Below are 115,343 nucleotides of genomic sequence, written 5' to 3'. Positions count from 1 at the left end.
GCGGACCAGCTCGCCTCGGTGGAGCGCACCAGCGCCGATCGCGGCTTCGAGGGCCTGGACCTTTCTTTGCTTGTCGACGGCCTCCGGGCCGAACGCGAGCAGGGCATCACCATCGACGTGGCCTACCGCTACTTCGCCACCGACAAGCGCACCTTCATCCTCGCCGACACGCCGGGGCACGTGCAGTACACCCGCAACACGGTCACCGGCATGTCCACCTCGCAGGTGGTCGTGCTGCTCGTCGACGCGCGCAACGGCGTGGTGGAGCAGACCATCCGCCACCTCACCGTGGCCAAACTGCTGGGTGTGCGCACCGTGATCCTGGCGGTGAACAAGATCGACCTGGTCGGTTACTCGGAGGAGACCTTCAACGAGATCAAGGCGGACTTCGACGCGAAGGCTGCGGAGCTGAGCATCGAGGACCCGCACGTGGTGCCGATCTCTGCGCTCAAGGGCGACAACGTTGCCGAGCACAGCGCCGAAACCGCCTGGTACACCGGTCCGACCGTGCTGGAGCTGCTCGAGAGCATCCCGGTCAACCACGGCCGCGCCGACGACCTGGACTTCCGCTTCAACATCCAGTACGTGCTGCGCGAGCACGCCTCCGACTACCGCGCCTACGCAGGGCGTGTCAACGCCGGTGCAATCTCGGTCGGCGACGAGATCCTGGCCCCCTACGGCCGCACCACCACCTTGGCGGGCATCGACACGGCCGACGGCCCGGTGGAGACCGCCCACGCCGGCGACTCCGTCGCGCTGCTCCTGGCGGACGAGATCGACCTGACCCGCGGCGACCTGCTGGCCTCGCAAACTCGGCCAGCAGACACGAGGGAGTTCGACGCCACCGTGGTGGGGCTGACCGAAAAGGAGCTGCGCGCCGGCCAGACCGTGAAGCTGCGCATCGGCACCGCGTTCGTCCGCGCGCGTGTGGCCAGCGTGGACCGCGTGCTCGACATCGACGGCGCCGCCGGCGACAACACCGCCCCGGAGGCTGTCGCGCTCAACGAGATCGCCCACGTGACCATCCAGACCGCCGACGAGCTGCCGGTGGAGCCCTACGCGGCCCGCGGCGCGGTGGGCAACTTCCTGCTGGTGGACCAGGCAAGCGGCAACACCCTGGCTGCCGGCCTGGTGGGAACTCGCCTGAGGTAGCCCCGATGGACGCGCTGATCACCCTTTCCCACGGCTCGCGCCACCCGCGCGCCAAGGAGGGCATCCGCGCGCTCACACAAGCGGCCGCGGCGCAGCTCGGCGTGGAGTGGGCCGACGCCCACCTCGAGTTCGACACCCCCACCCTCGCCGAGGCCGCCGCCACACTTTCCACCACGCGGGCCGCGAAGCGGGCCGTTGTCGTGCCGCTGCTGTTCACCCGCGCATTCCACGCCAAGGTGGACGTGCCGGCGCACCTCGCCGAAGCCCGCAACCACTGCGACCTCGTCCTCGCCGAGCCCCTGGGCACCGGCAGCGACATCGCCGAGGTGCTGCACAAACGCCTGCTTCTCGACGCCCCTTCGGCCCCCCACGCCACGATCTTCCCCGTCGGCACCTCGGATGCCGAGCAGGCCGCGAACTACCACCGCCTCGCCGACGACCTGGCCCAGCGCGCCGGGATTGAGGTGGCGGTGGTGCCTGCGACGGGCGGCGACCGGAGGTTCGTCGACAAGCACACGCACGTCCTTCCCCTCTTTGTCACCCACGGAACACTGCTGAACCGGATTCCGGCGCACCTGCATGCGTCCGGGCCGCTGACCACAGACCTCGCGGGCGTTATCGCAGACCGATACCGCGCCGCCGCCGAGAAAGGCGCCTGAGATGTACAAGATTGAAACGCTCCTGCTCATTGCCGTGGCCGGGCTGGCCGCCCAACTTGTGGACGGCGGCCTGGGCATGGGATTCGGCGCCACCTCCTCCACCATGCTCATCGCCGTGGCGGGACTGACCCCGGCCGCCGCCTCCGCCGTGGTGCACACCGCCGAGCTGGGCACCACGCTCGCCTCCGGCATGGCGCACACGCGCTTCGGCAACGTGGACTGGCGCACCGCGTTCGCCATCGGGATCCCCGGTGCGATCGGTGCCTTTATCGGAGCCACGGTGCTGGTCAATCTGTCCACGGAGGCCGCGCGGCCCGTGATGTCGCTGATCCTCGCGTTGATCGGGCTGAACCTCATGCTGCGCTTCGCCCGCGGGCTGACCCAGCGCAAGCAGGCGAACAAACCGCACTCGCGCGGCTTCCTCGCCGGACTGGGCTTGTTCGGCGGGTTCGTGGACGCGACCGGCGGGGGCGGCTGGGGCCCGGTGACCACCTCGACGCTGCTGTCCGCCGGCCGCGCTGAGCCGCGCCGCATCGTGGGCACCGTCAACACCGCGGAGTTTCTGGTCACCCTGGCCGCCACTGCCGGGTTCGCGGTGGGGATGTGGAACGACCTGGTGGCCAACCTGTCCGGCGTCCTCGCGCTCCTGCTCGGCGGGGTGGTCGCAGCACCCATTGGTGCGTGGCTGGTCACCCGCATGAACCCGATCGCCCTCGGCGGGGTGGTGGGCACCCTCATCGTCTTTTTGAACCTGCCGGTGGTGCTGAAGTTCCTCGGCGTGACCGAGGGGCTTGTCGTCGTGCGCATCGCGGTGCTGCTCATCGGTGCGGCGCTGTCCGCGCGCGGCGTGCTCAAGGCGCGGGAGAATTCCCGGGCCGCCTCGGAGCGGGAAGGGGCAACAGTGGTCGAGCCGGAGCCGGCGCGCCTACGATAAGCAACTATGTCTGGAACTTTGTCTGGAACCCATTCTGATTTGCTCATCGTCGCAGCGATGAAAGAAGAGGCCGCGGACATCATGTCCGGCGGCGACAACGAGGTGCTCATCACCGGCATCGGCACCCTGCCGGCCGCGATCGCGCTGACCCGCCGCCTGTCCGAGGGGCCGCTGCCGTCGCGGGTGATCAACGTTGGCACCGCGGGCGCGCTGACGGACCTCGCACCCGGCGTCTACGAGGTCTCCGCCGCCGTCAAGCACGACTTCAAGGTCGGCGGCACCTCCGAGATCACCGATTTTGTCTACCCGCGCTGGTTCAACTTCGAGCCGCTGACGGACCTGCCCAAGGTGAAGCTGGCCACCGGCGACGCGTTTGTCAACCGCTCCGACCTGCGCGCCGAGCTCGCACGCGAGTGCCAGCTGGTGGACATGGAGGGCTACGCCCTGGCCGCTGTGTGCTCCACCTTCGGGGTGCCGCTGACGCTGCTCAAGCAGGTGTCCGACTCTGCCGACGAGTCCGCCTCCGAGGTCTGGGAGGCCGCCCTCGAGCGCGCCCGCGTCGAGCTCGAACAGGCGCTGCGTGAGCACCTTCGCTGAGGACGCGGGGATCCAGCTCCGCGCCACTTGCGGGGCAACGAAAAACCCGCTGGTGCGAAACCAGCGGGCAAGGTGAAAAAGAAGCGGTTTACTTCGCAAACTCCTTGACGAGCGCGGCGTTGAAAGCCGGCAGGTCGTCTGGGGTGCGCGAGGAGATGAAGCCGGAATCGACCACGACTTCCTCGTCGACCCAGTTGGCGCCAGCGTTGACCAGATCGGTCTTCACGTTGGCCACGGAGGTGAGCTTCACGCCCTTAATCAGGTCGGCTTCGGTAAGGAGCCAGCCGCCGTGGCAGATCACGCCGATCGGCTTGCCGGCGTCCTTGAAGGCCTTCGTCAGCGCGACTGCATCCGCGTCGGTGCGGATGGTATCCGCGTTCACGGTGCCGCCGGGCAGGATCAGGGCGTCGAACTCGTCGACGGAGGCGTCGGCGGAAGTCACGTCCACGGCAACCTTCGCGCCCTTCTTGCCCTCGATCTCACCGGTGTCGGTGGAGATGACCTTGGTGGTCGCACCAGCGGCCTCCACGGCCTCCTTCGGGGAGGTCAGCTCCGAATCCTCGAAGCCGTTGGTAGCGATGATGGCGACGGTCTTGCCGTTCAGGTCAGACACGGTACGTCCTTTCGTCGATAGGCAATTGCGTCACCCCACCGTACCTATTCTTCTTCTTCGTCTTCGATGGCGCGGGTGCGGCCCGGGACCTCGGCTTCCGGATCCTCGTCGCCCAGCGGGACGCGGGTGGAGCCCAGACCCTCTTTGACGGGGACCTTGGCATCGGTCTTTTCGCGCTTGGCCATGCGCATCATGTGGTCGCGCACAGCGAGGAAGGATTCCTTGGAATCCATGGTTTGGGTTTGCTGGGTGGCCACCTGTATCTCGTCGGCCGTAATCTCCCCTGAGCGCAGCGAGACCATCTCCGCCCAGTAGCGCAGCCAGACTGCCGCCACCGCTGCGACCGGCACCGCCAGGAAAGCGCCCACGATGCCGAACAGGGTGCCGCCCACGGCCACTGCGAGCAAGACCACCGCCGCGTGCAGGCCCATCGCCTGAGACTGCAGGATCGGGGAGAGCACGTTGCCCTCCAGCTGCTGCACGGCGATGATGAGCAAAAGCACGAACACGGCGTTCATGAACCCGTTGGACACCAGCGCGATGATCACCGCCAAGGCGCCGGCGGAAACGGCACCGACGATCGGGATGAAACCGGCGAAGAAGGTCACAACCGCCAGCACCGGCCAGAGCGGCACACCCAAAAACAGCAGGCCCAGGCCGATGAAGACGGCGTCTACCAAGGACACGAGCGCCTGGGTGCGGATGAAGCCGGACAGCGTGTTCCAGGAGCGCATGCACACCTCGGTGAGGTGCCAGCCAGCGCGCACACCGGTGTACTTGCGCACCCACGGCAGGAAGCGGTCGCCGTCTTTGAGGAAGAAGAACAGCAGCACCAGCGTCAGCGCGAGCGTGGTGCCCACCGACGTGATCGCGCCGATGCCCGAGAACACGCCGGACGCGATGTTGGAGGCCTGCCCCTTCACAAACGCGGTGGCCTGGTCCACAGCCTGCTGGATGCGCTCCGGCTCGAGGAAGGTGAAGTTCTGCTCCTTCAACCAGGCGATGATCTGGTTGACGCCTTCCTCGGCTTGGCGTCCGAGTTCGGTGCCCTGGTTTTTCACCGTCGGCGCCATCGCCGCGATGATGCCGCCGAGGATGCCGAAGGTGCCGATGAGGGTGATAAACACCGCGAGCGCGGCCGGCACTTTATGGTTTCGCATCCAGCGCACCGGAGGCCACAGCACGGTAGCCACGATGAGGGCGAGCAGGATGGGCAAAAGTCCCATCCACACCCACTTGAGCAGGTACAGCACGATAGCGGTGGCGGCGACGATGATGATAAACCGCAGCGCCCACGCGGCGGCGGTGCGGCCGTCGGAGGCGATGATGTCGCCGCGGTCGATGGGCTCGCGAGAGAGCTCCTGGGCCGCGTCTGCCGGGGTGGGCAGCATCCGGACATCGTCGACTGCGGTGTCCAGTGCGCCCACGTATTCGTTGTTGTCGTGTTCAGTCACGCGGTCATTGTGCCAGAGATGCTGCTTAATGCATATATGGAGACGGATGGAGGGAAGAAAACAAGAAAAATGTGCTAGACCACTCCGGAAATGAAGTGTAGCGTGGGCCACAATCGTCTCCCGATGTTGAAGAAAGGCATGGATATGACCGTCTACCCCAACCCCGGAACTGAAGGCTCGAACGTCAAGTACCGCGAGCGCTACGACAATTACATCGGCGGCGACTGGGTGGCCCCCGTCGACGGCGAATACTTCGACAACATCACCCCCGTCACCGGCGAGGTGTTCTGCCAGGTGGCGCGAGGCAAGGAAGCGGACATCAACCTCGCGCTCGACGCGGCGCACAAGGCCGCCCCGGCGTGGGGTGCGACCAGCCCGCAGGAGCGCTCACTGGTTCTGCTGAAGATCGCGGACCGCATGGAGGAACGCCTCGAGGAGATCGCCGTGGCGGAGACCTGGGAAAACGGCAAGGCTGTGCGCGAGACCCTCGCAGCCGACATTCCGCTGGCCATCGACCACTTCCGCTACTACGCCGGGGCGCTGCGCGCGCAGGAAGGCCGTCTGAGCCAGATCGACGAGGACATCGTCGCCTACCACTTCCACGAGCCGCTCGGCGTGGTCGGTCAGATCATTCCCTGGAACTTCCCGCTGCTCATGGCCGCCTGGAAGCTCGCGCCGGCGCTCGCTGCGGGCAACGCGATCGTGCTTAAGCCGGCGGAGCAGACTCCGGCATCGATTCTCTACCTCATCGACATCATCGGCGACCTCATTCCGGCGGGTGTGCTCAACATCGTCAACGGCATGGGCGACGAGGCCGGCGCGGCGTTGAGCGGCTCGGATCGCATTGCCAAGATCGCGTTCACCGGCTCGACGGAGGTGGGCAAGATCATCAACAAGGCAGCCGCGGACAAGATCATCCCGGTTACCTTGGAGCTCGGCGGCAAGTCCCCGGCGCTGTTTTTCGAGGACATCTTTGAAAAGGACGACTCCTTCAAGCAGAAGGCGGTCGAAGGCTTCGCCATGTTCGCGCTCAACCAGGGCGAGGTGTGCACCTGCCCGTCGCGCGCGCTGGTGCACGAATCCATCGCGGACGAGTTCCTGGAGCTCGGCGTGGAGCGTGTGAAGAAGATCAAGACCGGCAACCCGCTGGACACCGAGACGATGATGGGCGCGCAGGCCTCCACCGAGCAGATGAACAAGATTCAGTCTTACCTGGAGCTCGGCCCGCAGGAGGGCGCGGAGGTGCTCACCGGCGGCGGCGTGAACAAGATCGACGGCCTGGAAAACGGCCTCTACATCGAGCCGACCGTGTTCAAGGGCACCAACGACATGCGCGTCTTCCAGGAGGAGATCTTCGGCCCGGTCATGTCCGTGACCACGTTCAAGGACTTCGACGAGGCCATCAAGATTGCCAACGACACCATCTACGGTCTGGGCGCTGGCGTGTGGGCGCGCTCCGGAACCACGGCGTACAAGGCTGGCCGCGCCATCCAGGCCGGCCGCGTGTGGGTGAACCAGTACCACACGTACCCCGCGCACGCGGCCTTCGGCGGCTACAAGCAGTCCGGCATCGGCCGTGAGACCCACCTGATGATGTTGGACCACTACCAGCAGACCAAGAACCTCCTCGTGTCCTACTCCGAACAGGAGACTGGGCTGTTCTAGGCAGTAGCTTTACGACGTTTTGACCTCCGGCGGCGCCCGCCCCGGAGGTTTTTGTGTGGGTTGAACTGGGGATACAAAGAAAGTTGCGCCAACCGGGAACAAGTTTGGGTGGGGTGCCGTTGTTACCTATGAGTGCGACCGACTCAAGGATGTCACCGCCGGTGTTATAGTGGTGGCCGTCAAGTTGAGTCGGAGCACATCAACTTACTGATAAACCACATCTCAACAGGAGGAATTACTCTTATGGCACGTGCAGTTGGTATTGACCTCGGCACCACGAACTCGGTCGTCTCCGTCCTCGAGGGCGGCGAGCCGGTTGTTATCGCAAACGCTGAGGGTGCTCGCACCACCCCGTCCGTCGTCGCTTTCGCGAAGAACGGTGAGGTGCTGGTCGGCCAGTCCGCGAAGAACCAGGCGGTGACCAACGTCGACCGCACCATCCGCTCCGTCAAGCGCCACATGGGCGAGGACTGGACCGTGGACATCGACGATAAGAAGTACACCCCGCAGGAGATCTCCGCTCGTACCCTGCAGAAGCTGAAGCGCGACGCTGAGGCATACCTGGGCGAGGAAGTCACCGAGGCCGTCATTACCGTCCCGGCTTACTTCGAGGACGCACAGCGTCAGGCCACCAAGGAAGCTGGCCAGATCGCGGGCCTCGACGTGCTGCGCATCGTGAACGAGCCGACGGCTGCTGCCCTGGCCTACGGCCTGGACAAGGGCGAGAAGGAACAGACCATCCTGGTCTTCGACCTCGGCGGCGGCACCTTCGACGTGTCCCTGCTGGAGATTGGCGACGGTGTGGTCGAGGTGCTAGCCACCGCCGGCGACAACGAGCTCGGCGGCGACGATTGGGACAACCGCATCGTTGAGTGGCTTGTAGACAAGTTCAAGACCCAAAACGGCGTCGACCTGTCCAAGGACAAGATGGCGATGCAGCGTCTGCGCGAGGCTGCGGAGAAGGCGAAGATCGAGCTGTCTTCCGCACAGCAGGCCTCAATCAACCTGCCGTACATCACGGTGGACTCCGAGAAGAACCCGCTGTTCTTGGATGAGACGCTTTCTCGCACCGAGTTCCAGAAGATCACCTCCGATCTGCTGGACCGCACCAAGTCCCCGTTCAACCAGGTGGTGAAGGACGCCGGCATGTCCGTCGGCGACATCGACCACGTGGTCCTGGTGGGCGGCTCCACCCGTATGCCGGCCGTGTCCGAGCTGGTCAAGGAGCTCACCGGCAAGGAGCCGAACAAGTCCGTGAACCCGGACGAGGTTGTGGCCCTCGGTGCTGCCCTGCAGGCTGGCGTGCTGCGCGGCGACGTCAAGGACGTGCTGCTTCTGGACGTCACCCCGCTGTCCCTCGGCATCGAGACCAAGGGCGGTGTGATGACCAAGCTGATCGAGCGCAACACCACCATCCCGACGAAGCGCTCGGAGACCTTCACCACTGCTGAGGACAACCAGCCGTCCGTGCAGATCCAGGTCTTCCAGGGCGAGCGTGAGATCGCGTCCGCGAATAAGCTGCTCGGCTCCTTCGAGCTGGCAGGCATCGCTCCGGCCCCGCGCGGTGTGCCGCAGATCGAGGTCACCTTCGACATCGACGCCAACGGCATCGTCTCCGTGTCCGCGAAGGACAAGGCCACCGGCAAGGAGAACACGATCAGGATCCAGGAAGGCTCCGGTCTGTCCGACGAGGAGATCGATCGCATGATCAAGGACGCCGAGCAGCACGCGGACGAGGACAAGAAGCGCCGCGAGGAGCAGGAGACCCGCAACAACGCGGAGACCATGGCGTACCAGACCCGCAAGTTCATGGACGAAAACGCCGAGAAGCTGCCGGAGGACGTCAAGGGCCGCGTGACCGAGGCTGCCGACGCTGTGGACGAGGCGCTCAAGGGCAACGACCTGGATGCAATCAAGTCCGCAGTGGAGAAGCTGACCACCGAGTCCCAGGCGATGGGCACCGCACTCTACGAGGCGCAGGCCAACGAGGGTGCTACCCAGGCTGACGCAGCTTCCGGCGACGACAATGTGGTCGACGCCGAGGTTGTCGAGGACGACGAGACCGACTCCGACAACAAGTAACTCCCGACCAGCAACACACGAAGGAGGCGACGTCTGATGACGAACCCCCACAACGAGCAGATGCCGGATAACCCGGGCGCTCCGGAGGCCACGGACGAACAGTTCGTGTCCCCGGACCAAGCGGAAACGCTCGCCGATGAAGCTGCTGAGTCGGAGGCACTGGCCGCGGACGAGGATCCCCTCCTCGCAGCCGACGCTGAGTTGGAAGACGCGGCGGCAGTGGCCGATGCCGAGGTGAACCCCGACGCGGACGGCGACGGCGCGGTCAGCGACATCGAACTGCAGCTCGCAGAGCGCACCGAGTCGCTGCAGCGCGTCAGCGCCGAGTACGCGAACTACCGTCGCCGCACGGAGCGCGAGCGCAGCCAGGCGGGGGACAACGCAAAGGCGAGGTTTGCCACCCAGCTGCTGCCTTTGATGGACGACCTCGACTTGGCTGAGCAGCACGGCGACCTGGCAGAAGGCCCGCTGAAGGCCTTCGCCGACAAGTTCCGCGCGGTCGTTGCCGGCCAGGGCATCAAGGAGTTCGGCGCCGAGGGCGACGAGTTCAACCCCGAGATCCACGAGGCAGTGCAGGATCTGTCCCAGGGCGATGCCAAAGCCGTGGGCACGGTGCTGCGCAAGGGCTACATGATCGGCGACCGCTTGGTGCGAAACGCCATGGTGATCATTGCCGATCCCGCCGAGCCGGCCGGTGAGCCAGAAACTGGCTCAGAAGCCAGCCCAGAAGCTGGCACCGCCGAGTAAGCAACCTACTCGGATTTGCAGGGCCGGGGAATGAGGTGGCGCGACCCACGCGGCCTCGTCCCCGGCCCTTGTTTTTAGATGAATTAGTAAACAAACTTTAGTGAGACAAACTCAATACTTTGAGGAAGGAAAGGAGGGTGCGAGATGGCAATGCAACAGGAATGGGCCGACAAGGATTATTACGGCGACTTGGGCGTGAGCTCGTCGGCAAGCGCCGCGGACATTAAGAAGGCCTATCGCAAGCTCGCACGCGAAAACCATCCGGACTCCCACCCCGGCGACAAGAAGGCGGAAGAGAAGTTCAAGCGGGTGGCCGAGGCGTACGACGTCATCGGCGACGAGCAAAAGCGCAAGGAATACGACCAGCTGAAATCCATGATCAGCTCGGGCGGCTTCGGCCGCTTCGGGCGGGGAGGAGGATCCGGCTTTCCGGGCGGGTTTCGCGGCACGGAAGCGGAATTCGACCTCTCCGACATCTTCGGATCAGCCGCTGGTGGACAAGCTGGAGACAGCGGCCTTGGTGATATCTTCGGTGGCTTCTTTGGCGGCCGCGGCGGTGCTGGCAGGAACGCTCGGCCGTCGCGGGGGGCCGACGTCGAAACGGAAATAACCCTCAACTTCCGCGAAGCGGCCAAGGGCACGACCATCCCGGTCGAGCTCACCGGCGACGCCCCGTGCACCACGTGCCACGGCTCGGGCTCCAAGTCCGGCAAATCCCACACCTGCGAGGTGTGCTCCGGTTCCGGCTACATCCGGGAGAACTCCGGCGCATTCGGTATGGCCAAACCCTGCACCAACTGCGGCGGCACCGGCGAAGTCATCGAGGATCCGTGCGCTACGTGCGGCGGCACCGGCACCGTCCGGCGCACTCGCTCGATTACGGTGCGCATCCCCGCCGGTGTGATCGACGGGCAGAAGGTGCGCCTGGCCGGCCAGGGCGAGGCAGGCCCCAACGGCACACCCGCAGGCGACCTGTTTGTCACCGTGCATGTGCGAAGCGACAAGGTGTTCTCCCGCTCCGGCGACGACCTCGAGGTCACCGTCCCAGTGGCGTTTTCCGAGGTCGCACTCGGAGCCACCATCGCGGTGCCCACGTTGGACAATCCGGTGAAGGTGAAGGTCCCGGCAGGCACTCCGAACGGACGCACGCTGCGCGTGAAGGGGCGCGGCATTCCGAAGCGCTCCGGTACTGCCGGCGACCTGCTGGTCACCGTCGAGGTGACAGTGCCCAAGGACCTGGACCCCTCGGCCACGTCCGCGCTGCGCGCCTACGCCCAGGCTGAGAAAGACTCCGGCTTCGACCCGCGTGCCGGGTGGGCCGGGCTCTAGCCCAGGAAGGAGGTGTAGGAATTGGCTGAAGACAAGGAGTATTACGTCATCTCCGTCGCCGCCGAGCTCACCGGCATGCACGCGCAGACCCTGCGCACGTACGACCGGCTCGGCCTGGTCACGCCGATGCGCACCAAAGGAGGCGGGCGCCGCTACTCCCGCCGCGACATCAACATGCTGCGCCGCATCCAGCACCTCTCCCAGGAGGAGGGGGTCAACCTCGCCGGCATCAAGACGATCATCGAGCTCTCTGCGCGCATCGATGAGCTGCAAGACGAGCTGGAAACCCAGCGCGGCCGCAACGAGGAGCTGCGCCAGAAGTTGCAGACCGGTACTCGCCGCGGCGGTGAGCTGGTGCACGTGCCCCGCTCCACCGCGGTGGTCACGTGGGAGCCAGCTGCTTCTCGACGCCGCCGGCGCAGCGCGCGGTAACGATCGGAGTTTTATACTCGGCCGCATGGCAACCAATGATGGCGCGGCTCCGCTGCTCAAAGACTCCGGCGCCTGGCGTTTACGGGTGCCGGAAGCGATTTTTCTCGTAGCGGCGTTCGCGTGGATGGTGGCGGACGACGCAGAAAAGGACATTAGCGCCGGTTTTGGTTTCGCGCTCATCTTTGTGGCCCCGGCCTTTGTGGGCATTTATCTGATGTGCATGGTGCTGGGCATTCCGCTGCAGCGCCAGTCGGTGAACAAGTTTTGGGGAGATGCCGCCTACATCGTGGTGGGCGTTCTCGTCGCAGTAATTTTGGCTAAAAGTGACAATCCGTACGGTGCGCTGCCGGCGATCATGCCGTACGTCGCCGCAGCCATAATTTTGACCGGGGTCTCCGCGGCGCTGCGGCGCGCAATTGCGCTCCTGGCGTGGAAGAGGAAGTGACGCAGAGGCTCGTATACTTGGTCGCGATTCTGTGCGTTGCGTTTCCAGGCGTGGCGGTATTCGGCGGCTACGTTGTCATCCCCGTGCTGGGGATGCTCGCCGCGGCGCTGCTCATCGGACTTCCGCTGCAGAACCGCAAGGTGAACGATTTCATTGTTGACGCTGGCTACTTGGGCGTCGCGTACGTCATTGGCCTCGTGCTGAGGCTGACCGGGTTTCCGTACGAGGATCAGTTTTGTCTCAACGCCACACTCGGTGCGGTGTCCATTGTGCTGCAGATCGTCGGGTGGTCGGCGCTGATCCGGCGGGCGCTGGGGTATCGGCAGTGGAAATCGAATGCGGAATGACAAAACGCCCGCGCAATGAACACTTGAGCGCGGGCGTTTGTGCTTTGAAAATTCGAAGCGCTTCCTAGCCATGGAGGGCTAGGGGCCTTTTGAAGCCTCCACAACACTACATACGCCGTGGCGTTTCCGCAGTGTGGAGGCTGCCGAGCCGGACTTAACCGCCGAACTCGATCGCTGCGGCGCCGCCGATGTGGCGGAGGTTGGACTTAGCCAAGTTGAACAGTCGGCCGACGCCACCCTCGAGGAAGGCGGTGCGGGCGCCAGACTTGGTAAAGCCCTTCATCATGTCCCAGGTGATTCCCGGCGGCAGGGACAGCGCCTCCGGGTCGGTGACGATGTCCACCAGCACCGGACCGTCGTAAGCCAGGGCCTCCTTGAGCACCGGCTCGAGGTCGTCCGGGTCCTCGACGCGGAAGGACTTGATGCCCACGCCCTTGGCAATCTCGGCGTAGTTGGCCTGCTCGTGGTCGGTGCCGTAGTACGGCATGCCGGCCACCATCATCTCCAGCTTCACCATGCCCAGCGAGGAGTTGTTGAAGCAGATCACCTTCACCGGCAGCTGGTGCAGCTTGATGGTGAGCAGCTCGCCCATGAGCATGCCCAGGCCGCCGTCGCCCGACCAGGAGATCACCTGGCGGTCCGGGAATGCGGCCTGCACGCCGATGGCCATCGGCAGTGCGTTGGCCATGGTGCCGTGCAGGAAGGAAGCCGCCTCGTCGCGCTTGCCGTTCGGGGTGAGGTAGCGGGAAGACCACACGTTGCACATGCCGGTGTCGACGGTGAAGTAGGCATCGTCGTCAGCCAGCTTGTCCAGCACGGACGCCGCCAGCTCCGGGTGGATCGGCTTCTTGGACTCGAAGGCCTTGGAGGTGTAGTTGTTCACCACATGCTCCAGCAGCTGGTAGTGGCGCTTGAGCATCTTGTCGAGGAACTTGCGGTCCTTCTTCTCCTCGACGTGGGGCAGGATGTTCTCGATGACGCTTTTCACGTCGCCGACTACCGGGTAGTCCACGGTGGTGCGGCGGCCGATGTGGGAGCCGTCGATATCGATCTGCGCGACATTTTCATCCGGCAGCCAGTCGGTGTACGGGAAGTCGGTGCCCACCATGATGAACAGGTCGGACTCTTCCATGGCATCCACGCAAGCGCCGTAGCCGAGCAGGCCGGACATGCCCACATCAAACGGGTTGTCGTACTCGAAGTACATCTTGCCGCGGAAGGAGTGACCGATCGGAGACTTGATCTTCTCGGCCAACGCGAAGACCTCATCGCGCGCGTCGCGGGCGCCGTAGCCGCAGAACAGCGTGACCTTGTCCGCCTTGTTAATTGCCTCCACCAGGCGTGCAGCTTCCTGCGGGTCCGGGAAGACACGCTTGTTCTTGCCGGTGGCGTACACGGAATCCGCGGTGTGCGGGCCCTTGGCGGTGTCTGCGGCGAAGACATCACCCGGCACGACCATCACGGACACGCCGTTGCCCGCCAACGTGTTCTGCAGCGCGTTGTGCAGCACTCGCATGCCCTGGTCCGCCTCGTGGACGACCTCGCAGTAGGAGGAGCACTCCTGGAACAGCAGCTCCGGGTGGGTTTCCTGGAAGAACGACGAGCCAATCTCGTAGGTCGGGATGTGCGAGGCGATGGCCAGCACCTTCCCGCCGTTGCGGTGGGACTCGTACAGCCCCTGCACGAAGTGGGTGTTGCCCGGGCCGCAGGAGGCGCCACACACCGCGAGCTCGTCAGCTGCTAGGGAGTCCGCGCCGGCAGCGAAGGCGGCCGCCTCCTCGTTGCGGACGTGCACCCACTCGATGCCGCTTTGGCGCACCGCGTCGGACAACGGGTTCAGGGAGTCGCCGACCAAGCCGTAAATGCGCTTCACGCCCAAGTCTTCTAGGCGCTGGACCACTTGTTCTGCAAAATTCGGCATCGTGTACCACTATCTCCTTCAAAGGTCGCTTTATTCGACGCCAGCCATGGTAACTACCTTTGCCCGGCTGGGTCGGCGCGCTGTTGCAAAGCAGACACGAACGCCGGGTCTGTGAAGTAGTCGCGGTGCCCGCCGCGCACTCCTGGCACCCGCTCACCGCCCCATCCCGAGTGCGACGGCGAGTACCCCAGCGTGGCCGTCTCCCCGGCGCGCAACAGTTTGATCGGGTCGATGGATGAATCCACCACGTGCACCGTCGATTCGGGCCCGGCGAGGGTGAGCTCCGAGGCGTGCTTGCCGTCCACCCCGGCGCTGCCCAGAATCCACAGGTCATCCGCCAGCAGCCCGTGGTGGGAGGCGGCCTTGGTGGCGAGCAAGGTGCCGTAGCTGTGCGAGACCACCGTCTTTTGCGCGGTGGGGTAGCGCTCGTCCAACGCTGCCTGGAACATGGCCAGGTCGTCCGCGCCTGCATGCGCGCGCTGATCGGAGAATGATTTGAACAGCAGTGGAGTCAGCCAAGGAGGAGGCGCGTATCCCTGCCACACCACCACGGCCGCACCGGTTTGCTCCGACAAGAAACGGGCTTTGTCCAGCTCGCCGGCAAGCTGCGAGGGTTTGCCCGTTGTTGCGCCGGCGACCAGGGTGATCACCCGTGCCGGGTCCACCGCGTCGCCGACAATCACTGTTGTTGCGGCGGGGCCCGCCTCCAAAATGATGCCGTTCGCGGCTTCAACTGCTTCGAGCGTGGACGCCGGCACCGTCGCGGCGTAGCGGGCGTGCAGCGATTCCAAATCTTCGTCGGGGTGGGCGAACAACGCATCGTAGTGCTGTTCCTTGCCTGCGATCGTAGACAGAGCGTCTGACAGCTGCTCGTCGAGCAACAGGGACATCGCGTTGAGCCACACCGCGCCACGAGATAACACGTGGGTGTCTATAAACCTTGCGGCTTCGTCAAGTTCCTTTTGCACCTGCGCCGCCGCCAGCAGCGCCTTAGAGGCCCAGGCTAGCTTGTCCGCGGATTCGCAAAGCGCGGAGCTGTAGCTGGATAGTTTGCGGGCCGATGCGTCGAAGGCCGGGCCTTTGAAACCGGACTCTGCAAGTACAGCAACCGCGGAGGCGGCTTGGTCTGCGCGTTGCTGCGCGCCGGATGCGGCTGTGCGGGTGGCGGCGACTGCGACGGACAATTCAGCTGTGTCGAGCCTGGGCGAGTACGTCATCGTGCCAGCTCCTCACCCAACGCCGCATCCAACTGCTCTACTTCGCTGGCGAATGCGGCGACGCTTTCCAGGTGGGTCACACACCGGGACATGATGGCTCGGATAAGTGGGAGCTCTTTGTCCTGCAGCAACGACAAGGCGGTGGAGGAGCGGGAGGGGCGCAGATGGGCGGCCGGCAGTGCGTCGAAGTCGCGGATGCAGCTGCGGGCGGCGGGTGCGGTCTGAGTGGTCAGTTCGAGAAATGTCATGCAACGAACCATCCGCGAACGCCGCGGGCCACGCAATGGCCTTCCTGCAATCTGTGGATAACTGGTGTGCCGGGCACCTAGAGTTATCCACATGAGAATCGCGCTCTTGCAAATCGCTACCGGTGGCGACAAGATGGAAAATTTGGCCGCCATCGACCCGCTTATCCGCGACGCCGCGGCGCAGGGTGCCACGCTGATCGTCCTGCCCGAAGGCGCCAGTCAGGCCTTTGAGCAGGGCAGGCTGGATACCCAGGCCGAAGAGCTGGATGGACCGTTCGCGACAAGGCTGCAAAAGCTTAGCGACGAGCTCCGCGTCACCATCGTCGCCGGCATGTTCCGCCCGGCGGACACACAAACGGTGGACGGCAAGAGCCTCAACCGCGTGTACAACACCGCGCTGATCACAGGCGGCGGGGTACACAAGGGCTACGACAAGATCCACACATACGACGCGTTCAATTACCGCGAATCCGACACCGTTCGCCCCGGCAGTGAGCTGGTCACCTTCGTGCACGAGGGCGTGACGGTGGGTGTGGCCACCTGCTTTGACATCCGTTTTCCGGAGCAGTTCCAGGCCCTGTCGGACCGCGGCGCGAAGGTTGTGGTCGTGCCCACCAGCTGGGCGGACGGGCCCGGCAAGGTGGAGCAGTGGCGCACCCTCACCGCGGCGCGGGCGCTGGACGCGGGCGTGTTTATCGCGGCGGCGGGCCAGTCCCGGCCAGACTTCGAGGCCAAAGCCGGCCAACCTTCCGGGCCTACCGGCGCGGGCCACTCTTGCGTGGTGGATCCGTCTGGGCAGCGCATGGTTGAAGCGGGCTACGGCCCGGACACTCTGATCGTGGACATCGACCCTGCGCAGGCGGACAAGCAGCGCGAACAACTTCCCTTGAGCGCCATCCGCGTCAACACCGTGATGCGCTAGAACCACTCGGGCGTTGCATCGTGGGCGACGGTCTGCACCTCGCCGGCACCGGCGGCCTGGAGCGTGTGCGCGATCCGGTCTGCGCGCTCCTCTGCCGCGCACACGATGACGTCGCGGCCCCACCACGTGCCCACACCGGAGACGACCTGCTCGAGCGTGGTGCCGATGCGCGACTCCACCACCCACGTCACGTCCAGCCAGTCCTGGGTGGACGCCAACGCGTCCAGCGCCGCAGTGTCGTACAACCCGTCTGGCTCCAGCGCACCCGCCACCAGGTGCACCTCCGGGGGTTGCGGACGCTCCAGCAGTGCGAACACCAGCGCCTTCGCCGCGGCGAATCCGCTTTCCGCTGCCACAATGAGCAGCCGTTCTGCGTCGCTGTCTCGCACCCCGCCCCGTGGCGAGCCCAACGTCAACCAGTCCCCGGGTGCGATCTCCGCACCGATCGGAGCGTCGCTGGGGAGGTGGAATTCCAGCTGGCCGAACTGGTTAAACGGCAGGGCAGGCACCAGGCCCGTCCATACCCCGGGCTGCTGCGGCGACATCACGGGGATGACCTGGCCGGGGCAGTAGGCCACCGCAGTGCCAGCCTCCAGGCGCACCACCCGCACCTCACCGTGCGGTTCCACGCTGGTCACCTGCGCCGCGGTGGCGGCGGGAACCCCGGCGTGGTCGGCCTCAGATGCGGCCTCGCGCATCACATCGCCCGCCGCCACCAGGGCGGACACATCGCCGTCGGTGGTATCGGGGGCGGTGGACCGGATGGCGTCGATAAGCAATTGCACCGCGTTGGGGTACTCCTCGGACGGAAATCCCGTGCGGCGCAGGTCGAGCGCCAGCGCTTTCAAGTCGCCGGAGATATCGGAGTGCTCAAGCACCGCCGCGGCGGTATGAATCAGCTGCACTGGCATCTCCTCGCCCGGCGGCAGCATCATCTGCGCCTGTGGATACGCCTCCATAAAGCGGCTCCGCCAGGCTCTGCTGACCTGCGTGGAGTTGGTGCGCAACGTGTGAGCTATCTGGGCGGCTTTCTGGGCAGAAGGCATGAAAACAGGTTACCCAGCTGCTGTGAGATAAAGTTGCACCCGGTTAGAACTTGATAAGTGGATAGAAAAGAGGTGCCCAGATGGACTTCACCCCATACACGCTGCTGACGGACATCGGATGGATTTCCGTTTTGCTCATCGTCGGAAACATTCTCCGCAACCGACTGAAGGTACTGCAGGCACTGCTGCTGCCCGCTCCGATCACCGCGGGTCTGCTCGGCCTGCTGCTCGGCGACGAAGTCCTGGGCGTCATCCACTGGTCCGACCAAGTGGGGACTTACACCACGCTGCTCATCGCGGTCGTGTTCGCCTCCATGGCCTACTCCATGGAGCTCGGCGGCTCTGTTGCCTCCGGCGCGCGCAACATGTGGGGCTATTCCACCGCCATGTTCATGGGGCAGTGGGGCCTGTTCGTCCTGCTCGGCCTCTACCTGTTTGCGCCGATGTTCGGCACCGAGCCCTGGTTCGGCATGATGCTGCCCGTCGGCTTCGTGGGCGGCTTCGGCACCGCGGCGGCCGTCGGCTCCGCGCTAGAGGAAATCGGCGTGCAAGGCGCGTCTTCCATCGGGTTCACCTCCGCCACTGTGGGCACCCTGGTGGCCATCGTCGGCGGCGTGTTCATGGCCAACTGGGGCATCCGCAAGGGCAAGGCCTCGCAGCTCGCCGGCACGCTGCCGGAAGATCTGCGCACCGGCTACATCCACAACGAGGCCGAGCGCCCCTCCATCGGCAAGGCCACGACCAACCCGTCGTCCATCGAGCCGCTGGCACTGCACGCCGGCTTCATCGTCTTCACGGTGCTCATCGCCTACACGGTGAACTCTTTTATTAAGGACCAGTGGTCCAACGTGTCCATCCCGCTGTTCGCCATGGCCTTCGTCATCGGCCTGATCGGTCGTTTCCTGCTCAAGCTCGCCGGCCGCCCGAACTACCTGGACGGCTCCACCATCAACTCTGTGTCGGGCGCGGCCACGGATTACATGATCGCTTTCGGTATCGCCTCCATCGTGCCTGCGGCACTTGCGGGGTACTGGCAGGCGCTGGTGCTCATCTTCGTTTTGGGCACCCTGTTCTGCGTGGTCTGGATGTTCTGGGCCGGCCCGGCCTTCTTCGGCGAGAAATGGCTCGAGCGCGGCCTGTTCGGCTGGGGCTGGGCCACGGCTGCGGTGGCCACCGGCATTGCGCTGCTGAAGATGGTGGACCCGAAGCTCAAATCCGGCACGCTCAACGAGTACGGCGTGGCCTACGTCGGTTTCGCCCCCTTTGAAATCGGCACCACAATCATTGCGCCGATCGCGGTGATCGCCGGCTTTACCGCCGTGTTCGGCTGGATCGCCTTCGCCATCGCGGTAGGCGTGGTGGTGCTGGCGTACCTGCTCAAATGGGTGCCGGTCCAAAGGACGCAGTAGAGCTTTTTGCTTGACGACGTCTTCCAGCAAGCCCTGCACTATGCAGGGCTTTTTCCGTATTGAGTGGATGTCGCGCAACTTTTTTCGCGTTGACAGGAACAGACTCAACTTCTTGTGCGTTGAACCTAGTGCGAAACAAACATTAGGCAAGAAAGGACCATGGACTCATGGCGAACAAATACACGCAAAAGACACAGGAGGCCCTGCAGCAGGCGCAGATGCGCGCCTCTGCCGCGGGTAACCCGGAGATGCGCCCGGCGCACGTGCTGGAGGCGCTGCTCAAGCAGGAAGACGGCATCGCCGCCCCGGTGCTCAAGGCCACGGGCGTCGATCCGGAAACCGTTGCGCGCGAAGCTGGCGAGCTCATCGGCACCTACCCCAGTGCGCAGGGGCAGAACATGGCCAACCCGGGCATCAACCGGGACCTGCAGACGGCCTTGCAGTATGCGCAGGATCTCGCAGGTGAGCTTGGCGACGAGTTCGTGTCCGCCGACGTGCTCTTGGCAGCGATTGCCAAGGGCAACGATGATGCGGCGGAGCTGTTGACCAAGCGCGGCGCCACCTACGAGGCGTTGAAGGAGGCCTTTTCCTCCGTCCGCGGCGGCAAGACGGTGACCTCTGAAAACCCGGAGGACCAATTCCAGGCGCTGGCGAAGTACTCCACCGACCTGACCGCGCGTGCCCGCGAAGGCAAGATTGACCCGGTGATCGGCCGCGATTCGGAGATCCGTCGCGTGGTGCAGGTCCTTTCCCGCCGCACGAAGAACAACCCGGTGCTCATCGGTGAGCCGGGCGTGGGCAAGACTGCGATTGTGGAGGGCCTGGCGCGGCGCATCGTGGCCGGAGACGTGCCGGAGTCGCTCAAGGGCAAGACCCTGATCTCGCTGGATCTGGGGTCCATGGTCGCTGGCGCGAAGTTCCGCGGCGAGTTTGAGGAACGCCTCAAGGCCGTGTTGGACGAGATCAAGGAGTCCAACGGGCAGATCATCACCTTCATCGACGAGCTGCACACCATCGTCGGTGCCGGCGCGTCCGGCGATTCCGCGATGGACGCCGGCAACATGATCAAGCCGCTGCTCGCCCGCGGTGAGCTGCGCTTGGTCGGTGCGACCACGTTGGACGAGTACCGCCAGTACATCGAAAAGGACGCCGCTTTGGAGCGCCGCTTCCAGCAGGTGTACGTGGGGGAGCCGACGGTGGAAGACACCATCGGCATCCTGCGCGGGCTCAAGGAGCGCTACGAGGTGCACCACGGCGTGCGCATCCAGGACTCCGCGCTGGTGTCCGCGGCGGAGCTGTCCAACCGCTACATCACTAACCGCTTCCTGCCGGACAAGGCCATCGACCTGGTGGACGAGGCCGGTTCGCGCCTGCGCATGCAGATCGACTCCTCCCCGCAGGAGATTGACGAGCTCGAGCGTATCGTGCGCCGCCTGGACATCGAGGAGATTGCCCTGCAGAAGGAGTCCGACGCCGCGTCCAAGCAGCGCCTGGAGCACCTGCGCGAGGAGCTGGCGGATCAGCGCGAGCGCCTGGGCGAGATGAAGGCCCGCTGGGAAAACGAGAAGGCGGAGGTGAACAAGGTCCAGTCCGCGAAGGAGGAGCTCGAGCGCCTGCGCAACGAGTCCGAGATCGCGGAGCGCGAGGGCGACTACGCCAAGGTCTCCGAGCTGCGCTACGGCCGCATCCCGGAGCTTGAGGCCGAGGTGGCCAAGGTGGAATCCGAGGCCAGCAACAAGACGATGCTGGAAGAGGAAGTCACCCCGGACATCATCGCGGACGTCGTGTCCTCCTGGACGGGTATTCCGGCAGGCAAGATGATGCAGGGCGAGACCGAGAAGCTGCTCAACATGGAGTCCGTGCTGGGCGAGCGCGTGGTGGGCCAGAAGGAAGCCGTGATCGCGGTCTCCGACGCGGTGCGCCGCTCGCGTGCTGGGGTTGCGGATCCGAACCGCCCGATCGGCTCCTTCCTGTTCCTCGGCCCCACCGGTGTGGGTAAGACGGAGCTGGCCAAGTCCCTGTCGGAGTTCCTCTTCGACGACGAGTCCGCCATGATCCGCATCGACATGTCCGAGTACGGCGAGAAGCACTCTGTGGCCCGCCTGGTTGGTGCCCCTCCGGGATACGTCGGCTACGACGCCGGCGGCCAGCTCACCGAGGCGGTGCGTCGTCGCCCCTACTCGCTGGTGCTGTTCGACGAGGTGGAAAAGGCCCACCCGGACGTCTTCGACGTGCTGCTGCAGGTCCTAGACGAAGGGCGGCTGACGGACGGTCAGGGCCGCACCGTGGACTTCCGCAACACGGTGGTGATCCTCACCTCCAACCTGGGTGCGGGCGGCAACCGCGAGCAGATCATGGAGGCGGTTAAGCACCACTTCAAGCCGGAGTTCATCAACCGCCTCGACGATGTGGTGGTCTTCGACCCGCTAAGCCAGGACCAGCTCGTTGGCATCGTGGACATCCAGCTTGAGGGTTTGGCCGAGCGCCTCGCCGCCCGCCGCCTGAGCTTGGACGTCTCCGACTCCGCGAAGAGCTGGCTGGCCGAGCGCGGCTACGACCCGGCCTACGGCGCCCGCCCGCTGCGCCGCCTGATCCAGCAGGCCATCGGCGACCGTCTGGCCAAGAAGCTGCTGGCCGGCGACATCCGCGACGGCGACACAGTCCACGTCGACGTTGCCGACGGCGGCGAGGGCCTGGACGTTTCCGCGGCGTAGATAATGAGGGTATGACTCAACTCGTCCACACCCCGGAAGAGCTGGCGAGCACCCTGCCCGCCGGCGACGTCTCTCTCGTGCCCACCATGGGTGCCTTACACGACGGTCACCTCGCCCTCGTGCGCGCAGCCAAAGCGCTGGGCAACCCCGTGGTGGTCAGCATCTTTGTCAACCCGCTGCAGTTCGCGCCGGGCGAGGATTTGGATGCGTATCCGCGGACGTTGCCGGAGGACGTGGCCAAGCTTGAGGCGGAAGGCGTCGACGCTGTCTTCGCACCAACGGCCGAGACGATGTACCCGCGCGGACCGCGCACCACGATCCACCCGGGCCCGTTGGGGTCGGTGCTGGAGGGCGCGACCCGGCCGACGCACTTTGCAGGCGTGCTCACGGTGGTGGCGAAGCTGTTCGCGCTGACTCGCGCCACCGACGCGTTTTTCGGTGAGAAGGACTACCAACAGCTTGCGCTGATCCGGCAGATGGTGGATGACCTGCACCTGCCTGTGCGCATCCACGGTTGTCCGATTGTGCGTGACACCGACGGGCTGGCGCTGTCCTCGCGCAACCGTTACCTCTCCGCCGAGGAGCGCGCCACCGCGCTGGCTCTCCCGCGGGCGCTGGCAACCGGATCGCTCGCGGAGGCAGGTTCGCTGCTGCGAGGCACCGACGGCCTCGAACTCGACTATCTCGTCGCCACCGCCGAGGACCTTACCGAGCTTCCCGACGGGCACTCGGGCCCCGCCCGGCTGCTTGTGGCGGCGAAGGTGGGCACAACCCGGCTGCTGGATAACGCCGCGATCGAGCTCTAGCGCGGTGGCGAGCTTCTGCCACCCCGCCCGCCTCGATCCGCAAACCCTGGGAGGCTCAGCCTGGGAATGGCCGATTTTTGCGCGAACCCAGGGTATAGATCCCAGGGTGTGCGCAAAGTAACGGCATGGCTAGGTACCCGCCCCGACTAAAACGCGTGCTCCGGCCCCGGGAATTCGCCGAGGTGCACCGCGCGCTTGTACTCCGCAGCCGCCGCGGCCAGGCCTTCGCCCACAGTGCCGAAGCGGCGGACGAACTTAGCCCGGTGGTCGCCGGCGGGCACATCCGCCATGTCGTGCCACACCAGCACCTGGGCGTCGGTGCCGCTGCCTGCGCCGATGCCGATGGTGGGCACTGGGCACTCGGCGGTGAGTTCAGCCGCCAGATCCGCCGGGACCATCTCGAAGACGACCATGTCGGTGCCGGCCTCGACCACCGCGCGGGTGTCCGACCGCAACTGCTCGGCGCCGGCGTCGCGGCCTTGGACTTTGAACCCGCTCAAACTGTCCACGGACTGCGGGGTGAAGCCGACGTGGGCGCACACTGCCAACCCGGCGTCTTTCAGCGCCCGGATCCGCGGCGCGATACGGACACCGCCCTCAAGTTTCACCACGTGCGCGCCAGTGCGGCGCACTAGGTCGGTGGCGCTGCGCACGCACTGCTCGTCGCTCGCCTCGTAGCTTCCGAAGGGCAGATCCATCACCACCAGCGCATTACCGGCGCCGCGCACGACCGCCGCGCCCAAAAACGCCATCTCGTCCACGGACACCTGATTGGTGGTGGCGTAGCCGTAGACCACGTTCGCGGCCGAATCACCCACCAGGAGGCACTCGATGCCAGCCTGGGAAAACACCCTCGCGGTGGCGAAGTCGTAGGCGGTAAGCATCGCCCACTTTTCCCCGTCGGCTTTCTTCCGTGCGAGGTCTGCCAGCCGCACCTTTTTCGTTGGAGCAAGATATCCAGTCACGCTTGCAGTCTAGGCCCCACCGGTTTCCTCAATGCCGCCTCATGTGGGCGTCCGGCACCTGCGTAATTACCCCGAAGTGTGGCATACATCTCTAGTGATTGTCTGGTGTGATTGGTAACATATTGAGCTACGTTGTAAGCCCTTAGAAAGGAGCCCCCATGACCGCCCCAACAGCAATGCGCGCAGCCGTAGCTGAGCAATTTGGCCCAACCGTCAACGTCGAAGAAATCGATCTGCCAAAACCAGGCCCGTTCCAGGCACTGGTAAAGCTTCACGCTTCGGGTATCTGCCACACCGATCTCCACGCGGTTGAAGGGGACTGGCCCGTCAAACCACAACCACCGTTCGTGCCGGGGCACGAGGGCGTGGGCGAGGTTGTAGAGCTGGGCCCGGGCGAGCATTCGGTAAAGGTTGGCGACATGGTTGGCAACGCCTGGCTGTGGTCTGCGTGCGGCGAGTGCGAGTTCTGCCACACCGGCCGGGAGACGTACTGCAAGCAGGCGGAATACGGTGGCTACACCCAGAACGGCTCCTTCGGTGAATACATGCTGGTGGACACCCGCTACGCGCCGCGCATCCCAGAAGGGGCGGACCCGGTTGAGGTTGCTCCGATCCTGTGTGCTGGCGTGACTGTGTATAAGGGCCTGAAAGAGGCGGACACCAAGCCTGGGCAGTTCATGGTGATTTCCGGTGTTGGCGGTCTCGGCCACCTTGCGGTGCAGTACGGCGTGGCCATGGGGATGCGCGTCATCGCGGTCGACATTGCGGACGACAAGCTCGAACTGGCCAAGCAGCTGGGTGCAGAGTTCGCGGTGAATGCCAAGACCACGGACCCGGGCGAGGCCGTGCAGGAGTACACCGACGGCGGCGCCCACGGCGTGCTGGTCACCGCAGTGCACCCCGACGCGTTCGGCCAGGCTATCGCGATGAGCCGCTCCAACGGCACCATCGTGTTCAATGGCCTGCCTCCGGGGGAGTTCCCGGCCCCGATTTTCGATATTGTTCTGCGGGGCATCACCATCCGCGGCTCGCTCGTTGGCACCCGGCAGGATATGGCTGAAGCACTGGACTTTTACGCGCGCGGAGAGGTCAAGCCGCACGTGACCGCGTGCAAGTTGGATGACGTGAACGAGGTGTTTGAAAACATGCGCAACGGCAAGATTTCCGGCCGCATGTCTATCAAGTACTAGACTCCGCTGCATGCAAGCAACCACCACCATTCTCACCCGCGTCGCGGTCCCGGGCGTTGAAAGTGAACAGTTGCAGGCGCACCAGATCGGCGGCAATCACTTTGTGGTGGCGAGCGTCCCGTTCGTGGATACGACGCTCGCGATGGGCGACATCGTGGAGTGTGTGACGGTGGGCGGGGCGTTCCACGTGGACAACGTGGTTGTGCGCGGTGGCGCGTCGACGGTGCGTGTGCTGCCGGAGGATCCCGAAAGTCAGGACCCGGGTGAGATTGCGTCCACCTTGCTGGCGTTCGGGTGCCGGGTGGAGCTTGGCCCCGGTGGCATGCTCGCGGCCAGCATCGGCGCGGATTGTCCGCGCGAGGGGATCACCCAGTGGCTCGCCGGTTTGGAGGAGCAGGGCGCGATCCAGCTCGCTCCCGGGTACATGGCGTAAAACCCCGTTACACTTGCGGCCATGAGCGTCTTCGTCTCCGCCGCTGAACTGAACGAGCGAATCCAGACTGGCCAAAAACAGACCATCATCGCCGCGCTGTGGGAGCCGGAAGAGGGCAAGGCGTGGGCTAAATTCCAATCCGAGCACATCCCGACGGCGCTGTATTGCGATCCGTCTGTGCAGCTCGCCGGCATGCCCGGCCGTAGCGTGGGCCGTAACCCGATGCCCAGCATCTCCACCGTGCGGAAAGCTGCGGCGGGCTGGGGCGTTGAGGAGGGTCGGCCCGTCTACGTCTACGACGGCGGCAACGGCCTGTTCGCCGCCCGCGCGTGGTGGATTCTGCGCTGGGCGGGTGTGAGCGACGTGCATATCCTCGACGGCGGGTTCGCCGCGTGGGACGGCGAGGGCCTGCCCACTGTCGCCGGGCCCGGCGGCGTGATTGTCCCGCGCGAGGTGGAGCTGTCAGAGGGTCACCTCCCGGCCGCGTCCATGGAGGACGTCAGAGCATTTGAGGGGCTGCTTATCGACGCCAGAGGTGCCCGCCGCTTCGAAGGCCGCCGCGAGATTTTGGATCTGCGCGCCGGCCACATCCCGGGGGCGCAGAATTTGCCGGTCTACGAACTCTTCGACGAGCAGACGCACAAAGTGAAAGATTCCGACACCGTCCGGGACCGTTTTGCCCAGCTGGGCATCACCCACAACACCGACCCGGCTGGCGCGATCACATACTCGGGCTCCGGTAACCACTCGGCGCTGCTGCTGGCCGCGCTCGAGCACGTGGACCTGCCGCTGCTCACGCACTACGTGGGCGGTTGGTCCCAGTGGAGCGGCAACCGCGACAACCCGGTGGCAACGCACATCTAAGCGGCACATTTAGGCGGCACTTCGAGGCACTTCGAGCTGCTGCCTTGGCACACGCCGGTGCGTGTCGGGGTGCGCGGTAGCATAGTCCGCGATGGTCATCCTGCTGTTTGTTCTCGCACTCGCGGCGCTGCTCGCCGCCGTGGCGCTGTTCGCGTCCGACGCCCGCGAACGCACTGGCGCGGCTGACGCAACCGGCGCAACCGGCGCGGCAGGTGCTGCTGACGCGGCCGGTGAGCCGCACACCAAACCGGCCAAGACCCGGGCCCCCGGGAAGCGGGTGCGCCGCACCTGGGCCCGCGAGCACGGATACACCTTTACTGCCAGCGACGACATGCTGGCCAGCGAGTGGTCCCGCGGCGCAGCTGCCGGGGGTGCGGGCGCGCGCAACGTGGCCACGGGCAGCGCCTACGGGCACGATGCGCACGTGGCGGAGTTGGGGGAGGCCACGGTCATCGCCATGGGCACCGGCGCGGAATCGGACACGGTGGTGGATTTCCGCCGGGAAGGTTTCGCGGCCGAGGGCTCGGACGACTTGGTGCAGCTGGATACGTACAACGGCTTTGTGTGCTTCGCTACTGAGGTGGGGGCGGGCCGAAGGCTCGTCGATAGGCGAGTGCTTACCGCACTCGAACAGATGCCCGCCGCTGTCAACGCCGTGTGGTTCGAAGGCGCGTGGGTGATTGCGCAGCTCAGCCGAGAGGCCGGGCCAGAGGCATGGGATGTCGCACTGGCGCCGCTGGCGTTGCTCGCCGATGCCGCGCGCACCTTGCCTCCGCGCGAGGACACTGCGCTGGTGCTGCCGTACCCCACCCGCGACATCCCCGGCCAGACGGCGCAGCCGCTGCCGGAGCCGGACCATGAGCCGGTGATGCAGCGCCCGGAGGACCCGGTGGAGCTGCCCACCCGCAACACCGGCGGCATGCGCGGCGAGGTGGAAGACCGCGAGTTGGGCGGCGACGACGTTCAGGCCATCGCCGGCGACGAGCGCCGCGTGGTGGACCTCACCCGCGTGCGCCGGATGCAGGGCCCGAGCTCAATCTTCGACGATAAGGAGTGAAAACAATGAAGGAAAAACTCGCTGAACTGGTCAAAGAGCTGGCAGTCGTCCACGGGAAGGTGACGCTTTCTTCCGGCAAAGAGGCGGATTACTACGTGGATCTGCGCCGCGCGACGCTGCACCACGAGGCCAGCCCGCTCATCGGCAAGCTCCTGCGTGAGCTCACCTCGGACCTGGACTTTGACGCGGTGGGCGGCCTGACCCTGGGCGCCGACCCGGTGGCCACCTCCGTCATGCACGCGGAAGGCCGCCCGATCGATGCGTTCGTCGTGCGCAAAGAGGCGAAGAAGCACGGTATGCAGCGCCGCATCGAGGGCCCGTCCATCAAGGGCAAGCGCGTGCTGGTGGTGGAGGACACCACGACTACCGGCAACTCCCCGCTGACCGCCGTCGAAGCCTGCCGCGAGGAAGGCGCCGAGGTGGTCGCCGTGGCCACCGTCGTGGACCGCGCGACCGGTGCCGACCAGGTGCTGCGCGACGCAGGCTTGGAGTACCGCTTCCTCCTCGGACTCGAAGACCTGGGCCTTGCTTAATCGCGCCGCCTCCGGCCAGCCCGGCCCCGATCGCGGCCCCACCGAGTGGAACGAGGGCCGCCACGGTGTCGGCCCCTGGGAAGGGCCGTGGCCCGACGACCCCCGCTTCGACCCTGAGTTCCTGCGCGAGGGCGACCACCGCAACGTGGTGGACGCTTATCGGTATTGGTCGTTGGATGCGGTGGTCGCGGACTTGGATACCCGCCGCCACCCGTTCCACGTCGCCATCGAAAACTTCGAAAACGACATGAACATCGGCACTGTCGTGCGCACCGCCAACGCCTTTTTGGCCAAAGAGGTCCACATCGTGGGCCGGAAGCGCTGGAACCGGCGTGGCGCGATGGTCACGGACCGCTACCAGCACATCCGGCACCACGAGACGGTGGCGGACCTGATCGAGTGGGCGAACGCCGAGGGCATTGCGGTGGTGGCCATCGACAACACCCCCGGCTGCGTGCCGCTGGAGACCGCGCAGTTGCCGCGTGAGTGCGTGCTGTTGTTCGGCCAGGAAGGCCCGGGCGTGACGCAGGCCGCGCAGGAGGCGGCGGTGATGACGTGTTCTATTGCGCAGTTCGGCTCCACCCGCTCCATCAACGCAGGCGTTGCCGCTGGTATCGCGATGCACGCGTGGATTCGCCAGCACGCGGATCTTTCCCAGGCGTGGTAAGCGGCCCGGGCCGAACCTGGTGGCCAGGCCACCGCACAGCCCCGAATCCCGCAAAACATGTGAAACGTTTTTGCTGCCTCTGGCAATATAAGAACGAACCGTTTGACCCCGAGGAGACACCCCGTGCCGGAAACGTGGGCGCACCGCGCCGACCTGGCTGAATCTGCCGTTACTGAACGCCATGCGCAAAAACTCTGGGGCTTGCCCAAAACCAACCTCGCTGTGGTGGCGTGGCCGCCGGGGCCGAAGGACCGCACCTTCTGGCACTGGCACTACTGGTGGCAGGCTCAGTACCTGGACTGCCAGGTGGATGCGGCACTGCGGCGGTCCACCAAAGCCAGGCGCCGGCGCATCGCCGATACGCTGCGCGGCATCCAGCGCCGCAACCGAGGCAAGCTCATGACCAACGTGCACTTTGACGACAAGGCGTGGCTTGCGCTGGCGTGGAACCGCGCGGAACAGCTGGACGGCATCCGGCGCAACCGCCACTTGGATGATCTGGAGTTCGACCTGCTGGCAGGCATCGACCCGGTCACCGGTGTGCTGCCGTGGCGCACCGGCGAGACGTTCTATAACGTGCCGTCGAACGCCACTGCTGCGTTGCTGTTCGCCCGCACCGGCAGGTTGGACAAGGCGCGCGAGATTGTGGACTGGATCTTCGACAACCTGGTGCGAGAGGACGGCCTGCTCGACGACGGTATTCGCATGCGCATGAGCGGCCCGGAGGTCGTGGACAAGATCTACACCTACAACCAGGGCACCGCGCTCGGGGCGAGCCTGGAAATTGCGCTGGCGCTGCGCGAGGACGTCGGCCTTGCGCACGACGAGCAGATCGATTCCTTCGTCTATTCCGAGCGCGCGGACGCGTCGATGTTCTACATCACCCACATCCGCGCGATCGTGCAGGCTGTGGCGTTGAACTTGGCTACCCCGCAGGGCGTGCTGCTCAGCCCGCCGGAAGAATCCGGTGAGGGCGACGGTGGCTTGTTCAAGGGCATTCTCGCCCGTTACTTGGCGGAGGTGGCGTTGCGCTTGCCGGAGGATTCTAAGGAAAACGTGGCCACGCGCAAGATTGCCGCTCGCCTGGTCATGCAGTCTGCGGAGTCGTTGTGGTCGCACCGTCTGGAGGTTGACGGTCTGCCGGTGTTCGCCGCGGAGTGGACCCAGGACGCGAAGTTGCCGCACAACTACGGGCTCGGGCCGTCGTCGATTAGCGAGGCGGTCGGTCTCGTGCGCATCGACGAGCGCGATCTGTCGGTCCAACTGTCCGGCTGGATGCTGCTGGAGGCGGCCGCGCGGGTGGCTGCAGCGCAGGCGTAAAACGGGCATACTGGGTGCGTAACTAGAACCCGTTAGCAGGAGGATCCTCATGCCTATCGCAACCCCCGAGGTCTACAACCAGATGCTGGATACCGCCAAGAAGGGCGGCTTCGCATTCCCGGCGATCAACTGCACGTCGTCGGAGACCATCAACGCCGCTATCAAGGGTTTTGCGGAAGCGGAGTCTGACGGCATCATCCAGTTCTCCCTCGGCGGTGCGGAGTTCGCGTCCGGCCAGGGCGTGAAGAACAAGGTTGTGGGCGCGAAGGCGCTGGCAGCGTTCGCGCACGAGGTGGCGGAGCACTACGACGTCAACATCGCGCTGCACACGGACCACTGCCAGAAGGAAGTGCTCGACGAGTATGTGCGCCCGCTCATCGCCATCTCCCAGGAGCGCGTGAATGCGGGCGAGCTACCGCTGTTCCAGTCCCACATGTGGGACGGCTCCGCGGTGCCGATCGACGAGAACTTGGAGATCGCCCAGGAGCTGCTGGCCAAGGCTCACGCAGCGAACATCATCCTCGAGGTGGAGATCGGTGTCGTCGGCGGCGAGGAGGACGGCGTTGAGGCGAAGGCTGGCGCGAACCTCTACACCAACGAGGCGGATTTTGAGAAGACCGTGGATGCCCTGGGCACCGGCGAGAACGGCCGCTACCTGCTGGCTGCCACCTTCGGCAACGTGCACGGCGTGTACAAGCCGGGCAATGTGAAGCTGCGCCCGGAGGTGCTGGACATGGGCCAGAAGGTCGCCGCCCGCAAGCTCGGCCTCGATGAGGGTGCCCAGCCGTTCGACTTCGTCTTCCACGGCGGCTCCGGCTCCGAGAAGGAGAAGATCGAGGAGGCGCTGCGCTACGGCGTGATCAAGATGAACGTGGACACCGATACCCAGTACGCGTTCACCCGCCCTGTCGCCGCGCACATGTTCTCCAACTACGACGGCGTGCTCAAGATCGACGGCGAGGTGGGCAACAAGAAGACCTACGACCCGCGTTCCTACCTGAAGAAGGCGGAGAACTCCATGGCTGAGCGCGTCATCGAGGCGTGCCAGGACCTGCACTCCGTGGGCAAGTCTGTGGCGAAGTAAGCGCTTTTTGCTTAGCGACGAACCTCCGGTCACCCCGGAGGTTCTTTTTTGTTGCCGCATATTCCTGCACACCATGCCGGGGTGCGGCCGCTGCTGGCTGACCACAGCCATCAGACCTCTGCCCACCGCACGAGCCACGGCCTAGACTGTCAAACCATGGCGAAACAGAGGATGAGCACGCGGGAGCGCCTCCAGCTGGTGGATAAATCGGTGCAGGCACGGTTCAAGCGGGTGCGAAAACGCCTGCTGCCGATTATCCAGATTGGCCTCGCTTCCGGTCTGGCCTACTTTTTAGCCCGCGATCTGGCGGGGCACCCGCGCCCGTTCTTCGCGCCGATCAGCGTGGTCATCATCATCGGCATGACCGGAGGCGACCGCATTTCCAAGTCGGTGGACATGGCGCTGGGCTGTGTCCTCGGTGTGCTAGTGGGAGACCTCATCTTTTACCGGCTGGGCGACGGTGGCTGGCAGATCGCGGTCATTGTCGCCGGCTCGTTGCTGATCGCGTCGTTTTTCTCCAGCTCGCTGTTGGTGAATAACCAGGCGGCCATCGGCGCGATTCTGATTGCCACGATCATGCCGCCGGGGGCGGAGGTGACGGGTATAGACCGCACGGTCGACGCGCTGATTGGTTGTGCGGTTGCCATGGTCACCATCGCGCTGATTCCGCAGGCGCCGATGCAGTCTGCGCGCGCGGAGGTGTCCAAGGTGATGGGCATTATGAGTTCGGTGCTCGACGATGTCTCCGAGGGGCTGCGCGGCAACAATCCGGTTGTCATCGAGGAGGCTCTCGAGCTCATTCGCGGCTCGCAGACCGGCATCGACGATCTCGCTGCGGCGATCAAGTCCGGCGAGGAGGCGTCGCGCGTCTCCCCGTTCCTCTGGGGCACGCGCCGCTACATCAATTCGCTCGCCCGCGTGATTCCGCCGGTGGATAATGCGGTGCGCACCACTCGCGTGCTGGCGCGTCGTGCGGGTGTGCTTGCATACGACAACGATTCCGCCACCAAAGCCCAGATCGAGATCCTGGATACGCTTTCCCAGGTCTGCCTGGAGCTTTCGGAGGTCTACGACGTCAACTCCCGCGTTGCCCAGGCCACCGTGATCCCGCATTGCGTTAATGAGCTTCGCGGTGTTGCTCAGCAGGCCAGCATGGATGTCATCCCTGAAAACGGTGTCTTGTCCGCGTACGCGATCCTTGCGCAGACGCGTTCGCTGATTGTGGACCTGCTCATGGTCTGCGGGATGTCCAACGAGTCGGCATTGGCAGCTCTGGCTCCCACGTCGCAGACACCCAAGGTCGAGCCGGAGTCCTTCGACTTCGACTAGTCGCCGGGAGGCAGCCCGCACAGCAAAAACCCCGGTTGGGAGGAATCCCAACCGGGGTTTTAAGTTCAGCGACTAGCAGGGGCTAGCGCGGTGCTGTTTAGCGCTGGTCGTCGCGCAGGTCGTCGCGCAGGTCGCCCTCGACGACGCCGTCGGTCTCGAAGCGCTCCTTGCGGACCTCCTCGGAAACACGCTCGGTGTCGCGGACGGTGTCCTTCTCCAGGGAGACCTTCTCCACCGGGACGGACTCCTTGGCAACGTTGACCTGCTCCTCGTGCAGGGTGACGGATGCTTCCTGCTCGCCGATGTTGCCGTCGTAGTTAGCGCGGTCTGCATCGGTGATCGGCTCGCGCACAACGCGGACCTCTTCGCGCTCAACCGGAACCTCAACGGTCTCGGTCTCGTTCACGACGTACTTGCGCAGGCGAACCTGGCCGGACTCGACGCGGTCCTTGGAGACGTTGAGCTGCTCCTCGGAGCGGATGAGCTCGTCGTTGTTGGTGACGTCGCGGCGGTCGTTGTCGACAAGGTCGCGGCGCTCGGTGTCGGCGACATCGCGACGCTCGGTCTCAACCTCGCGCTCGCCGGCAGCGTAACCAGCGCCAGCGCCAGCAGCGGCACCGGTGCCAGCAGCGCCAGCCTGAGCGAAGCGGTTGTCGGTCTCGTAGGTGGTCACGTCCTTGGTGCCCTCGAGGCCGTAGTGACGGTAGAACGCCTCCTGGTCCTCGGTGGTGAGGTGGCCGTTCTCGTCCAGATCCGGAGCGTCCTCGATGCGCTCCTTCGGGAATGCGAGGTGCAGCTCGCCGTCGCGCAGGGTGTGGCCGCGCAGCGGAACGATGGAGTCGCCGCCACCGAAGAGGCCGTGGTTGACGGAGACGAAGTCCGGCTGGCCGGTGGTGTCGTTGACGTAAACGTCCTTGACGCCGCCGACCTTGTCGCCGTCGACGTCGTATGCGGTCGCGTTTGCCAGGTCCTCGATGCGGTTGAAGTCAGCCATGATTTCTCCTTAAAGGTTTTGGCTAGTAAATTTATTGCTTTGCCCGCATTCCCGTTGCCGGTCGTTGCGGGAACGAATTCGAATGTAGGGAAGCCCCGGGGGCCGTGCTTGAACGACCGTTCAAATTTGAGTTGTCGAACTGATGTGCGAGCGACAAACTCAGAGTTTTCAGGTAGCCATCCTTTTGGCTGGCTGACGTGGGCGGATGTCTGTCAGCGCCTCGCAAAGCGTAAAAAACTACAACACTTTCAAATACCGGCGAGGTAACAAAACGCTAACCAAACGCCACAGAATTCCCACTGTGAGATAAATCACATTAGGTGGTTTAGGCTTCGCGCACGCTTTGGATGTCGCGCAGATGCCGGTAGAAGGTGACCCGTTTGACGGGGCGGGGGCGCAGAATGCCGTCGATAAGCACAGCAATTTCCTCGCCCCCGGACTGCAGCGCACGACCTGCGAGAACCCGCGAGGCGTCGGTGCGGCGGACGGGGACTCGCCGCAGGAAGCGGCGCGTTGGTACGAGCGGGCTGGTGTAGGGCACCGCCACGAGTCCGGGCGCGTCCACGGTGGGGACAAGCCGGGCGCCGTATTCGTTTCCTCCGACCAGTACCTCCGAGTCCACCACGATCTCGCCGGTGTAGCGCGAAGATCCGTCGCCGGTGAAAAGTTCGGCTGAGCCGGCGACCACCTCTCCAAAATCCGTGCGGATGCACGGCATCGGACGCACAGCCCCTTCCACGGCCAACCCCTCATCGCCCGCACCCCACACCAGTGCCGCGGGCGACTCGCGGTTTACGGGCACGTAGCCGACCTCCATCCACATCGCATCCGCGCGCATAAGGCGGGTAAGGACCAGGCCGAGCGCCCTGTCATCTCCCGACACCACCACCCGGACGGGCTCTGCGGGGCGCTGCGGCGCAAACGCGGGCTCGCCCAGATGAGATACGGACGGGCTGGACTGAATCTCCTCCAACGACGGAGTCGGATCCTCCGGCAGTACCTGGCGTGCAATATCAACCAAAAAGCTCAAGTCGCGCTGGGCGGGGCGCTCGGGAAGGTCGAAACGCTCGGCGCCCGGGATGACAGTTGCGCTGCCGCACGCGCAGTGGATGAGCCGCATGGCGCTCACGCTACAATATGGCCGTTAATACGCCATATATAAGGAGTATGCGATGTCCGCCATCATCATCGTGGGTGCCCAGTGGGGCGACGAGGGCAAAGGTAAGGCAACCGACATCCTCGGCGGGAAGGTCGATTACGTAGTCAAACCCAACGGCGGCAACAACGCGGGCCACACCGTTGTGGTGGGCGGGGAGAAGTACGAGCTGAAGCTCCTGCCCGCCGGCGTGCTCAGCGAGAACGCCACGCCGATTCTGGGTAACGGCGTGGTGGTCAACCTTGAGGCGCTGTTCGAGGAGATCGACGGGCTGGAGGCCCGCGGCGCCAACGCTTCGCGCCTGCGTGTCTCTGCCAACGCGCACCTGGTGGCTCCGTACCACCAGCAGCTGGACCGTGTGCAGGAGCGCTTCCTGGGCAAGCGCGCCATCGGCACCACCGGCCGCGGCATCGGCCCGACCTACGCCGACAAGGTCGCGCGCGTGGGGCTGCGTGTCCAGGATGTCTTTGACGAGTCCATCCTGCGCCAGAAGATCGAGTCCGCCCTCGACGTGAAAAACCAGATGCTGGTGAAGATGTACAACCGCCGCGCCATCTCTGTGGAAGAGACCATGGACTACTTCGGCCGCTACGCCGAGCGGCTCGAGCCCATGGTGATCGACGCGGAGCGTGTGCTCAACAACGCTCTTGACGAGGGCAAGCACGTGCTCATGGAGGGCGGCCAGGCCACCATGCTCGACGTCGACCACGGCACCTACCCGTTTGTCACGTCCTCCAACCCGACCGCCGGCGGCGCGTGCGTGGGTTCCGGTATCGGCCCGACCCGCATTACGGGCTGCCTGGGCATTATCAAGGCGTACACCACTCGCGTGGGTGCGGGCCCGTTCCCGACGGAGCTGTTTGATAAGTGGGGCGAGTTCCTTCAGGTCACCGGCGGCGAGGTGGGTGTGAACACCGGGCGCGTGCGCCGTACCGGCTGGTACGACAGTGTGATCGCGCGCTACGCCTCCCGCGTCAACGGTTTCACCGACTTGTTCCTGACCAAGCTGGACGTGCTCACCGGCATCGGCGAGATTCCCATCTGCGTGGCCTACGACGTGGACGGCAAGCGCTTCGACGAGATGCCGCTGACCCAGACCGATTTCCACCACGCGGAGCCGATCTACGAAACCATGCCGGCGTGGGACGAGGACATTACGGAGTGCCGGGAGTTTGAAGACCTGCCGCAGAAGGCGCAGGACTATGTGCTTCGCCTTGAGGAGCTCTCCGGGGCGCCCATCTCCTACATCGGCATCGGCCCCGGCCGCGACCAGACCATCGTGCGCAACGACGTGATGGAGCGCTAAGAAGCCCCTGCTTATCGACGAAAGCTTCGCGTTTAAGTTGTCCGGATTGATAGTGATTCCGGGGCCTGACGTGATCAGCCGCTTTTAGTGGCTGATGCTGATTTGAATGTCGGCCAGGCGAACCGTCAGCTGGTGCAGTCACCCACTGACAGCTCCGTTCTTCCAAGGCGGACGTTAAGGTTTCCAAGCAAGCCTTAGCCCGACCCCAGCTGCCTGATCTGCAGCGCACCGTGCCCCCGCATCCCGGAAAAGGGAAGCGAGGGCATTTTGGGGCCGACGATCTGTGCACGTCACCCCCTTGCATTCCAGCGCGTACAAGCAACTGTGGGATAATCAGTGACCATGACTGTTCCGCACTCTGCAGAGCACCCCTCCGAGCACTCCGCTGAGGACACGGGCGCTATCCCCACCGTCCCCGTCGCGCCTGCTGCCAGCGAGGAACCGATGGAAATGCCGCGCCGTGCGCTGATTTTGGGTGAGTCCCCGATGGCACTTGACCTGGAGCAGGCGTACAAGCGCCTGGGGTTTGACACCCGGGTCGGGGCGGCGAGCATCGCGGAGGTGTTCTACCCGGGGATCATCGTCACCTCGGGCGACGCGGAGGACACGATCGAGACAGTCCAGGAGATCTCGGAGCGCGTCGGCGCGGTGGTGGCGCCGTCGGTGGACGCGTGCCGCCACACCGCGGACCGGATGGCGGTGCGCAAGCAGGCCAACGAGGAACTGGGGCTTCCCACCCTGGACTACGAGTACGTCTCAACCCCGCAGGAGATGCACGACGCGGTGGAGCGCATTGGCTATCCGTGTGTGGTCAAAGCTCCCACGTCCAAGGACGGCGAGGGGTTTAGCTTCGTGCAGAGCGACGCGGATCTTGCCGACGCATGGCGCGCCGCCGATCGCGGCCTAGGCCAGGGCGCAGTAGTGGAGCGCTTCATCGACTTCGACTTTGAAGTCACCATCCTCGCGGCGCGCTCGATTGACCCGAGCACGGGCGAGTTGGCCACGTGGTTCTGCGAGCCGATTGGAACCCGGCACCGGGAAGGGCGGCTCGTCGAAAGTTGGCAGCCCGCGCCGCTGCCTGAGGCGGCGATGGATAACGCCCGCTCGATCGCGGCGCGCATCACCGGCGCGCTGGCCAGCTGCGGCATCTTCTCGGTGGAGATGTTCGTTTCTGGCGATGATGTTTATTTCTCGCAGGTCACCCCGCGTCCGAGCCGCGACGGCCTGGTCACCTTTGTCACCCAGCGCATCAACCAGTTCGACCTGCAGGCGCGCGCCACGCAGCGCTTGCCTATTGATTCGACGCTGATCAGCCCTGGCGCGGTGCGCTTTTTGGAGGGGCACCCGTCGCAGGCCGCGCTCGCTGCGGCCATGGCGGTCGAGGAAGTCACGGTGCGAATGCTTGGCGACGGCACGCTGGTCCTCGCCACCGCCGATTCCGCGGCCGAGGCGCGTCAACGCACGGACGAAGCTGTCAGGGCGATCAACCAGATCGATAACGCATCGGCCGAGAAATAGATCACATCATTTGATTCGGCCGGGTGCCATCTCCGTCGGTAAACTGGTGCATGTTTGCCCACGACGAAAGGTGATGCCATGTCTCAACGCCAATCTTTGCTGGTAACCCTCGCCAACCGCACCTTCGATGGTCTGGACCTGCAGCAGCTTGCCAGCCGTCTGGAACTGCCCCTGGTGCGACTTTCGGGTGACAGCGTGGCCGAAGTCTTCAACTCCGAGCAGATTGCCGATGCGCCCGCGCTGTACGCGGGCACCGGCGACTACAACTTCGATGCCCAGCTCGCCGCGGCACTCGGTGCGCCGGTGGTGCTCGTTGCCGGCGACGAGATGGCAGCCAACCTTGCTCAGGCGCGGATGCAGGAGTTGGGGGCGACCGTGGCGTCGATAAGCAATGGTGATCTGGGGGACGTCGAAGTGGGGGAGGCGAACGCCCGGCAGGTGATGAGCCCCGTGGTCTTCGAACGTCAGCTCATTGAGCAGGCCAAGGCCAACCGCAAGCACGTGGTGCTGCCGGAGGGCGAGGATGACCGCATTTTGCAGGCCGCGGACCAGCTGCTGAAGCAGGGCGTGGCGGAGCTGACCATCCTCGGCGACGTGGACGACATGAACCGCCGCGCGCAGGAGCTCGGCCTGGACCTGAGCGGCGCGAACCTGGTCAACCACCTCGAGTCCGAGTTGGCCGAGGAGTTCGCCGCCGAGTTTGCGGAGCTGCGCAAAAAGAAGGGCGTGACCATTGAGCAGGCGCGCAAGACCATGAAGGACGTCTCCTACTTCGGCACCATGATGGTGCACAAGGGGCTGGCAGACGGCATGGTCTCCGGTGCGGCGCACACCACCGCGCACACGATTAAGCCGTCCTTCCAGATCATCAAGACCGCACCGGGTGCTTCCGTCGTGTCCTCCGTCTTCCTCATGGTCATGCAGGACCGTCTCTGGGCGTTCGGCGACTGTGCCGTGAACCCGAACCCGACCGCGGAGCAGATCGGTGAGATCGCCGCTGTGTCCGCCAAGACGGCTGCGCAGTTCGGCATCGACCCGAAGGTGGCCATCTTGTCCTACTCCACCGGCACCTCCGGCACTGGTCCGGACGTGGACCGCGCGGTTGAGGCCACCGCCAAGGCGAAGGAACTCGCTCCGGACGTCGCCATCGACGGTCCGCTGCAGTTCGATGCTGCGTGCGACCCGGGCGTGGGCAAGAAGAAGGCCCCGGACTCCCCGGTTGCGGGCCAGGCCAACGTGTTCATCTTCCCGGACCTGGAGGCCGGCAATGCGGGCTACAAGATCGCCCAGCGCACCGGCGGTGCCCTCGCCGTGGGCCCGGTCTTGCAGGGCCTGAACAAGCCGGTCAACGACCTGTCTCGCGGCGCAACCGTGCCGGACATTGTCAACACCGTGGCTATCACGGCGATTCAGGCGGGAGCGAAGTAAATGTCCTACGTACTCGTTATCAACTCCGGATCCTCCTCCATCAAGTTCCAGATCGTGGACCCGGCCTCCAACGCCTCCGACGACCCGTTCGTCTCCGGCCTGGTGGAGCAGATCGGCGAGCCGCAGGGGCGTATCACCATCAAGCACGACGGCAACAAGTACGTCGTGCAGAAGGCGGTGCCCACCCATGGTGCGGGCTTGCAGGAAACATTCAAGCTTCTCGACGCCAAAGGTATCGGCCCCACCCAGTTGGACATCGTGGCAGCTGGCCACCGCGTGGTGCACGGCGGCATGGTCTTCTCCGAGCCAGAACTGATCCTGGACCCGGTGGTGGACCAGATCCGCGACCTAATCCCGCTGGCGCCCCTGCACAACCCGGCCAACATTGACGGCATTGAGGTTGCCCGAGCGTTGCTGCCGAACATCCCGCACGTTGCCGTGTTCGACACCGGCTTCTTCCGCGACCTGCCTCCGGCAGCCGCGCTGTACGCCATCAATGCGGATGTTGCGGAGCAGAACTTGATTCGCCGCTACGGCTTCCACGGCACCTCCCACGAGTTTGTCTCTTCCCAGGTTCCGGAGCTGATTGGCCGCGACCCGAACCACACCCGCCAGATTGTGCTGCACTTGGGCAACGGTGCCTCCGCTTCCGCCGTGGCCAACGGACGCCCGATTGACACCTCCATGGGCCTGACCCCGCTGGCTGGTCTGGTCATGGGCACCCGCTCTGGCGACATTGATCCGGGCATCATCTTCCACCTGGTGCGCCAGGGCGGCATGTCCATCGATGAGATTGACAACCTGCTCAACCGCCAGTCCGGTGTGAAGGGTTTGTCCGGCGTCAACGACTTCCGCGAGCTTCGCGCCATGATCGAGGATGAAAACGAGAACGCTTGGCTGGCGTACATGGTGTACCTGAACCAGCTGCGCCGCTTTATCGGCTCGTACATGATCGCGCTTGGGCGTGTGGACGCGATTACGTTCACCGCTGGCGTGGGCGAGAACGACCAGCACGTGCGTATGGACGCCCTGGACAATTTGAAGATGTACGGCATCGAGGTGGATCCGGAAAAGAATGCGCTGCCTAACGACGGCCCAAGGATCATCTCCACCGATGACTCCACCGTGAAGGTACTTGTCGTTCCCACTAACGAGGAGCTCGCAATTGCGCAGAAGGCGGCCGCCGTCGCCGCCCGTGTGGGGTAGCTAGGAGCGGAAAACCACTACTGCGACGGCAGTATTTGCATCCCGGGAACCAGGTAGATCCTGGTTCCCGGGATTACTTTTTGGCGACGTGTGGCAAACCCGTCAGGGTTGTTCGCCGTTGTGAAATATCACTTATTCTCCAGCGTTTTCCTGCCTGCTTGCGCTTCGAGCGGTGTGCAGATATTCGAAAGAGAAAACCAAGACGCTCCAATTAACGAAATTGTGTTGTTTTTACGGGGTGGGGCGCAGTACATTTACTGGAAGACAACCGTATTTTTGCTGATGGTTTCGTCGGCGATGAATCAAAGATTCAGAAAAGGGGTCTTGCAATGTCTCGGAAGCATTACCGCGCGCACTCTGTGCGCCAGCGCGGTACATCGGTAGCCGCGTGTGCGCTGGGTCTGTCGCTGGTAGCGACGGGTATCCAGCCGGTTGCAGCCCCGCAGTCCGCGCCGCAGGCCTCGGCTCAGCTTCTGAGCGATGCGCAGAAATCGCTGGTGAAATACCCGTCTTCCACCACCGTGCGTTATGGGGAGACGACCACGGTAAGCACCAACGTCAATAAACTTACGGTGTACCCACCAACGTCTTATGCGCTTGCCGACAGCGTGAACCCGGGCTGGGGTGCCGCCGTGGACCCGGTCAGCGGTGAGCTTTCCATCACTCCGGATACTTCCGCGGAGCTGCCAGCGACCGACACTATTTCGGTGGAGGCCACTTATAAGGACGGCTCCACGAAGATCCTGAGTGCCCCTATTTCGCTGGTGGCTGAGCCGGTGTACGTCGACCAAAGCGACAAGGTTTTCTGGGCTGGCAAGACAATCAAAGACATCAACATCCAGGTGAACAAGGCTCCGTTGACTTCCGGGTTGGCGCTCACCGATGATTCGCAGTTGCCGGATGGGCTGACCCCGGTGGTGCGTAACTTCGGCGGCATCAAGCACATCTTCATCAAGGGCACGCCGACCACCCCGGGCACTTACACCGTGAAGACGGAGATGCGCGACGGCGGCACCGTGATGGTCGGCGCTAACGGCGACGTTGCGCAGACGTTCACCATCACCGTGAAGGATTCCGCGAACCTTCCGGCCCCGGTCGAAGAGCCCATAGTGGAGGATCCCCAGCCCGTGGAGGCCGGGCAGGATCTGAACATTCAGATCCCCACCGACAACGCATCGTCCGTCGAGGTCTCTAACCTGCCGGACGGTGTTACCTACGACTCCGAGAACAGCACCATCACCGGCAAGCCGACGCAGCCGGGCGACTACCAGGTCGATGTGGAGATCGTGACTAATGACGTTGACCCGAAGGTCATCCACGACACCGTTTCGATCAAGGTGGCAGAGCCGGGCACTCTCTCGACCGCGCAGCCGACGACGACTGCTGGGGCCACCACTGCGCAGCCGACGACGTCCCCGCAGCCGACAACGTCTACTCAGCCGACGACCTCTGACGCTTCGGCTACTACTGCTACTTCGGTAACACCGACCACGTCCGCGCAGTCCACGACGACCTCTGGTGCTTCGGCTACTACTGCTCCTTCGGCAACGTCGACTCCGGCACAGCCGACGACCTCCCCGCAGTCCACGACGACTGCTGGGGCTACAACTGCTACTTCGGCACAGCCGACCACGTCCGCTCAACCGACGACCACCGCGAAGTCGACGACCACCACCGCGAAGCCGACCGGCGGTTTGACCACGATTGCGCCGACTTCGACAAAGCCGACCAACACCACGAAGCCGGCGACCAGCGCCCAGCAAACCACTACCAACCCGAATCCGGCTGCGACCGGCTACGCATGGGACACGCTCCGTGTGCAGGCTGGCAGCACCAAGTTCGCCTTGCCGGCGGCTACCCCGGATCAGTCTTCCGCCGTCAACGTAGACGGGACCTTGCCTGATTGGCTCTCGGTTGCTTCCGACGGCCAGATCGTGGCTGCTCCGGGCCGCGAGATTAAGCCGGGAACCTACACGGTGGACGTGCAGTCTGACGCGGGTGAGCGCGACACCATCACGGTGGAAGTGACCGCCCCGGTCAGCGATGCCGACCGCATCACGCCGGAGTACAAGTCCTCCTTCGTGCAGGCGGGTGAGACCAATTCGAGCCGTCGTCCGGTGGCAACCGTCGACCGCGACGGCGTGAAGTACGAGAACCAGCCGCTGCCGGCTGGCACGAAGTTCAAGACGGCAAGCCCGAGCGCCACCGTCGACGAGAACACCGGCGTCATCACTGTTGCCGCACCGATCACTCAGAAGGCTGGCTCCACAATCCCGGTCACGGTCGATGCCATCTACCCGGACGGCACGACCGACCAGATTGAGACCTTCTTCGAAGTTGACGCAGGTCTGCAGAGCGAGGTGTACCAGCCCGCGTACCAGGAAGGCCGCGGCGCACAGCCGGGCCGCACCGTAGAGGTTCCGGTAGTCGAGGACACGGTGCCGGCAGATGCTCAGTTTGAGCTGTACCCGGTCGACCGCAAGGAGTACAAAGGCTGGGACATCAGCATCGACGCGGATACGGGCACGATCACCGCGACTGCACCGGCCAACAATCCGGAGGGCATCACCGTTCCGGTGAAGGTGCTCTACTCCGACGGCACGACCTCCGACAACGACAAGGGCGAGGCCACCGTGTTCGCGCGTATTCCTGCGCTGACGAGCGAGACGTTGGCTGATGCCACCACTGCTGCGCAGTACGGCAAGCCGTTCTTCGACGCTGACGGCAACATCCGTCTTTTCCCCTCGGGTTCGCTGCCCAATGGTGCCACCTTCGAGCAGGACGGTTTGACGGCTCTGCCGGTGGAGATTGACCCGGCAACCGGCGCGATCACCGTCAAGGTCCCGGAGGACGCACCCGCTGGTGCGGCCTTCGACGTGCCATTGAAGCTGACGCTGCCGGACGGCTCCGTGCAGGAGATCGTGGTTCCGGTGTCCACCAAGTCCGAAGCTGCGGATGCGGTGGTGTCCTGGAACCCGATCAAGGTCACGGAGGCAGGCATGCCGATCACGGTGGCGCCGAGTTCCGCTCCGGCGGGCGCGACTTACGCGCTGGCGGCGTCCTTCGATGCCCCGGGCTGGCAGGCGTCCGTAGACCCGGCCACCGGTGCTGTGACCGCCACCCGCGTCGGCGATGAGGACGACCCGCAGGCTGCGCTCATCCCGATCGTGGTCACCTTCGCGGACGGCTCGCAGCGCACCGTGGAAATCCCGGCGACGGCCGTGCGCGGCACCGCCGCACTGACTGAGGTGGAGTACCCGCGCGCGAGCGTGAATGCGGGCGAGGTAGTCACGCTGAAGCCGAACGTTGCGGATGCGAGCTTCTCGCTGATCAAGCCTGTGCCGGGGCTTCGTCTGCAGATTGATCCGGCGACGGGCGAGCTTACCGTCGCCACGTTCGACGGCACCGCCCCAGGCGTGCGCGACGTCCCGGTCGAGGTGACGTTCGCGGACTCCTCGCACACCGTCATCTCGGCGCGCGTTGAGGTGAGCACGAAGGACGGGAAGGCGAGCTACGCGGAGAGCGTGCAGCTTGACGACGTCTCGGTGGTCGGCCACCCCGACTCCACCACGCGTTTCACGCTGCCGGTTCCGGCGCACGCCACGTCACAGCCGTTCCAGCTGGGCGAGTTCGATGCCGACGGTTGGGAAGCGTCCCTGAACCACACCACGGGCAAGCTCGACGTCAAGGTCCCTGCGCACGCCGCCGGCCAGACCAAGCAGATCCCGGTGAACGTGCAGTTCAAGGACGGCTCCACCGGTACGTTCAATGTGCTGGTGAAGGTGGATGGCGTGGTGGCCGGAGGGTCGTCGCAAAGCTCGCAGGGCTCCTCGCAGCCGATGCCTTGGGTGTGGGCGCTCGCCGTGCTCGGTTTGCTGGGGGCCGCGTCCAAGGTTTTGTACGATAATCGTGAATTTTTTCAAACTTTTTTAGTCTGGTGGAAGTAGAAGCACATGATGCAAGCAGGTAAGAAAGCGATCGCGACTGCTGTCGCACTGGGCATCAGTGCCGGCTTCGCGGTTCCGGTGACGGCCGACGCGGCCGTGGACACAAGCAAGAGCTACCAGGTGGGTGTGACCACCGGTGCTGGCGAAGGCTTCCAGAACGTGGACGTGAACAAGGGCCGCGTGTCCTGGTTGATGTACAACAGTCTGTCGAACGGCCTGATGCCGACGGCGTTCTACCTGGACGCGTACGCAGACGGCCAGAAAGTCGATTTTGCAGGCGATGCGACGAAGGTGGACGCCGCCTCGAACGCCGACGGCGACGTGGTCACCCTCACCCACACCGACGACAAGCTGGGCGTTGAGCTGGTTCGCACCTTCACGGTGTCTCCCACGGACGTGGACGTGCGCGTGGAGCTACGCAGCTTGTCCGGGAAGAAGAACCTGAAGGTCGTGCTCACGGACGGCTTTATGTCCTACGACTACCCGATCACCGCCGACGAGGTGGGCGCGGACGGCTTCTCCATCGACGTGGGCGGCCGCTACCAGCTGCAGTCCCAGTTCCACGGTGCGACCACCACATCCACCGGCGACAGCCAGACGTCCGCCGCCGCAGGTCAGAACGACGGCTCCCGCTTCCAGGCCGGCGTGTGGGAAGCCGACGCTGCCTCGCTGAGCGCGCGTATGAGCATCCACGGCGACGCCAACGAGGCCCTGACGGACACCGACGGCGACGGATTCCCGGACGACTGGGAGCTCAACGGCTTCACGTCCAGCGACGGCACCGAGTTCCCGCTGCACCGCTGGGGCGCAGACCCGAACAAGAAGGACCTGTTCCTGCAGCTCAACTGGATGAAGTCCGAGTGGGAGACGAAGGGCTGCTCCGAGAAACGCCAGTACGCCGCCACTGAGGAGGACTTCGGCCGCTTCATGGAGTGCGCGGACGCGAACGTCAACGTCTACCGCCCGTCGCGCGCGATCCTCAACGACCTGGTCGACCTGTTCGACCGACGCGGCTACAACCTGCACATCGACGCGGGCGACTACTACAACAACATCCCGGGCCTGAGCGATACCCACGGCGGCCCGACGGTGGATTACACCCCGTACTACTTCGGCAACGAGGTACCCGGTGTGCGCCTGGTCAAGGACCGCAAAAACCTGCTCGGAGCGCGCCAGTCCGTCTTCCGCGTGGGCGTCATCGGCGATACCCAGCAGGCAGGCAACCTGTCTTCCGGCAACGGCCTGATTTCTGACGGCGCGTTCTACGTGGCAAAGAACTACCTGATGACCTCGCAGGAGCAGATGCGCAACACCATCCTCCACGAGTTCGGCCACAACCTGGGTCTGACGCACTCCGGCGCCTCCAGCGTGGACAGGCCGGATCACTCATACGTGCCCAAGTACCGGTCCGTGATGAACTACCTGTACCAGTTCAGCCACTTCGATTACTCGGACACGACCGCGTCCTCGAACGACTCCGTGTCCATCCCGGAGGCGTGCTACAACGGCTCCGCGAACTGCTACAACGGCTCCTACAACATCAAGCCGGACTGGGACAACCTGGACGTGGTCAACGGCGAGATTGCCAAGGCCAACGGCTCGGTCGGCGTGACCACCGACCCGGAGGAGTCCGGCCACGAGCACCCGAGCGTGGACAAGCTCGTTGTGCTCGCCGCCGAGGAGAACAACGGCATGGCCGGCCTCCGAGTCATGGGCGAGCGTGACGGCAAGAAGAACGTCATCGTCGCCAACCGCTCGGACTCCAAGATCAACCTGGAGCTGTCCAACCTGGGCATCGACTTACACAAGTTCACCCTGCAGGCGGATTACCCGGGCGGGACCTTCCGCCAGGAGTACCCGGTTGAAGGCGCGCTGTCCGACTACGCGCAGCTGCCGGTCGAGGTGCCGATTGCCAACACCGCAGGCTACAAGGACTCCACCATGCCGGTGAAGTTCCGCGTGTTCAACGAGGACGGCAAGCTCGTGGCGGAGGAAAACGTCGACTTCTCCGTGCTCAACTACACCACCGAGCAGATGGATCAGCTGGTCAAGGAGCTGGAGAAGAACAGCTCGCCGCTGCTTAACGACGCTCGCGATACCGTTGCCAAGATCGATCCGGCCAAGCCGACCCTGGCCAAGCCGGCTCCGGTGGCAACCACGTCGAACAAGCCGGTCCAGCCGGGATCCCGCGGCCCGGTGCTGACGGAGCTCAACGGCGCGACCTCGGAGCCCGCAGCCCCGGCCAAGCCGAAGCCGAGCACCACGACGAACACGAAGACGCAGTCGAAGCCGGCTGACCAGGCAGGTGCGAAGGTCAACGCCACCGGCAAGGGCGGCGACTCCGGCAGCAACGCCGGCATCATCGTCGGCGTCATCATCGCCATCCTGGCGGTGCTGGGTCTCGGGGGTGCGGCTGCCGCGATGAGCGGCGCGTTTTAGCCCCGTCTGAGAACCCCGCCTTAAAGCCCCGCCCCTAGAACTCCTTCTTAAAACCAGGTGGCGGGGCGCACCTTGTTGGCCATGTCCACCAGCGCGTAGCGGTGCTTCGGGTACGGCGCGACACGTGCCTGCTCCCGCAGCGTCTGGGCGAGGCCGCGGCGCAGTCCCCGGACGGTGAAGGGGTACTCGAACAGCGCAACGTTAGTGGCGGCCGAGTGCCGGCGCAGGTAGGTCAGGCCCGCCTCGATAACGGCCACCTTGATCTGCAAAAACCGCGGTTCGGTGGAGGGGATCTGCTCCAGCCGGCGCGCCGCTAAGCGGGTGCGTTCCTCGCTGGGTTCGCCGTCGACCAGGCACAAAATCGAGGTCAGCTGCGCCATGCGGAAGTGCCGCGACGCGTTGGGTACCTTGTCCAGTGCCTTGATGGCCAGTTCCGCTTCGCCCTCGCACATGAGCATGCGCGCCAAGCCGAACGCCGACGAGACGGTGGTGGGGTTGGTTAGCCACACCAGCGCGTAGAGGCGGATGGCGTGGAAACGCAAGCCCTCGGGGGCCATAGCGGTCATGGACCAGGTGGTGTCGACTACCCCGTCTGCGGCCATCTCTTCGCACACCGCGTTGGTCACGTCGCAGAGGTGCCGGTCCAGGCCGGCGGCGGCGGGCGCGAGCTCGTCGTGAAGCAGGCGGCTGGTCTGGAAACCGCCGTCCTGCAAGATGAGCTCGCTAACGGCAGCGAGGGCGAGCTTGGGCGCGGCCTCGCCCGGCAGTAGGTTGAGCACCTCCGCGAAGGAGAGTTTCGCGGCGGCGAAATCTCCCAGCAGCGTCTCCACCACGCCTGCGTACCAGGAGTAGCGCCAGTTGGTGCCGAAGCGTTCCTTCAGCGAGCGCAGCCAGGTGAGGGCCTGCGGGGTCAGCCCCAGGTCGAGCATGGTGCGCACGACGCCGAAGGGGATTTCCACGGAGTGCTCGTATTGCGGGGTGGACATCGCCTGGCGCAGCGTCTCCAGTGTTTCTCGGGGCTCGGCGTAGGAGGAGCCCTGGAGCATCGCGGCGCCGACGTCGGCGCTGTCGACCAGCGGCGAGGGCAGCGCTGCAACGACTTCCTGCGGGGTGATGTCCACGCTGCGGGCGATGCCGTCGATGAGCTGGTCGGTGCGGAAGACCAGGTGCTTGGTGCCGAACGTCGTACGCTGCGGAGAAAACAGCGAGTGCTGCGCGGGGTAGGTCCGCCCGTCGCGCACCGCCACCACCTCGCGCAGCACGCCAAGCAGCTGCGCCTCCAGCTCCACCAGGCTGGTGAAGCGCTGGGCGGGGTCCTCATGGCAGCATCGCGCCAGCAGCCGGTACAGGGAGGTGTATTGGCGAAACAGCGGTTCCTCGACGGGGGAGGGAATGCCGGGCGCGTACACCCCGTCCGACTGCGGCAGGTCCACCACCAGCGACGCCAGGGTGCGGCCCACGGTGTAGACGTCGGAGGCGATCGAAGGGCCTTCGCTGGCCACCTCGGGCGCCTGGAAGCCCTTTGTGCCGTAGATGAACCCGTATGCGCCGATGCCGGAGACCGCGCCCATGTCGATCAAGGTGACCTGGTCTTCGGTGACGATGATGTTGTCCGGCTTCAAGTCGTTGTAGACCACCCCGCGCGAGTGCAGGTAATCCAGCGCGGGCAGTACTTCGAGCATGTAGGCAATCGCGATGTCGGGCTCGAGCGCCCCGCCTTTGGAGGCGTTGCGCCACGACCGCAAACTCGGCCCGCCCACGTACTCCATCACGGTGAACCCGCCGGGCACGCGAGGGTCGTCGATGAAGTTGAAAATCTGCACGATGCCCGGGTGGGTGATGTCGGCCAAAAACTCGCGCTCCGCCGCAGCTGCCGCCGCCTCGTCGGGGTTGTCCTTAGAGTGCAGGCCCTTGAGCACGACCACGCGCCCGGCCACGTAGTGGTCCTGCGCCAAGTAGATCCAGCCCATGCCGCCGTGGGCGATCACGCCCATGATCTCGTACTGGCCGGCCACCACGTCGCCCGGCTGCAGCACAGGCGGGGCGATGTTTTTCTTCACCACCGCCGGCTGCGGGTCGATCAGCGCTTCCCGGGGCGCGGTCGGCTCCACCCAGGGCAGCTCCACCATGCCGTCGGCCACCACGCGGGTGGCGCGCCGGGTGCCGCGGCGCTCGCGGAACGTGTCCAGTGCCTGCCTGCGGGAGCGTTGCGACGTATCCTCCCGGTTCCCTCCCTTTCGCAGCTGGTCCAGGTCTTTGAGCAGCCCCGCCATCTCGCCCATGGCGGAGTAGTCGGTCTCGCCGTCGGAGTCCCACTGCTCGTCCTCGTCGGCAAAGGGGTCGAAGGCGACCGCCTCGGTGCCGGGTTCGTCTTCGTCTGCGAACGGGTCGAAGGCCACCGCCTCCGTCTGCTGCGTGTCTTGCGCTTCAAGCGCCTCCCGCTTTTTGTCGTCGTTGCTCACGGCTCCTCCTTGCGGTACATCAGCGGTGGCGGGGCAGACTCTGCGATGGAGCCGCCCAGCCAGGTGGAGTAGAGATCGGACCACGTGCCGTCGTTGCGCATGCGCTCCAGCGTCGCGTTGACCTGCCGCACCAGGTCGCTTTGCCCTGTGGGCATGCCCACCCCGTAATACTGCGAGGCCAGGGTGCCGGGCAGGATCTCCGCGTACGGGTCTTGCGCGGACAGGCCCGCCAAGATGGAATCATCCGCCACAATCGCGTCTGCCTGGAACTGCTGCGTGGCCATCAGACAATCGGACCAGGAGCGGGTGCGCAGCACCTTCGAGTGCGGGGCGTAGGTGTGCGCGATCTGAGTCAGGTTGGTGCCGTCGACGATGCACACCGTTTTGTCCGCCAGCTGGTTGATGTCTGAGACACCCCTGTCCCGCGGCACCAGCACGCGCACCCGCGAGGTCAGGTACGGGGTGGAAAAGGCGATCGAGGCGGCGCGCTCCGGGGTAATGGACATGGTGCGGATGACAAGGTCCACCTCGCCGTTGTTCAGCGCTTCCGCGCGGGCCGCTGAATCCACAAAGCGCAGATCCAGCCTGTTTGTCCCGGAGTCGTCCTCGCCGAAGATGTCGTGCGCGATGGCGCGGGCGAGGTCGACCTCCAGCCCGCGCAGTTCGCCGCTGGCGGTGTCGCGGAAGGCCAACAGGTACAGCGACTGGTCGATGCCCACCACCAGCCGGCCGCGCCGCTTGATGCGGTCCAGGTTTGGAGTCTGCTCCTCCTGCACGCGCGGGTTCAGCGAGCCCTCCCAGTCCAACTTCGTCGGCACGAACGGATCATCCGGCACCCCGGAAGCGTCCTCGAGTTTCGCGCCGGGCGGCAGGGGCAGCAGCTCGCGGGTGGTGGAGGTCTCCGGCTGCGGCTCGATGGGGGCGCGGACCGGATCCGCCGCGTCCGCACACCCCGCTAGTATTCCGGCCGCGGCCAGGCACGCAATGGTTTTTGCTCTCACAGGTACTCACCCAACCTTCTGCGGATGCCCAGCCACGTGCACATCACCGCGAGCACGGACAGCAGCGCCACCACCGCAGAGACCCTTCGCGTGGCGTCCAGGGAGGCGTCGATGTAGGTCTGCGTGTCTTGGCGGGAGGACGCGATTAGTTCAGACAGAGCAGCGTCGAGCTGCCGGAACGGCGCCTCGCCGGCCGCCCTGTCGGAGGCCAGCAGGGCCGCCGCTTGGTCGTAGCTGCCGCTGTTTAAGGCGCCGACCAGCTCGTTGTGGTCGAAGGCCCAGGTGCGCAGGGCGTCGCGTGCGTCGTCGATAAGCTGCTGCTCGCCGCCGTACGCCTCGGCCGTAGCAAGGGCCTCGCTTACCGACGCATACGTTCCGTCAAACGCCCTCGAAGAATGCACCACGGACTGGCGGCGCAACAGCGCGAACGTCTCGTCCGTGCGGGTTTCCAACGCGTCGATCCGCGCGGCGGTCAACTCCTCCCACGGCTGCGCCGCCTGCTCGTAGCCCACCGAGCCGTTGCGCCAAGACTGGTAGTTGGACACCCCCGCCCACGTCAGCGCCACCACCACGGCCAGCGTGCCAGCGAGGAAACCGCGGTTGAAGCGGCGGCGGAACACCCGCCACAGCCACCACTGCGCAAGCACGAGAAACCCCAGCGCGGCCAACAGTCCGGACAGCGGAACCCACTGCGGCTGGGACAGACGGCGCATCTCCTTGGCCACATCCGCGCGGGTCAGCGCGTTGATCTCGGAGGCCGCCACCTGCATGCGAGAACGCATGATGCTGGACGCCTCAGACATGTAAGCCACACCCACCGGGTTGCCCATGCGCTGGTTCACGCGGGCGCGCTCGTTCAACCCGGCGTAGACAGGCAAGTCCCGCTGAATCTCGCCGACCAGCTCCTCAATGCGCTCACTGCTCGGGGAATTGGCCTCCACCGCGCCCTTGTAAATCTCGCCGGCGGAGCTGACCGCGGTGTCCAACGCCGCGGAATACGCCTGCACGTCCTCGTGCGACAGTGGCCCGGGCTGGACAAACCCGCCCGCCGCGATCGTGTCCGCGCGCAGCAGGGACGTGGACAGCAGGTGCGCGGCCGCGCTCATCGGCTCCGTGGCCTCGCGCACCGTGTCCAGCGACTGGTTGCGCCCCGCCATGGACTGGCTCATGGAAAGGCCCGCCGCCAGCAGCATCCCGGTCAGCAGCACCATCACCACAATGATGCGCCCCGGAGTGGTCTGCGCAAACGCCTTCGAGCGGCGCCCCAAACGCAGCGGGCGCGCCAAGGGGCCGTGGATGACGCCGTGCAGGCGCGGGTGCTGCGGCCGCGCCTCAAGCTCGTCGAGCCACGCGTCGTCGCTCGCCATGCTCTGCGTCACCATTCCGCAATAATAACCGTTCCCACCTACAGTGGGGGCCATGCTTGGCGACGGAAACGGCTGGGTCACCGCACCCGACGGAACACGACTGTGGGGCAAGTACGGCGCGGCTGGACTCTTCCTCGTTGCCGGAACAGGCACAGACGCGAAAGCGCTGCTGCAGCACCGCGCCGCCTGGACAGCCCAAGGTGGCACCTGGGGCATCCCCGGCGGCGCCCGCGACAGCCACGAAACCGCAGCGCAGGCGGCCGTGCGTGAATCGGTGGAGGAGTGCGCCATCGACCCGGACGAGCTGCGCGTGGTGGAAGAACTGACCACCACCGACCTGCCCGGCTGGAGCTACACCACCGTCATCGCGCTGTGCCCGGCCCCGCTGGCCGTGACCGCCAACGAGGAATCGGAAGAGCTCCGGTGGGTGGCCTTGCGCGACATTGCGGGCTATGAGCTGCACCCGGGCTTCGCGGCGTCGCTAAGCAATGTGCTCCAAACGGCGATGGTGCATACTGAACCGCATGATTGAAGTGCAAGGCCTGACCAAACGGTACGGCAACGTCGAAGCGGTCAACGACCTCACGTTCACCGTCAAACCCGGCGTTGTCACCGGCTTCCTCGGCCCCAACGGCGCAGGTAAATCCACCACCATGCGCATGATCCTGGGGCTGGACCGACCCACCGCCGGCACCGCGCTGATCGACGGAGTGCCCTACCGCAAGCTCACCGACCCAGCGCGCAAAGTCGGCGCGCTTCTCGACGCCAAAGGTGTCCACCCCAACCGCTCCGCCCGCGCCGCCCTGCTCTGGCAAGCGCAGGCCGCCGGCCTGCCGCGCACCCGCGTCGACGAAGTGCTCGAACTGGTGGGCCTGACAGACGTCGCCGGCAAACGCGTCGGCGGGTTCTCCCTCGGCATGGGCCAACGCCTCGGCATCGCGGCAGCGCTGCTCGGCGACCCGGAATACCTGATCCTCGACGAACCCGTCAACGGCCTCGACCCCGCCGGCATCCACTGGGTACGCGGCCTTTTGCAATCCCTCGCCGCGGAAGGACGCACCGTATTGGTCTCCTCCCACCTTTTGGCAGAGATGGCGCAAACCGCCCAAGACCTCATCATCATCGGCCGCGGCCACCTGGTGGCCAACACCTCCATGGACGAATTCATCCGCGCCAACTCCGGCGTGTCCACCATCGTGCGCACCCCCACCGAAGACGGCGCGGCCGCCCTCGCCGCAGCGCTGGAGCAAGTGCCATTCACACGCTCCACCGAAGACGGCACGCACGTGTTCCGCATCCCGGACCGCACCACCGACGACATCGGCCGCATCGCCTTCGACGCCGGAGTGCCCCTGTCCGAGCTCAGCGAACGCCGCGCCTCCCTCGAGGAGGCCTACCTACAATCCACCGAGGGCCACGCCCAGTACGTCTCCCCGGGAGGTACCTATGCTTAACCTGTTCCCAGCCGAGTGGACCAAACTGCGCTCCACCGCCTCCTTCTGGTGGAACGCCGGACTCACCCTCGCCTTCGGCGCCTTCTTCGGCGCGCTCTTCGGCTCCGCCTCCCGAGTCGGCGGCATGCCATACGCACCCATGGCCGTGGTCGCCACCCTGGCGCTGACCGCCGGCATCATCGTCATCGTCCAAGCCTCCATGACGGTGTCCACCGAGTACCGCTTCGGCATCCCGGCCACCAACTTCCGGGTGGCGCCGAACCGGTGGCAGGTCGCCCTGGTCAAACTCCTGCTCGGTGCCGTGCTGGCTGCCCTTCTCGCCCTCGCGAGCCTTGCCATCGGCTTCACAATCGGCGACGCCACCGCCACCATCGGCGCGGACTGGCTGCACAACACGGCAGTGCACCGCGCGCTGTGGGCCGTGCCGCTGGGTATGGCGCTGATCACGATGTTCCAGCAGGGCATCGGCTGGATCGTGCGGCAAACAGCAGGTGCCGTCGTGATTGGCATGGGCATGATGCTGCCCCTGGAAACCATCATCGGGATCATCCCGCGCTTCGGCGCCGACGTGGCCAAGTACATGCCGTTTGGCAACCTCATGGCGTTTATGACCAACTCGCCGAACGGGCAGTGGTCGCTGAACGCCTCGCTGGGCATCTTCGCGGTGTGGGCGGTGGCGCTGTGGGTCATCGGCGTAATCCTGCTGGAGGCGCGCGACGCTTAAAGGGGCTGCCGCCTCCTCCCCGCCTCCTCCGCGGATCCGGCTACCTCCTCCTCCGCGGAACCGGCTACCTCCTCCTCCGCGGAACCGGCTACCTCCAACCGGCTACTGGGCGAAAAACCCAGTGGTAACCGGTTGTAGGTAGCCGGTTTCCCTTTTTGCGGCGGCGTGGCAGGCGAGTGCGACCCTGGTTTGCTAGCCTGACCGGTGTCATCGGGGGGGATGACCGAAATGGGGGGGGGATCATGGACCGCGCACGCCTCGCTGGGATGTTGTTGTCCAGGCAAGCTGCTGAAGGGCAGGATTGCCGACAACTCTCGGCAACCAAATTCATCGCCACTGCCGATTGGGACGGCCTGGCATCGCACGAACGGGAGTATCTGCGCTGCTATTCCGTATCGGCGGCCGCCTACAAATCGGTGCTGGTGGGCAGATCCGCCGCACGCCTGAACGGTTTGTGGGTCGTTCCCAACGGGGAGGAGCTGGTTGAGTTGGCGCAGACCAACGGCAACCCGCCCCCGAAAAGGCAGTGGCCGGAAGGGGTGCTCTACCGCCACATCCGTGTCCCGGAGGTCGACTGGGAGGTCCGCCAACCGCTCGATCGCGCCGGTGCAGGCGCAACACTGCGCGTGACTACCCCGGCCCGCACTGTGGCGGATATCGCGAGGTTCCACGGGATCCCTGAAGCGGTGGCTGCCATTGACGGGCGATACTCCGGCACGTCGCCGATTGACCAGCAATCTTGGTGCGACCGCATCCTTGCGGTGGCGGAACGCATGCGGGGAAAACGGGGGATCGGCCGGGCGAGGCAAGCTGTGGCCCTGAGCTCTGCCAAGTCGGAATCGCCGTTCGAGTCTGTCATTCGAGTGCTGTTGGCGCTGCGCCGAATCAAGGTCGACGAGCAGATGTGGATAGGCCGGAAATACCGAGTTGACCTGCTGTGGGGAACGCTGGTCATCGAGATCGACGGCTACCTCAAGTTCAAGAACAAACCTTACGAGGAAGTGATCAAGCAGGAAACGCGCGATCGCTGGTTGAAGGAGCAGGGGTACGCCGTCATCCGGTTGTTTCCCGCAGAGATCATCCGCGACCCCGAAGGGTGCATCCGCCGAATCCTGGAAATGAAGGCGGAAGCGGACGCGAATCCGTCTGTGCGTGTCCGCGCCACTGTGCACCGCCCACGGTAGGGGCCGAGCCCGGCCGGGGTGGGGCAGGCCCGCGCCATGAGGGCCCGAACCCCAAAACCGGCTACCTCCAACCGGCTACCACTGGGTTTTTCGCCCGGTAGCCGGTTGGAGGTAGCCGGTTCCGCGGGAAGGGGGCGCAAGCGCGGGCGCGGGATGGGCGCGGGCTGGGGGCTGGGGCGCGGGCTGTGCCGCAAGCGCAAACGCGCCCTCCGAGCCGCCGCCCCGAGCCGCAAGCGCAGACCCCGCCCCCGCCGAGCCGCCGCCCCCGCCGAGCCGCCGGCACCAACGCCTATTGCAACGCCGACGTCAGCTTCATCACGTTGTCCACATACCGCCGGTGCCAGGGCCGCTGCGCCCACCGCTCCAGCGTCAGTTCCCGCGAGACGGCCAGGTAGTTCGCGCCGAGCTGCTCCAGCGCCGGCAAGAGTGACCCGGACGCGACGAACAGGGAGGACTCGTAGTTCAGGGAGAAGGAGCGGATGTCCATGTTGGAGGATCCCACCACGCCGACGGCGCCTTCGCGCCCGGGGTCCGCGAGCACGAATTTGGTGTGCAGCACGTACGGCGCGGGGAATTCCCAGATGTGCACCCCGGCTTTGAGCAGCGCCTCGTAGTAGGCGGATTGCGCGTGCTGCACCATGAACTGGTCGGCCTTTTCGCCCACGAGCAGGTCCACGCGCACGCCGCGGTAGCAGGCGGAGGTGATGGCCTCGAGCATGGATTCCTCGGGCACGAAGTAGGGCGAGCAGAGCGTGAGCTGTGCTTTGGCGTTGTGGATCATGGAGTTGAACATGCGCAGGTTCGGTTCGGTGAGGTAGCCGGGACCGGAGGGGACGAGTTGTAGCACGTCGCCTTTGCTTGTCGACGTTTCCTCCGGCGCCCCCGCCACATCCAACCGTTCGCCGGATTCTGTGTACCAGTCCACGGCGAACATGGACTCCACGGAGGAGACGATGGGCCCTTCCAGCTCCACGAATGCGTCGACCCATTGGCGGCCGGCGCGGACGTGGCCGGGCATGAGGTAGCCGCGGTCGATGAGGTTGAGGGAGCCGAGGAACGCCACCTGCGAGTCGATGACCACCAGTTTGCGGTGGTTGCGCAGGTCGGGGCGTCGCCAGCGTCCCCGCAGGGGTGCTAGCGGCAGCATCATGTGCCAGTCCACGCCGATGTCGGTCAGCCGTTTTTTCAGTTTCCTGAAACCGGGGTATTTGGCGGAGCCGATGTGGTCGAACAGTAACCGCACGTGCACGCCCCGCTGTACTGCGCGTTCGAGTGCTTGGAAGACGACGTCCGTGGTGTCGTCCCAGGCGACGGCGTAGATTTCGATGGAGATGGTGGCGGAAGCGCCGTCGATAAGCTTGGCTATGCGCAGCATCGTCTTGCGGTAGTCGGCCCAGAGGGCGCGCACGTCGCCGCGGACGGCGGGGTAGCCGGTGAGCTCGCGGTTGAGGTGGACCAGCGAGGCGGTTTCGGGCGGCAGGTGGCGGCTGGTGTCGTCGGGGCCGGCCCACGCTCCGTCCAGCGCGCGGCGGGCCTGCACCTGGATGCGGTGGCGGCGCCGCGAGACGAAGGTGGAGCCGAACAGCAGGTACAACGGCAGGCCCACCACGGGAAGCAGGAGGATGAGCAGCAGCCACGCGTTGGCGGAGGAGGGTTTGCGCCCGCCCGGCACGACGCCGATCATCACGAACTTGATGGCGTAGTCCACGACCATGGCCGCGAACTGCCACCACGACAGGTCCAGGCTCATCGGGCCCTCACCTAACGTCGTCGTAGGCCAGGCCGCGGGTGTCGTAGTCCACGATCACGGGGGCGTGGTCGGAAGCACCTTTGCCGTTGCGTTCCTCCACGTCGACGAAGGCGCGCTGCACGCGGTCAAACATGGGTTTGGTGGCGAGCTGGAAGTCGATGAGCATGCCCTCGTTTTTCTGGAAGCGCATGGATTTGTAGTCCCAGAACGTGTAGGGCTGCTCGTGCGTGACCTCGTAGAGTCCGGATTCGAGCAGCATTTCAAAGGCGGCGCGCTCCGGCTCGGTGACGTGGGTTTTTCCTTCGAACCAGGAGATGTCCCACACGTCCTCGTCGCGGGGCGCGACGTTGAAGTCGCCCATGTAGACCTGCAGCTCGCCGGGCTGGACCTGGTCGGCCAGGGACCACAGAAACTGCAGTTTGTAGTCGTAGTGCGGGTCGCCGATCTCGCGGCCGTTGGGCACGTACAGGCTCCACACGTCCACTCCGCCGCAGACGGCTCCCACGGCGCGGGCTTCGCGCTGCGGCTCGCCGGTTTTGGCAAATGCGGGTTGGCGCTCGAAGCTGTCGCGGACGTTGTCCAGCCCCACCCGTGAGGCGATGGCCACGCCGTTCCATTGGCTCACGCCCACGTGCGCGACCTCGTAGCCTGCGGCTTCGAAGGTGGAGTAGGGGAACTTAGAGTCCGCGGTTTTGGTTTCTTGCATCGCCAGCACGTCCACGTCCTCGCGTTCGAGGAAGGCGGCGATCCGCTCGGCGCGGGTGCGCACCGAGTTGACGTTCCATGTGGCGATTCGCATGCGGCCTAGCCTAGCGTCGCCATCCGTCGGCGATGATGCTCCATGGCCCCTGCGGGCAGTGCGCTTAGCGACGCCACACCGAAGGCGTCCCCTGCAACCCACGCAACCTGCTCGTCGTGGAGCGTCCACGCGTCGTCGAGCACTTTCAAGGCGGGTTTGCCGATGCGTTCCGGGATAGTCAGGCGCACCGGCAGCCCCCGGTCGGCGTAGAAGGCGCGGATTGCCTCGAGCGGCAGTGGCTCGAAGCCGGCGGCCGGGCCGAGGGGGACAGCGGAATTGGCCTCGTCTCCTGCGCCGGTGCGCATGCACCAGCCGCCGGCCCATTGTTCTTCTGTCACGTCGAGGCGGTCTGCCAGGCGCCGCTCTAGCGAGCGGATCTCGGAGTTGCGCACCGTGCGCGGGGAGAGCTTTTTGATGATGTGCAGGTCTGAGACCTCAATCGCCTCTTTCGACGACGGGAAGCCGCCGACCTCCTGCGGGCGGATCACCAGCGGGTCGAGCGAGAGCACGTGGCCGATGATGTCGCTGGCGTGCTCGCCGCGGCGTTGGCGCACCACGACGCGGTCGCCCACGGCGACCTCGTCGGAGCGGAAGATCCGGGACACGCCTTACTTGCGCGACCCGCGCGGGCGCACCATGCCGGTGAGCACCAGGGTCGCGCCCAACAGCAGGGCGAGGGTGCCGGCGGCGATCAGGCCGCGCATCGGGGTGCCGGTATCCGCCAGGTCGCCGTCGCGCTCGTCGTCCGACGTCGTGGTCTTCGACGTAGAAGAGGAGGTCTTCGAGGTGGTGGTCGAGCTGGAGGAGCTGGAGGTCGCCGACGTGGTGCGGTTTTGCATCACGGAGCGCGAACTGGACGACGAGCTGGTCGTGGACGCAGAAGTAGTGGACGACGGCGTCGTGGTCGTCGCAGAGGAGGTGGTGGAGCTGCCGGACAGGTTCGACGCTGTTGCGGTGGTGGTCTCCGAGGCCGACGTGGTCGTCGACGTGGTGGAGGAGTCCGTAGCCGTGGTGGTCTCCTCGGTGGTCTCCTCGGAGTCATCGGAGTCCTGGAGACGCTCCACGCGGTGGGTCACCTCGGAGCCGAACTCGGCCGCAGTGCTGGGGGCAGTCGGCTCCTTCGCCACGGTCGGTTTGGTCGCCCGCGTGGTAGCCGGTGCCGTTGCACTGGTCTTCGGCGACGTTGCAGTGGTCTCCGCCGCTTCCGTGCGCTGCGCGCCGGGGATGCCGAACACGATCGGGGTGTCGCCGTTGTCCGAGCGCTCGTAGGCATCGAATGCGGTGGTGCCCAGCAGCCCGCCCAGGCCCTCGAGGGGAGCGGGCACGACCACCGGAGCGTCGTCAGGCAAAAGCTCCGCACGCAGCTCACGCACGCCGGCGCGCTCGCGCTTAATCTCGGCCGCGGCCTTGTCGAAGGTGTCCTTCTCATCGTCGGTCAGGCCATCTTCGGCCGCTTCCTCGCGCAGCTCGGCCAGCTCGTCGGCGGCGGCGATGAGCTCCTTGCGCCACGAGATCAGCGCCTCGCGGACCTCCTCGTCCGTCTCCGCGCTGTTGATCGCGGTGACGGAGGACTCGTGGGTGGTGGAGACGTCGCTAAGCAACTGCTCCACAGGCGTCGCAGGGGCGAGGGTGAGCGACGCGGCGACGATGGCGGCTGGGATACGCATGGCGAACATCTTAGCGTGTTAGGCGTCGTGGCCGAATGGATCTTCGTCGGTGCCCGGCAACCAGGTGTGACCTGCCTCTTTCCAGCCGTTGTCGCGGATGACGCGCTTCGCTTCCTTCTTGTAGCGGCCGGTGAGCACGTCCGTGTACAAGAACCCGTCAAGGTGGCCGGTCTCGTGCTGCAGGCAGCGGGCGAAAAAGCCAGTGCCCTCGATCTCGATCGGGTTGCCGTTTTCGTCCAAGCCCGTGACCTTAGCCCAGTCCGCGCGGCCGGTGGGCCAGCCGTAGCCCGGCACGGACAGGCAGCCCTCGTCGTCGTCACCGTTGTCGGCGGGCATGGTCTTGGGGATCTCGGAGGTTTCCAGCACCGGGTTGATCACGGTGCCGCGGCGCATGGTGTCGCCGTCCGGACAGTGGTAAACGAAGATGCGCAGCGGCACGCCGATCTGGTTGGCGGCCAGGCCCACGCCGTGGGCGGCGTCCATTGTCTCGTGCATGTCGGCGATGAGCTCCTGCAGCTCCTCGACGGGCTGGGTGACCTCTTTGGTGGGCTCGTGCAGCACCGGGTCGCCGTGGATAACGATGGGTCGGATGGTCATGCCAATATATTAGGCATGCTTACCGAGACCGACCTCGCCGTGCTCCGCTTCGCCGCGCGCGCCCCCAGGTCGATCGGCGCGCGCGAGGACGCGATCCGCGCTGAGCTGGGCATGCAGCCGATCCGCTACTACCAACGTTTGAACGGTCTGCTCGACTCGCCCGATGCGCTCGCGGCTGAGCCGCAGCTGGTCAGGCGGTTGCAGAGGCTTCGCGACGGCCAAAGGTCTAACCTCTAGTTGAGGTTCACGGTGTGTTGTGCCTGCTTTCGGGAGGCGTGTGGTTAGAGTTTCCACTGTGACTAACGACAACTATGGCAATAACCGCCCCGATTCCGGCTCGACGCGCTACAACAAGTACTCCAGCGAGTCCTACGACGGCGCTTATGGCGCTGACGGCGCTTACGAGAGCACCGAGCCGATCGACGCCGAAATCGTCGACGATTACGGCCCCGAATATGGCGCCGATTACGAGGCAGATTACGGCCGCGATTACGGCTCTGACCAGGCCGTAGCCGACACCGGCTACCGCGGCGCGCACCGCCGCGACGACGACTCCGAGTACATCGAGGACGTCGACTACGCCGCCGCAGGCGCAGCCGGTGCCACGGCTGCTGGTGCGCGCGGCCACGCCCGGTCCGCGGACGACGCGGTGTACGAAGAGCCGTATGAGGATGAGCCGAAGGGGCGTCGTAAAGCAGCTGCTGGCGCTGCGGAAGGCGGCCTGCCCAAGCGCGGTCTGGCCATGATTCTGATCGCCGTCGCGGCGTTGCTGGCGCTGTGGGGCATCTGGAAGATGACCCAGGACGACAACGGCGGCGACGGCGAAGGCGCTGCGCCGGCGACCACCGCGGCTTCCTCGGCCGCCCCGGCCGGCGATAACGCGGGCTCCTCCGCACCGGCTGCCCCGGCGGGGGACCCGAACGCGCAGAACACCGCGACCGTGACCGACACCGTTCGCGCGGGCGAGGGCGACCCGAACGCGCAGGACCCCAACGCGCAGGACCCCAACGCGCAGGATCCGAACGCGCAGCGCCCGGAGAGCCAGCCGGCTGAAAACGGCCAGCCCGCACCGGCGCCGGCTCCCGCTCCGGCAGGCGCGGCGATCGACAACGCTTCCGCGCAGGTCTACGTCTACAACAACTCCGGCACCCCGGAGCTGGCCAGCCGTACCGCTGATCAGCTGAAGGGCCAGTACAACGTGGCTAACAACTCCGCTGACGCCGAGGTGATGAACATGCCAGAGCAGGTCTACGGCGTCTTCCCGGAGACCTACGTCTTCTACGATCCCGCCGTGCCGGGCGCCGAGCAGGTCGCAGGCGATCTGGCTCGCCGCGTCGGTGGCTCGGCCCGCGCGAAGGGCGACCTGCCGGAGGGAGCACGCAACCTTCCGGAGCAGGCTGCGAACAACGGCTCGGCCGTCGCAGTGGTGCTGGCCGGCTAGCCCTGCGGAGCATTCCCGGCAAAACCGGCTACCAGGAACCGGCTACCAAGCGAAAATGACGCTGGTAGCCGGTTCCAGGTAGCCGGTTTCGGCATGTCGGCGGTCTGAACCGCAGCGAACCTCAAACCCCACCCGCGCATATAAACACGCGTTCGGGGCCTGCTGGGGGCGTGTCAGGGGATAGGCTCGACCACTATGGATCCTTTCCGCGATTTTGCCAGGTCCGCAGGCCCCACCCTCGGCGTCGAGTGGGAGGTCTGCCTCGTCGACCCGGAAACGCGCGACCTTGTGCCCCGCGCCGCTGAGGTGATCGAGGAGGTACAGGCCCGGCACCCCGAGATCCACCTGGAACGCGAGTTCCTCCAAAACACGATCGAGCTGGTCACGCCGGTGTGCGCCAACACCAAGGAGGCCATCCGGGCCCTGCAGCGCGACCTCAACGCCGTCAAGGAGATCGCCGACGAGATGGGGCTGAAGCTGTGGGCGTCGGGCGGCCACCCGTTCTCGGACTTCCGCAATAACCCGCTGAGCCCGAAGAACACCTACGAGGAGATCGTCAACCGCACCCAGTACTGGGGCCAGCACATGCTGCTGTGGGGCACGCACTGCCACGTGGGTATCAGCCACGAGGACAAGGTGTGGCCGATCATCAACGCGGTGATGACCAAGTACCCGCACCTTTTGGCCATTTCCGCCTCCAGCCCGGGCTGGGACGGCATCGATACCGGCTACGCGTCCAACCGCACGATGCTGTACCAGCAACTTCCTACCGCGGGCATGCCGTACCAGTTTCAGAGCTGGGACGAGTGGGTGGGCTTCATGCGCGACCAGCAAACCTCGGGGGTGATCAACCACACCGGCTCGATGCACTTCGATGTCCGCCCGGCGGCGAAGTGGGGCACGATCGAGGTGCGCATCTCGGACGCGTCGAGCAACTTGCGCGAGCTGGCTGCCGTGGTGGCCCTGACGCACTGCCTGGTCGTGCACTACGACCGCATGCTGGAGCGCGGCGAAAAGCTGCCTACGCTGCAGCAGTGGCATGTGGCCGAGAATAAGTGGCGCGGCGCCCGCTACGGCATGGATGCGCTGGTGATCACTTCGCGTGAGACGGACGAGGACTGGGTGAAAAACGAGTTGCAGTTGCTTATCGACGAGCTCACGCCCATCGCCGAAGAGCTGCGTTGCACAGACGAGCTGCACTTGGTCCGCGAGATCATCGAGCGCGGGGCGGGCTACGAGCGCCAGCGCGCGATCTACCAGCGCACCGGGGATTGGAAGGACGTCGTGGACGCCACTTGCGCGGAGATGTGGGAGCTTAACCCTTAGGGTTCATGCGGCGCGGGTGGTAGCTGGCCGGGCGGTCGTTGCGGGTGAGCTGTTCCTCGTCGCCGTAGAGGCCTTCGCGGCGCGCGATGCGCCCGAGGCGCTGGGCGGTAACCGGGCTGGTCATCAGGGCGAACAGGACGAGCAGCAGCATCATGCCGATGTCGCCGCGCTGGTGCACGCCGAAGCCCTCCGCACCGGTGACGCGGATGACGGCGCCTGCGATCATCAGCACCAGCCCGGTGGTTTGGGGTTTGGTGATCGCGTGCACGCGCGCCAGGGTGGAGTTGAACCGTGCGGTACCCACGGCGGCGGAAAAGACCATGAACGCGCCGGGGAGGATGCACACAAGCGAGATGATGTCGGTGAGTGTCATAGGGAACCGTCCCTCTTGCGGAAGCGGGCGACGGACAAGGTGGCGATGAACCCGAGCAGGGCGATGACCATCATGACGTTGACCACCGTGGTGTCCAGCGTCCAGCAGATGTAGAGGGCGAGGGCGCACTGGAGGGAGGCGGTGATGCCGTCGTTGGCCAGCATGCGGTCCATGGAGTCGGGGCCGACTACGGCGCGCCAGGCGAAGATGAAAAAACCGGCGACCAACAGCACGGCTGCGATGGTGAGGAACACGGTGTAGACGTCCACGTCAGCGTCCTCCTTCGAAAATGGCGATCATTTGGCGCTCCAATTTCTGCACGTTGGCGATCTCGCGGGCGATGTCGGCCTCGCTGTCCGCGTCGAGGACGTGGACGGTCCATTCGCGGTTGGCCAGGTCGACGTCGGTGACAGTGCCGCCGGGCTGGAGGTTGTAGGCGCAGGTGGCCAGGTAGAGCACGAGCTCGTTGCTCAAACGCATGGGCACGCGCAGCACCGCATTTTTCGGCTGCGGCGCCCGGCGCAGCGACAGCCACGCCACCTTCGCGGAGGCGACCAAGAGGTCCCAGAACCACTCGGCTATGAAGGCGACGAGTTTGAGCCAGTTGATGCGGTTGCCGCTGCGGGGGACGGGCGGCAGGGGCAACGCCAGCACGATGACGAGCCCGAGCAGGAAGCCGGCGATCACGTTGCCCCAGCTGAGCTCGCCCATGAGCAGGATCCACATGAACGTCAGCCACAGCACGGTCAAGGGGCGGAAGCGGTTGGAGACCCCGGAAAGCATCAGTCGCTCACCTCATTCGACTCCGCATCCACCGGCTCTGGCACCTGCTCGGTGGTCACACCGGTGGCGGTGGGGCCGGCGGAGCGGGAGGCGTCGCGGTGCTCCAGCGAGTCCCGGCCACCGCCTGCGCCTGTCCGTTCGTGGAAGGCGTCGAGGTTGCGGGTGGGGTCCGAAGGATCGTCGCCAAGCACGGCGCTGCGGTAGATGGACAGGTCCTGGGCGGACTGGGCCGCGCGGTCCGTGATGTTGGACATAGGCCCGGCCAGGAAAGTGATGGCAGTTGAGGTGGCCACCAGCAGCGCCGTGGACAGGAGCATGCCGGTGGGCACGCGGCCGACGTCGTCGCGCTCGCCGCTGGCGACGGTCTCCTCGCGGGCCGCCAGGTTGGCGGGGCGCGCAAGCACGACGTCGCCCTCCGGGGCGTCCGCGCGGTCGCGCAAGAACCCCTTCGACCAGACGTTCATCATGGCGTACAGGGTGAGCAGGGAAGTCACCACAGCGCCGCCGATGAGCACCCAGGCCAGCCAAGAGCCGTCCTCCGCGCCGGCCTGGATGAGCATGACCTTGCCCAGAAAACCGGACAGCGGCGGAATGCCGCCGAGGTTGAGGGCGGGGATGAGGTAGAGCACCGCGATCACGGGCGCGGCGTAGAGCAGCGAGCCCAATCGACGCAGCTGCGCGGAGCCGGCCTGGCGCTCCACCAACCCCACCACCAGGAACAGCGAGGTCTGCACCAAAATGTGGTGCACGGCGTAGAAGATGGCGCCGGACAGCCCCGCCACGGAGCCGAGCGCCACGCCGAAGATCATGTAACCGATATGGCTGACCAGGGTAAACGACATCAAACGCTTGATGTCGTTCTGCGCGATGGCGCCCATCACGCCCACGATCATGGTCAGCAGCGCCACCACCATCAGGGTGGAGTCCAAAGCGCCGTCGGTAAACACGGTGGAGCGCACGCGGATCAGCGCGTAGACGCCCACCTTGGTCAACAGACCGGCGAAGACAGCAGTCACGATGGAGGCGGCCGTGGGGTAGGAGTCCGGCAGCCACGCGTCCAGCGGGAAGATGGCGGCCTTGATGCCGAACGCCACGATGAAGGTGGCGAAGATCGCCGCGCGGGTGCCGTTGGGCAGCTCCTCCATGCGAATGCCGGCCTGCGCCATGTTCACCGTGCCCACAGACGCGTACACGAGCGCGAGCGCGAACAGAAAGACCATGGACGAGGCCATGGACACCATGACGTAGCCGATGCCGGCGCGCACGCGTTGAGGCGAGGCGCCCAAGGTCAGCAGCACGTAGGAGGCGACCAGGAAGACTTCGAAGCCGACGTAGAGGTTGAACAGGTCGCCCGCCAAAAATGACAGGTTCACGCCCATAGTCAGCAGCATGTAGGTGGGCAGGAAAACGGCGACGGGGTCGTCCTCGCCGCCGTCGCGCAGCCCCTGGGAGATGCCGTACCACATCACCGCGAACAGCACGATGGAGGAGACGAACAGCATGATGGAACTGAGCCGGTCCGCCACGATCGTGATGCCCACCGGCGCTTCCCAGCCGCCCATCTGCACCGTCTGGATGCCGTGGGTGTCTGCCACGATGATCATCACCGCGGCGATGACTGCCAGCGCCGCCAGGGTGCCCATCGCGATGGCGCGCTGCAGGTTCACCCCGCGAAACAGCACGATCAGCCCGGCCGCGAAGGCGGGCAGAATAATCGGCATGATCGTCAGGTAGGGCATGGCGGGCAGCACCCAGTCGGCGAAGGCCATGAAGCTAGCTCGCATCGGGGCCTCTCTTGGTGCTCTTGACTTCCTTCACCGGGGCCTCGAACGGCTTGGGGCCGAACTTGTCGCCGGAGGGGCTGGCCTTGCCCGTCTGTGCGTCGTCTGACTTGTCGCGGTCCGGACTGGCTGTGGTGGGCCGCGCCGCAATCGCGCGATCCTCCTCGTCGCGCTCCACGATGTCGTCGGTGCGGTAGCGGTACTGGCGGTAGGCCAGCGCGAGCATGAACCCGACCATGGCCATGGAAATGACAATTGCCGTGAGGATCATCGCCTGCGCCAGCGGGTCTGCGCTGTCCGCAGCCGCCTCGGAGTCGCGGCCGAGAATCGGCGGCGACCCGGCTGGCCCTCCGGACTGCAGCAGGAGCAGGTTGGCGCCGTTGCCGATCAGGGTCACGCCCATGATCATCCGCGTCATGGATTTGTCCAGCATCAGGTACACGCCGCAGGCGATGAGCACTCCGGCGCCGATGAGCAGAAACAGGTTCGCTTCCATCTACTCGCTCCTCCTTTCGCGTGTGCTTATCGACGATCCACCGGCTGCCGCCGACTTGCGTTCGTTGTCACGCGCTCTGCGGCCCTTCGACATCTCGTGGCGCCGCTTTTCGTTCTTGGCCTGCAGCTCGCGGGCGCGGTCGCGGGCGCGCTGTTTACGGGTGTCCTCCTCGCGGTCGAGGAAGGCGCCCATGGACGTGAGCACGGACATGATCAGACCGACGACGATGATGTACACGCCGGCGTCGAACACCAGCGCCGACGGCACTGTCACCTCGCCGATGAGCGGCACGTTGAACTCCGCGTAGGACGATGTCAGCGGCGGAGCGCCGACAAACATGGGCGCGACCGCAGCTGCGGTGGTGAACATGACGCCGATGCCCATCACCTTGCCCGGGTGGACCGGCAGCGTCTCTTCCGCTTCGCGGCGGCCTCCGGCGAGGTAGCGCAGCGTCAGCGCGAGCGCCGCCACCAGGCCACCAGCGAACCCGCCGCCCGGTGCGTTGTGGCCGGAGAAGAAAAAGTAGGCGGACACCAGCATCATCGACGGGAACAGCACGCGGGTGGCCACGTCCACGAGGATGGAGCGGTTTTGCGCCGTCTCCGTCTCCACCCCGGAGGCGAGCCAGCGCGCCTTGGTGGTGGACAAGGTGGGGCGGCGCGATTCCGGGTCGAAGCGGAACGTGCCAAAGATCAGGCTGGCGATGCCGGTGCCGGCGATCATCAGTACCAGCGTTTCCCCGAACGTGTCGGCTGCGCGCAGGTCCACCAGCAGCACGTTGACGGTGTTGCGGCCGTGCCCGATCTCGTAGGCCAGCTCCGGCATGTACTTCGAAACCGGGTCCGCGACGCGGGCGGACATGGCCGTCATAGCCACCGTGACCACGGAGACGCCGGTGCCGATGGCGAGCCAGGCCCGCAGGCGGTTGTCCTCGTTGCGCTGCTCCGATTCCGTGGGCATCTTGCGCAGCACCAGCATGAACAGCACCATGACGATGGTCTCCACCAGCGCCTGTGTCAGCGCCAGGTCCGGGGCGCCGTGCAGCACGAAGATGAGCGCCATGAAGTAGCCGGTCAAGCCGACCAAGACCACGCCCGAGAGGCGGTTGCGCTGCACGGCGGCGAAAAATGCCAGGCCCGCCATCACGGTCACGGCCAAGCCCTGCCAGACGTTGTCCCACACCGTCATGCGGATGTTGTTGGAATCGCCCAGGATCAGCGCCGCCAGCGGCACCACCGCAAGCACGGTGAAGATGACCGCCAGGTTGATCACCAGCGAGCCGCGTTGGGTCGAGGCGGTGAGCTTCAGCGAGTGGCGGCGCAGCGTGTCCATGATGGCGTCCCACACAGCGTTGGCGTCGCCAAGCGCGGGGCGCTCGAACTGCGCCTTGGCCACCACGTCGCGCTGCCAGAACATGATCGCGCCCGCGCCGATGATCACACCGGAGAGCGCAAGCGGCACCGTGAAGCCGTGCCAGAGCGCCAGGTGCGTGCCCTCCACGTCGGGGAAGCGCACGTTGAGGTACTCGTTGATAGGCACGGACAGCACCTCGGGCACGAGGCCAAACGCGACGGTGCACACCGTGAGCACCGCAGGTGAGAGCCACAGCTTCGGGCCCACCCGGTGCATCTCAGCCACCGCAGGAGACTGCCCGTCCTCCCACGGCGCACGCTTGGTGGCAAACGCGCCGTGGACGAAGTACAGGGAGTACGCCATGGTGAGAATCGAGCCGACCACCAGCACCACCAACGTGATCTTGCCCGGCATGCCCACGAGCAGTTCCTCGTGCAGGATTGCGTCTAGCGCCGTCTCCTTGGCTACGAAGCCGAACAGCGGTGGGATGCCGGCCATGGAGGCCGCGGAGACGATGGCGAGGCAAGCAAGCCACGGCTGCTTTTTGCCCAGGCCGGACAACTCGTAGATGTCGCGCGTGCCGGTGGTGTGGTCGATCGCGCCGACCATCATGAACAAGGTGGCCTTGAACAAGGAGTGCGCAAACGTGATGGCCAGGCCCGCCATGGTGGCCTCCCGCGAGCCTACGCCGATGACGGTGATGATGAACCCCAACTGGCTGACCGTGCCGTAGGCGAGGACGAGCTTCAGGTCCCGCTGCTTCAGCGCCAACCAGCCGCCCAGCAGCATGGTGAACCCGCCGGTGGAAAGCACCACCAGGTGCCAGGTGTTGACCGCAGACAGGTCCGGCGCGAGGCGGGCCACGAGGTAAATGCCCGCTTTGACCATCGCCGCGGAGTGCAGGTAGGCCGACACCGGGGTGGGCGCGGCCATCGCGCCGGGCAGCCAGAAGTGCCACGGTGCCTGCGCGGACTTGGTCAGCGCGCCCAGCATGATCAGCACGATGGCGGCGGAGATGGCCGGGGTGTTTTCAATGTCCGTGATCAGGGGGACATCCGACAGCTTCCAAATCTCGGCCTTGTACCCCAGCAGGTTAATACCCACCAGCATGGCCAGGCCGCCGAGCGTGGTCACCATCAGCGCCTGCATGGCGGCGCGGCGTGAGGATGCCCGCTCCCCGTAATAGGACACCAGCATGTAGGACAGTACCGAGGTCAACTCCCAGAACACGTACATGAGCAGGAAGTTGTCGGCGATGACCAGCCCGTACATGGCCGTGGCAAAGCAGGTCAGCTCGAAGCCGAACTTGGCCAGGCGCCGTGGGTTGGAGTCGAAGTAGCCCCAGCAATACAGCAGTACAAGAGCGCCCACGCCCAGGATGATCAGGCTGAATAAGCCCGCGAGCGCGTCGAGCCGGAATTCCAGGTTGAGGTTGGCCGACGGCATCCAGGTGAATGCCGCTTTGACCTCGCCGCCGTCGCGCAACACCCCGGTTGCAAACAGGCGCACCACCCAGATGAATCCGCCCAGGGGCACCAACGCGAGGATGCCGAACGCGGCGCGGCCCACTGTGCGCAACAGCACGGGGGCAGCCAGCGTGGCTGCGGTCAGCGCAATGAGCAGAATGAGCACGTGGTGCGCAGCCTTCCTTGATTCGTGTACGTGCAGTGCACACCGCGCCTCAAGCGGGGTAGCTCATTGAGTTCACACAGCAATACTCACTCAGTTTGAAACTGGGTATCAACGCGTCAACACCAGTGGCGCGGCCTTTGCATAGCAACCTTAGCGATTTTTGGTGCTACTTGCCGAAACGCTGGAGGAAGGTCGCCTCGGCAACAGCGATGCGTTCGATCTCCGTCGGGTCGACGGATTCGTCCACACCGTGGATGCCGCACATCGGCTCTTCCACGCCGTAGAGCGCGATCTCCGCGTCGGGGAAGGTGTTCTGCAGCGTAATGGTCAGCGGGATGGAGCCGCCGGAGCCGATCACGGACAGACCGTCGGCGCCGTAGGCCTCCTTGAGGCACTCGCCGAGAGCTGCCACCGCGCCCGCCTTCGGGTCCGTGGCAAACGGCTCGTTGACGCCGCTGACCTCAATCTCGACCTTCGCGCCCCACGGGGTGTGGGCCTTGATGTGCTCCTCCATTTTCTGCGCGATCTCCGCGGCGCTCTGGCCGGCCGGCACACGCAGGTTGAACTGGGCCTCGGCGCGGGCGTTGACCGCGTTCATCGCCTCGGCCACCGGGGTGGAGGTAAAGCCGATCATGGTCACGGCCGGGCGCGCCCACACCAGGTCCGCCGGCTCGTCGTCGACGGTGCCCAGCAGCTGCACGCCCTCGAGCACGGTGGCGTCTGCGCGGAAGGCATCGCGGTCGTAAGCGTCGCCGTCCCACTTGGCGGTGGTGTCCACGCCGTCGATGGTGGTGCGGCCGTGCTCGTCGAACAGCGAGTTGGCAATGACCATCAGTGCGTGCGCCGCGTCGGGCGCGCCGCCACCGTAGCTGCCGGAGTGGACCTGGTTGGCCAGCGTCTCCACTGTCACCTTCACCTGCGCGCCGCCGCGCAGCGAGGTGGTCAGGGTGGGCACGCCGGCAGCGACGTTGCCGGAGTCTGCGATGAGGATGGCGTCGGCCTCAAACACCTCGGGCTTTTCCTCGATGAGCTTGCCCAGGCCGTCCTTGCCGCCGAGCTCCTCAGAGCCTTCCACCACGACCTTCAGGCCCAAATCCGTGCCGCCGTGCTCGTCAAGCAGGCGCAGCGCCTCCAGGTGCATGGCCAGGTTGCCCTTGCAATCGGCTGCACCGCGGCCGTACCAGCGGCCGTCGCGCTCCGTGAGCTCGAACGGGTTGTTCGTCCACGCATCCGGGTTGTTCGCCGGCACGACGTCGTAGTGGGAGTACAGCAAAACGGTCGGGGCGCCGTTTTTGGGCTCGCGCTTGGCGACGATCGTGTCCGCGTCATCCACCGTCGGATACCGCGTCACGTCCAGGCCGAGCCCTTCGAGCTGCTGGACGGTCCACGCGCACGCGTCCTCGTGCTGGTCTGCCAGCGCCGGGGTGGAGTGCACCGAGTTGAAAGAGACGAGTGTGGACAGGTCCGCGAAAATACGGTCGCGTTGCGGTTGGAACGTGCTATTTGCTGTGGTGTCAGTCATGGCCCCACGCTAGCAGTGTCGGGTGCGCCGTTTCGGTGGGTTGGCCGCGTTTTCTTCCTTGCACTCAACCCCCGTGAGTGCTAAAAATGGTGGCTGGCACTCACCTTAATCGAGTGCCAAATAAACGAAGAGCGGGTGAGGCTGAGACCACTCGTCAGCCGTGCCGTCGCGGGCGCCTGCTTGCACCGACGAACTGAGTGAGCGTCAGATGAACTCTATTAAATAAGGAGTGACACACTCACATGGCAAAGATGATTGCATTCGACGAGGAAGCACGCCGCAGCCTCGAAAACGGCCTGAACACTCTGGCTGACGCCGTGAAGGTCACGCTGGGCCCGAAGGGCCGCAACGTGGTGCTGGAGAAGTCCTGGGGCGCCCCGACGATCACCAACGATGGCGTGACCATTGCCAAGGAGATCGAGCTCGAGGACCCGTACGAGAAGATCGGCGCCGAGCTGGTCAAGGAAGTTGCCAAGAAGACGGACGACGTCGCCGGCGACGGCACCACCACCGCAACCGTGCTCGCCCAGGCGCTCGTGCGCGAGGGCCTGCGCAATGTTGCAGCAGGCTCTAACCCGATGGGCATCAAGCGCGGCATCCAGGCCGCCACCGACAAGGTGTCCAAGTACCTGCTTGACCAGGCCAAGGAAGTGGAGACCCAGGAGGAGATCGCCTCCACCGCCGGTATTTCCGCCTCCGACCCGGAGATTGGCAAGAAGATCGCCGAGGCGATGTACGCCGTGGGCAACGGTTCCGTGAACAAGGAGTCCGTGATCACGGTGGAGGAGTCCAACACCTTCGGTGTGGACCTCGAGGTCACCGAGGGTATGCGCTTTGACAAGGGCTTCATCTCCGCGTACTTCGCCACCGACATGGAGCGTGGCGAGGCTGTGCTGGAAGACCCGTACATCCTGCTGGTCTCCGGCAAGATTTCCAACGTCAAGGAGCTCGTGCCGGTGCTGGAGCAGGTCATGCAGTCCGGCAAGCCGCTGCTGATCATCGCCGAGGACGTCGAGGGCGAGGCGCTGTCCACCCTCGTGGTGAACAAGATCCGCGGCACCTTCAAGTCTGTCGCCGTGAAGGCCCCGGGCTTCGGCGACCGCCGCAAGGCCATGCTGCAGGATCTGGCCATCCTCACCGGCGGCCAGGTCATCTCCGAGGAGGTCGGCCTGTCCCTGGAGACCGCTGGCATCGAGTTGCTCGGCCAGGCGCGCAAGGTTGTGGTGACCAAGGACGAGACCACCATCGTCCAGGGCGCCGGCGACCAGGCGCAGATCGACGGCCGCGTGAAGCAGATCCGCGCCGAGATCGACAACTCCGATTCCGAGTACGACCGCGAGAAGCTGCAGGAGCGTCTGGCCAAGCTGTCCGGCGGTGTTGCGGTGATTAAGGTCGGCGCCGCCACCGAGGTGGAGCTGAAGGAGCAGAAGCTGCGCATCGAGGACGCTGTGCGCAACGCCAAGGCTGCTGTGGAGGAGGGCATCGTCGCCGGCGGCGGCGTGGCACTCCTGCAGGCCGCTCACGAGCTGGCGGATGACCTCGGTCTCGAGGGCGACGAGGCGACCGGCGTGAAGATCGTGCGCGAGGCGCTTTCCTCCCCGCTGAAGCAGATCGCGCTGAACGCTGGCCTGGAGCCGGGCGTGGTGGCTGACAAGGTTGCCAACCTCCCGGACGGCCAGGGCCTCAACGCTGCCACCGGCGAGTACGTGGACATGCTGGCCAGCGGCATCGCTGACCCGGCAAAGGTGACCCGTTCTGCTCTGCAGAACGCGGCTTCCATCGCCGCGCTGTTCCTCACCACCGAGGCTGTCGTTGCCGACAAGCCGGAGCCGGCTGGTGCGAACCCGGGCATGGACCCGGAAGCTATGGGCATGATGTAAATCGGCCATGAGCTGCGAGCGCGCCCTGCGGGGCGCGCTTTTTTCGTGCATGAAAGCTTATCGACGCCCCTCCGGTCCACCCCCGTAATGGTGTAATTATTCGTAGGGCTGGTGTGGTTTCGAGCGTGTACACATCGTTCGCAAGAGCGGCTGAGTTACACGCCAAACCTGCAATTCAGATGAAGTTCACTTTGGTGTTTCGGTCGGGGCAGGTTATCTGGCCGATACCGAAAAGGTTACGTTTTGGTTAACGCGCGCTTGCTGTGCGACGCCTGTGCGCCGCAGATTGTTTTTTTCAGAAAGCGCTTGACGTGCTCTAACGATGTGGCAAAATACCCCGTGTGACGCCCACTGGGTGTCAGTACCTGTCAAGTTCTGCCAGACAAACACTGGCACCTATCGAAAAGGGGAATGCAATGCCTTTCGATCTCAAGTCCATCCAGAAGGCGCTGAAGACCTTCAAGACCTTCGCTACCAACTTCGCGGACCTGTTCCAGAACACCCCGAAGTCCATCAAGAACTTCGCTGGCAAGGTCTCTAAGTAAGACCTCCCCTTCACCCTCTCAAGCTTTACATCAAGGAGATTCATCATGGACGCATTGACCAACTGGGTTGCACTTTCTTCTGGCACCGGCGACAACGGCGTTACCCAGGTTCCGGGCGCTCTGCTCGACCTGCTGCGTGAGCTGGGCAAGCTCGCTGGCAACGTTGCTGAGCTCATGGGCCTGGTCTCGTAAGCTACGCGCGCTAGCCGAAGGCCCCGTCGCAAAGCGGCGGGGCCTTTTTGCATTTCCGGGTACGCGAGCAGAGCGTGCCCGGGCCGAATAGACTGGGATGTATGGCTGACAACAAAGACGACGAACTGCCGATGATCGACCTCGCCCAGACCGAAGGCTGGGTCGTGGACGACACCGACGAGGATGACCCGGTCCTGCTGATGCCGGACGGCACCGCCATTCAGACGTGGCGTGAAAACTACCCGTACGACGAGCGCCTTTCCCGCGACGAATACGAGAAGGAAAAGCGCGCCCTGCAGATTGAGCTGCTGAAGTGGCAGAACTGGACCAAGGACACTGGCCAGCGCCACATCATCATCTTCGAGGGCCGCGACGCCGCCGGTAAGGGCGGCACCATCAAGCGCTTCAACGAGCACCTCAATCCCCGCGGCGCCCGCACTGTCGCGCTGGAAAAGCCCTCGCCGCGCGAGTCCACTTCCTGGTACTTCCAGCGCTACATCCAGCACTTCCCGTCGGCCGGCGAGATCGTCTTCTTCGACCGCTCCTGGTACAACCGCTCCGGTGTCGAGCGCGTCATGGGCTTTTGTACGGAGTCCCAGCACGCAGAGTTCCTGCGCGAAGTTCCGATGCTGGAGAACATGATCCTCGGCTCCGGCATCTCCCTGACCAAGTTCTGGTTCTCCGTGACGCAGAAGGAGCAGCGCACCCGCTTCGCCATCCGCCAGGTGGACCCTGTGCGCCAGTGGAAGCTCTCCCCGATGGACCTGGCGTCCCTGGATAAGTGGGATGACTACACCCGCGCCAAGGAGGAGCAGTTCCGCTACACGGACACGGATGAGTCGCCCTGGATCACCATCAAGTCCAACGACAAGAAGCGTGCCCGTCTCAACGCGATGCGCTACATCCTGAGCAAGTTCGAGTACACGAACAAGGACCATGAGGTCGTGGGCGAGCCGGACCCGCTGATTGTCAAGCGCGGCCGCGACCAGATCGGCGACTAAGAGCAGTCTGCTTAACGACGTCGCCTTCGGCCCCCACCGCACCGTTTCTGTCACGGTGCGGAGGGGGCATTTTTGGTGGAAAGTGACCAGGATCACCTCAGCGTTGCGGATGGCGGGCGGCGCAAGCGGCGCGAGGAGCGCGCGCAGGGCGGGCAGTAAGTTCGCGCTGCGAAACCTCTCAGGCGGCGCTAATTTCTGTCGCATGACAACTCGCCGTTATGCCGCCGCAGCTACCACCGCAGCCCTTTTCGCCCACCTCGCCGCTCCCGCACTGGCCGCACAGCCGGAAGCCCTGCCGGAGTCCGCCCGCCCGTATTTGTATTTCGAGAGCTTCGACGAGGTGGGAAACCCCGCCCACTTCACCCACGACCTGCCGCACGGCTGGTCCCAACAGGTCTCCGGCGTGACCTCCGGGGAGGCCCGCTGGAACGGCTGGACGCTCTCGGACGTGAGGCACTGGACTTGGGCCGCCGGCACCGAACAGCGCCACTACTTCACGCAGGGGCACGACCAGTTCGCCATCATCGACTCGAAGCAGCAGCGCCTGGCCGAGCGTGATTCCATGGACGCACGCATGACCACCGCGCCGATCGACGTGTCCGGGCACACCAAGATCGCCCTTGAGTTTGACCAGCACTACCGCCAGGGTAAGAAAGGCCAGCAGGCGCAGGTTGCGGTGAGTTTCGATGGTGGGAAACCGGAGGTCGTCGATAAGCTGACGCAAGACCGCTACTCCTCACACGAGTACTTCGCGCTCGATGTGCCGGCGGAGGCCAAGACGATGCAGGTGACGTTTAGCTACCTCGGCGGCAACGACGACTACTGGTGGGCGGTGGACAACGTGGCGGTGCGCGCGCCGTTTACCCCAGCCGCGGACAAGCCCAACACGGTCATCGACGTCATCTCCGACCCGCAGGACGACCCGGAGGATTACAAGCTGGCCATCCGTCGCCTCAACGCAATGCCGGACAAGGCTAGTGCACTGGTGATCAACGGTGATCTGGTTGATAACGGCAGCCAGGAGCAGTGGGAGAAGTTCCTTACCGCGCGCGAGGAAGCACCGCACGGTTCGGGGGTGGAGCTGTGGACCATCGGCAACCACGAGATGTACGGCCAAGAAACGTCCGAGGTGCACATGAAGCGCTTTCTCGAACACTCCGGCCAGGAAAAACCGTGGAATGAGGTGGTGGTCGACGGCACCCCGATGCTGTCGATCAACACGGAGTACTACTCCGACATCGACCGCGGCGGCAAGGAGCCGTTCCAGCGCATCTCCCAGGAACAGTTGCAGTGGCTGGATGAGCGCCTCGCGCACTGGGACAAGCAGGGCGTGACCGCGCTGGTGTTCACCCACCCACTGTTGCCGGGCACCGTGTCCATGTCGCATTCTGCCTGGTACCAAAACGACTTCGAAGATGAACAGGCCATCTCCGACGTGTTGAGCAAGTACAACGACGTGGTCGCGTTTACCAGCCACTCCCATTCTTCGCTGAAGCAGAACAACTGGTGGGGCACCAGACGCTACGACGGCACCCGCGAGGGCGCAATCGGCTTCCCGGTGGTCAACACCGGCGCGATTTTGAACGAGTACCTGCCGGACGGCGACCACGACGAGGAAATCGTGGACGAGCAGGCGGCGACCGGCCTGCGCGTGAAAATCTACGACGACCGCGTGCGTGTGGAAGCCTGGGACTTCAAGGACGGCCACGGGCCGGCTAACCCGGACGGGGAGGCGAAGCTGATCAAATACCAGGACTTTTCTAAGCAGAAGCGCGTGGCTGCCTCGTCGGCTCAGCAGCCAGACGAACACACCTCGGTGCCGGGCGGGGCAGAAGGATCCTCGACGGGGGAGAAGCTGGCCCTTGTAGTTGGGATCCTCGCCGCGGTGGGAGGAGCGTTCGCGTTTCTTGCACCGCGTTTCCAGGATGTGTTGGGGGCACTCGGCCTGCCGGCTGTGAAGTTCTGAACGGGCCATGATCCTATGAATGGCAGGGAGGATGGGGTACCCCTGCCAGTACCCCCTCCACCTCTCAACCTGAGGGAATCTGTGTGGGAGCAACGGCTGTTTTTTCTAAGAAAACGTGTTTTCGGGGTCACATTCTGGCGAAAAATCGGTGCTAGAGCGCGTGTGATTTTCTTAGCTCAGCTTCCGGTACAGCCGTATATGAACTGCGGTTTTCGTTTAGTTCTAAGCTTTTGACAGTGTGTGGACAGTTACTCTAGACGTTCGCTTAAGTCTCCGATAGCCTCACTGATCGGTGCCCAAGCTGGGCCCAAAGATTGCGAAGGCGAGGAAGTCGCCCGCAACTTCTGCACCTTTCATCGCTGACCAAAACGGGCCCAGCGACACTCGATTCTCCGAAAGGAATTCACCATGGCAATTGCCATCAAGAAGACCGCTGCGATCGCAATCGCCGCGGGCCTGACATTTGCCGGCTCGGCTGGCGTCGCCGCGCAGGACGCGCTGGCGCAGACCATGAATACGACCGCCGTCACCACGGCTGCTGGCGTCCCAGATGCCAGCAGCATTCCGACTGATGGAACCGTAAAGCTGACCATCAACAAGCGGGTCAACCCGACGGAGCTGCGCCCGGCCAACGGTGAAGCCGATACCGGTGCCTCCGGCGCAGGGCTTCAGGGTGTCGGCTTCACGGCAGAGAAGATCAACGTAGACATTACCAAGCAGGAGAACTTCAACAAGGTCGCAGCGCTTGCAAATAAGCGCGACATTGCCGGCGCGAAGGCACTTGGCACCGATACCCCGCAGACCTTTGAGGACACCAATGAGAACGGCCAGACCTCTCTGAACCTCCCGGTCGGTGCGTACATCATCCGTGAAACCAAGCCTCCGAAAGCGAGCACGACCGAGACCTATGTACCGGCCGACCCGTTCATCGTATTCCTGCCGATGACTAATAAGGAGGGCACTGGCTGGAACAAGGACGTGCAGGTCTACCCGAAGAACTCCATGGCAAAGGTCTCTAAGACCGTCGTGGATGCAGGCAAAAACACCAAGAGCGACGGTGCCGGTGAGTCCGGCAAGCCTGGCTTCCTCGGTGCACGTCCTGCAGAAAATGCTGTAGTGAAGTACACACTCGACGGTGTTGTCCCGGCAGCTCCGGAAGGCCGCGAGCTGAAGAACGTGACCCTTACCGATGCCTCGAAGAGCGCCGAACTGCAGTGGAACAAGGAAAATAATGCTTTCATCAAGGGCGTGTACGTCGTTCGCGATGGCGCGGAGGTGGCAATTGATGCGGCCAACTACACCGTGAACTCGACCGTCGAAGTCCCGAAGACTAACCCCGGCGGGCTCGCTGCTGGTGCAGACCAGGCTTTCACCGTCACGGTCGACGCTAAGAAGGCAGGCCTGAAGCCAGGCGAAACCGTGCGCGTGAAGGTCGAAGCGACCATGCTCAAGGACGACACCGCTTCCAAGGGCATTGAGAACTCCGTCCGCGAGTCCTTTGTCTTCCGCAACCCCAGCACCGACACCGACGATACGCCCAAGGAGACGCCGGACGACAAGGTCGTCACCTACGTGGGCAACATCTCGGTGTACAAGCGCGGTGATGAAAACAAGGCGCTGGCCGGCGCTGAGTTCCAGATCGGTAAGTGCAACAGCGACAAATCGGGTCTTGACGGTAAAGCAATCCAGGCCGGCATCACCGATGCAGAAGGCAACCTGACCTTCCCTGGCCTGCACGTCACCGACTACGTCGATGACGCAGAAGCTACCGGCACGATCGCGAACTACTGCGTGGTGGAGACCAAGGCACCGCAGGGCTACGCAACTCCGAAGGGCAAGGCCGCCACCAAGGAGATCACGCTGACGCGCACCACGACGAACAAGCTGAACGCTGGAAAGACCGCATTTGAAGCCGTGGCGAACTCGAACGAGATCGCTAACGGTGCTGTTGTCGACAACGTGAAGAAGACCACGCCGACGCTTCCGGCTACCGGTGGCATGGGTGTATTGATCATCGTGCTCGCTGGCCTGGCCATCATCGGTGGCGGTGTCTACGCGGCACGTCGTAACTCTCAGTCCGCATAAGCGCTACAACGTGAACGGACACCAGGTCAGCGCGCATAACCGCTGACCGGGAGGCGCCCCGGCACCCATGCCGGGGCGCGCACGCCCGCCGACAGGAGGGCGAAAAATTCCTGTCCCAGTTTTGAACAGGATGTCGTCGAAAAAGCGATGGCCCAGAGAGGACGAGTCAGGTGACTACAGCAGTGAAGGCGAAGCACCGGCAGCAGCCGGCGCAGAAGTCGTTCTTCCAGCGCGTCGCGCTGCCCGTCATCATCATTCTCGCGGGCCTGTTGGTGCTGATGTACCCGGTGATTTCCACGCAGTGGAACAACCGGGTGCAGGAGCAGGTGGCCAAGCAGTACGAAGAGCAGCTGTCAGTCGCGCCGCCTGAGCAGGTCAACCGCGCGTACGAGGCGGCGGTGGAATACAACCGCAACCACACCGACGGCCCGATCCTCGACCCGTGGCTGGCACGCATCAGCGAGGACAACGCTGAGTACAAGGCGTACGAAAACCAGCTTGCCGGTGTGTCGGCGATGTCGCAGATTGCCATCCCGTCTATCGACGTCCGCTTGCCAGTATTCCACGGCACCAGCGACAACACCCTGCAAAAGGGCCTCGGCCACCTGTACGGCTCGGCGCTGCCCACCGGCGGCGAGGGGTTCCACTCCGTGATCACCGGCCACACTGGGCTGACGACGGCAACGCTTTTCGACGACCTCGTGGACGTCAAAGAAGGCGACGCCATTTACGTCTCCACCTTCGGCAAGCGCATGAAGTACCAGGTGTACAAGACCGAGGTCGTGTTGCCGGACGAGACCGACAGCCTGCGCGCGGAGGCCGGCCGCGACCTGCTCACGCTGGTGACCTGCACCCCGTACGGCATCAACACCCACCGTCTGCTGGTGCACGCCGAGCGCGTGCCGATGGATGCAGACGAGGAGAAGGTGCTCGACGAGTCCACCTCGACCATCCAGTGGTGGATGTGGGTCCTTGGCGCGGTGGCGCTGTTGGTATTGGCGGCCCTGGTCTGGTGGATCATCCGCGAAAAGAAGAAGAGCGACCGCAAGGACGCCATGAACAGGGAGGTTCAGTCCTAATGCGCACTTCGAAATTTGTGGCGGCGCTCGGCGCGGCATCCGTGCTGGCATGCGGGTTCTGTGCGCCCGCGGCCGATGCCAAGGTGGTCAGCGGAAACGACCGCGACATCCCGGCCGCGAGTGTGGACACCACTCAGCCGATCTCGTTGGCGGTGAAGAAAGCAGCGACGAACCCGTACGACGATGTGCCGGCAGGGGAGAAGCCGCCGGCCATCGCCGGTGCGACGTTCAAGTTGTCGTTGGTCAAGGGCGTGGATGTCACCACAGATGAAGGGCGCGCGGGTGCCAAGAACCTTTCGCTTGACGACGCTAAAGCCAAAGGCCTCACCCCAATCGCCACCGCCCAGACGAGCGAGAAGGGCGCAGCCGGCTTCGACAACCTGAAGCCCGGGCTTTACCTGCTGGAGGAAGACGCTCCGGACGACGGGCACGAGTACCACGTGTCCAGCCCACAGCTGATCATCCTCCCGCTCGGTGACGTGCGTGGCACCCAGTTCAAGTATGAGAACGTGGTGGTGACCAAGTGGGACGGCAGCGACGGTGGCGAGCCGCCGACTTCCACCCCGACGCCGTCGCCATCGACGTCGACGACGACGGAGCGCACGACCGAGAACACCACGGAGAAGACCACCGAGACCTCCACAGAGCGCACCACGGAGTTCACCCCGGTCGAGTCCACGATCACCTCCACCATGCCGAACGGTTCGACCACGGTGATCACCACCAGGCCCTCGACGTATGTGACCACCCAGCCGAACGGTTCCGTCACCACGGTGACGCAGCCGCAGGCGGAAAAACAACGCAGCGGCGACCTGGCCTCCACCGGCGCGAATGTCCTGTGGGCGGCAGGCCTGGGTGGCTTGCTGATCCTGGTCGGGTTCTTCTTGGCCCGTCGCAGCAAGAACGAAGAGCAATCACGGTAAGTAAGCGGTTTTAGGAAAACGATTATGCGAAACATTATGAAGCCTGCAGCGCGAACTGCTAGCTCGCGTGCACGTCGCTCGGTCCGTGGCGTCGCTGCCGTGGTTGCCTCCGTGGTACTCGCCGCCGGCCTGGGCTCGTACCCGGTGGACGCGCAGGAGACCAGCGCCGAAACCACGACGAGTGCGGCGGCCGAGACTGCCACTGCTACGACGACAACCACCGAGACGCCGTCTTCTTCTCGCGCGTCTTCCGCGGCACCTAAGCCGGTCGTGGTCGAACCGAACTCCGTGACGGTCGAGCGCGACGGCGATGTCGACCACATCACCATCCGCGACACCGACGACAACCCGTGGGACTCCGGCCGAAAGGCATCCGACGAGTACATCTGGGGTGTGAAGCGCACTGGCGACGGCGACATCACCCGCATTGTGAAGGTCGTTGCTGACGGCGAAGAGCTGGACCCGCAGTACTTCGGCTACGTCAACGGCGAGGACTTCGACGTCATCGGCATCGACGAGGACGCCTTCTGGACGATTCCGCCGATGAAGCTCGAGATCGAGGTCGAAACCACCGAGGCCGGCGAGTACGCAATTGCGGAACCGGACGAGGTTCCGACGGCACGCGAGCTTTCGGAGACCGGCTACGGACGCACCGACCAGGCCGCGGCGACCGTAAATCCTGAGGGCGTTGGTATGGCGCGTGCTGCGAACATGCCGGAATCGAAAGAACGATTGACTCTCACACCACTTGAATACAATGCGAACGCGGCGACGGGAGGTAAAGCGCCAAAAATTACTCTCTCAACCACCGTCGGGGGCCCTGTGAAGGAGCAAAAGAATGTATACCTCACAGAAGCCGTCATCAATTACCCGCAGAGTTCCACATATGCGTTCAGCGGGCCCGTGACGATACGCAAGAATTCGAACGAGAGCTGTACGGTACAGTCTGGCGGAATTAAAAAGCTTTCTGATCGTTCTGTTTCCGTGAATCTCACGGGATGTCAACCCCGTGTAGCCGTGTGGAAAGGCAGCGGCGATCGTATTTCTGTTGATTTTTACGGGCCGGGCTCCAGGGGCGGAACTGGGTACTCTTTAGAGCTCTATGGCTCTTATGGCTCAAATCCACCACAATCGGAGACCATCCCTGCGGGGAATCCGACCGCCGAGAAAAATTTCAGGCAGTTTCCGGACCGGCCTTACGGCGAATGTAGAAGCAACAACGGCGTGATTACGGGAAAATCCTGGTGGGCGAATACTCCTGGAATGGGAGATTCACTGGATGTTGTCCAGTTGACGCTGAGCGGCGCCACCGATCTGGCAAACAAGGTTCTTACTAAAGATCCGCGACTGAAGCTGCGTATTGGCGGTGACCAATCCGGATGGGATGAACTTGGGACGAGCGACTTCGATCTTTACGTAGAAGGCGACAGTTTGTACTTCAAGCTCAAAACGCCTCAAAAGCGTGCATCGTTCGAGATTGATGCCTACGACGTTTGGGTGTATGTGCCGACCACGGTGACCGCATCCGGCTGCAGCGTTGAACTATGGAATAAGGGGCCAGAATGGTATGACAGAACTGCGCCCGAGCTGGACCTTAAGAAGGCGGAAACACCGCGAAGTGAACTTACCTGGCTGCCAGCATCGGAGCCCAATCCCGACTTGCCGAAAAAATGCGTCGGCGACATTGCGCTGGTGATTGATACCTCGGATTCCGTGCTAAATCAGAATGCCGTTGCAGATTCTGTTCAAGCCGCCCTAGGTGTAATCGATGCACTTCAGGGTACTGGCAGCAAGATGTCGATTTATAACTTTGCCTCCGAGTCCGGATCTGTTCCCGGAATGACGACCGAGAAGAAGGATCTGCAGAAACCAGAGGAGGTAGAGGCGTTGAGAGATGCAGTTAAAGCCTTCGAAACCTTCGAATTCCAGCAGTGGACCCGCAATGGGCGAGGCGGGACGAACTACGAAGCGGGTCTCAAGCAGGTTCCCGCGGGCGAGTATGATGTGGTGTACTTCATCACCGATGGCCTGCCCACCACGAGTGACAGAGATTATCCTGGGGCCGGGCTTGATGTAGGCGAGTTGATTAACCAGAGTGATCTTGCTCGAGCGGTAGAGCAATCCAACCGCCTTAAAGCGAGTGGTACGCGCGTTGAAACCGTGATGGTCGGTTTCAAGCCTTTCAATGAGCATATCCTGAAAGATGACATTTTCCGTCGCCGGCTTGTGCTTGATAGCCCCGATGCATGGCCTCGTTTTGGAAATTTCGGGTACGCAAGCCACTATGGTATCGGTGACTCAGTGCTTGAGAACTTGCAAGGAACGGGCGGCCGGATCTCTCTTTGGGATAGAACTCGGTTGGGCACTGAGTACAACGTGACTAACCAGCCGGAAATTTGGCGCGCTGGAGTAAGGAATACCAGAAGTATCGCGCAGGATATTTCAGGCCCAGATGCGGTAACTACACTCGAAAATTTCGGAGATTTAGGAAAGACGCTCCAGGAGCTGGTCCTGCGCAACTGCTTTGGATCGATCAAGGTAACCAAAATAATTCACAACACCGATGGCACGCAGGAAGCCGGTGTCGACTGGATTTTTGACAGTGAGGTTGTCGGGGGTCGTAGGGAGATTTTCGATGATCCGAACCCGTTGACCTCTAAAGTTCAGGACAAAACCGATAGTGAGGGCACTTTCAATAGAAAACTCGATCAATCACGGGGCGTCGGGCAAACGGTCCAAGTGGTCGAGCACCAACAAACGGGTTATGCCCTGCGCAAGATTGATGGCAAAAATTCAGTATGCTCCAGCAACGTCCTGGTGTCATCCCCGTCTGGTGAAAGATGGGAAACAAGAAGTGCGACCGTAACCAACGTCGACGATCTCTCGAAGCCGGGCTTTCAAGTAGAAGTGCCTTTCAAAGGTATTGTGTCCTGCACGATTCACAATGAAGTTGCCCAGCTCGACTTGTCGGTGATGAAGGTCAGTTATGACGGAGATCGAGCGTCGCTGGAGGGGGCTCAGTTCAACCTTTACGACGTTACTAGCGGACAGAGAAAGTTGATCAAGGAAATACGCGATAGCGACACTAGGGTCAAAGGGTTGATCGACGGCAACAGTTATGAATTGATCGAAACGAAGGCCCCACAGGGATATAGTCTGTTGACTCGCTCAGTTCTGTTCACAATCCTCCGGGATTCAGATGGCAAAGCGAAAATCGAGTTCAAGGAAGGTCCGGAAGAGTATCCGCAGGTTGCCATACGTGCCGCCAGCGGGGAAATTGACCATATCATCATGGAGGTGGCTGACGTCCGCCAAGGCAATCTCCCGAAGACCGGCGGCGTGGGCATTCAGATCCCGGCCCTGCTCGGTGGCGCGCTCATCGCCGCGGGTGTGCTAGTAGGCCGGCGTAAGGCTGCTGCTTAAGCGCTGGAGCACTCTCTAACGGCACGCCGAAAGGGCCCGGCTCAATCGAGATCGATTGGGACGGGTCCTTTTGTTGCGCGAGACCTTTGTTAGCAGAGGCCCGTGCCGAGTTCGCGCTGCGGGATCTCTCAGCTGGCGCTAATTTTTGACGCATGATGTCCCGCCGCGCACTTGCCGCCACCACAGCTGCCGTTCTCACCGCCACAGCCGCCACCGCCGTTCCCGCCAACGCCGCCCAACCGGAGTCCTTCCCGGAATCCACCCGTTCGTACCTGTACTTCCAGAGCTTCGACGGGGTGGACAACCCCGCCCACTTCACGCACGACCTGCCGGACGGCTGGTCGCAAGACGTTGAGGGCGTCACTTCCGGCGAGGCTCGCTGGAACGGCTGGACCATCTCGGATGTGCGCCACTGGACCTGGGCCGCCGGCACCGACGAGCGGCACTTTTTCACCCAGGGGCACGACCAGTTCGCCATCATCGATTCGAAGCAGCAGCGCCTCACCGAGCGCGACTCCATGGACGCGCGCATGACCACCGAGCCGATCGACGTGAGCGGCCAGAGCAAGGTCGCCCTCGAGTTCGACCAGCACTACCGCCAGGGCAAGAAGGGCCAAACCGCACTGGTTGCGGTGAGTTTCGATGGTGGGAAACCGGAGGTCGTCGATAAGCTGACGCAAGACCGCTACTCCTCACACGAGTACTTCGATCTCGACGTGCCGGAAGGCGCGAAATCAATGCAGGTGACGTTTAGCTACCTCGGGGGCAACGACGATTACTGGTGGGCAGTGGACAACGTCGCGGTGCGCGCCCCGTTCAGCCAAGTAGCGGAGGAGCCGAACACCGTCATCGACGTCATCTCGGATCCGCAGGACGACCCGGAGGACTACAAGCTGGCCATCCGCCGCCTCAACGCCATGCCGGAGAAGGCCAGCGCGTTGGTGATCAACGGCGACCTGGTGGACAACGGAAGCCAGGAGCAGTGGGACAAGTTCCTCGCCGCGCGCAAGGAGGCGCCGCACGATTCGGGCGTGGAGCTGTGGACCATCGGCAACCATGAGATGTACGGCAAGGAAACCTCGGAGGTGCACATGCAGCGCTTCCTCAAATACTCCGGGCAGGAGAAACCGTGGAACGAGGTGGTGGTGAACGGCACGCCGCTGATCTCCATCAACACGGAGTACTACTCGGACATCGACCGCGGCGGCAAGGAGCCGTTCCAGCGCATCTCCGCCGAGCAGCTGAAGTGGCTGGACCAGCGCCTCGCGCACTGGGATAAACAGGGCGTGACCGCGCTGGTGTTCACGCACCCGCTGCTGCCGGGGACGGTGTCCATGAGCCATTCCGCCTGGTACCAGAACGATTTCGAGGATGAGCAGGCCATCTCCGACGTGCTGTCGAAGTACAACGACGTGGTGGCGTTCACCAGCCACTCGCACTCCTCTCTGAAGCAGAACAACTGGTGGGGCACCAGGCGTTACGACGGCACCCCGCAGGGCGCCATCGGCTTCCCCGTGGTGAACACGGGCGCGATCCTCAACGAGTACCTGCCGGACGGCGACCACGACGAGGAGATCGTGGACGACAAGGCTGCCACCGGTCTGCGCGTGAAGGTCTACGACGATCGCATCCGCGTCGAGGCCTGGGACTTCAAGGACGGCCACAGCCTGACCAACCCTCAGGGCGAGGCGAAAATGATCAAGTACCAGGATTTTGCCAAGCAGCACCGCCTATCGACGCCTCCGGTGCAGCCCCCGGCAGAGCCCACCCCTGACGCCGCCGGCGGTTCGTCGACTGGCGGGAAGGTGGCGCTCGCCGCAGGTGTGCTTGCCGCCCTCGGCGGGGCGCTGGCAATCCTCGCGCCACGAATCCGGGAAGCGCTCGCGGCGATAGACCTTACCCCGGCGCAGCTCGGCAGATAGTGACGGAAAACGCGCTCTCAACGGGTCTGCGCAGGGGGACTTTGTTCTGCAATGTAGGGTCCCAGCATTCGTTTCACCGTCGCCATAACGTGCGGAAATGAGCTGCCCAGCCGAGGGGGCTGGGAGTGGGCTGTGAAGAGCCGGCGTGTCCAACTTTTAAAATGCTGATTTCTCCGTGTTTTCATCCTCACGTTTCCCGCGTAGCATCCATGGCGTTATTGAAAAGTTCTCAATGATCCGAGGATGCATGTCTCAGACTGGCCACCCCACTTCCAGCCGCCGCCAGCATGGCGCCGCGGCTGTGTGGGCAGCGCTGTTTCTTGCCGCGGTCCTGCTTGTTGCGGGTGCCGTGTACCCGGGATCGCAGCAGGCAGAAGCGCAAACTGCGTCGAGCGACGGCGTGAACTTCGGGGACTGCTCGTTCCGCAGAGGCACGGGAGTTGCCGAGACATGGGCCAACCAAATGTGCTGGCTGGATGTGTCGGACTTGACCACACCGGGCGCAAAGACGAAGAGGGTGGGCGATTACACCATCACCTTCAACCTCGGCATTGAAACGAGAAACACCAGCACCCAGTTCACCGCGAATTCCAACCCCAGCTGGTCTGGCACAGCATTTGCGAAAGCCGGCACGGGTTTCTTTGAGCGTTATCCGAGCTCGACGTCGCAGGACATCTTGCAGATGGAAGGGTCGGGTAGCCCCTTTGCCCGTTTCACTTTGTCGAACATTGTGGTGAAGCGAAACGGTGTTGTCGATCCGCTCGCGTCGTATCGCTTTGCGGTGGTGGACGGCGAGTCCACCGGTGCCGGCGGTGTCGGCGAAATGATCAGCGTCGACGGCGGGACCGTGGGCCAGCCGATCCGTCTCACCCCGCTGAACGCGAAGGATGCGTGCACCGGCGGCAGAAACTCGCAGTTCGGTCCTGGACCAGAACCACAAAACTGGGGCAGTATGTCCGACGGTCGCGACCGCGGTTTTGTCTGTTTCTCCCAGGCCACCGGCACCTACGGCACGTGGGTGGTGAGCGTGGACAACCCGAAGACGCTGCAGGTCAGCATGGGTTCCAACAGTGCCGGAACGCAGGGCGTGGCTATCGGCATCGCGCTGAGCCGCATCGCCTTCGACAAAGACGGCTCCGCCAAGGTGCAGGATGCGTTTGAGAAGGTGGCGGACCCCACGGAACGGACCGCCAGCTACTCGGCGTTTCTGCAGGACGGCTCCAACCGGACGACGCTGTCGACCCCGGCGGGCGGCTCCACCACGGCGCTTCGCCGCATCGGCTCCAACGGCGTTCCGCTGGACCAGCTGGGCTACACCTCCACGCTTAACCCGGCGGACCGCGCGTTCGTCCGCTACGACCCAGTGTGGAAGTGCACCCTCACCTCGGGCGGAACGAACAGCGAAACCTACCTCATCCGCAAGGGGGCGGTGCCTACGGGCTACACGCTGACGGAAAACGCCCAGACGGGCACGTCGACGCTGCTGATCCCCGCGGCCGAAAACCGTGTCCCAAACTGCTCCGTCACCTGGGAATCGAAGTTTAAATCCGCCAAGCTCAACCTGGCTAAGACAGTGGACGGCAACGCCGCGAACTTCGCGGAAAACAGCCTGCAGAAGTACACGCTGCACTACAAGTGCACCGTGCCCGAAGGGTTCAAAACTGCCTACCCAGACGTCAAGCTCGAAGACGACGTCGTGGTGGAAAAGGGGCGCTCCGCCAGCGTGGACAACCTGCCCCAGGGCACCACGTGCACCATCACGGAGAAGGTCCCGGCGCCGCCCGCGGGTACGAAACACACCCTGTCGTGGAACGGCACGGCTGTGCCGTCCGCTTCGGCACCGGTGACGGTCCAGCTGCCCACCACGGCGGCCGCTCCCACGGCAATCGGCTCGGCAAACGCCAACAACTCCTACACGTACACGCCGGGCAAGCTCGTCTTCAGCAAGACGATCGTCGGCGACCCGGTCACAGACGGCAAGGTGGGCGGGACCTACCGCTTCAACCTGACGTGCGCCGGGACCAACATCAGCCGTGAGTTCACGCTGGATCTGACCCAGGCGAAGCCGTCCAACTCCATCACCTTGGACAACATCCCGGTGGAGCGGGACTGCTCGATCACGCCGCTGACGGACCTCACCGAGGAGCAGCGAAAGACCATCGAGTTCACCGGCCGCGATGCCCAGCTCGCCGGCGCGCCGCTGAACCCGTCGGGGGCGGAATACCACTTCACGCTCCACGAAGGCACGACGCCGGAGCTCCACTTCACCACGAGCTACGCCTACCTCACGTTCCCCCTGCACATCCGGAACCAGGTCAACGGTCTCGCCGCTGGCGACCCCGATGTGGCCACGCTGTCCTACACGGTGCACTACCGGTGCGAGGTCGCCGGCCGCCCAGCGAAGGAAGGCACCGTCACACTAACCGGCTCCGACGGTGAAGCGGTTGTCGAGGGCGTGCCGGCCAACGCCGCGTGCAAGGTGTGGGAAGACGAACCGGGCGGAACCGCGAACACCAAGTTCATCGGTGCGCAGGTCAGCGCGTCCAACGCTGGCGACCAAGTGACCTCGTTGACTAACGCGCAGGCGAAGAACACAGCGGTCCACACCATCCGCCCCGTGTCGGACACCGACCGCAACTTGGTCACGGTGACCAACACTTTCGACCCGAAATTGGGCAAGGTGCGGCTGAACAAGGTGGTCAACTCCACCGTCACCGGCAGACTTCCCAGCACGTACGCGTTCTCCTTCCGCTGCGGAACACGCAACCTGGCCACAGGCGTGGCGGGGCAGTCCCGTTCCGTCGAGCTCACCGGCCGCGCCACCGTCGCGGCGAACGGCACTGTCACGCTGCAGGCGGACGACGCTGCGGCAAACGACCTCGGCGGCGACATGGGAGTGCCGTTCGGCAACACCTGCACCTTCACGGAGGACACCCCGCAGGTCGCCGGCGGCATCCTGTTCAGCACTGACGTGCAGAACGTCACTCCAACGATTTCGCAGGACACCACCACCGCTACGGTGACCAACGCGTTCACGCCCGCGGGCAATGGGCTGACGGTCAATCTCCGCACTGGTGGTCGGGCAACGCTGGCCCCAACGTCGTTAAGCTATGAGCTCACCTGCGACAACGGCTTCACCGACACCTTTAACCTCGCGCCGGGTGGATCGGTCGAGTTCACGGCCGGACAGGTGCCGCAGGGCACCCAATGCACACTTAAGGAAAGCGGCGATAGCGCCACCCGCACCACGACGGAGGGGCGGCAGTACCCCATCAGCAACACGGCCGAGTACCTCTACGCCGCCGACGCTGGCGGGAGCAAGGACGTTGGCGCCGATGGACAGTTCACCATTGGCAAGCAGTCCACCATGGACGTCCACCACGAGTACGACCTCATCCAAGCGCCGGTGCAGGGCACCAAGGAGGTGCGGTTCAACGACCCGAACAACCTGATCTCCAAGCCCCGCCGCGACATCAAGACCAACCGCGTGTTCCCGGTGACCTTGACGTGCACCAACCCGGACGGCACGGAAGGCCCGCGTCTGTCCACCACTGTGCAGCAGGGCCAGAAGCCCGGCGGCACGACGGCCGCAGTCGGCTCCAGCTGCACCGTCACCGAAGGGGAAACCTCCACCGCGGTGGGCATCACGCTGGACCAGTCTGTGACGGTCAACGGCGCACCGGTGGCCGGCGGCACGGCCGACTTCGTCGTCGGCGACGGCGGCACGACGCTGCTGTTCATCAACACCTACTCCCGCCGCGTGACCCAGATCCGGCTGGACAAGGAAGCGATCCTGCCCACCGACACCATCCGCACCCAGTACGCCAACGCGGGAAAGAACTTGCAGGATGCGCTGTATAATCACACGTTCACCCTCGTGTGCCGCGACCCGGAGACCGGCGACACCGCGGTGCTGCAGGAGCAGCAGAAGTCCATCAAGGGTGAGGGCACTGCGCTTTTCGACGGCGTCCCGGTCGGCGCCGACTGCCAACTCACCGGAGATAAGTTCGGCTCCCTCGCCCTGGCCATGAACGACGGACAGGACGACCTGAAGGCGTTCCTGCGCCCGGCCTTTGTGGATTGGGTTGTGGACCGCGAAGGCGGCAACGCCTACCCGGACCAGAAGCTGGACAACGACACGACCACGTCGCCGGTGTTCCTCACCGTGGATGATCGGGCGAAGAACCACGTCCGCCTGGACAACCACTACGAGTACGAGACAGCGGCGGTGCGTCTGAGCAAGGACCTCGCCGGCGCGGCAGGCAACCTCGACGAAATCCCGGAGGACTACACCTTCAACTTCACGCTGCAGTGCAAGGCGATCGGCTATCAGACCAGCTCGGTGGGCGAGACCTCCTTCATCCCGGAGAAGCTGCGCCCGGCGGACGGCTACGTCATTCCTGCAAGTATCCGCAAGGGCGACTTCAAAGACGGCACGTTCGTCTCCGGCGAGGCGAAGGTCCCCGCCGGATCGCTGTGCACATTCAACGAGCAGGATGCGACGAACGTGCCGGAGGCGCTGACCATCGCTCCGGAGCAGAAGATCGTGCGCGGCTACGCGCCCAATCCAGGCGAAAACCCGCCGGCGGACCTCCACTTTGTGAATAAGGTGGAGCGTCGCACCACCCCGGTGCGCCTGGCCGTGTTCAACTCCGGTTACCTTGCCGGCGCGGATGCGTCGGGTTACACCGCGCAGCTGCGTTGCGACGACCCGGCGAAGACCGGTGCGACTAGGCAGTTCCCGCTGACGGCGCTGTCCGGCTCGGAGATGCCCCGCACACTCGAAGCCCCGGCGGGCGGACAGGTGGTGGACCTGCCAGTGGGGGCGAACTGCACGCTCGACTTCACCGGCAGCCCGGCGCTCGGCGCACGCGGGCAGCTCGAAGTGACAAATGGTGCGCGTACCCCGCTGGCGCAGTACGCCACGTGGGGCGGCGGGTCGCCCGCGCTGCCGACCGGGTCGCTGTCCAACCTTGCCGCGGACGAAGTGAAAGACTCAGACAAGCAGTACTCGTACAGCTTCTCCACCGCGGCGAACCTGCCGTCCGCGGAGACCGTCCTGACGGTCGGCGCGGACATCTACCACCCGCGCGCCCACTACGACGTCGCGTTCACCAAGACCGCCGCCGGGCCGAGCTCCGGCACGTTTACGTTCCACCAGTCGTGCTCGGGTCACGGCGAGGAGTTCCAGCTGCGCGCCGGCGAAACCCACACCATCGCGGACGTTCCGGTCGACAGCGACTGCGCCGTGGACGAGCTCGACGACGGCAACCCGGACGCAGCATCGGTGTTCCAGGTGGTGTCCAACGGTGAATTGGTTACCCCGCTTGAAGGCGACACCGACTCGGTGGTGTTCACCGCGCAGCCGGTTTCCGACCCGAAGGACCTCGCCCGCTCCGGCGACCGCTGGTCGCTCACTGCGAAGAACACCTTCCCGGGGCTCAAGGTGCAGAAGCTTATCGACGGCACTCCGCTGGGCCAGCTCACCGGCGACGCCTTCGGCACCACGCTGCTGCGCCACGACGCCACGTCCATGCGGGTGACCTACACCGTGACCAACACCGGCGAATTCCCGCTAAAGGATTTCACGGTGACGGACCCGTCGCTCGCCGGCCTCGACGTCACCCGCGGCGGGGTGGTTACGCGCATCGGCGACGACGGTGCCGTGCCGGACAGCATCTGCCCGACCACCGAGCTGGTTTCCGGTGAGGAGTTCACCTGCACCTTCAACGTCTCCATCCCGGCAAGCGCCGACGAAACCTGGCGCTACCCGGCCGAGGGCGACGCCGCCGTGACCGTCACCGCCGCCGCGAACGCCGGCGGGGCGACCCAGACGGTGGCGGCGAAAGATGCGCAGGGGGCGTTGAAACCTTCAGCGTCGATAAGCATGCTGCTCCCCGAAACCGGTGAGCAGACCCTCGTGCTGTTCCTGCTGCTCGGCCTAGCGCTGTTCGGCTGGGGCGCATGGCGGGTCAGCCGGCGCGACGAGCGCGCGGAAGGCGGTGAGCTCGTTGAGATGTAGAAAATTCGCCCGCTACAAGCGGACGGTGTACGGGCTCTCCTAAACCGGCACACGTAATTCCCAAAACCAACTCCACACACCCACCCCTCCAGAAAAGGACTTGCAACCATGTCGAACCTTTCGAAGAAGACCTTCGCGCTCGCAGCCGCGGCCGCATTCGCAACCGCCACCCCGCTCGCCGTCGCCCCGGACCTCGCGCCGGTCGCGGTCGCACAGAACAACCAGGCCGTTGACGTGAACAAGACGGCGAGCCTGACCATCCACAAGCAGGAAGGCGACCCGGGGAACGCCACCGGCGATGTCGCGAACACCGAATTCACCATCGAGCGCGTGCAAATGAAAAACGGGCTGAACACCGCCGCCGGCTGGAAGGAAGCCGGCGACATCGTCAACGCGGGCGCCGATGAAGCGACGCTGGACGACACGTTCACCGCCCAGAACGTCAAGACCGGTGCTGACGGCATCGCCAAGTTCGACAACCTCAAGGTGGGCATCTACAAGGTCACCGAGAAGACCAACGGCAACTACACCGTCGCCGCCCCCTTCCTGGTCACCCTGCCGCTGACGCAGGAGGACGGTTCCCTCACCTACACCCCGACCATCTCCCCGAAGAACCAGAAGCTGGACCCGACCAAGGCCGCTGACGACGCGAACGCAAACGTCGGCGACGAAATCACCTACACCGTCAAGGCACCGGTCCCGGCCGGCGATGTGCTGCAGGACGGCACCCGCACCATCAGCCGCTTCCGCATCACCGATGACCTGCAGAAAGAACTGACCTACGTCGCCGACTCTGCTGCCGTTTCCCTCATCGGCGCCAAGGACGGGGTGGACGCTGCCCTGCAGTCCGGCGACTACAAGATCACCCACGACGGCCAGAACCTCACCGTCGAGTTCACCGAGGCCGGCCTGCAGCGCCTGGAGACCCTGCGCGGCGAGAACCCGGGCCTGACTGCCCAGGTGGTGTTCAAGGCCAAGGTCAACGCGATCCCGGCAAACGGCCAGATCAACAACACCGCCAACGTCTACGTGCCCAACCGCGAAGATCCGATCCCGACCAAGCCGGAGACCACTAAGGACGGCGACCAGGACACCAACGACACCACCACGCAGTACGCCAACGTCGAGGTGACCAAGACCCTCAACGGCAACCCGGTGGAGGACGAAAAGACCGGCAACGGCGCCGAGTTCGAGATCTACCCCTGCGCACCGGAGGGCGACGGCTACAAGGTGGCCAAGGACGCCACGGCGATCAAGGGCACCGCAACCGCAGACGGCACCAAGATCGAGACCTCCTTCACCGCCCAGGGCGGCGACGTTGCCTCGGCGAAGGCCGCCGTGGCGTCCGGCTTTGGCATGCAGCTCAACCCGACCGTGCAGTACTGCGCAGTGGAGACCAAGGCTCCGGCCGGCTACCTGCTCAACCCGGACCCGCAGCTGCTCACCCGCACCACGGAGGGCACCGACACCACCCGCCCCGTGTACACCGTCGCGGTCAACGACGTGAAGGACAACATCTGGGGCCGCCTGCCTGCGACCGGTGAGCGCACCATGCTCTACATCCTGGCGCTCGGCCTCGTGCTGTTCGGCGGCGGCGCTGCGTACCAGCTGAGCCGCCGCAACGCCTAAGGCGAGCAGATGGTGAATCGCAAATGGTGAATATGCCCCAAAGTGGCGCATTTTCACCATCCGCCATTCACCATCCGTACAAGCTCTCACTATGACAAGGAAGGACACCATGCACTCACGCACGGCACCCAGGCTCGCCGCCGCGCTCGCCGCTGCCTTCCTTGCTTGCGCGCCCGCCGCCTCCGCCGCCGACCTCCGGGTCGATCTCCGCGAAAGCGTCGGCGCGGACTGGTTCGCGCGCATCGGGGACCGCGATGTGGAGCTGTTGCTTATCGACGACCTCCGGCCCACCCCCGACAACCTCCAATCCCTGGACATCCCGGCAATCACCAGCGACCGCCCCGACCGCCTGCGCAAGGTGGACACCAAAGCGTCGGAAGATGGCACCGCCACCTTCACGGGTCTGGATACCGGCGTGTACCTGGTGCGGGTGGCGGACAACCCGGACACGCAGGACGCCCGTGTGTCCTACGCCCCGTTCGTGGTGGCGGTGACCCCGGACAAGCTGGCGCAGGTGGTGGCGCCGAAGGCGCAGGAGCTGGGGATCAGCGTGGACCCGCTGACGGCGTGCAACACCCCGGAATGGAAGGAAGCCGCAGCGCCTGGGACGTATGTGGAGTACGACTTTGTCTCCACCGTGCCCAACCTCTCCACGGACGGCACGCTCAGCCAGTACGCGCTGACCTTGCAGTTCTCGCGCGGCCACACGGTGCAGTGGGACAACGGCGGGCCCCGCAGCGTGGTGGCGCGAGGCGACCAGGCGCTCCACTTCGACGCAGCGTCGGCGACCACCTCGAAGCAGGTGCCGGGCACGGCCCGCAAGGACCAGCCGGTGAACAAACTGCAAGCCCCGCGCCTGACCATTCACGGGGCGGGTGAGAACGTCGAGCTGAAACGCGGCGAGGATTACGACGAGCAGCAGCAGGGCAACGACGAGGCGACCTTCACGCTCACCAGCGCGGGCCTGGCTAAGCTAGCGCGCGCGAAATCGCTTGATCCCGCCACCACGGTGGAAACCTGGGTGCCGGCGAAGGCGAACGAGAAGAAGCCGTGGGGCAGCGGCCCGGTGCGCAATGCCACGCTCGGGGACCTCGCCGCCACCGTCACGTTGACTGCAGACGGGATGGATGCCACCCGCGCGCCCGTCACGGTCGAGCACGTCAACCACATCAACGTGGTGGAGCGGAAAAAATGCTTCGACGCTGCCGCGGCAACCACCACCGTCTCCGCCGACGACCAGCACAGCACTGAAACCGAAACCGAAACCGAAACCCAAACCCGAACCCCAACCCCAACCAGTGCCACGCCGTCCGACGCCTCCGTCACCGAGGTGGTCACCCGCGAGACCACGCGGGCGGACGGTTCCCCGGCCACTGTGACTGAGACCGTGGTGAAAAGAGGTGAGGGGGACGGGACGCCGTCGATAGGCGAGCGCGTCGGCGACCTCGCGTCCACCGGCGCGAGCGTCATCGGCATCACCGGGCTCGCCGTGCTGCTGATCCTCCTCGGACTCTTCTTGCGCAGGCGCAATGACGACGAAGAAGGGTAAGCGCCGCAGCAACGCCGTCTCTTGGATCGTGCTGATCCTGGGGGCGCTGCTGCTGCTGTACCCGATCGCGTCCACGCTGTCCGCGCAGTACCGGCAGATCCAGCAAAACGAGGAATATGCGGGGGCGGTGCAGGAGCTCAGCGACGACGTCAAGGCGCAGCAGCTGGAACTGGCACACCAGTACAACCAACGCCTGTTGGCGGAGGGGCCGCACGCGCGCGCCCCGCGTGACGAGGACCCCGGCTTCGACGACTACATGTCCCAGCTGACCCTGCCGGAGAGCTACCACGTGATGGCGCGCGTGCGCATCCCGCGCATCAACGTGGACCTGCCCGTGTACCACACCACCAGGCCGGACGTGCTTTACGACGGCGCCGGGCACATGTACGGCTCCACCCTGCCTGTCGGCGGCGACGGCACGAACGCGGTCATATCCGCGCACACCGGCATGGTGAATGCGGCGATGTTTGACCAGCTGCCCATGCTCAAGCCCGGCGACGACATCTTCATCGACGTCATGGGTGAGCGCCTGCGCTACCGCATGACCTCGCGCGACGTGGTCAAACCCGACGACTACGACGCCGTGACCTACGAGCCCGGCAAGGACAAGCTCACCCTGATCACCTGCACCCCGTACGGGCTGAACACGGACCGTTTGCTGGTGCACGCCGAGCGCGCGCCCCTGGACCCGGGCACCCCAGAGCCGACCGTGGATGCCTTCGTGTGGTCCTGGTGGATGATCGCGGTGCTCGTGCTCGTCCTGCTCGTGCTGTTGCTGATCCTGTGGAAGCGCTGGCGGGACCGGCGGAAGAAGCGGCGCGAGGCTGCGCGGCCGTAAACCCCTACTGCGGCTCCACCGGGTTGCCCTGCCACACCGTCATCGCGGGCACCTCGTCGCCGCGCATGACCAGTGAGCCCGGGCCCACTGTCGCGCCGGCGCCGATGACGGAACCCGGCAGGGACACCGAGTGCGGCCCCAGTGTCGCCGAATCCAGGATGGACACCGTGTCCAGGGACATCACGCGGTCCTGGAACAGGTGCGTTTGCACCACCGTGCCCGGTCCGACGGTAGCGCCGCGGCCCACTACGCACAGGTCCGTTTCCGGGAACCAGTAGGACTCGATCCACGCGCCGCGGCCCACCTTCACACCGAGTGCGCGCAGCGCCAGGTTCATCTCCCCGGAGCCGGACGCCCAGTTGAAGAACCACGGGGCGGCGACAACTTCGATGAACTGGTCCTGCAGCTCGTTGAGCCAAACAAACCAGGAATACAGGGGGTGATCGCCGGATGTGTGGCGTCCAACCAGCACCCACTTGGCCACCACGGCGCTAAGCACCGCGAGCACGCCCACGGCCATCCAGACCAGGCCGCCGAGCAGGAGAGTCCACCAGCCGAAGCGCTGCAGCAGCTCTACCACGCCTGCGGCGAACACCGCGGCGATAACTGCCTGCGTCATCGGCGCGAGCAGGCGCAGCGTCTCCACGAACCCGCGCTTGCGGCGCAGGGCTGTGGACGGTTTGTAGGTCGCCTCACCAGCAGCCTCGACCTCGACGCGGCGCATGCGCTCCGGCGGCGAGCCCCACCAGTTGGAGCCGGCCTTGGACTTCTTCGGCGAGGCGGACAGCACCGCCACCAGCGACTGCTTGGCCAGTTTGCGCCCGGGTGCGACCATGCCGGTGTTGCCCACGAAGGAGCGCTTGCCCACGATGGAGCGGTCGGTGCGGATCCAGCCGTCGCCGAGTTCGTAGGTGCCCACCATGGTGTCGTCGGCGAGGAAGGCGCCGTCGCGTACCTCGGTCAGTTTCGGCACCATCACGGCGGTGGAGACCTCGGCGCGCTCGCCGATCTTCGCGCCCAGCGAGCGTAGCCACACCGGTGTGGCCAGGCCCGCGTAGAGGGGGAAGTAGCGGGTGCGCGCGTCGTCCATCAGGCGCGTGACGGTCCACAGCGCCCAGCCGTGCCAGCTGCGCACGGGGAACACACCGGGCTTGACGCCTAGCGACGCCATCCTCACGGCCAACCACGTCAACGCCAGACCGCACGCGAAGTACACCAGCCCGCCAACCGGCGCGAACACGAGCAGCCCCCACACGGATGAGGTGTGGGCCAGATGCGCCAGGCCCACGGTCGCGGCGACGCCCGCCACACCGGCCGTCGCCGGCAGCAGCGCCATCAGCAGGGAGGTCAGGCCGTACCCCAGCGCCCACAGGGGCCGGCGAGGTGGACGCTCGTCGGGGAAGCGGTGCTTGGAGCGGCCCACCTTGCGCGCGGGCGAACCCGCCCAACGCGCGCCCTTTTTCACGGGCTTTCTACCAGTGACGGTAGAGCCGGCCTCTACATGGGCGCCGTCGCGGATCTCCGTGCCGGGCATGAGCGTGGAGCGCGCGCCGACGCGGGCCTCCGCACCGATGCGTACGTCGCCAACGTGCAGCTCGTCGCCGTCGAGCCACATGCCGCCCAGGTCCACCTCCGGCTCGATGGCGCTGCCTTCGCCGACGGTGAGCAGGCCGGTCACCGGCGCAAACGCGTGCATGTCCACACCCTTGCCGATCTTGGCGCCCAGCATGCGGGCCGTGATCTTGGCGGCGTTCGCGCTCGAGATGTTCAACGCGCCGGAGGCTGCCAGCCAGCGCTCCGCCGCCCAGAGGCGCACGTGCCGCGCCCCTCCGCGCTTGTACACGCCTGGTTTCACCCGGCCGCGGATCGCCCGCGCGCCGAGCGCACCGATGGGGATACGGCCGAACGGGGTGCACAGCACCACAAACGCCACGGCGAGCCAGGTCCAGCTCAGCTGCGTCAGCCCCAGCAGGTTCGCGGCGATGGCCACCCAGGTCACGGCTGTGGCTGCCTTCAGGGTCATCACCGGCACCATCAGCGCTGTCTGGGCGACGCGGGTGCCGAAGCCGACGGGATCCACCACGCGTTCGCGCTTGGCGGTGCGGCTGGAAAGCGTCAGCTCGTCGATAAGCGAGGCAAGCGTTTCCAACCTCGGGTGGTCGTAGAGATCGCGCACCGCGATCGTGGGCACGCGCTCGCGCAGACGTGTAATCAGGGCGGCCGCCGCCAGGGAAGAGCCGCCGAGCTCGAAGAAGTCGGCGTCGCGGCCCGGCACGTCCAGGCCGAGCACCTCAACCCACTGCTGGGCCACCCAGGTCTCCGTCTCCGTCAGCCCCACCGCATCCACGGACGCGGGCAGCGGCCACGGCAGGGCCTTCTTGTCCACCTTGCCGGAGGTGCGGATAGGCAGCTCGTCCATCACGTGCAGGCGCGGCACGAGCGCGGCCGGCATCACCTCGGCCAAACGCTCGCGCATCTGCGGCACATCCAGATCGGTGCCCGCATTGGGGGAGACGTAGCCCACCAGCACCTTGTCGCCGGACGGCAGCGCCTGCACCGCCACGGCGGAGTTGTACACCCCGTCGAGCGCGGCCACGTTAGCCTCGACCTCGCCTAGCTCGATGCGGCGCCCGCCGATTTTGACCTGGTCGTCGGCGCGGCCGACAAACGCCAGCCCGTTGTCCGTGAGTTTGACGTGGTCGCCGGTGCGGTAGGCGCGCTCCCAGTCGCCCATCGGGGCGTACTTCTCCGCGTCCTTTTCCGCATCCAGGTAGCGGGCCAGGCCCACGCCGCCGATGATGAGCTCGCCTTGCCCGTCCTCGCCCTCGTCTGCCACGGCGAGGTCCCAGCCGTCCAGCGGCCACCCGATGGTCACCGCCTCGCCGGGGAACAGCTGCTTCGCGCTGGCCACCACGGTCGCCTCCGTGGGCCCGTAGGTGTTCCACATCTCTCGGCCGTCCGCCAGACGGTCCGTCAGCTCCTGGGAGCAGGCCTCGCCGCCCACGATGAGCAGGCGAATGTTGTCCAGCGCCTCCTTCGGCCACAGGCCCGCCAGGGTGGGCACGGTGGACACGACCGTGATGTCGCGGCGGATCAGCCACGGGCCCAAGTCCTGCCCGGAGCGCACCAGCGCGCGCGGGGCGGGCACCAGGCAGGCGCCGTGGCCCCACGCCAGCCACATCTCCTCGCAGGAGGCGTCGAATGCCACGGACAGGCCGGCCAGCACACGGTCGTCCGGGCCGAGCGGGTTGTCCTGGCAAAACAGGCGCGCCTCTGCGTCCACGAACGCCGCCGCGGAGCGGTGCGTGACCGCCACGCCCTTCGGCTTGCCCGTGGACCCGGAGGTGAAGATGATCCAGCAATCATGGTCCGGGGTGACCTCGCCGAGCTCGCCCGGCTGCGAGGGCTTGAGCACCCGCAGGCCCTCATCGGTCCAGATAGCGTCCACGTCCGCCTCGCCGAACACGGTCTCCGCGCGCTCGTCCGGGTCGTCCGCGTCCACCGGCACGTACGCGCAGCCCGCGCGCATGGTGGACAGGATGGCTAGGTAGAGCTCCCTGCTTCCCGAGGTCATCCTGATGCCTACGCGACCGCCATCACGCACGCCCTTCGCGCGCATGTCGGCAGCGCGGTGCTCGATCTCCTCCACCAGCTCGGCGTAGGTGAGCACGCCGTCATCGTCGCCGGAGTGGTTGCCGTCGTCGATGGCCGCAGCGTCGGGGTACTCGTCGGCGGTGGCCGTGAGGACGTCGATAAGCGTGCGCTCTGGCGGGGCGAGGTGGCTTCTAAGGAGGGGGTTGTCGGGCTGAGACATGCCGATAAGGCTAATAGCGCTCGGCAGATCCGCAAATCGTGGGAAACTTCAACTATTTGTATTGGCCCAACGAGTCGGGTCTCCCGCTGGATCCAGCTATCTAGAACCAGCTAACTGGCCCCTGGGGGCTAAGTAGCTGGCCCTAGGTAGCTGGATCCGCAACGGCCTGCGTGTGCCGGAGGACGCTGCTAATCTCAAAGCCGCTGCCTCGGAGGAGGCCGCACTTCAGGGGGAAAATGGATCACGCACGGTTGGTAGCGCCGCTGGTGGCGCGCGGGGACGTCGCGTCGCAGGAATGCGTGCAGCTCTCCGCAACGAAATTCGTGCCGCTGGCGCACTGGCAAAGTCTCCGCCGCCACGAGCAGGAGTTCTTGCGGTGCTACGCGCACGGGGTAAGCGCCCACAAAGCGGTGCTGATGGGCAGATCCGCGGCGCGGGTGTACGGGATGTGGGTGGTGGGCAAGGATCCCGAGACCGTTGAGCTGGCGCAGCGAAACGGGCGGCCGCCGTCAAAATCGCAGTGGCCCAAGGGTGTGGTCTACCGCAGCATCGCGGTTCCCGACATCGACATCCGGGAGTTCGAGGCGTTCGACCCTGCCGGTGGCGGCGGCCAGCTTCGCCTCACCACCCCGGCGCGTACAGCTGTCGACATCGCCCGTTTCCATGGCGTGCGCGATGCCGTCGTAGCTATGGACGGCCTCTACCGCGAGAAAACGCCACTCCAGCTCGATGCCATCCAATCGGCGCTGTCGGCCACGATCGCACGGCTCGCGGGAAAGAAGAGCGTGGGTCTGGCCAGAGAGGCGCTCGAGCTCAGTTCGGCGAAGTCCGAATCCGCGATGGAGTCGCTCTTCCGCGTCATCTTGGGTGAACACGGCATTGAAGTCCAAGAACAGATGTGGGTGGGTAGGCGGTATCGGGTGGATCTGCTATGGGGCAACTTGATCATCGAGATTGACGGCTACATCAAATTCGAAGACATGCCTCACGCTGAGGTGATGAAGATGACCCGGCGTGAAAATTGGCTGAAGGAGCAGGGGTACGAGGTGCTCCATCTGTTTCCGGTTGAGATCTTGTTCCACGAGGCTGAGTGCATCCGCCGAGTGCTCGAGGCGAAGGCGCGTGCAGATCGCCGTGGCCCAGTGACGGTGCTGGCGACGACGTACCGGCCGTAACGGGGGGGCACGGAGCCGGTCGGCGGTCTGGTTCCAGCTAGTAGGTTCCAGCTATCAAGGCCCTAGAGTCGTCATAGCTGGCTCTTACTAGCTGGAACCGCGCCGGGAGCGACGCCAGCCTGCGTGTGCCCCGCGGCCCTACTCCTCTGCCTCCAGCGCCTGGGACAGCTTGCGCAGGCTCTTCAACTGCTTGTTAGAGGACGCCTCCAGCGCCCGGTCCTCGGCGTCTGCAACGTCGGAGGCGAGCTTCGACAGCGCCTTCGAGCCCTTCTTGGTGGCGGCGACGATCTGGCGGCGGCGGTCCTTCGGGTCGCGCTCGCGGGTGACCCAGTTGTTCTTCTCCAGGTTGTCAATGAGGCGGACCATGTCGGAGGCGTCGATGAGCAACAGCTCCGACAGTTGCCGCTGGCTCATCGGCTCCACGTCCACGCACGCGAGGATCCAGAATTCGCGCATGGTGGAGCTTTGTTTGGCCAAGGCGCGCTCCACCTCGTCCTTGGTGTGTCTGCGCACGCGTTCCACCTGGAAGTGCGGTGAGTTGGCGAGCGTGGACGGCAGTTCGGGGAGCGTCGACATAAGCCTCATCATAACTTTTTGCGCGCTCCCAACAATGGGAGTTGCCTAATTTTGGTGGGGCAGACCCTGTTCGACCCATGCGGTGGTGCCGCCGGCGACGTTGATCACGTTGTCCCAGCCGCGCGCCTGCTCGAGATACTCGCCGGCCTGGGCGCTGCGGCCGCCGGACTTGCAGATGAGGTAGATGTCCTGGTCCGGGTCGATTTCGTCGGCGCGGGCGATGAACTCGGACAGGGGGATGTTCACGGCTCCCTCGGCGCGCAAGGCGGCGTATTCGTCGGGCTCGCGCACGTCGATCAGCTGGGCACCTGCAGGGACTTCAGTAACGGAAACTTCCTTCATGGCTCGTATGATAACCGCCGTGAAGTACCACGTCCGTCGCATTGTCGCGCTGCTGATTGTGTTCCTGCTCGTGCGCGCCGGGGTTCACGCCTTGCTTCGCGACGATCCTTCGGACCCACCCGCGCAGGAGACGTCGCTGCCCGCGCAGGAGACGTCGGTTTCGGCGGCGCCTCGTCGTCAAGCAGCCGCCTCGATTGCGCAATCGCGGCCGGTGGAAATGGTGGTGCCGGTGCTGGGGCTGCGCGCCGAGTTTGAGCAGGCGGACTGCCGCGTGGTGGACGGCAAAATCGACCCGAAGGTTATGGATAAGGCGTGCGCGCTGACGGGGGAGGGGTACCCGTATCAGCTGCCCGGCACGGACGCGGGCGACATTGTTGTGGTGGCGGGCCACACGGGCGCCGGGGTCAACGCGGTGTTCAACAAGCTTTACGACGGCAAAGCTGAGCGCCACACCGTCGCTGTCGGCGATACGGTGTTCATCCGCACCGAGTCCTCCGGGGACGACTGGTTGAAGTACACCGCCACTGACCTGCATGATCCGGATAAGGGCACGCTGGCGGGCAACGCGGAGATTTGGGGCACGGGCCCGATGCCGGGCAGGTTGCTCACCATTTCGTGCATCCAGCCGGCGAACCTGCTGGCGGACAGCGTGCGCAATGCTGTGGTGGGGTGGCAGCTTGCCGGCACGGTTACGGATGAAGAGGTCGAGATGGCCTTTGAGCCGCGGTAGCTGCGGTTTTGTAGACGATTTTTCGGGCGTTGACCTGCGGAATTATCGAATTTTGGCAAAAAGTCTGAAGTTTTCGTTGAGACTTGTGTGAATAGTGTTTACTGTTGTGGCATAACCTTCCACCTGAGGTTTAGACTTTTTCTGATAGGAGCACCCGTATGAAGCGCACCATCCGCACGCTGACCGCTGCCGCTATGGCTGGCGCGATCGCGTTCTCTGTCACCCCCGCCGCCGACGCACAGACTGCAACCACCACCGAGACGGCCGCTCCTGAAGCTGCCAGCTCTGAGGCGGCTGTTGAGGCGAACGGCGGACTCGACCTGCCGACGCAGGTTGCCGACGCTAACGGCAACTACTACCAGCTGATCAACGGCGCATACGTGCCGACCGAGCTGCCGGCTGGCGCTGAAAACGTTCCGGAGTTGAGCACGAACGATGCCGGCGATCTTGTGATCACTTTTAAGGACGGCTCGACGCCGGCGATCACCATTCCGGCGCGTGTCGATGACGGATCGATTGTGGTCAATGAGGGTGCTCAGGCGGGTGCTCAGGGGAACCCGAGCACCACCCTGACCCTGGCGGAGCAGCCGAACGGCGAACCTAACGGCACTGCCGCAGGGGAGCCGAAGCCGGTTGAGGGCAAGGCTGGCGCGACCGGCACCGCTGGTGCGACTGGCGAGGGTAAGGGCGATGTCGAGGTCGAGGTTACCGGCGCTGGCTCCTCGAACGGTGCTGCTGGCGACGCAAATTCCGGGCTTTCCACCGGTGCGATCGCCGCAATCGCCGCTGCCGCGATCGGTGTCCCGATCGTCATCGCCGGCGTGACCTACTTCCTCAACCAGGACGGCCAGACCCTCGTGGGCTCTTCCGACCGCGTGAACCAGGAGCCGACCCCGGAGGAGAAGGCCAAGTCTGATCAGCTCCGTGCTGAGCACGCCGACGAGATTGCTGCGCAGCAGGCTGCCGCGGCAACCCGTGGCGTTGAGGCCGAGACCGGCTCCAACACGGTTGCCCGCACCCTGTTTGCTCTGGTGCTCGCCACCTTGCTGGGTGTAGCCGCATTCGTGGCAGGCCGCCGCTTCCTGGTCTAAGCGCCTGCTGTTGCTCCTGAAGGCCCGGTTACGTCGCCGTAACCGGGCCTTCGGCATTTTGGGGCAAACCCAGTGTTATTGGAGTGAAAGTTGTGGTTGAAGTGTGTAGACTCTCAACCAATGCTTGAGGCTTTTGCTCGAGCTTCCCGAGCCTCCGAGGAGACTGTCATGTTCCGCACCGCCCGCACCGCCGCTGTTGTCGCTGCCGCCGCATTCGCCGCCGTCCCGGTCGCCGCGTTTGCGCAGGACCTGCCGGCGCAGACCGCCAACGCTCACGGCGAGCAGTACTTCCTCAACGAGGAGGGCTCCCACTACGTGCGCAGCCTCCAGGAGGCCGCTCAGCCGTACGCACAGTTGGACAGTGGGCAGCAGGAACGTGCAGTAGCCGTTGCGGACGCAGCTGTCGCCGGGCTTATCGACGCCGGCGTGATCCGCGACCAGCCCTCCGACCAGCCGGCCGCTACCAGCGCCACCGAGGCGGCTCCGGTGCCGGAAACCGTCTCGGAGATACCCCTCGGCGCGGACGACGTGGACCCGGCTGATAGCGCACCTGTCGCCGGCGGCCTGCTGAAGTTCCCGCCGGTGCTCACGCTTGACGGCGAGACTTACTTCCTGAACAAGGACGGCCACACCTTCGTCGCAGACGTCACCCGCGTCAACGCGGATGTCACGTCGGATGAGACCGCTCAGTCCGATGCGTTGGTCCAGGCGAACGCGGGTGAAGTGGGGCGTCAGGGCCTTGAGGCGGCTCGTGCTGGCGGTGACGAAGACGTCGCAAAGCAAGAAAGTGCTGCGACACCGTACGCAGCCCGCGGCCTCGAGGCCGCCACCGGCTCGAACACTGTGGTCCGTGCACTGTTCGCCCTCGCACTGGCTGGCGGTTTGGGCGCAGCATTCTTCGCGTTCGCGCGCCGTCGCCTGGTCTAATTTGCGCAAGCTTGGAGAATGGTGTTCTCTGAGTTGGTGAATTATAGACATCTTCTCTCCGCCGCCTGTGCGACTGCGATCGGCCTCGGCCTCGTTGCCGCGCCGGCAGACGCAGCGGTGGACCCCCTCGGCAGCGAATGCAGGGCTGCCACTGCAGCAGCGAAAGCAGGCCAACCGATCCCCAACTTGGGCCAGTTTGTTTTCGGCCCGAATGACAACGCCATCGACGGCAACCTGTTGCGCATCTACGCGCCGGAGAAGTACAAGCCGTACATCACCCAGGCGACGGACCAGTGGGCGAGCGCCACTGGCGGCCTGATCCGCTTCGAATACGTCAACCAGCCCGGCTACAAAGTGGTCACGGTCCGCGAGGCGGACCTCGGCGGCTACGTTGTCGGCCGCGTACAGGGCGACGTGAACAACATGGAGCTGCTGCTTAACCCGGCCATCCTGCGCAACGGCTACATCGAGAGCCTGGTCATGACGATTGCGCACGAGCTCGGCCACGCCATGGGCATGGCGCACTCCTGCGACGGCGCCCTGATGAAAGACGGCACCAACCGCGGCAAGATTGCAAAGACCCCGCAGCCGCTAGACGCGCAGGTGCTCATCCAAGCCAACAACCTTGCGCAGTACAAAGGTCTTCCGCTGACCACGACCACTGCCGCGCCGGCCCCTGAGACTTCCGCGCCCGCCGAGACCTCGGTAGAACCTTCCGCGGAGCCGTCGGTAGCGACCTCTGTTGAGCCGTCCGAGGAGCCGTCGCTGGAGCCCACTGTCGAGCCGACGGTAGAGCCGTCTGTTGAACCGTCGCCGGAGCCCTCCCCGGAGCCTTCCATTGCGCCGTCGACTGTTTACGTGACCGAGCCGGCGACGGAATCCTCCCCAGAACCGTCCACCACTACTGCAGTCGTGGACGAGCCGGAGCCCTCCGCACCCGTTGAGTCTTCTGCTACGGCAGAAGCGAAAACAGAACTACCCAAGCCTTCTTCCTTGGCTGAGGCAGTTGCGATGGTCCGTCAGACTGCCGACGAGTACGTAGACGCTTTGGACGCCCTGAAGCAAGCTCAGGCGTCCGGCGTTGGGGTAGACGAGGCAACAGCGCAGCTAGAGAAAGCGCTGGACCGATACGCCCAGGCGACCGAGAACCGCGACGAATACGTTGCTGCTCACCCCGATGAGGCCGTTGAATCGTCGACCAGCGCGCCTTCGCAGCAACCGACTTCCGCCACGGAAACGACCACGGTTGAGCTGACTACGACGACGGCAACCACCACGACGGCTCCGCCAGTCGCTTCTGTTCCGAGCTCGTCGGAGGCGGTTGCGCCGAAGCCGTCCACTAGGTCGAGTGTGACCACTGTGGCGGCAGCACCGTCTGAGCCGGAGATGTCCGAGACGGCACCGTCCGCGGCCACGACGACTGCAGCGAAGGCGTCGACTACCACCACGACGCCTGTTCTGAGCACGACTGCAGCGAAGCCATCGACCGCCTCCAGTGCGGTGAGCGTTACCTCCCGTTCGCCGAGTGTTGCGTCTGCTCCGAGCTCGTCGCGGGCTGTAGCGCCGAAGCCGTCCACCAGGGCGAGTGTGACCACTGTGGTGGCGGCACCGTCTGAGACGGCGGCGTCCGAGACCACGACGACTGCGACGTCAACGTCCGCAGCTGCGGCGGACACCTTGGCGTCGACAAGCGAAGACATGCCCACTTCGACGTCGGAGCATCGCACGGTCGAGGTCACCGGCGAACAGAAGACAACGACGCACTGGGTGCAGCCGACCCTGACCACGCGACCCGTTGCTGAGACGACCACTCCGGCTAGCGAGAAGCCGCGGGAGATCACCACGCGGACCATCGATGTCACGGTGCCGGCCAACCCGCAGAACGGGGACGGCAAGGAGGCGCAAGTGGGCGGATCCTCCGCCGGCATCCTCATCCCGATCATTGCCCTGCTGCTGGGCACACTCGGCGCGGCTGGCTGGGCCTACATGAACGGCCTGTTCTAAAAGCACAAAAAGCCGGGCTCGCAACGATGCGGGCCCGGCTTTAGGCGCGGTCAAGCTTAGTTCTCGGTCTTGGCGTCCTTGTCCGCCTCGAGGCCCTCGCGGGAGTTGTCGCCCACGCGCTTGAACTCGTCGAGCGCGGCCTGCAGGATCGCCTCGGCCTCAGCCTTGTCGCCCCAGCCGGAGCCGGTGACTTCCTTGTTCGGCTCGAGGTCCTTGTAGTGCACGAAGAAGTGCTCGATCTCGTCCTTAACAAAGTCGGAGACGTCGGAGATGTCCTGGTAGGACTCGTAGCGCACGTCGTCGATGACGCAGAGCAGCTTGTCGTCGCCGCCGGCCTCGTCGGTCATCTTGAACACGCCGATGGGGCGGGCGATGACGGTCACGCCGGGGAAGACCGGCTCCGGGGTGATCACGAGTGCGTCGAGCGGGTCGCCGTCGTCGGCCAGGGTGTTGTCGATGAAGCCGTAGTCCGCCGGGTACGCCATCGGGGTGAACAGGTAGCGGTCGAGGAAGACGCGACCGGTCTCGTGGTCGACCTCGTACTTGTTGCGGGAGCCCTTGGGGATCTCGATGATGACCTCGATAGCCATTACTTCTCCTTTGTTCGGTGAATGTCCGCACGCCATCATACTTCGGCTACCATGTGCGCCGATGAAGGTATGGACATGGGTCGCCGGCGCGGTGGCACTGGCAGCAGTCGGCGGCGTGGCGGGCTTCGGCATCGCGGCGCACGAGCAGCTCTCCGAGATCACGCACGCCCCGCCGTACCAACTCCAGTCCGCGCCGCAGGCGCTTGAGCCGGCTTCGCCTTCGCCTATCGACGACGCTTCGCTGCGCGCCACCCTGGAATCCCTCGCCGCAAACCCCGACCTGGGCACCTTTCACGGCCGCGTGTCCGACAAGGAGGGCGAGGTGGTGTTTGAGCGCGCCTCCGGCGAGGCGCTGCGCCCGGCGTCGGTGACGAAGCTGCTCACCGCGTCCGCAGCGCTGTTGAGCTTGGGGGCCGAAGACCGCATCACCACCGAGGTGGTGCGCGGCGCGAACCCGGGGGAGGTGACCATCAAGGCCGCCGGCGACGTGTGGCTGGACGCGGAGGCGATGGACGAGCTGGCCGAGCAGGTGGGAGCCGCGGACTCGGTGCTCATCGACACCACCGCCTGGGACGGAATGGAGGAGATGCTGCCGGGCTGGAACCCGCTGGACATCGACGGCGGCTTTGTTGCCCCGCTGCAGCCGGCGATGCTCTCCGGCGGGCGACTCGACGGCGAGACCGCCGGCGACGTGCCGCGCTCGCACACCCCGGCCCTGGACGTTGCGCAGGCGCTGGCGGACCGCGTGGGCGCGAAGACCGTCGGCGTCAGCTCCGCCCCGGCAGACGGGGAGCGCGTTGCCGCGGTGGAGTCGCCGACTCTGGCGGAGCGGCTCGAGCTGATGATGAAGAACTCCGACAACGTCTACGCGGAGGCGATCGGCCGCGAGGTGGCGCTTGCGCGCGGGACCACGGACGCGCCGGGGGAGACGCTGAGCGTGCTGGAGGAGTACGGCTTTGACGTTGCCGGGGTGGTGCTGCGAGACAATTCCGGGCTGTCCACCGAGGACCGCATCGCCCCGAAGCTGCTCGACGCGCTGCTGCACGACGCGATCGCCGCGCCCGAACTGCGTGCGCTGCTGTCCGCCCTGCCCGTCGCCGCCGGCGAGGGCACCCTGGAGGACCGTTTCGCGGACTTGCCGGGCCGCGGCTGGGTTCGTGCGAAAACTGGCACGCTCGACGGCACCGCCTCACTGGCGGGCACGGTGACCAGCATGGAGGGCAACGTCTACACCTTCGCGCTGATCTGCAACGACGCCGACGTGCTCGCGGCGCGCCGGGCGATGGACGAGTTCACCTCCGCGCTGCGCGACTACTGATGGATCCTTTCTGGCCGCGCCGCAGCCCGCACTTTCTCGCTTGTCGACGCGCCGTGCGGCCGCTGACCTCCCCGGCTGTCATCGGCCTGTCCGGCGGGCCCGACTCACTCGCTCTGGCCGCGGCCGCCGCAGCGGAAGGCAAGGACGTGCGCTGCGTGGTGGTGGATCACGGTCTGCAAACCGGCTCGGAGGAAGTGGCAGAAACCGCCGCAGGTGCCGCCCGCGAGTTCGGGCTGGACGCCGAGGTGGTCCGGGTGGCGGTCGGCGCGGGCAACCTCGAGGCGGCTGCGCGCGAGGCCCGCTACGAGGCGCTGCTGGCGTACGGAAAGGACGTCTGGGTCGCCCACACCGCCGACGACCAGGCCGAAACGCTCATCCTGGGCGCGCTTCGCGGCAACCCGTCCGGCATGGCGCCGCGCACCGACCGCATCGTGCGGCCGTTTTTGGGGGTGCGCCGCGCGGACACCGTCGGCGCATGTACGGAGCTGGGGGTTGCCCCGTGGCACGACCCGATGAACGACGATCCCGCCTTCCGGCGAGTGGCCGTGCGCACGCGGGTCGTGCCGCTGCTCAGCGAGCTGCTCGGCGGCGACGCCGTGCCTGCCTTAGCCGCCGCCGCGGACCGGATCGCGGCGGATGACGCACTGATCGCGGCACTGGCGGACCTCAGCCCGACGACCTCCTGCGCGCAGCTGGCGGCGGATGCGGGGCCGGTCCGGAGGCGTCGATTAGCTGCGTGGCTTCTCAGCGAGGGGGTGCCGGTGCAGGGCGATCAGCTGGCGGCGGTGGAAGCCTTGGTCGTCGATTGGCACGGGCAAGGCCCCGTCGCTGTCGCCGGCGGGCGCGCGGTGGTGCGCAAAGGCGGTCAGCTGGCTTTAATCTAGCCCAAACCGCGCAGGTGGTTGTACCTTCCCGCGGGCAGGTGGCAAGATGTGGAAGTTACGCGCACGTGAACGCAAACTGACGCGACAAACCGCGAGAGGGAAGGGCCAGCCCATGACCGAGTTGCACGACACCAAGGACTTCAACGTCCCGCCACACCGCTACGGAGACGACGTGGAGGCGATCCTGATCCCGGAGGACGTGCTCCAAGCGCGCATCCAGGAGCTGGCGGACATGGTCTCGGAGAAGTACCGCGACGCGGAAGACGACCTCATCTTGGTGTGCGTGCTCAAAGGCGCGGTGTTCTTCCTCACCGATTTCGCGCGCAAGCTGTCCATCCCGGCGGAGATGGAGTTCATGGCCGTGTCCTCCTACGGCAACTCCACCACCAGCTCGGGCGTGGTGCGCATTCTCAAGGATCTGGACAAGGAGGTCGCGGGCCGCGACGTGCTGGTGGTCGAGGACATCATCGACTCCGGCCTGACCCTGTCCTGGTTGCTGCGCAATCTGCGCAACCGGAACCCGAAGAGCCTCGAAGTCGTTACTCTTTTGCGCAAGCCGGAGGTGCAGACGGCCAAGATCGACCTGCTGGACATCGGCTTCGACATCCCCAACGAGTTTGTCATCGGCTACGGCCTGGATTACGCCGAGCGCTACAGGGACTTGCCGTATGTGGGCACGCTGCACCCGCGCGTGTACTCAGACGCTGACTAGAACAAAGGTTTATGAGCAAAAATAAAAAGGTTTTGCGGTGGGGCGTCATCGGCGCCATCGCGCTCATCGTCCTCTACCTGATCACGCTGTTCGGGGACGATTCCCGCGCCTACCAGCGCGTGGACACCTCTGTGGCGCTCGAGCAGCTGCAGAACCACAACGCGGAGGCAGTGCAGATCGACGACCGCGAGCAGCGCGTCCGCATCGACCTGCGCGAGCCGATCACCGTGGACGAGCGCGAGGGCATCGAGTCCATCGCCGCCCAGTACCCGGCACGCACCACCCCGGACATCTTCAGCGCAGTGCGCGAGTCCGGCGCGGACAAGTACGAAACGAACGTGACGCAGGAGTCCTTCCTGATGTCCATGCTCGGCTTCATGCTGCCGATGGTGCTGGTCATTGGCCTGTGCATCTACTTCATGTACCGCATACAGGCGGGGGGCGGCGGGCCATTCGGCATCGGCGGCTCGAAGGCGAAGCAGCTGACCAAGGACAACCCGACCAACACGTTCGCGGACGTCGCCGGCGCCGACGAGGCGGTGGACGAGCTGCAGGAGGTCGTGGACTTCCTCACCGATCCGTCCGTCTACGAAAAGCTGGGCGCGAAGATCCCGCGCGGCGTGCTGCTCTACGGCCCGCCCGGCACAGGCAAGACCTTGCTCGCGCGCGCCGTCGCCGGCGAGGCGGGCGTGCCGTTCTACACCATCTCGGGCTCCGACTTCGTGGAGATGTTCGTGGGCGTGGGTGCCTCGCGCGTGCGCGACCTGTTCAAGCAGGCGCGCGAGAACAGCCCGTGCATCATCTTCGTCGACGAGATCGACGCGGTGGGCCGCCAGCGCGGCTCTGGCATGGGCGGTGGCCACGACGAGCGCGAGCAAACCCTGAACCAGCTGCTGGTGGAGATGGACGGTTTCTCCGGCCGCGAGGGCGTGATCTTGATCGCGGCGACGAACCGCCCGGACATTTTGGATCCGGCGCTGCTGCGTCCTGGCCGCTTCGACCGCCAGATCCCGGTGACCAACCCGGATCTGTCTGGCCGTGCGCAGATTCTCAAGGTCCACGCCAAGGACAAGCCGTTGGCGGACGACGTCTCGCTCGACGCGTTGGCCAAGCGCACCGCGGGCATGTCGGGCGCGGATCTGGCCAACGTGCTCAACGAGGCCGCGCTGCTCACCGCCCGCATTGGTGGCAACGTGATCACCGCGGACGCGCTCGAGGAGGCCACGGACCGTGTCATCGGCGGACCGCGCCGCTCCAGCAAGGTCATCTCGGAGCACGAGAAGAAGGTCACCGCCTACCACGAGGGCGGCCACACGCTCGCCGCGTGGGCGCTAAAGGACATCGAGCGCGTGTACAAGGTGACCATCCTCGCGCGCGGGCGCACCGGCGGCTTCGCCATGACCGCGGACGAGGACGACAAGGGCATGTACACCCGCGACGAGCTGTTCGCCCGCATGGTCTTTGCCATGGGTGGGCGCTCCGCGGAAGAACTGGTCTTCGGCGCGCCTACCACGGGTGCGTCCAACGACATTGAGCAGGCGACCAAGATCGCGCGTGCGATGGTCACCGAGTACGGCATGACCTCTGCGCTCGGCGCCGTGAAGTACGGCCAGGAGCAGGGCGATCCCTTCTCCGGCCGCGGCGGGGGAGGTTCGCTGGAGTACTCGCCGGCGGTGGCGGCCAAGATCGACGAGGAGATGCAGTTGCTTCTCGACGAAGCCCACAAGGTCGCCTACGCCACCCTCGAGCGCTACCGCGACGAGCTGGACACGCTCGCCTCGAAACTCCTGGAGAAAGAAACGCTGCGCCGCGGCGACCTAGAGGCCATCTTCGATTCTGTGGAGCCTACCCGCCCGCAGCTGCCGGAGCACGACCCCCGGTTCGGCCGGCAGGCGTACCGCGACCCGGTGAAGACCCCGGTGGAGATTGCCAAGGAGCGCGGCGAGGAGCCGCCGAAGCGCTTCTCCATCTTGGAGCAGTCGAAGGCGACGCGCGAGCGCCGCCGCAAGGAGCGCGAGGCTGAGCAACAGCAGCCTCCGAAGAAGGGCTCGACGCGCTGGCAGCAGCCGAAGAGCAACCCGCCCCAGTACGGCGGGCCGAAGCCCCCGGAGGGGTGGACGTACAAGGGCGCGCCGGCAAACGAGCAGCAGGCGCAACCCCAGCAACCCCAGCAGCACCCGGGCACCCGGAACTATCCGGCGGAGCCGGAGCAGATTGGCTTCCGCCTGCCGGAGCACGAGCGCCCGGACCACGCCTCGCGCGGACCGGAGCCGGAGACCACCCCGGTCGAGTCCGACGAGGAGACGACGCAGCTGCCGCGCGAGGAGCGTCAGCCGAGGCACAGGAGGGAAGATGACTAACTCGAACTTCGACCGCGAGCGCGCGGAGGCCGCGGTGCGCGAGCTGCTCCTTGCGGTGGGGGAGGACCCGGACCGCGAGGGGCTGCGCGAGACACCCGCGCGTGTCGCCCGCGCCTACGAGGAGGTCTTCGCGGGTCTGCACGAGGACCCGACGGTGCACCTGGAGAAGTCGTTTTCCGAGAACCACCGCGAGCTCGTGCTTGTCCGCGACATCCCCATCTACTCCACCTGCGAGCACCACCTGGTGCCGTTTTACGGCGTGGCCCACATCGGCTACATCCCCGGTCCGGAGGGCAAGGTGACCGGCCTGTCCAAGCTGGCGCGCGTGGCCGACATGTACGCCAAGCGCCCGCAGGTGCAGGAACGGTTGACGGCCCAGATCGCGGACGCGATCGTGGACAAGCTCAACGCCTCCGCGGTTATCGTGGTCATTGAGTGCGAGCACCTGTGCATGGCCATGCGTGGGATCCGGAAGCCCGGCGCGACCACCACCACGTCGGCGGTGCGCGGCGGCTTCCAAAACAACGCCGCTTCGCGCTCGGAAGTGCTGAGCCTGATTAGGGGATAGGAGCCATGACCACCGTCGCCGAGTTGACCGTGCCAGGGCGCACGAGCGTGATGGGCATTGTCAACGTCACTGAAGACTCGTTTTCCGACGGCGGCAAGTGGCTCGCCGCGGACGACGCCATCGCGCACGCGCACGAGCTGGTGCGCTCTGGCGCGGACATCATCGATGTGGGCGCGGAATCGACCCGCCCGGGGGCGACTCGCGTGCCGGCGGAGGTGGAGGCGCAGCGCATTCGTCCGGTGATCCGGGCGCTGCACGAGGACGGAATCCGCACGTCGGTGGACACCATGCGCGCCGCCACCGCGCTGGCAGCCGCGGAGGAGGGCGTGGACCTGATCAACGACGTCTCCGGCGGTCTTGCGGATCCGGACATGTACCGCGTGATGGCGCAGACCGCTCTGCCGGTGTGTCTCATGCACTGGCGCGCGGACGCCTTCGTTAACGCATCCGGGGCGGCGGACCACGGCGGCGACGTCGTCGCGGATGTGCACGGGGTGCTTGCGGAGCTCGTCGATAAGGCGACTGCGCAGGGGGTAGACCCGGCGCAGATCACCTTGGACCCGGGCCTTGGGTTTGCCAAGACGGCGGCGGACAACTGGGCGTTGCTCAATGCGCTGCCGGAGTTCATCGCCGGTGAGTTTCCCATTCTCGTGGGCGCGTCGCGCAAGCGCTTCCTCATGGAGGTGCGCGCGGACCGGGGGCTCGAGCATTCGCCTCTCGACGCCGATCCCGCCACCGCCGCAGTCACCGCGCTCGCGGCCCACGCCGGTGCGTGGTGCGTGCGGGTGCACGAGGTGGCGGTCTCCCGGGACGCTGTGGATGTTGCAGAAAGGTGGCGCAATGGCTGACCGCATTGAACTCAAGGGGCTGAAGTTCCACGCCAACCACGGGGTGCTCGAGCACGAGACCGCGTATGGCCAGGCGTTTTCCCTGGATATCACCTGCTGGCTGGATTTTGCGGGCGCGGCGCGCGAGGACGACTTAACGCAGACCGTCAACTACGCCGAGCTGGCTGATACCGTGTTGCGGATCGCCACCGGCACTCCGCGCCAGCTCATTGAGACGGTGGTGGTGGAAATCGCCGAGACGGCCATGCGCAGCTACGACGCGCTGCACGCCGTGGAAGTGACCTTGCACAAACCGCATGCGCCGATCCCAGCAGTCTTCGACGACGTCGCGGTGGTGGCGCGGCGCTCACGGAAACGGATGTAGCCATGCGTGCGGTGCTGTCTTCGGGCTCGAACATGGGGGATGCGCGAGCCTTTCTGCGTTCTGTGCTGGACGAGTTCGACGGGGAGGTTGTCCGCGCAAGCTCCGTCTACGCTACCGCCCCCTGGGGCAAGACGGACCAGCCGGACTTTCTCAACCAGAGCGTGCTGGTGGACGTGGACGATTCGCCGCACGAGCTGCTGGCGCGCTGCCAGAAGCTGGAGCGGCAAGCCGAGCGCGTGCGCGAGGAGCGCTGGGGGCCGCGCACCCTCGACGTGGACATCGTCTGGATCGAGGGGCACACCTCGCAGGACCCGGAGCTGACCGTGCCGCACCCGCGCGCGCACCTGCGGCAGTTCGTGCTCGAGCCGTGGCTGGAGATGGACCCAGCTGCGACACTCGGCGCCACGCCGGTGAGCGAACTGCTCGCGGGCCTGGAGGACCAAGGGGTGCGAAAGCTGTGAAGCGCACGCCGTACGAAGGGTTGATCGCCGTCGCCGGGTTTTTCGCGGCTGCCGCGGTGATTCTGGTGCGCCGCTTTTACGGCCTGCTGGAGTCGCTGAACATGGTGGTGCCGCTGTCGCTGTGGACGATGGCGGCGATCGCCGGCTGGCTGGCGCTGGTCGTGCGCAAGCGCCGCAAGGACGGCAAGGTGGGGCTGGACCGCAGCCAGCTCAACCCCATGCAGGCGGCGAACTTCATGGTCTTTGGCAAGGCGAGTGCCTGGGCGGGAGCAGTCTTCGGCGGCCTCTACGGCGGCACGTTGAGCTTTGTGGTGACCAAGATTCGCGTGCTGGAGGCGGCGCCTGGCGACGTCCCGCCGCTGGTGGCGGGCACCCTGGGCGGGCTCGCCCTGTGCCTGGCCGGAATCTGGCTGGAGAAAAACTGCGAGGTGTCGCCGCCCAACGAGGGCCAAGGCGTTAGCTAGAGTGTTGGGCATGAGTGCCCAGAATGCGTCCCCCGACCGCGCGAGCCTATGGGTCATCGTGCCGTTTGCGGCCGCTGTGATCGGCACCGTGGTCATGCTGTTCACCAACTCCGCGAACGCGCTGAAGGTTGCGCTGATCTTCGCGCTGTGGGCGGGCGCCGCGGGCATCCTGATCAACTCCAAGGTTCGCCGGGACCGCGACGCTGCAACGACTGAGGCCGCCGAGGCGGAGCGCCGCATGCAGGAACAAGAACAGCGCCACCGCGAAGCGCTGGAGGCCAATCCGGCCGCGAATGCAGATGTGGTGGACGTGAAGGCGCTGCGCGAGCTGCAGGACCAGATCCAGGCACTGCGCACCCAGCTGGAGGAGCTCAACGGCCGGGTCTTCGAGTACGAGCCGGCGGCTGTGCGCGCCTCCGCTCGCCGCATCAGCGAACTCGAGGCGACTCCGAAGCCGGCGTCGAAGCCGGAGCCGGAGCCGCAACCCGAGCCCAAGCCGGAGCCGAAACCAGAGCCGAAGCCGCAGCCGACCCACACGCCGTCCACGGACGACACTGTGGTGATCAGCCGCGTGCGTGCTTCCCGTCCGACCGGTGCGCCGAGCTCCGACGCAATCGCGGGGCGCATCGGCACGCAACCTTCGGCACGCCCGGCGCGCAACCCGCTGTCGGACTTGATCAGCGAGCGCGAGGCGGAGAAGGCGAAATCGGAGCCGGCGCCCGAACCAGCATCCGAACCGGCACCTAAGCCCGCACCTGAGCCGGAGCGCCGGTCCGGCCGCCGTCGCCGTGACGAGCGCGGCGAAAAAGCGGTCTCCGTCGCCGAGCTGCTGGCGCGCCAGGGGAAGTAGATGCCGCCTCGCCTGCTGGTGGGGGCGGTGTTTGGCCCGACCCCGCTCGCGGAGCAGTTCGAGCGCGCCGGCCACACCGTGCGCCCGCTCGATATCCGTGAGGACCCGGGTGCGGTGGCGCATGTGGATCTTGTGCTTCTCGACGCACCTTCGGACGAGATCCGCGCCGCCTGCGGCATCCTCGCCGACTATGCGCGCCCGCGCCAGATGTTCCTGCATACCGCGCTGGGTGAGGGCCAGCAGCTGCTGGACGACGTGGAAACCGCCCACGCAATTACGATGTGCGCCCACAACATCTTCGACAATGTGTGGGTGACCTCCGCT

General features: G+C 65.2%; 95 protein-coding genes (2 of these 95 running past the window's edge). 67 read left to right on the top strand and 28 right to left on the bottom strand.

Translation table 11 applies throughout. From position 1 onward, the window contains the following. The 4 genes in view from CFOUR_RS10015 to CFOUR_RS10000 are tightly spaced (at most 10 nt apart) and all read left to right on the top strand, a layout consistent with a single transcriptional unit that may run on beyond the window. Positions 1-1,152, top strand: the 3' portion of a protein-coding gene (locus tag CFOUR_RS10015; protein ID WP_085957176.1) for a sulfate adenylyltransferase subunit 1. 156 nt of this gene lie to the left of the window's left edge; 1,152 of the gene's 1,308 nt are visible here — the last part of the coding sequence; the start codon falls outside the window, past its left edge; its stop codon occupies positions 1,150-1,152. A gap of 5 nt (positions 1,153-1,157) precedes the next feature. Beyond that, positions 1,158-1,811: a sirohydrochlorin chelatase gene (locus tag CFOUR_RS10010; protein ID WP_085957177.1), complete on the top strand. Its 654-nt coding sequence runs from the start codon at positions 1,158-1,160 to the stop codon at positions 1,809-1,811. A 10-nt stretch (positions 1,812-1,821) separates the two neighbouring features. Beyond that, a complete protein-coding gene (locus CFOUR_RS10005; protein WP_085958387.1) occupies positions 1,822-2,745 on the top strand; it encodes a sulfite exporter TauE/SafE family protein in 924 nt (307 codons plus the stop codon). A 6-nt stretch (positions 2,746-2,751) separates the two neighbouring features. Continuing rightward, entirely contained in the window at positions 2,752-3,342 is a 591-nt protein-coding gene (locus CFOUR_RS10000; protein ID WP_085957178.1) for a nucleosidase, read from the top strand. An 88-nt stretch (positions 3,343-3,430) separates the two neighbouring features. Here the strand turns inward: CFOUR_RS10000 and CFOUR_RS09995 are convergent, their stop codons facing one another. Further along, positions 3,431-3,955 carry a type 1 glutamine amidotransferase domain-containing protein gene (locus CFOUR_RS09995; protein WP_085957179.1) on the bottom strand — a complete coding sequence of 175 codons (525 nt, stop codon included), beginning with the start codon at positions 3,953-3,955 and terminating at the stop codon, positions 3,431-3,433. Between the two features lie 44 nt (positions 3,956-3,999). After that, positions 4,000-5,409 (bottom strand): AI-2E family transporter, encoded by a 1,410-nt coding sequence (locus tag CFOUR_RS09990; protein WP_085957180.1) that lies wholly within the window; start codon positions 5,407-5,409, stop codon positions 4,000-4,002. 144 nt (positions 5,410-5,553) lie between these two features. On the opposite strand from CFOUR_RS09990, the gene exaC reads away from it, so the two are divergent. From exaC to CFOUR_RS09955, 7 genes are all read left to right on the top strand, one after another. Then, positions 5,554-7,074 (top strand): acetaldehyde dehydrogenase ExaC, encoded by a 1,521-nt coding sequence (exaC, locus tag CFOUR_RS09985; protein WP_085957181.1) that lies wholly within the window; start codon positions 5,554-5,556, stop codon positions 7,072-7,074. A 243-nt stretch (positions 7,075-7,317) separates the two neighbouring features. Next, positions 7,318-9,156, top strand: a complete 1,839-nt coding sequence (gene dnaK, locus CFOUR_RS09980; protein ID WP_085957182.1) for a molecular chaperone DnaK — start codon at positions 7,318-7,320, stop codon at positions 9,154-9,156. A gap of 36 nt (positions 9,157-9,192) precedes the next feature. Continuing rightward, on the top strand, positions 9,193-9,903 hold the full coding sequence (grpE, locus tag CFOUR_RS09975; protein ID WP_085957183.1) for a nucleotide exchange factor GrpE: 711 nt from the start codon (positions 9,193-9,195) through the stop codon (positions 9,901-9,903). A gap of 144 nt (positions 9,904-10,047) precedes the next feature. Continuing rightward, positions 10,048-11,232: a molecular chaperone DnaJ gene (gene dnaJ, locus CFOUR_RS09970; RefSeq protein WP_085957184.1), complete on the top strand. Its 1,185-nt coding sequence runs from the start codon at positions 10,048-10,050 to the stop codon at positions 11,230-11,232. A gap of 75 nt (positions 11,233-11,307) precedes the next feature. Beyond that, entirely contained in the window at positions 11,308-11,664 is a 357-nt protein-coding gene (locus CFOUR_RS09965; protein ID WP_101706432.1) for a heat shock protein transcriptional repressor HspR, read from the top strand. A 25-nt stretch (positions 11,665-11,689) separates the two neighbouring features. Continuing rightward, on the top strand, positions 11,690-12,109 hold the full coding sequence (locus CFOUR_RS09960; RefSeq protein ID WP_085957186.1) for a hypothetical protein: 420 nt from the start codon (positions 11,690-11,692) through the stop codon (positions 12,107-12,109). Positions 12,110-12,126: 17 nt separating this feature from the next. Continuing rightward, a complete protein-coding gene (locus CFOUR_RS09955; RefSeq protein ID WP_143338980.1) occupies positions 12,127-12,456 on the top strand; it encodes a hypothetical protein in 330 nt (109 codons plus the stop codon). A 154-nt stretch (positions 12,457-12,610) separates the two neighbouring features. Here the strand turns inward: CFOUR_RS09955 and CFOUR_RS09950 are convergent, their stop codons facing one another. The 3 genes from CFOUR_RS09950 to CFOUR_RS09940 are packed head-to-tail and all read right to left on the bottom strand — an operon-like array spanning position 12,611 to position 15,842. Beyond that, positions 12,611-14,377 (bottom strand): pyruvate dehydrogenase, encoded by a 1,767-nt coding sequence (locus tag CFOUR_RS09950; RefSeq protein WP_085957188.1) that lies wholly within the window; start codon positions 14,375-14,377, stop codon positions 12,611-12,613. A 53-nt stretch (positions 14,378-14,430) separates the two neighbouring features. Continuing rightward, complete coding sequence (locus CFOUR_RS09945) at positions 14,431-15,594, bottom strand: alpha/beta hydrolase (RefSeq protein WP_290179351.1); 1,164 nt, start codon at positions 15,592-15,594, stop codon at positions 14,431-14,433. Continuing rightward, positions 15,591-15,842 carry a hypothetical protein gene (locus tag CFOUR_RS09940; RefSeq protein ID WP_085957190.1) on the bottom strand — a complete coding sequence of 84 codons (252 nt, stop codon included), beginning with the start codon at positions 15,840-15,842 and terminating at the stop codon, positions 15,591-15,593. Before CFOUR_RS09940 ends, CFOUR_RS09945 begins: the two co-directional genes overlap by 4 nt. Before the next feature lie 91 nt (positions 15,843-15,933). Here CFOUR_RS09940 and CFOUR_RS09935 point away from each other — a divergent pair, with 91 nt between their 5' ends. Beyond that, positions 15,934-16,764, top strand: a complete 831-nt coding sequence (locus tag CFOUR_RS09935; RefSeq protein ID WP_085957191.1) for a carbon-nitrogen hydrolase family protein — start codon at positions 15,934-15,936, stop codon at positions 16,762-16,764. Here CFOUR_RS09935 and CFOUR_RS09930 read toward each other — a convergent pair. Further along, positions 16,761-17,723 (bottom strand): ferredoxin reductase domain-containing protein, encoded by a 963-nt coding sequence (locus tag CFOUR_RS09930; RefSeq protein WP_085957192.1) that lies wholly within the window; start codon positions 17,721-17,723, stop codon positions 16,761-16,763. The two genes, CFOUR_RS09935 and CFOUR_RS09930, sit on opposite strands and share 4 nt — an antisense overlap. A gap of 167 nt (positions 17,724-17,890) precedes the next feature. On the opposite strand from CFOUR_RS09930, the gene CFOUR_RS09925 reads away from it, so the two are divergent. From CFOUR_RS09925 to panC, 3 genes are all read left to right on the top strand, one after another. Next, positions 17,891-19,219, top strand: coding sequence for a sodium/glutamate symporter (locus CFOUR_RS09925; protein WP_085957193.1), 1,329 nt, complete (start codon positions 17,891-17,893; stop codon positions 19,217-19,219). A gap of 167 nt (positions 19,220-19,386) precedes the next feature. Continuing rightward, positions 19,387-21,933 carry an ATP-dependent chaperone ClpB gene (gene clpB, locus CFOUR_RS09920; RefSeq protein ID WP_085957194.1) on the top strand — a complete coding sequence of 849 codons (2,547 nt, stop codon included), beginning with the start codon at positions 19,387-19,389 and terminating at the stop codon, positions 21,931-21,933. An 11-nt stretch (positions 21,934-21,944) separates the two neighbouring features. Next, positions 21,945-22,739, top strand: coding sequence for a pantoate--beta-alanine ligase (gene panC, locus CFOUR_RS09915; RefSeq protein WP_085957195.1), 795 nt, complete (start codon positions 21,945-21,947; stop codon positions 22,737-22,739). Between the two features lie 146 nt (positions 22,740-22,885). Here panC and panB read toward each other — a convergent pair whose 3' ends face one another. Next, on the bottom strand, positions 22,886-23,704 hold the full coding sequence (gene panB / locus CFOUR_RS09910; RefSeq protein WP_085957196.1) for a 3-methyl-2-oxobutanoate hydroxymethyltransferase: 819 nt from the start codon (positions 23,702-23,704) through the stop codon (positions 22,886-22,888). A 158-nt stretch (positions 23,705-23,862) separates the two neighbouring features. Here panB and adhP point away from each other — a divergent pair, with 158 nt between their 5' ends. The 9 genes from adhP (at position 23,863) to CFOUR_RS09865 (ending at position 32,181) form a co-directional block, all read left to right on the top strand. Then, positions 23,863-24,894, top strand: coding sequence for an alcohol dehydrogenase AdhP (gene adhP, locus CFOUR_RS09905; RefSeq protein WP_085957197.1), 1,032 nt, complete (start codon positions 23,863-23,865; stop codon positions 24,892-24,894). Between the two features lie 10 nt (positions 24,895-24,904). Then, entirely contained in the window at positions 24,905-25,327 is a 423-nt protein-coding gene (locus CFOUR_RS09900; protein ID WP_085957198.1) for a DUF4265 domain-containing protein, read from the top strand. Positions 25,328-25,348: 21 nt separating this feature from the next. Then, complete coding sequence (locus tag CFOUR_RS09895) at positions 25,349-26,191, top strand: sulfurtransferase (RefSeq protein ID WP_085957199.1); 843 nt, start codon at positions 25,349-25,351, stop codon at positions 26,189-26,191. A gap of 91 nt (positions 26,192-26,282) precedes the next feature. Then, positions 26,283-27,248, top strand: a complete 966-nt coding sequence (locus CFOUR_RS09890; protein WP_085957200.1) for a TtfA family protein — start codon at positions 26,283-26,285, stop codon at positions 27,246-27,248. A 5-nt stretch (positions 27,249-27,253) separates the two neighbouring features. Then, the gene (pyrE, locus tag CFOUR_RS09885; RefSeq protein WP_085957201.1) at positions 27,254-27,781 is read left to right on the top strand and encodes an orotate phosphoribosyltransferase; all 528 of its coding nucleotides are present in this window, start codon (positions 27,254-27,256) and stop codon (positions 27,779-27,781) included. Then, positions 27,774-28,448: a TrmH family RNA methyltransferase gene (locus CFOUR_RS09880; protein WP_085957202.1), complete on the top strand. Its 675-nt coding sequence runs from the start codon at positions 27,774-27,776 to the stop codon at positions 28,446-28,448. The genes pyrE and CFOUR_RS09880 overlap by 8 nt, the downstream gene beginning before the upstream one ends. A 123-nt stretch (positions 28,449-28,571) precedes the next feature. Next, entirely contained in the window at positions 28,572-29,768 is a 1,197-nt protein-coding gene (locus tag CFOUR_RS09875; protein ID WP_085957203.1) for a glycoside hydrolase family 76 protein, read from the top strand. Between the two features lie 49 nt (positions 29,769-29,817). Beyond that, on the top strand, positions 29,818-30,852 hold the full coding sequence (gene fbaA / locus CFOUR_RS09870) for a class II fructose-bisphosphate aldolase (RefSeq protein ID WP_085957204.1): 1,035 nt from the start codon (positions 29,818-29,820) through the stop codon (positions 30,850-30,852). Positions 30,853-31,008: 156 nt separating this feature from the next. Next, positions 31,009-32,181 (top strand): FUSC family protein, encoded by a 1,173-nt coding sequence (locus CFOUR_RS09865; RefSeq protein WP_085957205.1) that lies wholly within the window; start codon positions 31,009-31,011, stop codon positions 32,179-32,181. A 97-nt stretch (positions 32,182-32,278) separates the two neighbouring features. Here the strand turns inward: CFOUR_RS09865 and CFOUR_RS09860 are convergent, their stop codons facing one another. Next, complete coding sequence (locus CFOUR_RS09860; RefSeq protein WP_085957206.1) at positions 32,279-33,175, bottom strand: PRC and DUF2382 domain-containing protein; 897 nt, start codon at positions 33,173-33,175, stop codon at positions 32,279-32,281. Positions 33,176-33,500: 325 nt separating this feature from the next. Then, positions 33,501-34,295: a hypothetical protein gene (locus tag CFOUR_RS09855; protein ID WP_085957207.1), complete on the bottom strand. Its 795-nt coding sequence runs from the start codon at positions 34,293-34,295 to the stop codon at positions 33,501-33,503. A gap of 52 nt (positions 34,296-34,347) precedes the next feature. Here CFOUR_RS09855 and CFOUR_RS09850 point away from each other — a divergent pair, with 52 nt between their 5' ends. From CFOUR_RS09850 to CFOUR_RS09825, 6 genes are all read left to right on the top strand, one after another. Then, entirely contained in the window at positions 34,348-35,637 is a 1,290-nt protein-coding gene (locus CFOUR_RS09850) for an adenylosuccinate synthase (RefSeq protein ID WP_085957208.1), read from the top strand. Between the two features lie 342 nt (positions 35,638-35,979). Next, positions 35,980-37,155, top strand: coding sequence for an ATP-grasp domain-containing protein (locus tag CFOUR_RS09845; RefSeq protein ID WP_230471771.1), 1,176 nt, complete (start codon positions 35,980-35,982; stop codon positions 37,153-37,155). Between the two features lie 78 nt (positions 37,156-37,233). Beyond that, positions 37,234-38,583 (top strand): phosphate acetyltransferase, encoded by a 1,350-nt coding sequence (gene pta / locus CFOUR_RS09840; RefSeq protein WP_085957209.1) that lies wholly within the window; start codon positions 37,234-37,236, stop codon positions 38,581-38,583. After that, positions 38,584-39,789 carry an acetate kinase gene (locus CFOUR_RS09835; RefSeq protein WP_085957210.1) on the top strand — a complete coding sequence of 402 codons (1,206 nt, stop codon included), beginning with the start codon at positions 38,584-38,586 and terminating at the stop codon, positions 39,787-39,789. A 329-nt stretch (positions 39,790-40,118) separates the two neighbouring features. Continuing rightward, positions 40,119-43,736: a Rib/alpha-like domain-containing protein gene (locus tag CFOUR_RS09830; protein ID WP_143338981.1), complete on the top strand. Its 3,618-nt coding sequence runs from the start codon at positions 40,119-40,121 to the stop codon at positions 43,734-43,736. A 6-nt stretch (positions 43,737-43,742) separates the two neighbouring features. Continuing rightward, positions 43,743-46,175 carry a hypothetical protein gene (locus CFOUR_RS09825; protein ID WP_085957212.1) on the top strand — a complete coding sequence of 811 codons (2,433 nt, stop codon included), beginning with the start codon at positions 43,743-43,745 and terminating at the stop codon, positions 46,173-46,175. A 47-nt stretch (positions 46,176-46,222) separates the two neighbouring features. Here CFOUR_RS09825 and CFOUR_RS09820 read toward each other — a convergent pair whose 3' ends face one another. Genes CFOUR_RS09820 through CFOUR_RS09810 form a run of 3 tightly spaced genes read right to left on the bottom strand, consistent with a single transcriptional unit; the run spans position 46,223 to position 51,020 of the window. Next, positions 46,223-48,637 carry a serine/threonine protein kinase gene (locus tag CFOUR_RS09820; RefSeq protein WP_085957213.1) on the bottom strand — a complete coding sequence of 805 codons (2,415 nt, stop codon included), beginning with the start codon at positions 48,635-48,637 and terminating at the stop codon, positions 46,223-46,225. Continuing rightward, entirely contained in the window at positions 48,634-49,638 is a 1,005-nt protein-coding gene (locus CFOUR_RS09815) for a glutamate ABC transporter substrate-binding protein (protein ID WP_085957214.1), read from the bottom strand. Before CFOUR_RS09815 ends, CFOUR_RS09820 begins: the two co-directional genes overlap by 4 nt. After that, complete coding sequence (locus tag CFOUR_RS09810) at positions 49,635-51,020, bottom strand: GlnX family signal transduction membrane protein (protein ID WP_085957215.1); 1,386 nt, start codon at positions 51,018-51,020, stop codon at positions 49,635-49,637. The genes CFOUR_RS09815 and CFOUR_RS09810 overlap by 4 nt, the downstream gene beginning before the upstream one ends. A gap of 37 nt (positions 51,021-51,057) precedes the next feature. On the opposite strand from CFOUR_RS09810, the gene CFOUR_RS09805 reads away from it, so the two are divergent. The 4 genes from CFOUR_RS09805 (at position 51,058) to CFOUR_RS09790 (ending at position 54,367) form a co-directional block, all read left to right on the top strand. After that, positions 51,058-51,537 carry an NUDIX domain-containing protein gene (locus CFOUR_RS09805; RefSeq protein WP_085957216.1) on the top strand — a complete coding sequence of 160 codons (480 nt, stop codon included), beginning with the start codon at positions 51,058-51,060 and terminating at the stop codon, positions 51,535-51,537. After that, positions 51,530-52,459: an ABC transporter ATP-binding protein gene (locus CFOUR_RS09800; protein WP_085957217.1), complete on the top strand. Its 930-nt coding sequence runs from the start codon at positions 51,530-51,532 to the stop codon at positions 52,457-52,459. Before CFOUR_RS09805 ends, CFOUR_RS09800 begins: the two co-directional genes overlap by 8 nt. Then, the gene (locus CFOUR_RS09795) at positions 52,452-53,183 is read left to right on the top strand and encodes a hypothetical protein (protein WP_085957218.1); all 732 of its coding nucleotides are present in this window, start codon (positions 52,452-52,454) and stop codon (positions 53,181-53,183) included. Before CFOUR_RS09800 ends, CFOUR_RS09795 begins: the two co-directional genes overlap by 8 nt. A gap of 242 nt (positions 53,184-53,425) precedes the next feature. Beyond that, positions 53,426-54,367 carry a DUF559 domain-containing protein gene (locus tag CFOUR_RS09790; protein ID WP_085957219.1) on the top strand — a complete coding sequence of 314 codons (942 nt, stop codon included), beginning with the start codon at positions 53,426-53,428 and terminating at the stop codon, positions 54,365-54,367. Positions 54,368-54,656: 289 nt separating this feature from the next. On the opposite strand, the gene cls is transcribed toward CFOUR_RS09790, so the two are convergent. Genes cls through CFOUR_RS09765 form a run of 5 tightly spaced genes read right to left on the bottom strand, consistent with a single transcriptional unit; the run spans position 54,657 to position 59,180 of the window. Then, the gene (gene cls, locus CFOUR_RS09785; protein ID WP_290179338.1) at positions 54,657-56,117 is read right to left on the bottom strand and encodes a cardiolipin synthase; all 1,461 of its coding nucleotides are present in this window, start codon (positions 56,115-56,117) and stop codon (positions 54,657-54,659) included. A 7-nt stretch (positions 56,118-56,124) separates the two neighbouring features. Further along, positions 56,125-56,916 carry an exodeoxyribonuclease III gene (locus tag CFOUR_RS09780; protein ID WP_085958584.1) on the bottom strand — a complete coding sequence of 264 codons (792 nt, stop codon included), beginning with the start codon at positions 56,914-56,916 and terminating at the stop codon, positions 56,125-56,127. 5 nt (positions 56,917-56,921) lie between these two features. Next, the gene (locus CFOUR_RS09775) at positions 56,922-57,521 is read right to left on the bottom strand and encodes a GNAT family N-acetyltransferase, cg3035/Rv0428c family (protein ID WP_353959382.1); all 600 of its coding nucleotides are present in this window, start codon (positions 57,519-57,521) and stop codon (positions 56,922-56,924) included. Between the two features lie 3 nt (positions 57,522-57,524). Then, positions 57,525-58,583, bottom strand: coding sequence for a hypothetical protein (locus CFOUR_RS09770; RefSeq protein WP_290179337.1), 1,059 nt, complete (start codon positions 58,581-58,583; stop codon positions 57,525-57,527). An 18-nt stretch (positions 58,584-58,601) separates the two neighbouring features. Then, a complete protein-coding gene (locus CFOUR_RS09765) occupies positions 58,602-59,180 on the bottom strand; it encodes a peptide deformylase (RefSeq protein ID WP_085957223.1) in 579 nt (192 codons plus the stop codon). Positions 59,181-59,195: 15 nt separating this feature from the next. Between CFOUR_RS09765 and CFOUR_RS09760 the strand changes: the two genes are divergently transcribed. The 3 genes from CFOUR_RS09760 (at position 59,196) to CFOUR_RS09750 (ending at position 61,947) form a co-directional block, all read left to right on the top strand. Further along, the gene (locus CFOUR_RS09760; RefSeq protein WP_085957224.1) at positions 59,196-59,417 is read left to right on the top strand and encodes a DUF3263 domain-containing protein; all 222 of its coding nucleotides are present in this window, start codon (positions 59,196-59,198) and stop codon (positions 59,415-59,417) included. 58 nt (positions 59,418-59,475) lie between these two features. After that, positions 59,476-60,621, top strand: a complete 1,146-nt coding sequence (locus tag CFOUR_RS09755; RefSeq protein WP_085957225.1) for a LytR C-terminal domain-containing protein — start codon at positions 59,476-59,478, stop codon at positions 60,619-60,621. 195 nt (positions 60,622-60,816) lie between these two features. Beyond that, the gene (locus CFOUR_RS09750) at positions 60,817-61,947 is read left to right on the top strand and encodes a glutamate--cysteine ligase (protein WP_085957226.1); all 1,131 of its coding nucleotides are present in this window, start codon (positions 60,817-60,819) and stop codon (positions 61,945-61,947) included. Here CFOUR_RS09750 and CFOUR_RS09745 read toward each other — a convergent pair. The 7 genes from CFOUR_RS09745 to CFOUR_RS09715 form a co-directional block, all read right to left on the bottom strand. Then, on the bottom strand, positions 61,937-62,320 hold the full coding sequence (locus CFOUR_RS09745) for a monovalent cation/H(+) antiporter subunit G (protein WP_085957227.1): 384 nt from the start codon (positions 62,318-62,320) through the stop codon (positions 61,937-61,939). The genes CFOUR_RS09750 and CFOUR_RS09745 overlap by 11 nt on opposite strands. Next, positions 62,317-62,589, bottom strand: coding sequence for a monovalent cation/H+ antiporter complex subunit F (locus CFOUR_RS09740; protein WP_085957228.1), 273 nt, complete (start codon positions 62,587-62,589; stop codon positions 62,317-62,319). The genes CFOUR_RS09745 and CFOUR_RS09740 overlap by 4 nt, the downstream gene beginning before the upstream one ends. 1 nt (position 62,590) lies before the next feature. After that, positions 62,591-63,103, bottom strand: a complete 513-nt coding sequence (locus CFOUR_RS09735) for a Na+/H+ antiporter subunit E (protein ID WP_085957229.1) — start codon at positions 63,101-63,103, stop codon at positions 62,591-62,593. Next, the gene (locus CFOUR_RS09730) at positions 63,103-64,887 is read right to left on the bottom strand and encodes a Na+/H+ antiporter subunit D (protein WP_085957230.1); all 1,785 of its coding nucleotides are present in this window, start codon (positions 64,885-64,887) and stop codon (positions 63,103-63,105) included. The genes CFOUR_RS09735 and CFOUR_RS09730 overlap by 1 nt, the downstream gene beginning before the upstream one ends. Continuing rightward, the gene (locus CFOUR_RS09725; protein ID WP_085957231.1) at positions 64,877-65,380 is read right to left on the bottom strand and encodes a Na(+)/H(+) antiporter subunit C; all 504 of its coding nucleotides are present in this window, start codon (positions 65,378-65,380) and stop codon (positions 64,877-64,879) included. Before CFOUR_RS09725 ends, CFOUR_RS09730 begins: the two co-directional genes overlap by 11 nt. After that, positions 65,381-68,365: a Na+/H+ antiporter subunit A gene (locus CFOUR_RS09720; RefSeq protein ID WP_085957232.1), complete on the bottom strand. Its 2,985-nt coding sequence runs from the start codon at positions 68,363-68,365 to the stop codon at positions 65,381-65,383. Between the two features lie 166 nt (positions 68,366-68,531). After that, a complete protein-coding gene (locus tag CFOUR_RS09715; protein WP_085957233.1) occupies positions 68,532-69,887 on the bottom strand; it encodes a dipeptidase in 1,356 nt (451 codons plus the stop codon). Positions 69,888-70,129: 242 nt separating this feature from the next. On the opposite strand from CFOUR_RS09715, the gene groL reads away from it, so the two are divergent. The 14 genes from groL to CFOUR_RS09645 all read left to right on the top strand — a co-directional run bounded on the left by groL (position 70,130) and on the right by CFOUR_RS09645 (position 94,941). Further along, the gene (gene groL, locus CFOUR_RS09710; RefSeq protein WP_085957234.1) at positions 70,130-71,767 is read left to right on the top strand and encodes a chaperonin GroEL; all 1,638 of its coding nucleotides are present in this window, start codon (positions 70,130-70,132) and stop codon (positions 71,765-71,767) included. Between the two features lie 416 nt (positions 71,768-72,183). Further along, the gene (locus tag CFOUR_RS09705) at positions 72,184-72,312 is read left to right on the top strand and encodes a hypothetical protein (RefSeq protein WP_268989747.1); all 129 of its coding nucleotides are present in this window, start codon (positions 72,184-72,186) and stop codon (positions 72,310-72,312) included. 45 nt (positions 72,313-72,357) lie between these two features. Beyond that, a complete protein-coding gene (locus tag CFOUR_RS09700) occupies positions 72,358-72,504 on the top strand; it encodes a hypothetical protein (RefSeq protein ID WP_179154798.1) in 147 nt (48 codons plus the stop codon). Positions 72,505-72,605: 101 nt separating this feature from the next. Further along, complete coding sequence (ppk2, locus tag CFOUR_RS09695) at positions 72,606-73,505, top strand: polyphosphate kinase 2 (RefSeq protein ID WP_085957235.1); 900 nt, start codon at positions 72,606-72,608, stop codon at positions 73,503-73,505. A gap of 202 nt (positions 73,506-73,707) precedes the next feature. Further along, the gene (locus CFOUR_RS09690; protein WP_085957236.1) at positions 73,708-75,471 is read left to right on the top strand and encodes a metallophosphoesterase family protein; all 1,764 of its coding nucleotides are present in this window, start codon (positions 73,708-73,710) and stop codon (positions 75,469-75,471) included. Between the two features lie 408 nt (positions 75,472-75,879). After that, entirely contained in the window at positions 75,880-77,556 is a 1,677-nt protein-coding gene (locus tag CFOUR_RS09685) for a SpaH/EbpB family LPXTG-anchored major pilin (RefSeq protein WP_085957237.1), read from the top strand. Between the two features lie 170 nt (positions 77,557-77,726). Next, on the top strand, positions 77,727-78,635 hold the full coding sequence (locus tag CFOUR_RS09680) for a class C sortase (protein WP_085957238.1): 909 nt from the start codon (positions 77,727-77,729) through the stop codon (positions 78,633-78,635). Further along, on the top strand, positions 78,635-79,558 hold the full coding sequence (locus tag CFOUR_RS09675) for an LPXTG cell wall anchor domain-containing protein (RefSeq protein WP_085957239.1): 924 nt from the start codon (positions 78,635-78,637) through the stop codon (positions 79,556-79,558). Before CFOUR_RS09680 ends, CFOUR_RS09675 begins: the two co-directional genes overlap by 1 nt. A 24-nt stretch (positions 79,559-79,582) precedes the next feature. Beyond that, positions 79,583-82,981, top strand: a complete 3,399-nt coding sequence (locus CFOUR_RS09670) for a SpaA isopeptide-forming pilin-related protein (protein ID WP_085957240.1) — start codon at positions 79,583-79,585, stop codon at positions 82,979-82,981. 152 nt (positions 82,982-83,133) lie between these two features. Further along, the gene (locus tag CFOUR_RS09665) at positions 83,134-84,903 is read left to right on the top strand and encodes a metallophosphoesterase family protein (RefSeq protein ID WP_085957241.1); all 1,770 of its coding nucleotides are present in this window, start codon (positions 83,134-83,136) and stop codon (positions 84,901-84,903) included. A gap of 247 nt (positions 84,904-85,150) precedes the next feature. Further along, positions 85,151-90,925 carry a DUF5979 domain-containing protein gene (locus tag CFOUR_RS09660; RefSeq protein ID WP_290179326.1) on the top strand — a complete coding sequence of 1,925 codons (5,775 nt, stop codon included), beginning with the start codon at positions 85,151-85,153 and terminating at the stop codon, positions 90,923-90,925. Between the two features lie 108 nt (positions 90,926-91,033). Further along, entirely contained in the window at positions 91,034-92,554 is a 1,521-nt protein-coding gene (locus CFOUR_RS09655) for a SpaH/EbpB family LPXTG-anchored major pilin (protein WP_085957244.1), read from the top strand. Between the two features lie 109 nt (positions 92,555-92,663). Next, positions 92,664-94,103 carry an isopeptide-forming domain-containing protein gene (locus CFOUR_RS09650; protein ID WP_085957245.1) on the top strand — a complete coding sequence of 480 codons (1,440 nt, stop codon included), beginning with the start codon at positions 92,664-92,666 and terminating at the stop codon, positions 94,101-94,103. Beyond that, the gene (locus CFOUR_RS09645; RefSeq protein WP_085957246.1) at positions 94,084-94,941 is read left to right on the top strand and encodes a class C sortase; all 858 of its coding nucleotides are present in this window, start codon (positions 94,084-94,086) and stop codon (positions 94,939-94,941) included. Before CFOUR_RS09650 ends, CFOUR_RS09645 begins: the two co-directional genes overlap by 20 nt. Before the next feature lie 4 nt (positions 94,942-94,945). On the opposite strand, the gene CFOUR_RS09640 is transcribed toward CFOUR_RS09645, so the two are convergent. Further along, a complete protein-coding gene (locus CFOUR_RS09640; RefSeq protein ID WP_085957247.1) occupies positions 94,946-98,755 on the bottom strand; it encodes a Pls/PosA family non-ribosomal peptide synthetase in 3,810 nt (1,269 codons plus the stop codon). A 236-nt stretch (positions 98,756-98,991) separates the two neighbouring features. On the opposite strand from CFOUR_RS09640, the gene CFOUR_RS09635 reads away from it, so the two are divergent. After that, positions 98,992-99,930, top strand: a complete 939-nt coding sequence (locus CFOUR_RS09635) for a PDDEXK family nuclease (protein WP_085957248.1) — start codon at positions 98,992-98,994, stop codon at positions 99,928-99,930. A gap of 138 nt (positions 99,931-100,068) precedes the next feature. Here the strand turns inward: CFOUR_RS09635 and CFOUR_RS09630 are convergent, their stop codons facing one another. Beyond that, positions 100,069-100,506 carry a MarR family winged helix-turn-helix transcriptional regulator gene (locus tag CFOUR_RS09630; protein WP_085957249.1) on the bottom strand — a complete coding sequence of 146 codons (438 nt, stop codon included), beginning with the start codon at positions 100,504-100,506 and terminating at the stop codon, positions 100,069-100,071. Positions 100,507-100,551: 45 nt separating this feature from the next. Further along, complete coding sequence (locus CFOUR_RS09625; protein WP_085957250.1) at positions 100,552-100,848, bottom strand: rhodanese-like domain-containing protein; 297 nt, start codon at positions 100,846-100,848, stop codon at positions 100,552-100,554. Here CFOUR_RS09625 and CFOUR_RS09620 point away from each other — a divergent pair. The 4 genes from CFOUR_RS09620 to CFOUR_RS09605 all read left to right on the top strand — a co-directional run bounded on the left by CFOUR_RS09620 (position 100,847) and on the right by CFOUR_RS09605 (position 105,600). Next, entirely contained in the window at positions 100,847-101,578 is a 732-nt protein-coding gene (locus CFOUR_RS09620; protein WP_085957251.1) for a hypothetical protein, read from the top strand. The two genes, CFOUR_RS09625 and CFOUR_RS09620, sit on opposite strands and share 2 nt — an antisense overlap. 158 nt (positions 101,579-101,736) lie before the next feature. After that, positions 101,737-102,669: a hypothetical protein gene (locus CFOUR_RS09615; protein WP_085957252.1), complete on the top strand. Its 933-nt coding sequence runs from the start codon at positions 101,737-101,739 to the stop codon at positions 102,667-102,669. A gap of 120 nt (positions 102,670-102,789) precedes the next feature. Then, entirely contained in the window at positions 102,790-103,596 is an 807-nt protein-coding gene (locus CFOUR_RS09610; RefSeq protein WP_143338983.1) for a hypothetical protein, read from the top strand. Positions 103,597-103,632: 36 nt separating this feature from the next. After that, positions 103,633-105,600 (top strand): hypothetical protein, encoded by a 1,968-nt coding sequence (locus tag CFOUR_RS09605; RefSeq protein ID WP_179154800.1) that lies wholly within the window; start codon positions 103,633-103,635, stop codon positions 105,598-105,600. Between the two features lie 56 nt (positions 105,601-105,656). On the opposite strand, the gene CFOUR_RS09600 is transcribed toward CFOUR_RS09605, so the two are convergent. Then, positions 105,657-106,190 (bottom strand): inorganic diphosphatase, encoded by a 534-nt coding sequence (locus CFOUR_RS09600; protein ID WP_085957255.1) that lies wholly within the window; start codon positions 106,188-106,190, stop codon positions 105,657-105,659. Positions 106,191-106,251: 61 nt separating this feature from the next. Here CFOUR_RS09600 and dacB point away from each other — a divergent pair, with 61 nt between their 5' ends. The 11 genes from dacB to CFOUR_RS09545 form a co-directional block, all read left to right on the top strand. Beyond that, on the top strand, positions 106,252-107,508 hold the full coding sequence (gene dacB, locus CFOUR_RS09595) for a D-alanyl-D-alanine carboxypeptidase/D-alanyl-D-alanine endopeptidase (protein WP_290179317.1): 1,257 nt from the start codon (positions 106,252-106,254) through the stop codon (positions 107,506-107,508). After that, positions 107,508-108,392 carry a tRNA lysidine(34) synthetase TilS gene (gene tilS / locus CFOUR_RS09590; RefSeq protein WP_290179315.1) on the top strand — a complete coding sequence of 295 codons (885 nt, stop codon included), beginning with the start codon at positions 107,508-107,510 and terminating at the stop codon, positions 108,390-108,392. The genes dacB and tilS overlap by 1 nt, the downstream gene beginning before the upstream one ends. Before the next feature lie 112 nt (positions 108,393-108,504). Beyond that, positions 108,505-109,104 carry a hypoxanthine phosphoribosyltransferase gene (hpt, locus tag CFOUR_RS09585; RefSeq protein ID WP_085957257.1) on the top strand — a complete coding sequence of 200 codons (600 nt, stop codon included), beginning with the start codon at positions 108,505-108,507 and terminating at the stop codon, positions 109,102-109,104. Between the two features lie 11 nt (positions 109,105-109,115). Continuing rightward, the gene (ftsH, locus tag CFOUR_RS09580; RefSeq protein WP_085957258.1) at positions 109,116-111,464 is read left to right on the top strand and encodes an ATP-dependent zinc metalloprotease FtsH; all 2,349 of its coding nucleotides are present in this window, start codon (positions 109,116-109,118) and stop codon (positions 111,462-111,464) included. Beyond that, positions 111,457-112,032 carry a GTP cyclohydrolase I FolE gene (folE, locus tag CFOUR_RS09575; protein WP_085957259.1) on the top strand — a complete coding sequence of 192 codons (576 nt, stop codon included), beginning with the start codon at positions 111,457-111,459 and terminating at the stop codon, positions 112,030-112,032. Before ftsH ends, folE begins: the two co-directional genes overlap by 8 nt. Positions 112,033-112,037: 5 nt before the next feature. Further along, complete coding sequence (gene folP / locus CFOUR_RS09570; RefSeq protein WP_085957260.1) at positions 112,038-112,880, top strand: dihydropteroate synthase; 843 nt, start codon at positions 112,038-112,040, stop codon at positions 112,878-112,880. Then, complete coding sequence (folB, locus tag CFOUR_RS09565) at positions 112,873-113,244, top strand: dihydroneopterin aldolase (RefSeq protein WP_085957261.1); 372 nt, start codon at positions 112,873-112,875, stop codon at positions 113,242-113,244. The genes folP and folB overlap by 8 nt, the downstream gene beginning before the upstream one ends. Positions 113,245-113,246: 2 nt before the next feature. Next, positions 113,247-113,705: a 2-amino-4-hydroxy-6-hydroxymethyldihydropteridine diphosphokinase gene (folK, locus tag CFOUR_RS09560; protein ID WP_085957262.1), complete on the top strand. Its 459-nt coding sequence runs from the start codon at positions 113,247-113,249 to the stop codon at positions 113,703-113,705. Continuing rightward, positions 113,702-114,169 carry a DUF3180 domain-containing protein gene (locus tag CFOUR_RS09555; protein ID WP_290179310.1) on the top strand — a complete coding sequence of 156 codons (468 nt, stop codon included), beginning with the start codon at positions 113,702-113,704 and terminating at the stop codon, positions 114,167-114,169. The genes folK and CFOUR_RS09555 overlap by 4 nt, the downstream gene beginning before the upstream one ends. A 10-nt stretch (positions 114,170-114,179) precedes the next feature. Continuing rightward, a complete protein-coding gene (locus tag CFOUR_RS09550) occupies positions 114,180-115,019 on the top strand; it encodes a DUF6779 domain-containing protein (RefSeq protein WP_085958389.1) in 840 nt (279 codons plus the stop codon). Beyond that, positions 115,020-115,343: the 5' end (the start) of a 6PGD fold domain-containing protein gene (locus tag CFOUR_RS09545; protein WP_085957264.1), read on the top strand. It continues 378 nt past the right edge of the window; the window shows 324 of its 702 coding nt (coding positions 1-324); the start codon lies at positions 115,020-115,022; its stop codon lies off the right edge, out of view.

Origin of the sequence: Corynebacterium fournieri, from assembly GCF_030408775.1 — a bacterium.
Taxonomy (GTDB): Bacteria; Actinomycetota; Actinomycetes; order Mycobacteriales; family Mycobacteriaceae; genus Corynebacterium; species Corynebacterium fournieri.
The sequence above is the reverse complement of the archived record's forward strand: the minus strand, read 5'-3'. Positions and strand labels throughout refer to the sequence as shown.

What these genes read in the sequence shown, in the direction of transcription:
- CFOUR_RS09670 (WP_085957240.1), top strand. Translation starts at nt 79,583, where the DNA reads ATGCGAAACATTATGAAGCCTGCAGCGCGAACTGCTAGCTCGCGTGCA.
- dnaJ (WP_085957184.1), top strand. Translation starts at nt 10,048, where the DNA reads ATGGCAATGCAACAGGAATGGGCCGACAAGGATTATTACGGCGACTTG.
- CFOUR_RS09865 (WP_085957205.1), top strand. Translation starts at nt 31,009, where the DNA reads ATGGCGAAACAGAGGATGAGCACGCGGGAGCGCCTCCAGCTGGTGGAT.
- CFOUR_RS09625 (WP_085957250.1), bottom strand. Translation starts at nt 100,848, where the DNA reads ATGAAGGAAGTTTCCGTTACTGAAGTCCCTGCAGGTGCCCAGCTGATC.
- CFOUR_RS09685 (WP_085957237.1), top strand. Translation starts at nt 75,880, where the DNA reads ATGGCAATTGCCATCAAGAAGACCGCTGCGATCGCAATCGCCGCGGGC.
- adhP (WP_085957197.1), top strand. Translation starts at nt 23,863, where the DNA reads ATGACCGCCCCAACAGCAATGCGCGCAGCCGTAGCTGAGCAATTTGGC.
- CFOUR_RS09610 (WP_143338983.1), top strand. Translation starts at nt 102,790, where the DNA reads ATGCTTGAGGCTTTTGCTCGAGCTTCCCGAGCCTCCGAGGAGACTGTC.
- CFOUR_RS09725 (WP_085957231.1), bottom strand. Translation starts at nt 65,380, where the DNA reads ATGGAAGCGAACCTGTTTCTGCTCATCGGCGCCGGAGTGCTCATCGCC.
- CFOUR_RS09900 (WP_085957198.1), top strand. Translation starts at nt 24,905, where the DNA reads ATGCAAGCAACCACCACCATTCTCACCCGCGTCGCGGTCCCGGGCGTT.
- CFOUR_RS09855 (WP_085957207.1), bottom strand. Translation starts at nt 34,295, where the DNA reads ATGCGGCTCATCCACTGCGCGTGCGGCAGCGCAACTGTCATCCCGGGC.
- dacB (WP_290179317.1), top strand. Translation starts at nt 106,252, where the DNA reads ATGAAGGTATGGACATGGGTCGCCGGCGCGGTGGCACTGGCAGCAGTC.
- CFOUR_RS09940 (WP_085957190.1), bottom strand. Translation starts at nt 15,842, where the DNA reads ATGACATTTCTCGAACTGACCACTCAGACCGCACCCGCCGCCCGCAGC.
- CFOUR_RS09550 (WP_085958389.1), top strand. Translation starts at nt 114,180, where the DNA reads ATGAGTGCCCAGAATGCGTCCCCCGACCGCGCGAGCCTATGGGTCATC.
- CFOUR_RS09620 (WP_085957251.1), top strand. Translation starts at nt 100,847, where the DNA reads ATGGCTCGTATGATAACCGCCGTGAAGTACCACGTCCGTCGCATTGTC.
- dnaK (WP_085957182.1), top strand. Translation starts at nt 7,318, where the DNA reads ATGGCACGTGCAGTTGGTATTGACCTCGGCACCACGAACTCGGTCGTC.
- panC (WP_085957195.1), top strand. Translation starts at nt 21,945, where the DNA reads ATGACTCAACTCGTCCACACCCCGGAAGAGCTGGCGAGCACCCTGCCC.
- CFOUR_RS09890 (WP_085957200.1), top strand. Translation starts at nt 26,283, where the DNA reads ATGGTCATCCTGCTGTTTGTTCTCGCACTCGCGGCGCTGCTCGCCGCC.
- CFOUR_RS09600 (WP_085957255.1), bottom strand. Translation starts at nt 106,190, where the DNA reads ATGGCTATCGAGGTCATCATCGAGATCCCCAAGGGCTCCCGCAACAAG.
- CFOUR_RS09830 (WP_143338981.1), top strand. Translation starts at nt 40,119, where the DNA reads ATGTCTCGGAAGCATTACCGCGCGCACTCTGTGCGCCAGCGCGGTACA.
- CFOUR_RS10000 (WP_085957178.1), top strand. Translation starts at nt 2,752, where the DNA reads ATGTCTGGAACTTTGTCTGGAACCCATTCTGATTTGCTCATCGTCGCA.
- CFOUR_RS09925 (WP_085957193.1), top strand. Translation starts at nt 17,891, where the DNA reads ATGGACTTCACCCCATACACGCTGCTGACGGACATCGGATGGATTTCC.
- CFOUR_RS09750 (WP_085957226.1), top strand. Translation starts at nt 60,817, where the DNA reads ATGGATCCTTTCCGCGATTTTGCCAGGTCCGCAGGCCCCACCCTCGGC.
- CFOUR_RS09810 (WP_085957215.1), bottom strand. Translation starts at nt 51,020, where the DNA reads ATGGTGACGCAGAGCATGGCGAGCGACGACGCGTGGCTCGACGAGCTT.
- CFOUR_RS09650 (WP_085957245.1), top strand. Translation starts at nt 92,664, where the DNA reads ATGCACTCACGCACGGCACCCAGGCTCGCCGCCGCGCTCGCCGCTGCC.
- CFOUR_RS09825 (WP_085957212.1), top strand. Translation starts at nt 43,743, where the DNA reads ATGATGCAAGCAGGTAAGAAAGCGATCGCGACTGCTGTCGCACTGGGC.
- CFOUR_RS09640 (WP_085957247.1), bottom strand. Translation starts at nt 98,755, where the DNA reads ATGTCTCAGCCCGACAACCCCCTCCTTAGAAGCCACCTCGCCCCGCCA.
- grpE (WP_085957183.1), top strand. Translation starts at nt 9,193, where the DNA reads ATGACGAACCCCCACAACGAGCAGATGCCGGATAACCCGGGCGCTCCG.
- CFOUR_RS09790 (WP_085957219.1), top strand. Translation starts at nt 53,426, where the DNA reads ATGGACCGCGCACGCCTCGCTGGGATGTTGTTGTCCAGGCAAGCTGCT.
- cls (WP_290179338.1), bottom strand. Translation starts at nt 56,117, where the DNA reads ATGAGCCTGGACCTGTCGTGGTGGCAGTTCGCGGCCATGGTCGTGGAC.
- pta (WP_085957209.1), top strand. Translation starts at nt 37,234, where the DNA reads ATGTCTCAACGCCAATCTTTGCTGGTAACCCTCGCCAACCGCACCTTC.
- CFOUR_RS09665 (WP_085957241.1), top strand. Translation starts at nt 83,134, where the DNA reads ATGATGTCCCGCCGCGCACTTGCCGCCACCACAGCTGCCGTTCTCACC.
- CFOUR_RS09895 (WP_085957199.1), top strand. Translation starts at nt 25,349, where the DNA reads ATGAGCGTCTTCGTCTCCGCCGCTGAACTGAACGAGCGAATCCAGACT.
- CFOUR_RS09735 (WP_085957229.1), bottom strand. Translation starts at nt 63,103, where the DNA reads ATGCTTTCCGGGGTCTCCAACCGCTTCCGCCCCTTGACCGTGCTGTGG.
- CFOUR_RS09705 (WP_268989747.1), top strand. Translation starts at nt 72,184, where the DNA reads ATGCCTTTCGATCTCAAGTCCATCCAGAAGGCGCTGAAGACCTTCAAG.
- folB (WP_085957261.1), top strand. Translation starts at nt 112,873, where the DNA reads ATGGCTGACCGCATTGAACTCAAGGGGCTGAAGTTCCACGCCAACCAC.
- clpB (WP_085957194.1), top strand. Translation starts at nt 19,387, where the DNA reads ATGGCGAACAAATACACGCAAAAGACACAGGAGGCCCTGCAGCAGGCG.
- CFOUR_RS09635 (WP_085957248.1), top strand. Translation starts at nt 98,992, where the DNA reads ATGGATCACGCACGGTTGGTAGCGCCGCTGGTGGCGCGCGGGGACGTC.
- groL (WP_085957234.1), top strand. Translation starts at nt 70,130, where the DNA reads ATGGCAAAGATGATTGCATTCGACGAGGAAGCACGCCGCAGCCTCGAA.
- CFOUR_RS09690 (WP_085957236.1), top strand. Translation starts at nt 73,708, where the DNA reads ATGACAACTCGCCGTTATGCCGCCGCAGCTACCACCGCAGCCCTTTTC.
- CFOUR_RS09800 (WP_085957217.1), top strand. Translation starts at nt 51,530, where the DNA reads ATGATTGAAGTGCAAGGCCTGACCAAACGGTACGGCAACGTCGAAGCG.
- CFOUR_RS09700 (WP_179154798.1), top strand. Translation starts at nt 72,358, where the DNA reads ATGGACGCATTGACCAACTGGGTTGCACTTTCTTCTGGCACCGGCGAC.
- hpt (WP_085957257.1), top strand. Translation starts at nt 108,505, where the DNA reads ATGACCGAGTTGCACGACACCAAGGACTTCAACGTCCCGCCACACCGC.
- CFOUR_RS09660 (WP_290179326.1), top strand. Translation starts at nt 85,151, where the DNA reads ATGTCTCAGACTGGCCACCCCACTTCCAGCCGCCGCCAGCATGGCGCC.
- CFOUR_RS09795 (WP_085957218.1), top strand. Translation starts at nt 52,452, where the DNA reads ATGCTTAACCTGTTCCCAGCCGAGTGGACCAAACTGCGCTCCACCGCC.
- exaC (WP_085957181.1), top strand. Translation starts at nt 5,554, where the DNA reads ATGACCGTCTACCCCAACCCCGGAACTGAAGGCTCGAACGTCAAGTAC.
- folK (WP_085957262.1), top strand. Translation starts at nt 113,247, where the DNA reads ATGCGTGCGGTGCTGTCTTCGGGCTCGAACATGGGGGATGCGCGAGCC.
- CFOUR_RS09945 (WP_290179351.1), bottom strand. Translation starts at nt 15,594, where the DNA reads ATGACGTACTCGCCCAGGCTCGACACAGCTGAATTGTCCGTCGCAGTC.
- CFOUR_RS09805 (WP_085957216.1), top strand. Translation starts at nt 51,058, where the DNA reads ATGCTTGGCGACGGAAACGGCTGGGTCACCGCACCCGACGGAACACGA.
- CFOUR_RS09780 (WP_085958584.1), bottom strand. Translation starts at nt 56,916, where the DNA reads ATGCGAATCGCCACATGGAACGTCAACTCGGTGCGCACCCGCGCCGAG.
- CFOUR_RS09630 (WP_085957249.1), bottom strand. Translation starts at nt 100,506, where the DNA reads ATGTCGACGCTCCCCGAACTGCCGTCCACGCTCGCCAACTCACCGCAC.
- CFOUR_RS09845 (WP_230471771.1), top strand. Translation starts at nt 35,980, where the DNA reads ATGACTGTTCCGCACTCTGCAGAGCACCCCTCCGAGCACTCCGCTGAG.
- CFOUR_RS09615 (WP_085957252.1), top strand. Translation starts at nt 101,737, where the DNA reads ATGAAGCGCACCATCCGCACGCTGACCGCTGCCGCTATGGCTGGCGCG.
- CFOUR_RS09655 (WP_085957244.1), top strand. Translation starts at nt 91,034, where the DNA reads ATGTCGAACCTTTCGAAGAAGACCTTCGCGCTCGCAGCCGCGGCCGCA.
- ppk2 (WP_085957235.1), top strand. Translation starts at nt 72,606, where the DNA reads ATGGCTGACAACAAAGACGACGAACTGCCGATGATCGACCTCGCCCAG.
- CFOUR_RS09960 (WP_085957186.1), top strand. Translation starts at nt 11,690, where the DNA reads ATGGCAACCAATGATGGCGCGGCTCCGCTGCTCAAAGACTCCGGCGCC.
- CFOUR_RS09645 (WP_085957246.1), top strand. Translation starts at nt 94,084, where the DNA reads ATGACGACGAAGAAGGGTAAGCGCCGCAGCAACGCCGTCTCTTGGATC.
- fbaA (WP_085957204.1), top strand. Translation starts at nt 29,818, where the DNA reads ATGCCTATCGCAACCCCCGAGGTCTACAACCAGATGCTGGATACCGCC.
- folE (WP_085957259.1), top strand. Translation starts at nt 111,457, where the DNA reads ATGACTAACTCGAACTTCGACCGCGAGCGCGCGGAGGCCGCGGTGCGC.
- CFOUR_RS09965 (WP_101706432.1), top strand. Translation starts at nt 11,308, where the DNA reads ATGCACGCGCAGACCCTGCGCACGTACGACCGGCTCGGCCTGGTCACG.
- tilS (WP_290179315.1), top strand. Translation starts at nt 107,508, where the DNA reads ATGGATCCTTTCTGGCCGCGCCGCAGCCCGCACTTTCTCGCTTGTCGA.
- folP (WP_085957260.1), top strand. Translation starts at nt 112,038, where the DNA reads ATGACCACCGTCGCCGAGTTGACCGTGCCAGGGCGCACGAGCGTGATG.
- CFOUR_RS09715 (WP_085957233.1), bottom strand. Translation starts at nt 69,887, where the DNA reads ATGACTGACACCACAGCAAATAGCACGTTCCAACCGCAACGCGACCGT.
- CFOUR_RS09770 (WP_290179337.1), bottom strand. Translation starts at nt 58,583, where the DNA reads ATGCGTATCCCAGCCGCCATCGTCGCCGCGTCGCTCACCCTCGCCCCT.
- CFOUR_RS09745 (WP_085957227.1), bottom strand. Translation starts at nt 62,320, where the DNA reads ATGACACTCACCGACATCATCTCGCTTGTGTGCATCCTCCCCGGCGCG.
- ftsH (WP_085957258.1), top strand. Translation starts at nt 109,116, where the DNA reads ATGAGCAAAAATAAAAAGGTTTTGCGGTGGGGCGTCATCGGCGCCATC.
- CFOUR_RS09850 (WP_085957208.1), top strand. Translation starts at nt 34,348, where the DNA reads ATGTCCGCCATCATCATCGTGGGTGCCCAGTGGGGCGACGAGGGCAAA.
- CFOUR_RS09935 (WP_085957191.1), top strand. Translation starts at nt 15,934, where the DNA reads ATGAGAATCGCGCTCTTGCAAATCGCTACCGGTGGCGACAAGATGGAA.
- CFOUR_RS10010 (WP_085957177.1), top strand. Translation starts at nt 1,158, where the DNA reads ATGGACGCGCTGATCACCCTTTCCCACGGCTCGCGCCACCCGCGCGCC.
- CFOUR_RS09675 (WP_085957239.1), top strand. Translation starts at nt 78,635, where the DNA reads ATGCGCACTTCGAAATTTGTGGCGGCGCTCGGCGCGGCATCCGTGCTG.
- CFOUR_RS09950 (WP_085957188.1), bottom strand. Translation starts at nt 14,377, where the DNA reads ATGCCGAATTTTGCAGAACAAGTGGTCCAGCGCCTAGAAGACTTGGGC.
- CFOUR_RS09765 (WP_085957223.1), bottom strand. Translation starts at nt 59,180, where the DNA reads ATGACCATCCGACCCATCGTTATCCACGGCGACCCGGTGCTGCACGAG.
- CFOUR_RS09760 (WP_085957224.1), top strand. Translation starts at nt 59,196, where the DNA reads ATGCTTACCGAGACCGACCTCGCCGTGCTCCGCTTCGCCGCGCGCGCC.
- CFOUR_RS09835 (WP_085957210.1), top strand. Translation starts at nt 38,584, where the DNA reads ATGTCCTACGTACTCGTTATCAACTCCGGATCCTCCTCCATCAAGTTC.
- CFOUR_RS09860 (WP_085957206.1), bottom strand. Translation starts at nt 33,175, where the DNA reads ATGGCTGACTTCAACCGCATCGAGGACCTGGCAAACGCGACCGCATAC.
- CFOUR_RS09930 (WP_085957192.1), bottom strand. Translation starts at nt 17,723, where the DNA reads ATGGAGGCGTATCCACAGGCGCAGATGATGCTGCCGCCGGGCGAGGAG.
- pyrE (WP_085957201.1), top strand. Translation starts at nt 27,254, where the DNA reads ATGAAGGAAAAACTCGCTGAACTGGTCAAAGAGCTGGCAGTCGTCCAC.
- CFOUR_RS09730 (WP_085957230.1), bottom strand. Translation starts at nt 64,887, where the DNA reads ATGCGAGCTAGCTTCATGGCCTTCGCCGACTGGGTGCTGCCCGCCATG.